Origin of the sequence: Halomonas sp. H10-59 (genome assembly GCF_040070555.1) — a bacterium.
In the GTDB taxonomy this organism is placed as follows: domain Bacteria; phylum Pseudomonadota; class Gammaproteobacteria; order Pseudomonadales; family Halomonadaceae; genus Halomonas; species Halomonas litopenaei.
Window position 1 is genome coordinate 1,937,114 of the sequence record NZ_CP098828.1, and the last position, 115,343, is coordinate 2,052,456.

At 63.8% G+C, this 115,343-nt stretch carries 74 protein-coding genes (2 of these 74 running past the window's edge); 40 read left to right on the plus strand and 34 right to left on the minus strand.

Features of this window, described 5'->3' with window-relative positions; genetic code table 11:
* Window positions 1-744, minus strand: partial view of a glycosyltransferase gene (locus NFG57_RS08635; protein ID WP_348815938.1) — the 5' portion only. It extends 444 nt beyond the left edge of the window; the window shows 744 of its 1,188 coding nt (coding positions 1-744); its start codon is at window positions 742-744; its stop codon lies beyond the left edge, outside the window.
* Between the two features lie 252 nt (window positions 745-996).
* On the opposite strand from NFG57_RS08635, the gene NFG57_RS08640 reads away from it, so the two are divergent.
* The 4 genes from NFG57_RS08640 to NFG57_RS08655 all read left to right on the plus strand — a co-directional run bounded on the left by NFG57_RS08640 (window position 997) and on the right by NFG57_RS08655 (window position 5,522).
* Entirely contained in the window at window positions 997-2,136 is a 1,140-nt protein-coding gene (locus NFG57_RS08640; RefSeq protein WP_348815939.1) for a glycosyltransferase, read from the plus strand.
* A 76-nt stretch (window positions 2,137-2,212) separates the two neighbouring features.
* Complete coding sequence (gene galE, locus NFG57_RS08645) at window positions 2,213-3,235, plus strand: UDP-glucose 4-epimerase GalE (RefSeq protein ID WP_348815940.1); 1,023 nt, start codon at window positions 2,213-2,215, stop codon at window positions 3,233-3,235.
* Between the two features lie 190 nt (window positions 3,236-3,425).
* On the plus strand, window positions 3,426-4,529 hold the full coding sequence (locus NFG57_RS08650; protein WP_348815941.1) for a glycosyltransferase: 1,104 nt from the start codon (window positions 3,426-3,428) through the stop codon (window positions 4,527-4,529).
* Window positions 4,530-4,610: 81 nt separating this feature from the next.
* On the plus strand, window positions 4,611-5,522 hold the full coding sequence (locus NFG57_RS08655) for a glycosyltransferase family 2 protein (RefSeq protein ID WP_348815942.1): 912 nt from the start codon (window positions 4,611-4,613) through the stop codon (window positions 5,520-5,522).
* On the opposite strand, the gene NFG57_RS08660 is transcribed toward NFG57_RS08655, so the two are convergent.
* Together NFG57_RS08660 and NFG57_RS08665 are read right to left on the minus strand one after the other, a co-directional pair.
* On the minus strand, window positions 5,486-6,220 hold the full coding sequence (locus NFG57_RS08660) for a lipopolysaccharide kinase InaA family protein (RefSeq protein ID WP_348815943.1): 735 nt from the start codon (window positions 6,218-6,220) through the stop codon (window positions 5,486-5,488). The two genes, NFG57_RS08655 and NFG57_RS08660, sit on opposite strands and share 37 nt — an antisense overlap.
* Window positions 6,221-6,223: 3 nt before the next feature.
* Window positions 6,224-7,330, minus strand: a complete 1,107-nt coding sequence (locus NFG57_RS08665; protein ID WP_348815945.1) for a glycosyltransferase — start codon at window positions 7,328-7,330, stop codon at window positions 6,224-6,226.
* Between the two features lie 164 nt (window positions 7,331-7,494).
* Between NFG57_RS08665 and NFG57_RS08670 the strand changes: the two genes are divergently transcribed.
* Window positions 7,495-8,493, plus strand: coding sequence for an NAD-dependent epimerase (locus NFG57_RS08670; RefSeq protein WP_348815946.1), 999 nt, complete (start codon window positions 7,495-7,497; stop codon window positions 8,491-8,493).
* 143 nt (window positions 8,494-8,636) lie between these two features.
* Window positions 8,637-9,980 carry a UDP-glucose/GDP-mannose dehydrogenase family protein gene (locus NFG57_RS08675; RefSeq protein WP_348815947.1) on the plus strand — a complete coding sequence of 448 codons (1,344 nt, stop codon included), beginning with the start codon at window positions 8,637-8,639 and terminating at the stop codon, window positions 9,978-9,980.
* Window positions 9,981-10,152: 172 nt separating this feature from the next.
* Here the strand turns inward: NFG57_RS08675 and NFG57_RS08680 are convergent, their stop codons facing one another.
* Window positions 10,153-10,956: a lipopolysaccharide biosynthesis protein gene (locus NFG57_RS08680; protein ID WP_348815948.1), complete on the minus strand. Its 804-nt coding sequence runs from the start codon at window positions 10,954-10,956 to the stop codon at window positions 10,153-10,155.
* Window positions 10,957-11,172: 216 nt separating this feature from the next.
* Window positions 11,173-12,981: an EAL domain-containing protein gene (locus NFG57_RS08685; protein ID WP_348815949.1), complete on the minus strand. Its 1,809-nt coding sequence runs from the start codon at window positions 12,979-12,981 to the stop codon at window positions 11,173-11,175.
* A 402-nt stretch (window positions 12,982-13,383) separates the two neighbouring features.
* Between NFG57_RS08685 and NFG57_RS08690 the strand changes: the two genes are divergently transcribed.
* A complete protein-coding gene (locus NFG57_RS08690) occupies window positions 13,384-14,115 on the plus strand; it encodes a 2OG-Fe dioxygenase family protein (protein ID WP_239452555.1) in 732 nt (243 codons plus the stop codon).
* 303 nt (window positions 14,116-14,418) lie between these two features.
* On the opposite strand, the gene NFG57_RS08695 is transcribed toward NFG57_RS08690, so the two are convergent.
* The 6 genes from NFG57_RS08695 to NFG57_RS08720 all read right to left on the minus strand — a co-directional run bounded on the left by NFG57_RS08695 (window position 14,419) and on the right by NFG57_RS08720 (window position 22,275).
* Entirely contained in the window at window positions 14,419-15,540 is a 1,122-nt protein-coding gene (locus tag NFG57_RS08695; RefSeq protein WP_348815951.1) for an aminotransferase class I/II-fold pyridoxal phosphate-dependent enzyme, read from the minus strand.
* Between the two features lie 103 nt (window positions 15,541-15,643).
* The gene (locus NFG57_RS08700; RefSeq protein ID WP_348815952.1) at window positions 15,644-17,074 is read right to left on the minus strand and encodes an FAD-binding oxidoreductase; all 1,431 of its coding nucleotides are present in this window, start codon (window positions 17,072-17,074) and stop codon (window positions 15,644-15,646) included.
* Complete coding sequence (locus tag NFG57_RS08705; RefSeq protein WP_348815954.1) at window positions 17,074-18,834, minus strand: ABC transporter ATP-binding protein; 1,761 nt, start codon at window positions 18,832-18,834, stop codon at window positions 17,074-17,076. The genes NFG57_RS08700 and NFG57_RS08705 overlap by 1 nt, the downstream gene beginning before the upstream one ends.
* 3 nt (window positions 18,835-18,837) lie before the next feature.
* Window positions 18,838-19,671, minus strand: a complete 834-nt coding sequence (locus NFG57_RS08710) for an ABC transporter permease (RefSeq protein WP_045993012.1) — start codon at window positions 19,669-19,671, stop codon at window positions 18,838-18,840.
* Window positions 19,668-20,648 carry an ABC transporter permease gene (locus tag NFG57_RS08715; RefSeq protein ID WP_045993011.1) on the minus strand — a complete coding sequence of 327 codons (981 nt, stop codon included), beginning with the start codon at window positions 20,646-20,648 and terminating at the stop codon, window positions 19,668-19,670. The genes NFG57_RS08710 and NFG57_RS08715 overlap by 4 nt, the downstream gene beginning before the upstream one ends.
* Before the next feature lie 94 nt (window positions 20,649-20,742).
* The gene (locus tag NFG57_RS08720; protein WP_348816168.1) at window positions 20,743-22,275 is read right to left on the minus strand and encodes an ABC transporter substrate-binding protein; all 1,533 of its coding nucleotides are present in this window, start codon (window positions 22,273-22,275) and stop codon (window positions 20,743-20,745) included.
* Window positions 22,276-22,698: 423 nt separating this feature from the next.
* Here NFG57_RS08720 and NFG57_RS08725 point away from each other — a divergent pair, with 423 nt between their 5' ends.
* From NFG57_RS08725 to NFG57_RS08735, 3 genes are all read left to right on the plus strand, one after another.
* Complete coding sequence (locus NFG57_RS08725) at window positions 22,699-23,397, plus strand: GntR family transcriptional regulator (protein WP_348815955.1); 699 nt, start codon at window positions 22,699-22,701, stop codon at window positions 23,395-23,397.
* Between the two features lie 182 nt (window positions 23,398-23,579).
* Window positions 23,580-24,887 (plus strand): ArgE/DapE family deacylase, encoded by a 1,308-nt coding sequence (locus tag NFG57_RS08730; RefSeq protein ID WP_348815957.1) that lies wholly within the window; start codon window positions 23,580-23,582, stop codon window positions 24,885-24,887.
* Window positions 24,888-25,436: 549 nt separating this feature from the next.
* On the plus strand, window positions 25,437-25,925 hold the full coding sequence (locus tag NFG57_RS08735) for a lysozyme (RefSeq protein ID WP_052704367.1): 489 nt from the start codon (window positions 25,437-25,439) through the stop codon (window positions 25,923-25,925).
* Between the two features lie 72 nt (window positions 25,926-25,997).
* On the opposite strand, the gene NFG57_RS08740 is transcribed toward NFG57_RS08735, so the two are convergent.
* Both NFG57_RS08740 and NFG57_RS08745 read right to left on the minus strand, forming a co-directional pair.
* Window positions 25,998-26,618, minus strand: a complete 621-nt coding sequence (locus tag NFG57_RS08740; RefSeq protein WP_045993008.1) for a TetR/AcrR family transcriptional regulator — start codon at window positions 26,616-26,618, stop codon at window positions 25,998-26,000.
* A gap of 131 nt (window positions 26,619-26,749) precedes the next feature.
* A complete protein-coding gene (locus NFG57_RS08745) occupies window positions 26,750-27,217 on the minus strand; it encodes a DUF3592 domain-containing protein (protein WP_253028723.1) in 468 nt (155 codons plus the stop codon).
* A gap of 103 nt (window positions 27,218-27,320) precedes the next feature.
* Between NFG57_RS08745 and NFG57_RS08750 the strand changes: the two genes are divergently transcribed.
* Both NFG57_RS08750 and NFG57_RS08755 read left to right on the plus strand, forming a co-directional pair.
* On the plus strand, window positions 27,321-27,782 hold the full coding sequence (locus NFG57_RS08750) for a TerB family tellurite resistance protein (RefSeq protein WP_253028722.1): 462 nt from the start codon (window positions 27,321-27,323) through the stop codon (window positions 27,780-27,782).
* Window positions 27,783-27,918: 136 nt separating this feature from the next.
* On the plus strand, window positions 27,919-29,160 hold the full coding sequence (locus NFG57_RS08755) for an FAD-dependent oxidoreductase (RefSeq protein WP_348815959.1): 1,242 nt from the start codon (window positions 27,919-27,921) through the stop codon (window positions 29,158-29,160).
* A 234-nt stretch (window positions 29,161-29,394) separates the two neighbouring features.
* On the opposite strand, the gene NFG57_RS08760 is transcribed toward NFG57_RS08755, so the two are convergent.
* On the minus strand, window positions 29,395-29,913 hold the full coding sequence (locus NFG57_RS08760; RefSeq protein WP_348815960.1) for a hypothetical protein: 519 nt from the start codon (window positions 29,911-29,913) through the stop codon (window positions 29,395-29,397).
* A gap of 260 nt (window positions 29,914-30,173) precedes the next feature.
* Here NFG57_RS08760 and pyrC point away from each other — a divergent pair, with 260 nt between their 5' ends.
* The 3 genes from pyrC (at window position 30,174) to NFG57_RS08775 (ending at window position 50,049) form a co-directional block, all read left to right on the plus strand.
* Window positions 30,174-31,214, plus strand: a complete 1,041-nt coding sequence (gene pyrC, locus NFG57_RS08765) for a dihydroorotase (RefSeq protein WP_045993004.1) — start codon at window positions 30,174-30,176, stop codon at window positions 31,212-31,214.
* Window positions 31,215-31,695: 481 nt separating this feature from the next.
* Window positions 31,696-49,596, plus strand: coding sequence for a VCBS domain-containing protein (locus tag NFG57_RS08770; RefSeq protein ID WP_348815962.1), 17,901 nt, complete (start codon window positions 31,696-31,698; stop codon window positions 49,594-49,596).
* Window positions 49,597-49,719: 123 nt separating this feature from the next.
* Entirely contained in the window at window positions 49,720-50,049 is a 330-nt protein-coding gene (locus tag NFG57_RS08775; RefSeq protein ID WP_045994806.1) for a hypothetical protein, read from the plus strand.
* Between the two features lie 103 nt (window positions 50,050-50,152).
* On the opposite strand, the gene NFG57_RS08780 is transcribed toward NFG57_RS08775, so the two are convergent.
* The 5 genes from NFG57_RS08780 to NFG57_RS08800 are packed head-to-tail and all read right to left on the minus strand — an operon-like array spanning window position 50,153 to window position 56,138.
* Complete coding sequence (locus NFG57_RS08780) at window positions 50,153-52,081, minus strand: LapD/MoxY N-terminal periplasmic domain-containing protein (RefSeq protein WP_222517248.1); 1,929 nt, start codon at window positions 52,079-52,081, stop codon at window positions 50,153-50,155.
* 33 nt (window positions 52,082-52,114) lie between these two features.
* On the minus strand, window positions 52,115-52,825 hold the full coding sequence (locus NFG57_RS08785; RefSeq protein ID WP_213230663.1) for a transglutaminase-like cysteine peptidase: 711 nt from the start codon (window positions 52,823-52,825) through the stop codon (window positions 52,115-52,117).
* Window positions 52,826-52,849: 24 nt separating this feature from the next.
* Window positions 52,850-54,025 (minus strand): cation diffusion facilitator family transporter, encoded by a 1,176-nt coding sequence (locus NFG57_RS08790; RefSeq protein ID WP_348815964.1) that lies wholly within the window; start codon window positions 54,023-54,025, stop codon window positions 52,850-52,852.
* Window positions 54,022-55,191 carry a 1-acyl-sn-glycerol-3-phosphate acyltransferase gene (locus NFG57_RS08795; RefSeq protein ID WP_045994810.1) on the minus strand — a complete coding sequence of 390 codons (1,170 nt, stop codon included), beginning with the start codon at window positions 55,189-55,191 and terminating at the stop codon, window positions 54,022-54,024. Before NFG57_RS08795 ends, NFG57_RS08790 begins: the two co-directional genes overlap by 4 nt.
* Window positions 55,188-56,138, minus strand: a complete 951-nt coding sequence (locus NFG57_RS08800; protein WP_108133792.1) for a recombination-associated protein RdgC — start codon at window positions 56,136-56,138, stop codon at window positions 55,188-55,190. Before NFG57_RS08800 ends, NFG57_RS08795 begins: the two co-directional genes overlap by 4 nt.
* A gap of 209 nt (window positions 56,139-56,347) precedes the next feature.
* Here NFG57_RS08800 and NFG57_RS08805 point away from each other — a divergent pair, with 209 nt between their 5' ends.
* The 8 genes from NFG57_RS08805 (at window position 56,348) to NFG57_RS08840 (ending at window position 67,692) form a co-directional block, all read left to right on the plus strand.
* Window positions 56,348-56,767 (plus strand): thioesterase family protein, encoded by a 420-nt coding sequence (locus NFG57_RS08805; RefSeq protein ID WP_108133793.1) that lies wholly within the window; start codon window positions 56,348-56,350, stop codon window positions 56,765-56,767.
* 142 nt (window positions 56,768-56,909) lie between these two features.
* Window positions 56,910-59,663 carry a DNA gyrase subunit A gene (gyrA, locus tag NFG57_RS08810; protein ID WP_348815966.1) on the plus strand — a complete coding sequence of 918 codons (2,754 nt, stop codon included), beginning with the start codon at window positions 56,910-56,912 and terminating at the stop codon, window positions 59,661-59,663.
* A 103-nt stretch (window positions 59,664-59,766) separates the two neighbouring features.
* Complete coding sequence (gene serC / locus NFG57_RS08815) at window positions 59,767-60,870, plus strand: 3-phosphoserine/phosphohydroxythreonine transaminase (protein ID WP_348815968.1); 1,104 nt, start codon at window positions 59,767-59,769, stop codon at window positions 60,868-60,870.
* A gap of 102 nt (window positions 60,871-60,972) precedes the next feature.
* Window positions 60,973-62,067 (plus strand): prephenate dehydratase, encoded by a 1,095-nt coding sequence (gene pheA, locus NFG57_RS08820; protein ID WP_045994814.1) that lies wholly within the window; start codon window positions 60,973-60,975, stop codon window positions 62,065-62,067.
* A 47-nt stretch (window positions 62,068-62,114) separates the two neighbouring features.
* Window positions 62,115-64,418 (plus strand): bifunctional prephenate dehydrogenase/3-phosphoshikimate 1-carboxyvinyltransferase, encoded by a 2,304-nt coding sequence (locus tag NFG57_RS08825; RefSeq protein WP_348815970.1) that lies wholly within the window; start codon window positions 62,115-62,117, stop codon window positions 64,416-64,418.
* A complete protein-coding gene (gene cmk, locus NFG57_RS08830) occupies window positions 64,415-65,116 on the plus strand; it encodes a (d)CMP kinase (protein WP_045994816.1) in 702 nt (233 codons plus the stop codon). The genes NFG57_RS08825 and cmk overlap by 4 nt, the downstream gene beginning before the upstream one ends.
* Before the next feature lie 176 nt (window positions 65,117-65,292).
* The gene (gene rpsA / locus NFG57_RS08835; protein WP_045994817.1) at window positions 65,293-66,969 is read left to right on the plus strand and encodes a 30S ribosomal protein S1; all 1,677 of its coding nucleotides are present in this window, start codon (window positions 65,293-65,295) and stop codon (window positions 66,967-66,969) included.
* Between the two features lie 342 nt (window positions 66,970-67,311).
* Window positions 67,312-67,692: a histone-like nucleoid-structuring protein, MvaT/MvaU family gene (locus NFG57_RS08840; RefSeq protein WP_045994818.1), complete on the plus strand. Its 381-nt coding sequence runs from the start codon at window positions 67,312-67,314 to the stop codon at window positions 67,690-67,692.
* Between the two features lie 431 nt (window positions 67,693-68,123).
* On the opposite strand, the gene NFG57_RS08845 is transcribed toward NFG57_RS08840, so the two are convergent.
* Window positions 68,124-68,930 carry a helix-turn-helix transcriptional regulator gene (locus tag NFG57_RS08845; RefSeq protein WP_045992373.1) on the minus strand — a complete coding sequence of 269 codons (807 nt, stop codon included), beginning with the start codon at window positions 68,928-68,930 and terminating at the stop codon, window positions 68,124-68,126.
* A gap of 361 nt (window positions 68,931-69,291) precedes the next feature.
* On the opposite strand from NFG57_RS08845, the gene NFG57_RS08850 reads away from it, so the two are divergent.
* The gene (locus tag NFG57_RS08850) at window positions 69,292-69,588 is read left to right on the plus strand and encodes a hypothetical protein (RefSeq protein WP_045992371.1); all 297 of its coding nucleotides are present in this window, start codon (window positions 69,292-69,294) and stop codon (window positions 69,586-69,588) included.
* A gap of 291 nt (window positions 69,589-69,879) precedes the next feature.
* Here NFG57_RS08850 and NFG57_RS08855 read toward each other — a convergent pair whose 3' ends face one another.
* The 4 genes from NFG57_RS08855 to NFG57_RS08870 form a co-directional block, all read right to left on the minus strand.
* A complete protein-coding gene (locus NFG57_RS08855) occupies window positions 69,880-70,764 on the minus strand; it encodes a DNA replication terminus site-binding protein (RefSeq protein ID WP_108447812.1) in 885 nt (294 codons plus the stop codon).
* Window positions 70,765-70,767: 3 nt separating this feature from the next.
* Window positions 70,768-71,004: a DNA gyrase inhibitor YacG gene (gene yacG, locus NFG57_RS08860; RefSeq protein ID WP_045992369.1), complete on the minus strand. Its 237-nt coding sequence runs from the start codon at window positions 71,002-71,004 to the stop codon at window positions 70,768-70,770.
* Between the two features lie 49 nt (window positions 71,005-71,053).
* Entirely contained in the window at window positions 71,054-71,659 is a 606-nt protein-coding gene (gene coaE / locus NFG57_RS08865; protein ID WP_222517240.1) for a dephospho-CoA kinase, read from the minus strand.
* Window positions 71,660-71,839: 180 nt separating this feature from the next.
* Window positions 71,840-72,697: an A24 family peptidase gene (locus NFG57_RS08870; protein WP_261395622.1), complete on the minus strand. Its 858-nt coding sequence runs from the start codon at window positions 72,695-72,697 to the stop codon at window positions 71,840-71,842.
* Between the two features lie 199 nt (window positions 72,698-72,896).
* Here NFG57_RS08870 and nagZ point away from each other — a divergent pair, with 199 nt between their 5' ends.
* The gene (gene nagZ / locus NFG57_RS08875; protein WP_222517239.1) at window positions 72,897-73,910 is read left to right on the plus strand and encodes a beta-N-acetylhexosaminidase; all 1,014 of its coding nucleotides are present in this window, start codon (window positions 72,897-72,899) and stop codon (window positions 73,908-73,910) included.
* A gap of 22 nt (window positions 73,911-73,932) precedes the next feature.
* A complete protein-coding gene (locus NFG57_RS08880) occupies window positions 73,933-74,511 on the plus strand; it encodes a hypoxanthine-guanine phosphoribosyltransferase (RefSeq protein ID WP_045992365.1) in 579 nt (192 codons plus the stop codon).
* A gap of 153 nt (window positions 74,512-74,664) precedes the next feature.
* On the opposite strand, the gene NFG57_RS08885 is transcribed toward NFG57_RS08880, so the two are convergent.
* Window positions 74,665-76,401 (minus strand): AMP-binding protein, encoded by a 1,737-nt coding sequence (locus NFG57_RS08885; protein ID WP_348815973.1) that lies wholly within the window; start codon window positions 76,399-76,401, stop codon window positions 74,665-74,667.
* Window positions 76,402-76,528: 127 nt separating this feature from the next.
* A complete protein-coding gene (locus NFG57_RS08890; RefSeq protein WP_083970354.1) occupies window positions 76,529-76,984 on the minus strand; it encodes a MerR family DNA-binding transcriptional regulator in 456 nt (151 codons plus the stop codon).
* Window positions 76,985-77,289: 305 nt separating this feature from the next.
* Here NFG57_RS08890 and NFG57_RS08895 point away from each other — a divergent pair, with 305 nt between their 5' ends.
* From NFG57_RS08895 to NFG57_RS08915, 5 genes are all read left to right on the plus strand, one after another.
* Complete coding sequence (locus NFG57_RS08895; RefSeq protein ID WP_348815975.1) at window positions 77,290-78,456, plus strand: acyl-CoA dehydrogenase family protein; 1,167 nt, start codon at window positions 77,290-77,292, stop codon at window positions 78,454-78,456.
* 49 nt (window positions 78,457-78,505) lie between these two features.
* Complete coding sequence (locus tag NFG57_RS08900) at window positions 78,506-79,633, plus strand: enoyl-CoA hydratase/isomerase family protein (protein ID WP_348815977.1); 1,128 nt, start codon at window positions 78,506-78,508, stop codon at window positions 79,631-79,633.
* A 59-nt stretch (window positions 79,634-79,692) separates the two neighbouring features.
* The gene (mmsB, locus tag NFG57_RS08905; protein WP_045994917.1) at window positions 79,693-80,601 is read left to right on the plus strand and encodes a 3-hydroxyisobutyrate dehydrogenase; all 909 of its coding nucleotides are present in this window, start codon (window positions 79,693-79,695) and stop codon (window positions 80,599-80,601) included.
* Between the two features lie 137 nt (window positions 80,602-80,738).
* Window positions 80,739-81,920: an acyl-CoA dehydrogenase gene (locus NFG57_RS08910; RefSeq protein ID WP_045994918.1), complete on the plus strand. Its 1,182-nt coding sequence runs from the start codon at window positions 80,739-80,741 to the stop codon at window positions 81,918-81,920.
* Window positions 81,921-81,931: 11 nt separating this feature from the next.
* Entirely contained in the window at window positions 81,932-83,221 is a 1,290-nt protein-coding gene (locus tag NFG57_RS08915; RefSeq protein ID WP_348815979.1) for a CaiB/BaiF CoA-transferase family protein, read from the plus strand.
* Window positions 83,222-83,351: 130 nt separating this feature from the next.
* Here the strand turns inward: NFG57_RS08915 and NFG57_RS08920 are convergent, their stop codons facing one another.
* From NFG57_RS08920 to NFG57_RS08940, 5 genes are all read right to left on the minus strand, one after another.
* Window positions 83,352-84,461: a DUF1513 domain-containing protein gene (locus tag NFG57_RS08920; protein ID WP_239452627.1), complete on the minus strand. Its 1,110-nt coding sequence runs from the start codon at window positions 84,459-84,461 to the stop codon at window positions 83,352-83,354.
* A 4-nt stretch (window positions 84,462-84,465) separates the two neighbouring features.
* Window positions 84,466-85,596, minus strand: a complete 1,131-nt coding sequence (locus tag NFG57_RS08925) for an imelysin family protein (protein ID WP_052704540.1) — start codon at window positions 85,594-85,596, stop codon at window positions 84,466-84,468.
* Window positions 85,593-87,023 (minus strand): di-heme oxidoredictase family protein, encoded by a 1,431-nt coding sequence (locus NFG57_RS08930; protein ID WP_045994919.1) that lies wholly within the window; start codon window positions 87,021-87,023, stop codon window positions 85,593-85,595. Before NFG57_RS08930 ends, NFG57_RS08925 begins: the two co-directional genes overlap by 4 nt.
* A 127-nt stretch (window positions 87,024-87,150) precedes the next feature.
* On the minus strand, window positions 87,151-88,431 hold the full coding sequence (locus NFG57_RS08935; RefSeq protein ID WP_348815981.1) for an imelysin family protein: 1,281 nt from the start codon (window positions 88,429-88,431) through the stop codon (window positions 87,151-87,153).
* A 278-nt stretch (window positions 88,432-88,709) separates the two neighbouring features.
* Window positions 88,710-89,543 carry a pyruvate, water dikinase regulatory protein gene (locus NFG57_RS08940; protein WP_045994921.1) on the minus strand — a complete coding sequence of 278 codons (834 nt, stop codon included), beginning with the start codon at window positions 89,541-89,543 and terminating at the stop codon, window positions 88,710-88,712.
* Window positions 89,544-89,960: 417 nt separating this feature from the next.
* Here NFG57_RS08940 and ppsA point away from each other — a divergent pair, with 417 nt between their 5' ends.
* From ppsA to ggt, 3 genes are all read left to right on the plus strand, one after another.
* Window positions 89,961-92,333 (plus strand): phosphoenolpyruvate synthase, encoded by a 2,373-nt coding sequence (ppsA, locus tag NFG57_RS08945; protein ID WP_045994922.1) that lies wholly within the window; start codon window positions 89,961-89,963, stop codon window positions 92,331-92,333.
* Window positions 92,334-92,505: 172 nt separating this feature from the next.
* Window positions 92,506-93,054, plus strand: a complete 549-nt coding sequence (locus NFG57_RS08950; RefSeq protein ID WP_348815982.1) for a hypothetical protein — start codon at window positions 92,506-92,508, stop codon at window positions 93,052-93,054.
* 142 nt (window positions 93,055-93,196) lie between these two features.
* On the plus strand, window positions 93,197-95,035 hold the full coding sequence (ggt, locus tag NFG57_RS08955; RefSeq protein ID WP_348815984.1) for a gamma-glutamyltransferase: 1,839 nt from the start codon (window positions 93,197-93,199) through the stop codon (window positions 95,033-95,035).
* 70 nt (window positions 95,036-95,105) lie between these two features.
* Here the strand turns inward: ggt and NFG57_RS08960 are convergent, their stop codons facing one another.
* Together NFG57_RS08960 and rraA are read right to left on the minus strand one after the other, a co-directional pair.
* A complete protein-coding gene (locus NFG57_RS08960) occupies window positions 95,106-96,980 on the minus strand; it encodes a glycerophosphodiester phosphodiesterase family protein (RefSeq protein ID WP_045994926.1) in 1,875 nt (624 codons plus the stop codon).
* A gap of 141 nt (window positions 96,981-97,121) precedes the next feature.
* A complete protein-coding gene (gene rraA / locus NFG57_RS08965) occupies window positions 97,122-97,607 on the minus strand; it encodes a ribonuclease E activity regulator RraA (protein WP_045994927.1) in 486 nt (161 codons plus the stop codon).
* Window positions 97,608-98,314: 707 nt separating this feature from the next.
* On the opposite strand from rraA, the gene NFG57_RS08970 reads away from it, so the two are divergent.
* The gene (locus tag NFG57_RS08970; RefSeq protein WP_348815986.1) at window positions 98,315-103,270 is read left to right on the plus strand and encodes a tandem-95 repeat protein; all 4,956 of its coding nucleotides are present in this window, start codon (window positions 98,315-98,317) and stop codon (window positions 103,268-103,270) included.
* Between the two features lie 193 nt (window positions 103,271-103,463).
* Here the strand turns inward: NFG57_RS08970 and acnB are convergent, their stop codons facing one another.
* A complete protein-coding gene (gene acnB, locus NFG57_RS08975) occupies window positions 103,464-106,067 on the minus strand; it encodes a bifunctional aconitate hydratase 2/2-methylisocitrate dehydratase (RefSeq protein ID WP_348815987.1) in 2,604 nt (867 codons plus the stop codon).
* Window positions 106,068-106,318: 251 nt separating this feature from the next.
* On the opposite strand from acnB, the gene NFG57_RS08980 reads away from it, so the two are divergent.
* The 5 genes from NFG57_RS08980 to NFG57_RS09000 all read left to right on the plus strand — a co-directional run.
* Entirely contained in the window at window positions 106,319-106,792 is a 474-nt protein-coding gene (locus NFG57_RS08980; protein WP_222517224.1) for a DUF1289 domain-containing protein, read from the plus strand.
* Window positions 106,789-107,421 carry a tRNA-(ms[2]io[6]A)-hydroxylase gene (locus NFG57_RS08985; RefSeq protein WP_222517223.1) on the plus strand — a complete coding sequence of 211 codons (633 nt, stop codon included), beginning with the start codon at window positions 106,789-106,791 and terminating at the stop codon, window positions 107,419-107,421. Before NFG57_RS08980 ends, NFG57_RS08985 begins: the two co-directional genes overlap by 4 nt.
* Before the next feature lie 32 nt (window positions 107,422-107,453).
* The gene (locus tag NFG57_RS08990) at window positions 107,454-111,365 is read left to right on the plus strand and encodes an AAA family ATPase (protein WP_253028700.1); all 3,912 of its coding nucleotides are present in this window, start codon (window positions 107,454-107,456) and stop codon (window positions 111,363-111,365) included.
* A 405-nt stretch (window positions 111,366-111,770) separates the two neighbouring features.
* A complete protein-coding gene (locus NFG57_RS08995) occupies window positions 111,771-114,191 on the plus strand; it encodes a retention module-containing protein (protein ID WP_348815988.1) in 2,421 nt (806 codons plus the stop codon).
* Window positions 114,086-115,343 carry the 5' portion of a tandem-95 repeat protein gene (locus NFG57_RS09000; protein ID WP_348815989.1) on the plus strand. It continues 9,371 nt past the right edge of the window, so the window shows 1,258 of its 10,629 coding nt (coding positions 1-1,258); it begins with the start codon at window positions 114,086-114,088; its stop codon lies off the right edge, out of view. The genes NFG57_RS08995 and NFG57_RS09000 overlap by 106 nt, the downstream gene beginning before the upstream one ends.

The following is a 115,343-nucleotide window of genomic DNA, read 5'->3' on the forward strand; positions in this document are numbered from 1 at the left end:
CAGGCCTTGGTTCACCGCCATGTGGTAGGCCTTGAGCAGCCGTTGCTGGTTCTTCACTGGAACGAGTCGTGCAACATGTACCAGGTAGGGGCAGGAGGTGGCCGGTTCTGCCGATTCTGTTGCCTTGCGGCGTATGTCTTCGATCGGTACCGTGTTGTAAAGAACCTCGCTTCTGGTGACCTCGACGCCTTGGCGATCCAGATAATCGCCGACCTCCTGCTGCACGCCTCTGGAGACGTGAAGTAGTTGCTTGCCTTGGTACAAGGTTCTCGTTAGCCAGCGACCTTTCGTTGTGTTGGTAAAGCGCCCTGTCACGGCTTCGACGACGCGCCAGGTGCGTTCGTCATCGAACGCCCAGAGGTTTTCGAAGGCGCCCTGGCCTCGAATCAGGATAAGGTCGAAATGCCCATGTTGAGCTTCCAGTGTTGCCACATAGTGCTTGAAGGCCGTTGAGCAGCGCCTGCCGCGCCAGACGAACCCTGACTGCTTGATAAGAGGAGACAACAGCGTCTTATCGACAAGATGGATGAGGCGACCTAGGCCCTGGCGACTCTCACGGTCAACATCGTATTGGTGGAGCCAGCAGGTTTTTTTATCCACCGGCGGCACCGCCCCCTTGAGGACAAGCAGATGGGCCTCGTGGCCGGCGTTCTGCAGTGCCCTTGCCAGGGTTCTTGTGGCCTGCTCTATCCCACCCATGCCCATTCTTCTTAGCACGAGCAAAACGCGCTTTTTGTCCTTCATGCTCCCGGTCCCAGCTTTTTCTTTAATTTTTCGTTAGTTTAGCAGGTGATTGGTCGGCGTATATGGCTGGAATGGTGCACTTTATGGTCCGGCATAGTCGGCTCAATTGGGCGCGGGCGCCCATGGAGTGAAGGGTAGAGAAGGAGAGGAAGCATCGCCGTTGATGTTTCGCGAGAGGTCGGCTCGAACCTGCATAGCATTGTGTGGTCTCATTGTTCACTTTTGCGATCGCAGGATACAAGGGCGTCTATCATGAGAACGCTGGTGGTGGTGAGATCCCTCAAGATGGGCGGGATGGAGCGGGTGGCGGTCAACCTGGCCGATGCCTTTCATGAGACGGGCTATGAAAGCCATCTGGTGTATTTTCGCAGGGTGAAGCGCCCCCTGAGGCCAGAGCATTCCGGGGTCAAGGTGCATCACCTGCCGCTGCAGCAGCGTAATCGATTGACGCTGGTCGGCTATGGCCTCGAGGTGTTGGCCCGCCTGTTACTCAACCCGCTGATGGGCAGGGCGTTGTTTCTTGGTCTTGGCGTAATGGGCGGTGTCGTGTTTCGACACTGGTTGAAGCGCTTCGAGCAAGAGCACGGAAGAGTAGACCGCATCGTGTTTCGGGGCATCGGCACCTTCGAGTTGGTCTGGAGCTTTCGCGACAAACGTGCCCGCTATGTGCTTGAAAATATCTTCCACTTCAATGGTGCCAGTCGTCGCAAGGCCTTGTTTGCTCGCTGCCTCTACCATCGCCGGGATCTCGTGGCAGTGTCTCAGGGGGTGGCCGACAGCTTGCGTAAAGCGCAGACGCTCTGGAAGTTTCGCGCATGCTCGCTCACGGTGATTCCCAACCCTTGCCCGCTGGGCTCGATCCGCCAGGCGATGCTGGAAGCCAATGGCGCCATACCGTCCCAGCCATACCTTTTGAACGTGGCGCGTCTGGTGCCGGCCAAGGGGCACGACCTGCTGCTGCGCGCCTACGCGCGATCCGGTACTAGCTTGCCGTTGGTGCTGGTGGGGGATGGTCAGGAACGAGATAGCCTGGTGGCCTTGGCGAATGAGCTTGGCATCGCCGACAGGGTCATCTTCGCCGGCAATCAACATAATCCGTACCCCTGGATGCGCCACGCTCGGCTGTTTGTGCTCAGCTCACGCTTTGAAGGCATGGGTATTGTGCTGTTCGAAGCGCTGGCCTGTGGAACGCCGGTGTTGTCAGTGGACTGCCCGGGGGGCGTGCGTGAGATTCTTAAGGGTGAGCTCGAGACCAGCCTGGTCGAGCGTAGCGAGGAAGCCCTCGCCGACGGAATCACCGCTGCGCTCGAAGGGCCCAAGCCTGAAGTGCGAGAGCAATGGCTTGACGACTTCAGGCCGGAGCGGGCGGCACAGGCCTTCGTTGCGCGCTGAAGATAGCATTTAAGACTTTTTTTAATTTTGGCAGTGGATATGGTAACTGCCAGACAATGTCGTAAGGACGAATAGAATGAAGGTATTGGTCAGCGGTGGAGCCGGCTATATCGGGACCCACACCCTGGTCGAGCTGATCGCCGCCGGGCATGAGGTCGTTGTCTACGATAACTTCTGCAACAGCTCACCCAGGGCGATCACCAGGGTCGAAGAACTGGTCGGGCAGAAGGTGCCGGTGGTGCGCGGTGATATTCGTGATCGCGCCTGTCTGGACAGTGCCTTTGCCAAGCACTCGGTGGAAGCGGTGATCCATTTTGCGGGCCTGAAGGCCGTCGGCGAAAGCTATCGGCAGCCGCTTTCCTACTATGACAATAACGTCACCGGCACACAGCGCTTGCTTGAAGCCATGGAGGAGGCCGGGGTCCGATCGATCGTGTTCAGTTCCTCTGCCACGGTCTACGGGGAGGATGCACCGGTGCCTTACGTCGAAGCCATGGGGCGAGGTGGACCTTCCAACCCCTATGGCGCGACCAAGGCCGTGGTGGAGCAGATGATCGAGGTTCTGGCCCGGGTAGACGATCGCTGGTCCGCGTCCTTGCTTCGCTACTTTAATCCCATCGGCGCGCATCCCTCCGGGCGCATCGGCGAGGACCCCCAGGGAATCCCCAACAACTTGCTGCCGTTTATCTCTCAGGTGGCGGTGGGGCGTCTGCCGGAGCTGTCCATCTTCGGGGACAACTACCCGACTCGGGACGGCACCTGCGAGCGCGACTATCTGCACGTGGTAGATCTGGCCGTGGGGCACGTCAAAGCGCTGGAGGCGATGAAGGAAATAACATCGTCGGGTGTAGCAACCTATAACCTGGGCACCGGCAGAGGCACGACGGTTCTCGAAATGGTCCGTTCCTTCGAGCAGGTGACGGGGCAGCGGGTACCGTATCGCATCGCTTCACGCCGTGAAGGCGATCTGCCTGCCTTCTGGGCAGACGCCTCGAAGGCAAGATTGGAGCTTGGCTGGAGCGCAGAGAAAACGCTGGAAGACATGATGCGCGATAGCTGGCGTTGGCAGTCGGCCAATCCTGAGGGGTATGGAGGCTAGTTGAGATTTCTAACTTGGCAGGCGTGGCCCACGGCTTCGACTTCCGTCAAATGCTGTAAAAAGCTGCGCTAGAACGCTTGTTTCGTGTTTAAGCACATCAGTCATGCGTGGTAGGGCCAAGTATCTGTTCTGGTGAACGTGAGAAGCCGCTGATGATAGGGAGCTCCTTTCTTGGTCGGATGCTTCCTGCATGTCTTCTCGCAGCGTATTGCGCGTTCTTTTTATCGTGGATCATCTGGACTCAGGCGGAGCGCCTGTAGTGGTCAGGGATCTGATCGCTGGCATGGTCAGCGCTGGTGCAGAGGTCACCCTGCTGATCCTGAGTGACCGACAACGTCACCGTCTGCCTGCTGAGGTGCACCTGGTGACGATGCCCTATGTGGTCAAAGGGAACCTCAGCAAATGGATGCGCTATCGGGTCCACGCGAAGATGCTGGATCGCTGGTTGAAGGAGCAAGAGCACGCCTTTGATCTGGTGTACGCGCACCTGCACCATGCCCATCAGGTAGTATCGCGCTCAGGGCTTATGGACGTCGCCTGGTATTGCCTGCATGCCGACCCGGTGATTGGCTTTCTCGGCAACAAACATGGCTTCTCGCGGTTATTGAAGAAGCGCAAGGTGCGTGCCTTGTACCAGGGCCGCAAGCTGGTCACCGTATCTCAGGCGATGCTGGATCGATTGTGTCTGCACTTCGGGGTGACGCCGTCTAGTGGCGTGGCCATCCATAATCTGGTCGCCATCGACAATATTCGTCGCTTGGCGAGTTGTGCCGTCGATGACGTGCCTGACGACTACCTCGTCTATGTCGGGCGAATGGATATTCGCCAGAAGCGGCTGGACCGGCTGCTCGACGCCTACCTGGCCAGTGGCACCGCCTTGCCATTGGTCATGGTGGGGGGAGGTACGGGGCTCGATGAGGTCAGGTCGATGATAAAACAGCGCCAGTTGGAGGGGCGAGTCCTGACCCTGGGGCCCCGGGACAATCCCTATCCGTATATCGATCGGGCGCGAGCGCTGCTCCTGAGTTCCGACTATGAGGGATTTCCACTTGTTCTGCTGGAAGCTTTGGCCTGCCAGACCCCTGTGATCAGCGTCGATTGTCCCACCGGCCCTGCAGAGATACTGACAGACGACTTGGCGCCTTGGCTCGTGCCCCTCGACAGCATCGAGGCATTTGCGGCCTGTATAGCTCGCCTGGTGAAGGACACGCCGCAGATTGATGACACCCAGTGCGAACACTATCGGCTGGAGAACGTCGTCGAGCGTTACCTGGCGCTTCATGATGACGAATAGTGCACAGCCGCATTTGGCCCCCTGACGCGGCACATCTTGTTATACTCCGCCGCGAATTTTTCTTCAGGTGGTGGCAAGGCTGTGGAGCAATACGGTGTCAGTGTCGTTATTCCTTCGTACAACCGGCGCGATGCGGTCGTACGTGCCCTGGACTCCGTGCTGAGCCAGGATTACCCGAATCTCGAGTGTATCGTGGTCGACGATGCTTCGACCGATGGCTCTGGCGAGATGCTGCGGGGCCTGGCCGGTGAGCGGGAAGCGCTGCGCGTTATCGAGCTTGAGCAGAATGCCGGTCAGGGCGCTGCCCGCAATGTGGGGGCGCGTGCTGCGCGGGGCCGGTGGGTCTGTTTTCTTGATTCCGACGACGAGCTTCTGCCGGGCTCCATCGAGAGCCGGGTCTCGGTGTTTGTCGACGACCCTGAATTTGATGGCATCGCCTTTGGTGGCAACATCGTTGCGGGCAAGTCCGAGGTGCTGTTGCCCGGCACCGTCGAGAAGGGCGAAGATATCTCGCTTCAGGACTATCTGAAAGATCGCGGCTGGCTTCACACCAACGCATTCATGATCTCGAGGGAGCGGTTTATAGCCTTGGCCGGGTTCCGCGAAGACCTGCGACAGAAGCAGGACGTGGAGTTCTTTATTCGGGCGCTGTGTCGTGTCAACGCCAGATACTGCGGCCAGGCCTGTTCGAAGATGCACGACCTCGGTGACGTGCGTGCCCGCAATCACCATGAACGTATCGCCCGACAGGGGTATCGGTTTATCGATGCCGTGCGCACCAACCCCGAGGTGCAGGAGCGTGTGGAGCCTGACCTGCTCAAGGACCTGGTCAGCCGAGGCGTGTCCACCTACCTCAGTGCCCTGTACCGTACCGGCCAGTATTCGCAGTTCCGCAAGGCGCTGCGACGCAGCGTCCGTCAGGGGGAGCTCTCGCCGAGTTCGCGTTGGCTGAAACGCTACCTGCTGTCCTGGCTGAGATCCCCGTCGAACTGATCCAGGTAGTGGTGGAGGCGGGCGGAGACTTCCTTGAGGTTGTCGTGGCCACGAAGCTTGTTGGGTGTCAGCGAGTCTTCCAGCAGGCGCCATCGCTTGGCCGTCTGGCGTGGCAGGGGCCTGACGTGGGCGTCGACCCAGGTGAAGTCACCCTGCTCATCGATCAGCAGGTTGTTGAAGTGAAGGTCCCGGTGGACAAAGCCTGTCCAGGCCAGTTGCGCCACCTCTTTGCTGAACTTGTCGAGAAAGCTTTTCTGCTGAGGGCGGGGGAGTTGATCAAACACATCGCCGGCCGTTGTTGCACCGCTGACCCGCTCCATCAACAGAAGTGATGCGTTTCTGTTAAGCGGATTGAGGCTCAAACCCCAGCCGTGGAAACGCGGCGTGCGCAGTCCCGCCCGCTCGAGGATGCGCATGCTGAGATATTCCTTGCGCGCATCCGACTGGCCCAGCAAGCGTTTTTCGAGATAGTCGCGCGTCAACCACTTGAAGGGCTCGAGCGTCTTCGAGAACTTGTCCGGCACCACCTTGGCCAGAATCCTGCCGTCATGGGAGACAAAAAAGCGGCTGGAGCCCACCGCCTCGAAGGCGGCGGTGGTCGTGGTCTGAGACAGCGCAAGACGCTCCGGCAGGTCCCGGGTGTGGAACATCAGGTAGCGCCGGCGCCGGTCGTTGAAGGGAATATCCAGAAGCTGCATGGTTCAGGCTGAACCTGACTGCAGGGCTTCGAACTTCGGCAGCACGTTTTGTGTGAGAAACTGCTGATAGTGGCGCGGTTCGATGGTGACGGGCGCCTCGGCCATGCGCGCCAGGGCGCTGGCAAGCCCTGCCTCGTCGTCGCGTGCCACCAGAAAGTCTTCGAGTTCCTGGGTCAGGATCTCCTTCGGGCCACTGGGGCAGTCGACACTGATCACTGGTGTGTGCAGCAGCAGCGCCTCGATCAGCACCCGTGGCAGGCCTTCGGCGTCCGAGGTCAGTACCATGGCAAGGGCGTTTAGTATGTAGGGGTAGGGGTTGGCGGTATAGCCAAGCCAGTGGATGTGATCATCGAGCCCCAGCTCGCCGATCATGTCCCTTAGTCGTTGTTCATTTTCCGGCTTGCCCTTGCCAAGCAGCACCAGGGGGATATCGAGGCCATGTTCGTCCCGGGCCTGGCGATAGGCCCGCAGCAGGCGGTCCTGGCGTTTGCGCGGCTCGATAGCGGCAACCGACAACAGGTAGCGGCCTTTTTCGACCCCTGGTGGCAGGCTCAGGGGCTCGTCTGCCATCGCGACAAAGGGCTCCCGCTCGTAGGGGTTGTAGATCGGGATGATCGTCTCGGCTTCAAGTCCTACCACCTGCTCGAGGTTTTCCTTGACGCCCTCGGACACCGCGATCACCTTGCGCCCGCCGTAGAAGCGGCGCACCTTGGCGAAGGCCTTGTCCCGGGTGGCCGGGTCGCTGAACTTGGCGCTGACGTCGGACTTGATCCAGAAGTAGAGGTTGGGCCAGTCCAGGTGCCGGGTGATCTTGTCGCAGGAGCAGGAGATCACCACCTCTGGCCGCCAGGCCTCAAGGGCCTTCTGAACCTTGCGGGCCTGCCACTTTTCGGTCAATACCGTGGAGGTCGCCTTGGTCAGGCGCGTGACCACCGCCAGGTTCTCGATATCGAGGCCATCAGGAAGGCGGTGCTCCACCTTGTCGCGCAGGGTGAAGACCTTGACGGCGTGACCACGCTGGCGCAACTGGTCCGCCGTGTACAACAGCGACTTCTGGGCGCCGCCTCCGTAGAGGTCTTCGATGACAAAGGCGATTCGCTGATGGTTCACGGCGGCTCCTGCTGGGCTGGCGACGTTGGATCGTCGCGAATCCTACCATAGCCGAAAAGCCAACACGCAAAGGGCCGCGTTGTGCTCGGGCATTCGCGATGTGGCGCGCAGCGTTTTGCCGGATGTCGCGTTACAATGGGCGCGCACTTGGCAAGGACTCTGCGATGAAACTCCTGATTACCGGTATGGCAGGCTTTATTGGTCATGCCGTGGCAAAGCGGCTCAGCGGGGCCGGCCATCGAATTGTCGGTATCGACAATCTGAATGACTACTACGACGTCGCTCTCAAGCAGGCACGCCTTGATGACCTGGCGGGCTGTGAGGATGTGCGCTTCCTGAAGATCGACCTGGCCGATCGGGCGGAGGTCGCAGCGTTGTTCGAGCAGGAGCGCTTCGATCGAGTCATCCATCTTGCCGCACAGCCTGGTGTGCGATATTCCATCGACAATCCCCACGCCTACGTTGACGCCAACCTAGTGGGACACCTCAATGTGCTGGAGGGCTGCCGTCACGGTCGGGTGGAGCACCTGGTCTACGCTTCGTCCAGCTCGGTCTACGGCGCCAATGACAAGGTACCCTTTGCCACCGACGATGACGTCGACCACCCCATCAGCCTCTATGCGGCCACCAAGAAGGCCAACGAACTGATGGCCCATACCTACTCCCACCTGTATGACCTACCCACCACCGGGCTCAGGTTCTTTACCGTCTATGGGCCCTGGGGGCGTCCTGACATGGCGCTGTTCAAGTTTACCCGAGCTGTGCTGGAAGGCCGGCCCATGGACGTCTACAACCATGGTGACATGTCCCGGGACTTCACCTACATCGACGACATCGTCGAGGGCGTCGTGCGCGTGCTGGATGTGGTGCCTACACCACGGGGTAGCACCGAGGTCACCACCGATACGGCCTCTGCCCCCTACGCGCTCTACAACATCGGCTGTGGTAGCCCGGTGTCGCTCATGGACTTCGTTCGCGCCATCGAAAAAGCGGTGGGGCGAGAGGCGATCTGCCACTACAAGGACATGCAGCCGGGTGATGTGCCGCGTACCTGGGCGGACACCGAGGCGCTGTATCAGGCAACCGGGTATCGCCCACAGATGCCGGTGGAAGAAGGCGTGAAGCGCTTTGTCGACTGGTACCGCCACTTCTACGCGGTGTAAGCCAAGTGGGGACAAAGTGCGATAGGTTGTGCCTGCGGGGCCTTCTTGCTATCCCATTTGCCCCAGGCAAGGAAACGGCTGTGCCATTTGCAGGGCGGGATTGCTATCCTTGGCCGATCAAAATGTTCAGTGAGTGACAAGGGATGAAGATCACCATTTTTGGCACCGGCTATGTGGGCCTGGTCACAGGTGCTTGTCTGGCGGACGTCGGTCACGATGTCATCTGCATGGACGTGGATGAGAACAAGATTGCACGCCTCGAAGGCGGGGAGATCCCGATCTTCGAGCCGGGGCTTGAGCCCATGGTCAAGGCCAACGTGTCGGCGGGGCGGCTCAAGTTCACCACCGATGCCGCCAAAGCGGTCAACCATGGTGTGCTGCAGTTTATCGCCGTGGGCACACCGCCGGATGAGGACGGCAGCGCGGACCTTCAGTACGTGCTGGCGGTGGCCAAGGCCATCGGTGAGCATATGCAGGACGACAAGGTGGTGGTCGACAAGTCCACCGTTCCGGTGGGCACCGCCGATCGGGTCAAGGCGATGGTGGAGTCCCAGCTCGAGCAGCGCGGCGTCAGCCTGAACGTCGACGTCTGCTCGAATCCTGAGTTTCTCAAGGAAGGCGCTGCCATCGAGGACTTTGCCCACGGTGCGCGCATCGTGGTCGGTACCGACTCCGACAAGGTCAAGCAGCTGATGCGGGAGTGCTATGCGCCCTATATCCGTCTGCAGGAAAAGCTGATGTTCATGGACGTGCGGGCTGCGGAGCTGACCAAGTACGCCGCCAACGCCATGCTGGCCACCAAGATCAGCTTCATGAACGAGATCGCCAATCTGGCCGAGCGCCTCGGCGCTGACGTGGAGCAGGTTCGTCGCGGCATCGGCAGTGACCCGCGGATCGGCTACCACTTTATCTATCCGGGCTGTGGCTACGGCGGCTCTTGCTTTCCCAAGGACGTCCAGGCGCTGGCGCGTACCGCCCGAGAGGTGGACTACGAGGCCGAACTGCTGGGGGCGGTGGAAGCGGTAAACCAGCGCCAGAAGCAGACTCTGTTTACCAAGCTGGCCAACGCCTTCGATGGCGACCTCAAGGGCCGTACCATTGCGATCTGGGGGCTGTCGTTCAAGCCCAATACCGATGATATGCGTGACGCGCCCAGCCGTACCCTGATGGAGGCCCTGTGGGAGGCTGGCGCCAGGGTCCAGGCCTATGACCCTGAAGCCATGGGCGAGACCCGTCGCATCTACGGCGAGCGTGATGATCTGATGCTGGCGGGGGATCGCATCCAGGCTGTCAAGGGCGCCGACGCCCTGGTGATCTGCACCGAGTGGAAGGAGTTCCGCTCGCTGGACTTCCCCTGGCTCAAGGACCAGCTGTCGATGCCGGTGGTGGTGGATGGCCGCAACCTCTACGACCCGGAAAGCGTGCGCCAGGCCGAGCTGATGTACTTTGCCGTGGGCCGCGGTGATTCGCTTGAGGGCGTTACGTAAAGAACGCTGAAGGAGAAGGGGCTATCTGGAAGGCGTTTTAACAGACAGCGCGTGAGCCGCATGGTCTGATCGCTCGAAGAAAATAGCCCGAAAGAAAAACGCCCCGAAGGCCTTGGCCTTCGGGGCGTTTTGCTATTGGCGCTGATGTCCGCCTGGCGGGAGCGAAAGGTCCTTAGTCCTTGCGGACTGACGCCTTGCGCACCGTGCCGGCAAATTCGGCCAGGAAGGCGGCCATTACCGCCAGCATGCCGCCCAGCACGATGGCGAGAGCCATGATCAGGGCCTTGCTGGTACCGACAGGCTCGCGACCCTGGGCTGCCACTCGCTGAATATTGCCTTCGGCGAGGTAGGCAAGCTGCTCCTCGATGTCGACCACATTCCCGGTGTAGGTAGCCACCAGTTCGGCGGCACTCTCCGAAGTTGACTGCTTGGCGGCCTCGAGGCTCTCGTTGGCGCTGGCGAGCTGCTGCTCCAGTGTCTCGCGACGCTTGGCGACAAGCTCATCCTGGTCGGCCTTTACCGTGTCCAGAAGCTTTTGGTGATACTCGGTGACCAGTTCGGCGCGATCCTCTCCAGCCTCCGAGGAGAGGGTCATGAAAGCCACGTTTTCCGGCGCCTTGGCGGTGGTCTCGAAGCCGAGCCTGTCGAGGGAGTTTTCCTCCAGCAACTGGCTTGTCACCATGTCGAAGTAGTAGTTATCGATCTTGGCGACCACACTCTCCGGGGTTTCCAGCAATCCGACACCGGCTTCTTCGCTGGGTTGGCGTTCGGCCACGTGGTAGACCGACACGTAGCGGTAACTGTCGGCCTTGATCAGTGCAAAGGCGAGCGCCAGCAGCACGATGACCACAAACACCCCTGCCATCATCTTCCAGCGCCTGACCAGAATCAGGGTGATATCAACCAGCGATATCTCGTCATCCGCCGGTGGCCTTGGATAGTAGTGCTCCGGAGGTTGGGTGGGGGTGTTTGCCATTGCAGGGGGGTCCTTGCTCGCGCTTCGCCGTGTCCGAGGAGTCGGTGGCGGAATGTTCAATGTTATGTAGAAAGTCGATGGCACGATTCATTGCGAGGTGCCTTGCAGAGGATACAGAAGCCGCTGTAACGCGCAAGCGCCTGCGTGCAAGAGAGGCTATGAAAGGGCTGGCGCGCAATGGTTGGCGAGAAGTGGGTCATCCTGACGAGGGCGCGCCTAGTGACTCATTTTACCTGTTGGCGAAAGGGCCGAGCTGTCGGCACGCAACAACCTCGCCGCCAGTTCGGCATCCATGGGGCGGTGGTAGTAGAAGCCCTGGAGCAGGTCGCAGCGCATTTCCTGCAGTAGCGCCTGCTGCTCGTCGGTTTCCACGCCTTCGGCGACGACCTCGAGACCGAGGCGGTGGCCAAGGAAGATGCTGGCTTCCATGATCGCCCTGTCCCTGGGGTCCTGGGTGCACTCGGCGACGAAGGTGCGGTCGATCTTGAGCGCGGTGATCGGCAGCACCTTGAGGTAACTCATGGATGAGAAGCCGGTACCGAAGTCGTCGATGGCGATCTTGTAACCCTGGTCATAGAGTCTGCGCAGGCTGTCCAGCACGTCCTGGCCGGCCTCGATCAGCACGTTCTCGGTGAGCTCGATGCCGATCTCGCGAGGCCCCAGGCCGTATGACGCAACGCAGGAGGCGAAGGCCTCGAACATGCCGGGCATCACCGCGTGACGCCCGGAGACGTTGACGTCCACGCGCACTTGGCGGCTGCCCTCAGTGCGCCATTGGCGCTGCTGCTCGCACACCTTGTGCAGCACCCAGGTCTCCAGGCGTTTGATCAGTTCGCTGCGCTCGGCCACCGGGATGAACTCCGCGGGGGAGATGGCTTCACCGTCTCGGGTCGTCCAGCGTAGCAGCGCCTCGAGGGAGTCGATATGCCCGCTGGCGGCAGCCACCTGGGGTTGGTAGACCAGGCCAAGTTCGCCGCCGCCGTCCTGATCGAGCAGGCGCTGCAGGCGTTCGGCGATGGTGTGCTGGCGCACTATTGCCGCGTGGGCTTCGGGGCTGAAGAACTGGTAGGTGTTGCGGCCGGTAAGCTTGGCCCGGGTCTTGGCGGCGTCGGCGCTGCCCACCAGTTCCTGCACCTCGCTGCCATTGTCGGGAAAGGTGCTGATGCCGATCGAGGCGTGGATTCTCAGTTCGCGGCCGTCCACCCGCATCGGGCGGGAGAGGCTTTCCAGCAGGCGCTCTGCCACCTGTATGGCGTCGGTGGCCATGTCCACCTGGGGCAGGGCCAGCACGAACTCATCGGTACCGAAGCGGCAGAGCAGGTCATCGCTGCGCTGGAAGGCCCGCAGGCGATTGGCCGCCTGGCGGATGACCTTGTCGCCGCAGTCGTAGCCATGGGTGTCGTTGATCTCGTTGAAGTGGTCGAGGTCGACAAACAGGATCAACAGGCTGTCGTTGTGGCGCCGACATTCTGCCAGGGTCCGCTTGAGCTCGATTTCGAAGGCGTGGCGGTTGGGCAGGCCGGTCAGGCGGTCGAAGCGCGTCATGTAGTCCAGATCGCGACGCGCCTTGCGCTCACCAGCCAGGTCGATGTCGATACAGAACATCAGCGGATTGTCCGTCTCCCGGCCCAGCATCACGTGGTGGGAGAACACCGGTACGCTGGCGCCGGAACGGTGCTTGAGCTCGAGCTCTTCGGCGGGGATCTCCACGCCGCGGTGGACCCACGCCTGGTGAGCATCGATCACCGCGTCGACCATGGCCTCCGGTATCAACAACTGTTCCAGACGCTTGCCCAGGGCTTCCTGCTCGCTGTAGCCATACAGCGCCTGACTGGCCCCATTCCAGTAGATGACGCGCCTGTCCCTGTCGTACCCCTGCACCGCGACGCGTGAAAGGCTCATCAGCAGTTCACGAAAGCGCCAGTCGCTGAGCGTCAGGGACGGCAGCGGGAGGGCGTTCTCGCCGCCGCTGCCGGCATCGGCAGCGGTCGAGCGTGGTGTGTGGAATCTGTCACCGATGTGCAATGGCGTCATTTCCTGAGCAGGGGCAGCGAGGTGTGCCAGAGGGAGTGCCCGAACAAAAGTAACGAATCCGCATATATCGGCAGTGTCGTACAAATTGTCGCTAGCAGCGAGTACCAAACGACGGAATGAGTTTTTCCATTATCGGAATAAACGTCGTAGATACTCTCTTTTGGCAACAAGTTGGTCAACGAAGTTTCTTCGTTCGCGGTATTTGACCGCTGTGTGGGCGCTCCACATGATCCTCGGTGTTGCATATGCAACATCCATGAAGTGCACATGTTTGTGCACAAAACCGAGGTTAATGACATGAAAATAGCGCAGAAAGTCGCACAAGGTCGGCATCTTGCCGCCATCGAGACGATCAACGTCGGGCTCCGGATTCCTGAATCCGGGTACTGGGATTTGTCTGTCCTTGAGGAGGTCGCTTCTCAGTCCTGGAGCAAGACGCGCCTGGCGCATATTGATCTGTCCGCCTGGCAGTCATTCATTGGTGACCTGCCGCGGGACCCCTACGTCAATCGCCGCTGGAAGCGCATGTCCTGGCTGCACCTGAACGACGAGGGAGAGGTTGAAACCCTGGGCGAGTGTCCCATGGCCCAGGGCGGGCGCTTCAATGACGCTGCCAGCATGGCGGATCGGCTGCGCTACTACGAGCCGCTGTTGCCCGAGTTTACCGAGCGCGAGGACGTCAAGGCGTTCGTCAAGGCCTGGGCGGAGCTTTGGGGGCTCGAGCGCCGCGCGCCCATTCTGATGCAGATTACCGGTGTACGTGGTGACGGCACCGTGGATCCGTTGCAGGGGCAGGGCATCCACGCCGACGGCTGCAAGTACCTGAGCATCGTTGTGCTCAATCGCGACAACGTGAGCGGAGCGGTGAACACCCTGTATCGGGACAAGGCCGGCCAGCAGGAAGTCGGCCGGGTGACGCTGGCGCCGGGGGAGGTGCTGCACCTGCGTGACGATCGCCTGTTCCATAGCGTCGATGCGATCACCCAGTGCGAGCCAAGCGCCCCTTTCGAGCGCTTTATCATCATCATCAACGCCTGCTTCGTGGACGAGTTCCAGAATCGCATGTTGCGCCGCCACTTCCCCCAGGCGGTGTTGAACGAAGCGATACTGGAGAGCGCCAGCTGAAGGCCGGCGTGCACCTGGCAAGATAGCGTCGGTGGCGTCTTACCGACCTTGAGGGTCCGTGGCGAGGTCCGGGTCGAGGGCCCGGGCCAGCCGCTTGTTATGCTGGCATGCGATAGGGCCTACGGCGCTTACATCAATCCAGCATTACCGCCAGGCGACCTCGGTCGCCTGGCGGTACTTTTTATTGAGACATTCTCTGCTATTGAGAGCTCGCCTGCCGTTAATATCCTGTCTGGCATCGAGGTCTCGCCTGCCATCGAAACCTTGCCTGGAAACTGACTTTCCATCGCCTCAGCCTTGGCCTCAGACCCCCTCACGCACCGCCTGCTCCAGGCGGGCAAGTCGCCCGGGCTCGAGGGCGTCGGCCACGGCGGTGATGCGCAGCACATGGCCGAGGGCAGGGTGGGCCGGGCGTGCGATCAGCTTGCCTTCGTCCAGCAGGTCGGCGTTGACCCGCTTGGCCAGTTCCGCGTCGGCCAGGCGAATGCCGATAAAGTTGGTACCGCTCTCCAGCACGTCGGCGCCCAGCGCCTTGAAGTGCTCGGCGAGGCGCGCCCGGCGCTCCAGCACCGCCTGGATATGGGCATCGGTCTCGTCCTGGTGGTCCAGCACCACCTCGGCGGCGGCCAGGCTCAGGGTCGACACCGCGTAGTGGATGCGCACCTTCATCAGCATTGCCAGGGTGTCGGGTTCGGCGATGGCGTAGCCGACGCGCAGCCCGGCCAGACCGTGGGCCTTGGACAGGGTGCGACAGCGAATTACCCCCGGCAGGGCGCGGGTAAAACTGGGCTTGGCGGCGTCGTCGCGGAAGTCGTGGTAGGCCTCGTCCAGCAGCAGCCAGCAGTCATCAGGCAAGGCGTCACGCAACCGCGCGACCGTAGCCTCGTCGTGGACGAAGCCGGTGGGGTTGTCCGGGTTGGCCAGGTAGACGAGCCGAGCGTGGTGGCGGTGGGCGGCGTCGATCAGGGCGTCGATGTCCGGCGCCAGGTGGTCGGCGGTCTCCTCGTAGTCGACCTCGATCAGGCGGCAGCCCTGGCCCTTGGCGAAGTAGCCGAAGGTGGGGTAGGTGCCGGCGGAGCTGACCACGCTGGTACCGGCGGGGGCGGTGGCCCGCAGCACCAGCGCCAGCAGGCTGTCGCAGCCGGCGTCCACCAGCAGGGTGTCCAGGTCGAAGCCGTGCAGCCGGACGAGACGTTCGCGCACGCCCAAGGCCTCGGAGTCACCGTAGCAGTAGACGTGCTCGACCATGGCGTCACCGAAGTGCTCGCGCAGGGCGCGATGGGGCATGTCCAGGCCTTCGTTGGAGCCCAGACGGTGGGGGATCTCCTTGCCGATACGGCGCTTCAGCACCCAGATACCAGGGAAGGGGTTGTCCGGTCCCGGGGAGTAGAGGTGGTCGGCGAAGGTGGGGGTATCGGATGCCATCGGATGTCCTGTGGGGTTGGCTTGAAGGAGGCGGAGGCCTGTCAGAGCATGGTCCGAGCGCGCTACGACAGCGGCTTATGTCAATAGGTCAGGTCAGGTCAGATCAGGTCAGCGGCGCGGTCCAGGGCACCACCTTGTGGCGGTTGAGCAGGCCATGGGGGTCGAGGGTGCGCTTTAGCGTCGCCATCAGCGCGAGTTCCTCGGGGCTTCGCGAGATCGACAGCCAGTCGCGCTTTTCCAGGCCGATGCCGTGCTCGGCGGAGATCGATCCCTTGACCCGGGCCAGCGGCTCGTAGAGGCAGGCCTCGACCCCGTGGCGGGTGTCCGGATCATCGCTGCCCACACCCACCGACAGGTGCAGGTTGCCGTCGCCCAGATGGCCGAACACCGCCAGGCGCACCTGTGGCCAGCGGGCCTCGAGGCGTGCCTGAACCTCGGCGACATAGTCCTGCATTTCGCCGATCGGCAGGCTGACGTCGAAGGCCATGATTGGCGAGAGTGCCTCCACCAGTCCTTCGATATCATCGCGAATCGCCCATAGCTTGTCGCGCTGGCTTTCCGACTGGGCGATCACGGCGTCGACCACCCAGCCCTGTTCGACGGACGCTTCGAGTGCTGCCTCGAACTGCTGGCGGTGGTGGTCCTCGTCGTTGGCCAGCGACTCGACCAGGGCGTAGTAGGGCGCGTCGGTGTCAAGCGGCGGCTGATGACGCTCCTGTTCGGTGATCAGGGCGAAGTGGTTCTGCCACATGGCCTCGAAGGCGGCGAGGCTTCCGCCAAGGCTGTCACGCAGGTGCGTAAGCAACGACGTCATCGAGGTGAAGTCGGGGCAGGCGACCAGCGCGGTGCGGGTATCGCCAAGTGCCGGCTGCAGCTTGAGCACCGCCCGGGTGACCACGCCCAGGGTGCCTTCGCTGCCGATGAACAGCTGCTTGAGGTCGTAGCCGGCGTTGTTCTTGAGCATCGGGCTCATGGCGCTGATCACCTGGCCATCGGCCAGCACCGCCTCGAGCCCCAGCACCTGCTGGCGCATCATGCCGTAGCGGATCACCCGGTTGCCGCCGGCGTTGGTGGAGATATTGCCACCGATGCTGCAGCTGCCGCGGGCGCCCAGGTCGAGCGCGAACTGCATGCCGACCTCGCGGGCGGCCTCCTGGACCTTCTGCAGCGGAGCGCCGGCCTGCACGGTGATGGTGCCGGCCACCGGGTCTATCTCCTCGATGGCGGCAAGACGCTCGAGTGACAGCGCGAGCTCGTCCGGGGCCGCCTCGGCGCCGTGGACCAGCCCGGTCAGGCCGCCGTGGGTGACGATCGGCTGGCGGGCCTGGTGGCACAGGGCGAGCACCTCCGCTACCTGCTCGGGGGTGCCGGGGCGCACGATGGCCGCGGCGCGACAGGGCGCCCCGCTCAGCCAGTCCACCTGGCGGCTTGCCACGTCGTTGCCGGTCAGCACCTGGGCGGCGCCCAGGCGCTCGCGCAGTGTCTCGATCAGCGTGGCAAGCGAAGGCGGTAGTTGCTGGGAGGTGACGGCCATCAGAGGGTGGTCTCCTCTTTGCTGGTCTTGTCATCGGTGGTCTTGTCGCGGCCGGGAATGGCGGCGAGCAGTTCGCGGGTGTAGTCGGCCTGAGGTCGGGTGAAGACTTCCTGGGCGCTGCCCTGTTCGACGATGCGGCCCTTCTGCATGACGATGATGCGATCGCAGATCTGGGCGGCGACGCGCAGGTCGTGGGTGATGAACAGAAGCGACAGCGAGAAGCGTTGCTTCAGATCCTCGAGCAGCTCCAGCACCTGGGCCTGGATCGATACGTCCAGCGCCGACACCGCTTCATCGGCAACGATCAACTCCGGGTCCAGAGCCAGGGCGCGGGCGATGCCGATGCGCTGGCGCTGACCGCCGGAGAACTCATGAGGGAAGCGGTCGGCGCTGCCGCCAAGCCCCACCAGTTCGAGCAGCTCGTCGGCCTTGGCCAATGCCTGGTCGCGGGGCACGCCGTTGGCGATGGGGCCCTGGGCGATGGCCATGCCCACCCGGGTGCGCGGGTTGAGCGAGGCGTAGGGGTCCTGGAATACCATCTGCACCCGGTGGCGCTGGCGCCGCAGGGCGTCACCCTTGAGCGCGGACAGGTCTTCGCCGCCGAGCAGGATCTCGCCGCTGTCGGGGCGCTCCAGACGTACGACGCAGCGCCCCAGGGTCGACTTGCCGGAGCCCGACTCGCCGACGATACCGATGGTCTCGCCGCGTGACAGGGTGAAGCTGACCTCGTCCAGTGCGCGTACCTCACGGGAGGGCTTGAACAGCCCGCCGCGGGAACGGAATACCCGATTGAGGTTGCGTACCTCGAGGATCGGCGTCGGCGCCATCGGCTCGCGCTCGGGCGGCGCGGCATCGCTGGGAATGGCCTCGATCAGCGCCCGGGTATAGTCGTGACGGGGGTTGTCGAGCACCTCGTCACGGCGACCGATCTCGACGATCCGGCCGTGGCGCATCACGCACACTCGGTTGGCGATCTCGGCGACCACGCCGAAGTCGTGGGTGATGAACATCACCGCCATATGGTGGCGACGTTGCAGGTCGGCGATCAGCTCGAGGATCTGCGCCTGGGTGGTGACATCCAGCGCGGTGGTGGGCTCATCGGCGATCAGCAGCTTCGGTTCCAGTGCCAGCGCCATGGCGATCATCACCCGCTGGCGCTGGCCGCCGGAGAGCTCGAAGGGGTAGGCGCGGATGGCCCGTTCGGGCTGGGGCAGGCGGACTTCCTTGAGCAGCTCCAGTGCCCGGGCCTGACGCTCGGCGCCCTTGAGCTCGCCGTGGGCCTCGAACACCTCGGCGATCTGGTCGCCGATGCGCATCAGCGGGTTGAGGGCGGTCATCGGCTCCTGGAAGATCATGCCGATCTTCTTGCCGCGCAGCGCCCGGTGGCGCTTCTCGTCGAGGGTCAGCACGTCCTCGCCCTCGAACATCACCCGCCCGGCCACCGGGCGCACGCCCTTGGGCAGAAGGCCCATGACGGTGTTGGCGGCCATGGACTTGCCGGAGCCGGATTCGCCCACCACGCAAAGGATCTCGCCGGGGCTGACTTCGTAGGACAGCTTTTCCACGGCGTATTCGCGATCGGCGCCGGCGGGCAGCGCGACGCTCAGGCCCTCGATGCGCAGGATCGGTTCCGGGGCGGGATCGCCGCTGTGATCGCCACAGAGATCGCCGGCGGTGGCGCCCTTCGGCACCTTCACCGGTTCGCTGCGCGATGCAGTGGAAGCGCTGGTGCCGGTGGTGCTGTTGTCAAAGGTGTTCATGGCTCAGCGCTCCCGTGCGAGTTTGGGGTTGAGGGCGTCATCGAGCCCTTCGCCGACCAGGTTCAGCGCCAGCACGGTCAACAGGATCGCAAGGCCGGGGAAGAACGACAGCCACCAGGCCTGGCGGATCACGGTGCGTGCAGCGCCGATCATGTAGCCCCAGGACATCACGTTGGGATCACCGAGGCCGAGAAACGACAGCGCGGACTCCAGCAGGATGGCGGTAGCCACCATCAGCGAGGCCAGCACGATGATCGGCGACAGGGTGTTGGGCAGGATCTGGCGCAGGATGATCTGGGTGTTGGTCTGGCCGACCAGGCGCGCCGCTTCGACGTATTCGCGATGGCGCAGCGACATGAACTCGGCGCGCACCAGGCGGGCCACCGGCGGCCAGCTGACGATGGCGATGGCCAGCACGATGGAGGTCACGCTGGGCTGCATGATCGCCACCAGCACGATGGCCAGGGCGAAGTTGGGGATGGTCTGGAAGAACTCGGTGAAACGCATCAGGGCATCGTCCACCAGGCCGCCGTAGTAGCCGGCGATGGCGCCCAGCGGCACGCCGATGGCCAGCGCCACGGCGGTGGATACCAGGCCGATCAGCAGCGATACCCAGGCACCGTGCATCAGTCCGGCGGCGACGTTGCGGCCCATGGTGTCGGTGCCGAGCCAGAAGCCGTCCTGGGCCAGCGGTGGCAGGAAGGGGCGCTGCACCATGCGCCAGGGGGATTCGGGGAACAGCACCGGGGCCAGCACGGCCATCAGGATGATCGCCCACAGGATGATCAGTCCCACCAGGGCGCCTCGGTTCTGGGCGAAACGGGCGAAGAAACTCATGCGGCGGCCCCCTTGATGCGTGGATCGGCCAGTCGATAGACCAGGTCGGTGGCGATATTGAACAGGATCACCAGGGCGGCGGAGAAGAAGAAGATGCCGAGCAGCAGGTTGTAGTCACGCTGCATCAGCGCCTCGTACATCAGTCGGCCGATGCCGGGCCAGGCGAACACCGTCTCGGTGAGGATGGCGCCGCCGACCATCTGGCCGGCCTGCAGCCCCGCCAGGGTGATGATCGGCAACAGGGCGTTGCGCAGGATATGGCGGCGCTGGATGACCCTTGGCGCCAGGCCCTTGGCCTTGGCAGTCTTGACGAAGTCCTGCTGGGCGGCGTCGAGCATCGAGGCGCGGGTCATGCGCGTATAGATGGCCATGAAGAACAGGCCCAGGGTAGTGGCCGGCAGTACCAGGTGCTTGGCCACGTCCAGGGCGTAGGCCAGGCCTTCCAGGTTGGCGCCGACGGTAAACATGCCGTAGGCGGGCAGCCAGTCCAGGTACACCGAGAACAGCACCACCGCCATCAGCGCCACCCAGAACAGCGGTGTGGCGTAGAACAGCAGGGCCAGCGCCATGATCAGCGAGCCCGAGGCCTTCTTGACGCGCATCGCGGCCATGGAGCCGGCGAGGATGCCGAGCACCAGCGACAGCACGAAGGCGGTGCCGGTCAGCAGCAGGGTGGCGGGCAGGCGGTCGAGGATCAGGTCCAGCACCGGCATCTGCTGGCGGTAGGAGTAGCCGAAGTCCAGGGTCAGGATGCCGGACACGTAGTGCCACAGCTGGACATACATGGGCTGGTCCAGCCCGAACTGCTCGCGCAGCTGGGCGATGAAGGCTTCATCGGCGGCGCCGGCTTCCCCGGCCAGGATGGCCGCCGGGTCGCCGGGGGCGAGCTGGATCAGCACGAAATTGAACACGACGATCAGCAGCAGCACGATGGCTGCCTTCAACAGTCGTGAAATGATCAGGCGGGCGTAGAGCATGGTGAGGTCCCGGGCAGTAAGCCTGTGGTGATGGCAGCAGCGAAATCAGCGCTGGCGCGGCCCGTGGTGGGCCGCGCCGTATCGCCTTTTTGGCTCAGTCGGCGATCCAGGCGTCCTTGAAGCCGTCGTTGACGCCCACCGCCGAGGTCACCAGGTTGTTGACGTTGCAGCGGTAGATGGTCGGGAAGCCGAGCTCCAGCAGCCAGCCGAGCGGTGCGTCCTCGAGCAGGATCTGCTGCACCTCGTGGTAGAGACGCTCACGCTCGCTGTCCGGATAGGCCGTGGCGGCGGCGTTGAACAGCTCATCCACCTCGGGGTTCTGGTAGCCCTCGACATTGTTCCAGGGGGAGCCCTTCTCGGTGTTGGTGGACAGGTAGGTGCGCGAGATGCCGAGCGCCGGGTCGCCGTACTGGTACAGGTAGGTGAACGCCAGGTCGTAGTCGCGCTCACCCAGGCGCTGGTTCCAGCCGCCCACGTCGGTGGCCTCGGTGCGCACGTTGATGCCCACCTCTTTGAGGTTCTGCTGTACTGCCTCGGCCCAGCGATTCCAGGTCTCGCCGTAGGGCAGCGGCAGCAGGGTGACCTCCTCGCCGTCGTAACCCATCTCGTCGAGCAGTTCCTCGGCCTTGTCCGGGTCGTAGCTGTAGCCCTCGAGGTCCGGGTCGTTGAACTTGGCATTGGAGCCAAACGGCCCTGCCGGTACCTGCCCCATGCCGTTCCACAGCACGTCCCGGGCGAACTCGCGGTCCATGGCGTACATCACCGCCTGGCGGAAGCGCTTGTCGGCGGTCGGTCCTTCGCGATTGTTCATCCACAGCATGGCGAAGGGACTGAAGTACTCGTGGCCCTTCTCGGTCACGCAGGTGTTGTCCATGGCGGTCAGCCGGGGAACGTCGAAGTTCTCCACGGTGCCGTAGGGCAGCACGTCGACGGTGCCGTTCTCGTAGGCCACCGCGCGGGAGGCGCCGTCCGGGATGACGTGCCAGTTGATGCCATCGAGGTAGGGCAGGCCTTCCTCGTAGTAGTCATCGAAGCGGGTCAGCTTGATGACGGTGCCGCGATCCCAGCTGTCGAACTGGAACGGGCCGGTGCCGATGGGATGGTTGTTGGCCTCGTTGTTGCGGAAGTCGGTGCCGGCGTAGATGTGCTCGGGCACCATGGTGAAGGTGCCAGCCTCGAACGAGATCAGGAAGGGGCCGAAGGGTTTCTTCAGGGTGAACACCACGGTGTGGTCGTCGGTCGCCTCGATGCTCTCGACGTGCTCGAGCACCGCACGGGCGCTTGGATTCAAGTCGCGGTGGAAGACGTCGGCGGAGAACACCACGTCTTCGGCGGTGAAGGCCTCGCCGTCATGCCACTTGGCGTTTTCCTGAAGGTGGAAGGTGTAGGTCAGGCCGTCTTCGCTGATCTCCCAGCTCTTGGCCAGTTGCGGCATCGGCTCCATGTCGGTGGAGTAGCGCAGCAGGCCCTCGTAGATGTTGCCGGCCACCGTGCGGGTGGGGGCGTTCTGGATCATGCCCAGCACCAGGCCCGGCGGCTCCGGCTGGATGATGGTGTCGATGACACCGCCACGCTGGGGTTCCTGGGTGGCCTCTTGCTGGGCGTCCTGGCCGTCGTCCTGGGCCATTGCCTGGGTGGCCGCCAGCGGCAGCAGGGCGGCGAGCCCCAGCGTCAGCAGGGAGGCGTTGAAGCGAGAGACGCGTGCCTGAGTCGAGCTTGCCCGGGTCGAGGGGGGCAGCGGCGAGCAAGATGGCAGAAAGGCGAAGCGGGGGTGGCGGGAGTTCGAGGTCATATCAGGGCACCTTGGTGGCCCGGAGGTGTTGCCAGAGGTGCGTGAAGCCAGGGGCAGAAAACGCTGCCAGTGCGCTGTTGCCGGGCTTTCACGTCGCTGAGGCCAGCTCCGGGACTGTTGTTGTTGGGGATTTCCGTAAGCCCTTTAGAACCTAGCAGCCTCGGCACAAACTGTCGACAGTCGGCAATCGACTGTTGTTCGACGCAGGATGCGGTCATACTGGGGTATGACCCTTCAGGCCAACTACGGGAGTCGAGCATGGCCAATCCTCGGGACCCCTCAGCCGCGCCCTTCGTGGTACAGCGCAACCTGGTGGACCAGGTGGTCGACTACTTGACCGAGGCGATCCTGGCCTCGCGCTTCGCACCGGGCGAGCGGTTGTCGGAGGCGGGGCTGGCGGCGGAGCTCGGCATCAGCCGGGCCCCGGTACGCGAGGCCGCCAGGCTGATGGAGAGCCGTGGCCTGCTGGTATCGCGACCGCGGCGCGGGTTCTTCGTGCGTACCCTGGATGTGGCCGAGCTGAGCGACGTCTTCGATCTGCGCATCGGTCTGGAACGCCACGCCTTCGAGCGAGTGATGGCGCGCTTCGACGCGGATACCGAGCAGCGTCTGCATCGGCAGATCAGTCGTCTGTGCGAGGTCGCCGCCGGTGATGACGAGGGGCTCAAGATCGAGGAGGACCTGGCCTTTCATCGCCTGGTGTTCGAGCTGGCCGACAACGCCCGGCTGGCACGTGCCTTCGACGACCTGAGCTTCGAGCTGCGGCTGTGCATCACCCTGATCACCCGTACCCACGAGACCCCCGAAAGCATCGCCGCCTCCCACTGGCGGCTGCTGGAGGCACTGAAGAGCGGTGATCCTCAGCGCTGCCGGGACGAGGTGGACTACCATATTGGCGTGGCCAGGGACTCGGTGATCGAGCGGTTGGCCGATCACGCCGGGGTGGCGCGTGGCTGAACGAGTGGGCGGCGTCGGGAGTGACGTCGTGGCTCAAATATAGTGAGGGAAGTCCTGGTCGAACGGTGGGCCCAGGGCCGCGGCTAGAGCCTGTATCGGGTGCGGTGGGCTTGTGCTGCAGGTGCTCGAAGGTGCATAACTAGTAAGCGTAAAACACATTTAACATGCGGAATTTGCCGTCAATGACGACACCACAACTATCCACCGATGCCCTGGACGCCAACGAACGGCGGCTGCTCGATGCCTGCGACGAACTGATGCCGGAGACCCTTGCCCTGACCAGCGCTCTGGTGCGCGAGTACAGCGTGCTGGGGGCGGAGGCCGGGGTACTTGAGGTGATGGAAAGCCATCTGCTGGACATGGGGCTGCCTGTCGAGCGCGTACCACTGCCCGAGAAAGGCGCAGATGCCGAGCAGACACCGGTGGCCAGGGGCGTCGACCGACACAACCTGATCTCGGTGATCAACGGCACCTCGTCCAGGCCGCACCTGATCTTCAACGGCCACCTGGACGTGGTGCCGGCGGAGCCGCTGTCGATGTGGTCTCGTCCGCCCTGGGAAGCCTGGCAGGAGGACGGCTGGCTTTACGGGCGCGGCGCCGGCGACATGAAGGCCGGCATCGCCGCCATGGTGACGGCGGTGGCGGCGATGAAGCGGGCAGGGCTCGAGATCGATTTTCCGCTGACGCTGCAGACGGTGATCGAGGAAGAATGCACCGGCCATGGTGCGCTGGCCTGCCTGGCACGAGACGGCCGCGGCGACTTTGCGCTGATTCCAGAGCCTTTCGGGGCGACCCTGACCACGGCCCAGATCGGCACCCTGTGGTTCAAGGTGTCGCTGGACGGGGTGCCGGCCCACGTGCTGGATACCGCCGCCGGGGCCAACGCCATCGAGGCGATCCAGTCGGTGGTGGCGCCGCTCAAGGCACTGGAGGCGGAACTGAACGCCGGGCGCGAGCCGCCCTATGACGAGATCGAGCACCCGTTCAACCTGAACATCGGCAAGATCGAAGGGGGCAACTGGGCGTCCAGCGTGCCGTGCCGGGCGACCCTGGAGGGACGTATCGGCTTCGCGCCTGAAGTCCGGGTGGAAGACATCATGGAAAAGGTGCGGCGCTGCGTCGAGGCGGCTAGCGCCTCGCTGGGCCCGGGCATCTCCGGGCTGGACGTCGAGTTTCACGGTTTTCGCTCCGAGGGCCACCACGTCGACACCGACAGCCCCGGGGTCGCCCTGCTGGCAGATTGTCATCGTGCCCTGACCGGTCAGGAGCTGCCCTCGGTGGCGTTGACCTGCACCACGGATCTGCGAGCGCTCAATCGACACGGCATCGCCGGGACCTGCTACGGGCCCGTGGCCGAACGCATCCATGGCATCGATGAGCGGGTCGAGATTGCCTCTATTCAGCACACCCTCAAGGCCTACGCGCTGTTTCTGTATCGCTGGGGGCGCTGGGCCGAGGGCCAGGTCGCTTCCGATACTTGTCCGCAGTGATACCCATAGTCCGGCCAGCGCTGGCCCGGCCAGCCCTGGCCGGGCCCTCACGTTCGCCGTGCAAGCCCGGCCTGCACGCTCGGTCCACAAGCAAAGCCTGCACGCTCAGCGCGAAAGCCTGACGCGCAGGCCTGTCTGCAAGACCCGCCCGCAAGTCCAGCCCGCCAAATTCCTCGCCTCAAGCTCGACCCATGAAGGTTGACTGGGTCGAGCACTTTCGTCTGTGACCGCCGAACGACTCGGTTTCTGTTGTCCTGAGTCGGGGTTTTGCCGTCAGCAGGCTGCCACTCTAAAAGCGTTGTTCCATGGAGTGGAGCGGCGGGTGCTGCACGAGCGGGCTCAGGAATGTCGACCTTTCATGCAGAGCCCGCGTCAATTGGCACGGAGGGTGGCATGGCAACACAAGTGGGCGGGAAGGATGACCCCGAGGAGAGTCCCGCAGCCAGCGGAACAAGGCGTACAGGGCCGAGACCGGTTTCGCTCTACGATGCGATCGACGCGGAGGTCAGGCCTCCGCCCGGTCGCCTGAGCCCGAGAGGGCGGCGATGGTTGATCAACGCCGAGGGCTGCCGGCTGATGCCCTATCTCGACCTGAGTGGAGCGCCCATCCACCACTGGCAGAAGGGGGCGACGATCGGTGTGGGCCATCTGATCATTCGACAGCAGTGGCCGCGGTTTGCCAACGGCATCGACAGGAACTGGGCGGAGTCACTGTTGCGCCAGGACCTGCGGCACGTGGAGCTTGGGGTGCTCGATCGCCTCGAGGCCTGTCGTCCCTGGGTGGGCGCGCGAGGTCTTCGTCAGCACCAGTTCGATGCCCTGGTGTTGCTGGCCTTCAATATCGGACTGGCGGCATTTTCGAACTCTTCACTGGTGGCCATGCTGTGTGATTCCCGTACCGTGACCCCCTACGCGACGCTTGAACAGGCGTGGCTTGCCTGGAAGTACGCTGGCGGCGAGGTGATGCCAGGACTGGAGCGGCGTCGCGCCGAGGAGTGGCGCATCTTTAAAGAGGGTGACTACGGGCCTGACATCTAGGCAAGTTTTCTTGTAGGGAGCCCGCTAGAAGAGGTGCCCGAAGCGGGGTGGGGCAAGGAGTCAGCCCTATCTTCAAGTCGGTGCATGCCCCGCCAGAAAAAGCTCGGTCGCGTAGCGTGCGCGGTGGTCTCTCGCCTCCAGTGTCAGCGAGGGTGGGCGCCCGACCAGCGAATCGAGCATCCATTCCCCGAGCACCATGCCGGTAAACAAGCCGGCCGAGGTGCGCGGGTCCTTTACCACCAGCTTGCCGCGGGCATGCTGGTCGCGCAGGTAGTCGGCCAGTTCACGGCGGGTACGATCCGGGCCGTGATCGAGAAACAGTGCTCCCAGCTCCGGGGCACGCTCGGCCTCGGCGGCGATGCCACGAATCAGGCGAATGTTGGCGTTTGGCAGCGCCAGGTCGATCAGGTCTCGGGCAAGCTCCTCCAGCACCTCTTGCGGCGGTCGCTCGCCGGCCTGTCCCAGTCGACACCAGACACTGGAGGCCTGGGCTTCCAGGGCCGCGGTGAACAGCCCCTCCTTGTTGCCGAACAGCTTGTAGAGGGTGCTTAGCGAGCCGCCCGCGCGGGCGACGATGTCATTGACGCTGGCGCCGGCGTAGCCCTTGTCCAGGAATACCTCGCGGGCGGCGGCCAGCAGCCGCTGGCGGCGGGCCTCGCCCTTCGGTGTAGAGCATGAATCTGCGGACGTCATCGTGGCTTTCCATCAATCCAGGAGGGGGCGATATCAGGCTGTCGGGACGATTGTAGTCTGCATTACACATCCATGTTTCAACGCCAGGTTGTACGGGAGGCTGGCGACAGCGAGTGGGCGTGCGGCGTGATTCAGGTCTTGAACGAGAACAGGGCAAAGGCGCCGAGGCTTGCCGCCAGCAGGAAACCCGCCAGGCCGATGCGGCCCCAGGGCAGAGAGGCGTTGCCCAGATGCATCAGCTCAGGCTTGCGCGGTGAGTAGCGCACGCGCACGACGCTGCCTACGGGGTAGTCGGCGATGTAGGCATCGGCATCTTCCTGTCGGGTGAAGGAGGGAACGCCATCGAATCCCGTGTTGTCGGATTGAATACGCCGACCGTCGATGGTGGCGTCGAAGCGCAGCAATGCCAGGTGACGCCTTTGCTGATCGTCTCGCTCGCGCTGATGGCGCTGGGCTTCCGCCAGCCGGACCTCGGCGTGGGTCACGGTGGCCTCGGTGGTCGGCCAGCGGTTGACGTCGCGGACCTTGTACGCGCCGACGCCGGCGATGACGGCACCGATCAGAGCGGCGAGGGAGACGATCAGCAGCGGATGAGGCATGGTGGTATTCCGAATGAGCCCATGAATGTCGAGGGCGAAGCAGGGGGCGCCGTCACGGGCGGTTCATGTGCCTCCTGGAAGGCGCAACAACGAGGAAAACACGATGACGATGATGGCGTCCCTGAAGCGTTGGATCAATGATGTGGCGCAGCAAGAGGATGCGTCGTCCAGGGTGGACCTGTCACTGGCCACGGCGGTGTTGCTGTGCGAGGTGATTCGTGCGGACTACCGCCTGGATGACAGCGAGATCCATCTGATGCGCAGCCAGCTCAAGGAACAGTTTGAACTCGAGGACGAAGCACTGGACGAGCTGATGACACTGGCTCGGGAAGAGGCCGAGGGTGCGGTGGATCATCACCGCTTCGTGCGTGAGTTGCGTGACCGCACCGGCTACCAGGATCGGGTCGCGCTGGTACAGCAGATGTGGGCGCTGGCGTTTGCCGACGGCGAGAAGGATGCCCTGGAGGAACACCGTATCCGCGCCCTGGCGGAGCTGTTGCACGTCAGCCACTCGGACTTCGTGCGCACCCGCATCGTCGAACAGAATCGCGCCGAGGGTGTGTAGCGAAAGTCTTGACGCTACAATAAGTTTTTCTGCATATGACGCCGTGGCTGCCATGGTTTTACTGGCGACGGGCGGCATGTCCAGGTAATCACACGTCATCAGACGTTAGCAGGCGTTACAGGACAAGGAGGAAATGATGTCGCGCAAGATGGTGGTAGTGGGAGCCGGCATGGTCGGTGTGTCGGTGGCGTGGCATCTGAGGCGCCGTGGCCACCAGGTCACACTTGTCGACCGCCGTGAGCCCGGTCGCGAGACCTCCTACGGCAACGCCGGCATCATCCAGCGCGAGGCGGTGCGTCCCTATGCCTTCCCGCGCGATCTGGCGACCTTGTTGCGGGTGGTACCCAATCGTCAGATCGACATTCGCTATCGTCCGGGCGCGATGTTCGCAAGCGCCGGGACGCTGCTCAAGTACTGGAAGAACTCGGCGCCCGCCCGCTACGAACAGATCGTGCCGGAGTACGCCTCGCTGATAGGCGGCTGCCTGGAGGCCCACTCGGCGATGATCGAGGCTTCCGGTGCCGACGCGCTGGTACGTCGCCAGGGCTGGCTCGAGGTCTATCGCAGCAGCAAGGCGCTGGGCGAGCGAGCGGCCCAGGCCGAGTTGGATGCCAAGCGCTTCGGCATCCGCTTCGACTACCTCGACAGCGAGGCGCTGTCGCGCCTTGAGCCGAGTCTGGAGTCCGGGCTTGCCGGGGCGATCCACTGGCTCGATCCCTGGACGGTGGCAAGTCCGGGTGATCTGGTGGCCGCCTACGCCAAGTCATTTTCCGATGATGGCGGTGAGATCATCCAGGCGGACGTCACCGATGTGCGCCGGCAGGGCGATACCTGGCGCATCGACACTTCGGGCGACACCCTGGAGGCAGATGGGCTGGTGATGGCGTTGGGTCCCTGGTCACAGGACTGGATGAAGGCCCTGGGTCTGTCGATTCCGCTGTTCGTCAAGCGTGGCTACCATATGCACTATGGTCAGTCGAATGACGCCAGGCTGACCCACTGGGTGATGGACGCCGAGGTAGGCTATCTGCTGGCGCCCATGAGCAGCGGGATTCGCCTGACCACGGGGGCCGAGCTCGAGCGTCTTGATGCGCCGGCCCACCTGGAACAGCTGGAGGCAGCGGAGCAGCAGGCACGCAAGCTGTTTCCGCTGGGGCAGCGTCTCGAGCCCACGCCGTGGAAAGGCGCCAGACCCTGTACCCCGGACATGAAGCCGGTGATCGGTGGCGTACCCGGGCAGTCAGGCTTGTGGCTGGCCTGTGGCCACGGTCATCAGGGCTTCACCCTGGGCCCGGTGACCGGCAAGCTGCTGGCGCAGGTCATCGATGGCGAGCAGCCGGACATCGACATGGCGCCGTTCAGGGTGGACCGCTTCTGATCCCGCGCTGGCGCCGGTCCATGCCGGAAGTGCGTTAGCGCCTGCCCATGCCGGCAGTCCGGGGCCATGCCGCCTCTGCAAGGGGCGGTATGGCGTGGCTGTCAGCGAGGGCGAAAGAGGTGGTGACGCGGCGGGGAAGCTGCGTGCAAGCGCCGTTGTCGGCGGCGGCGGGGCTGGTCAGGCTGGGGCCAGTCGGTGACCAGACATCGGCCCCGTCATGATCTGAGGCCTTTATCAGGCCTCGTCGGCGTCACGACGGTGAAGGCCGGAGGCTGAGTTACTGTTGTCTGAAGTATCGGTCGAGCTATTGGTCGAAAGAGCGGGCTCGGCGCCGGATGACCCGCGGCGATCGGCCAGGGCGCGTGCCAGCAGCTTGATCAGTAGCGTCACCAGGAATACCAGCCAGCTGGCCGTCGCCAGTACATTGAACAGCAGCATCTTCTGGGCGCCGCTCATCGGTGTAATCAGATGGTCGATGCCGATGGCCAGCAGAAACGCCAGGTTCAGCGGCAGGGCCAGGATGTGCATCCACATCTCCGTGCGCCGCTTGCGGACGTGGTAGCGGCCCAGCATCACCCGCACCGGACGGTGAACGAAGCTCACCAGGATCATGCTGCCGAGCAGCAGCAGGGCGGCCAGGGCCGGCTCGGCGCTGCCGATATGCAGCGACACGCTGATCGACCAGTAAAGCATCAGCCACATCAGGCCTGCCAGGGTGGCGACGAGGTCGGCGTAGTGACGAACCTTGGGCATGTAACTCTCGCTAGGATATTTCTGTAATAAGTCTGCGCGCGGCCAGAGGCCCTGGGACTCGTCGGCTCGTTGACGGCGCCTTGACAACGTATCGCCCCGGACATCGATGGTAACGTGCCGCGACTCCTCGACGGTGCGGATCAGATCCGGGCGCATGTCCCTCGAATGATACGCGAAATCTCACCCCGTTTGGGCCATGAAACCTTGCCCTTTACGGTATACTGCGCCCGACCATGGATCACTCGACGACAGGATAACAAGTGACTGCGATTACCTTGACCCGGCCCGACGACTGGCACCTCCACCTGCGCGACGGCGTCGCTCTGGCCTCCGTGGTGGCCGATACCGCCCGCCAGATGGGCCGTGCGATCATCATGCCGAACCTCAAGCCGCCGGTGACCAATCTGGACCAGGCACTGGACTACCGCCAACGCATCTTGGCTGCCTTGCCTGCGGAAAGCCAGTTCGAACCGCTGATGACCCTCTATCTTACCGATCGCACCACTTCGGAAGACATCGAGACGGCCTGGGGCAGTGGCAAGGTGCAGGCGGTCAAGCTGTATCCGGCCGGGGCCACCACCAATTCCGACTCAGGCGTGACCGATCTGCGTCACTGCGAGGAAGCGGTAGCCACCATGGCACGGCTGGGGATGCCGTTGCTGGTGCATGGCGAGGTGACCGATCACGAGATCGACATCTTCGATCGCGAGGCGGTGTTCATCGAGCGGGTCATGAAGCCGCTGCTGTCCCGTCATCCTGATCTCAAGGTGGTGTTTGAGCATATTACCACCGCCGACGCGGCGCGCTTCGTGGCTGAGTCGCCGTCGAATATCGGCGCAACCATCACCGCTCATCACCTGCTCTACAACCGCAACCACATGCTGGTGGGCGGGATTCGCCCGCACTACTACTGCCTGCCGATCCTCAAGCGCGAGCGTCATCGGGAGGCGCTGATCGAGGCGGCGACCTCGGGCGACAAGAGCTTCTTCCTCGGCACCGACAGCGCGCCCCATGCCCGTCACGACAAGGAAAGTGACTGTGGCTGTGCCGGCGCCTATACCGCGCTGACGGCCATCGAGCTGTACGCCACCGCTTTTGAACAGGCCGGCGCGCTGGATCGGCTGGAAGGGTTCGCCAGTCACCACGGTCCCGACTTCTATGGTCTGCCGCGCAACAGCGACTCGATCACCCTGGACAAGGTCGAGTGGCAGGTACCGGCAGAACTGCCGTTTGGCGAAGGCAAGACGCTGGTACCGCTGCGTGCCGGTGAAACTCTGGGCTGGAAGATGCGCCAGGACTGACAGACCTGATGCGATGACCTGATGCGATGACCTGACGTGGCGACCTCGAGCCGCGGCCTGGTACCCGGACCTCATACTCGGATGAGATGTTCTGGACGATAATCTGCTTTAGCTAGCCCTGATGATATGGCTCAGGGTTTCTTGACCACGAAAACGGCGCGCCCCAAAAGGGCGCGCCGTTTTCGTATCTGGCGCCTGGCCAGCGCCGAGGTGCGGGCCAGGGGAATGCCAGGGGAGGCGGCTCTGTATTGGAGGAGGGCTCAACAAGGACTGACGTGAAGCATCAAGGGGGTAGCGAAGAGGCATGGGAAAGTTGGGCCATTGGATTAGAGGTAGTTCATTGTCCTCTAGTACAGTATTGACCTATACCCCATGCATGTAATGTGCGCATAAGCACAGTTTTGTTGCTGCCGGACTAGGTTTGTCATCCCTTTGTTCACAAGGCCTAGGTCTGTCATCCAAAAAAAGAGAGACGCCCCCTATGATCATCGCCATCGTCGTACAAGTTACCGGCCAAGCCTGGGCCAGAGATGCGGAAGGCAATCTGAGGCCCCTGGCCGAGGGCGACCGCCTGACTGAGGGCGAGGTGGTGATCACCGAAACCGGCGCTCGAGTGAACCTCGTGCAACCCGATGGCACCCGCCTGGCGCAGCTCGGCGGCGAGGTCGAGGTGGCGATTAGCGAGGCGATCAACGAGCAAGGGTCGGCCGATGACGAGGTGATAGAAGACGCCGAGGTCGCCAGGGTCCTGGCGCTGCTCGAAGAGGGCGAAGGAGATCTGCTCGAGGCGTTGGAAGCTCCTGCCGCTGGCGCTGCGGGGGGCGCCGGCGCCGAGGGCGGGCACGATTTCGTGCGTCTTTTGCGTATCGTCGAGGAAGTGTCGCCGCTGTCGTTCGAGTACGGCTATCAGCGCGAGGCCTACGACGTTCAGGAGCAGGATGGCGGGACCGCGGCCGATGAGGACGAGTCCGTCACCCTGACGGGGCTCGATGGGCCTGCGGGAGCAGCAGGCAGCGCCGATATCGGCTTTTCCTCTGCCGAACAGACCGTCAGTGAGGCAGGACTTCCTGGCGGTAGTGCATCAGGCACCGCCGCGACATCAGCGAGCGGCAGTTTTGGTGTATCCGCTCCCGATGGCCTGTCGTTCATTACCGTTGGCGGCAGTGGTCCGATCAGCTTGGATCGGCTCAATGGCCTGTCCGGCAATCCGCTGACCATCGAGACGCCCCTGGGCAGCCTGACGCTGACAAGCTATAGCGGCGATGACACCGGTGGTAGCGTTGCTTACACCTACGATCTGACCGACAACGTCGACAACGACAGCGTCGGCGGAGCAACCGACGATGGCGTGGTCGACAGCATCGAGATTAGTGCTGTCGACAGCGATGGCAGTACCACCAGTGGCACTCTGGATATCGCGATTCTCGACGATGCGCCCGAGGCGGTGGATGATGCCACCACGACCGGCGAGGACACAGCGGTCACCTACAACGTGCTGGTCAATTCCGACGGCACCAGCGATGTTCAGGGCGCTGATGGTGCCAGTGTCACCGACGCCACCCTGCGTGATCCGAGCCAGGGCAGTGTGAGCTTCGACAGCAACACCGGTGAGATGACCTTCACCCCGGCGGCAGGCTTCGAGGGCGATGCGGTCATCGACTACACCATCACCGATGCCGATGGTGACACCAGCGACGCGGTGTTCACCGTGACGGTGGCGGCGGATTCCACGCCCACCGTCAGCGTGCCGGACGAATCCCCCGATGCCGAAGGTGGTCAGTTCAGCGTCAGCGAAGCCGGACTGCCTGGCGGTAGCGCGGCAGGCGACGGCAGCCAGAGCACCAACGGCAGTCTGCCGATCACCACCGGCGGCGACAGCCTGGCCTCGCTGGTGATCAACGGCCAGAACGTGACGGGCGGCGGCACGGTCGAAGGCGACTACGGCACCCTGAGCGTCAGTGTCTCTGACGGCGAGTACAGCTGGAGCTACAGCCTGGATGGCAGCACCCAGGACCACACCAGCCAGGGCACCGGCAGCGACGACCTGGCGGATCAGTTCGCCATCGTCGTTACCGACAGCGATGGCGACGAGGCCTCGACTAGTCTGACCATCGACGTCAACGACGATGTGCCTGTGGCCGTGGATGACGCCGCCAACACCGGCGAAGACACCCCCGTCACCTACAACGTACTGGCGAACGACACCCAGGGTGTGGACGGCGCCAGTGTCAGCGGCGCGAGCCTGCGTGATCCGAGCCAGGGCAGCGTGAGCTTCGACAGCGACACCGGTGAGGTGACCTTCACCCCGGCGGCAGGCTTCGAGGGCGATGCGGTCATCGACTACACCATCCGCGACGCCGATGGTGACACCAGCGGCGCGGTGTTCACCGTCACCGTGGCGGCGGATTCCACGCCCACCGTCAGCGTGCCGGACGATTCCCCCGATGCCGAAGGTGGTCAGTTCAGCGTTAGCGAGGCGGGCCTCGCGGGCGGTAGCGCGGCGGGCGACGGCAGCCAGACCACCGGCGGCAGTCTGCCGATTACCACCGGCGGCGACAGCCTGGCCTCGTTGGTGATCAACGGCCAGAACGTGACGGGCGGCGGCACGGTCGAAGGCGACTACGGCACCCTGAGCGTCAGTGTCTCTGACGGCGAGTACAGCTGGAGCTACAGCCTGGATGGCAGCACCCAGGACCACACCAGCCAGGGCACCGGCAGCGACGATCTGGCGGATCAGTTCTCCATCGTCGTTACCGACAGCGATGGCGATACGGCCTCGACCAGTCTGACCATCGACGTCAACGACGATGTGCCGAAGGCTCGTGATGACAGCAACACTATTGCCGAGGAGACCGCATCTGTTTCCGGCAATGTGCTGTCCAACGACACCACCGGCGCCGACACCACCGAGGTCGATCCGGCCAGCGTGGCACTGGACGCGCCGACGGGCGCCGGCCAGTACGGCACGCTGACGCTCAACAGCGACGGCAGCTACACCTACCAGCTCGACAACGACGATCCGCGGGTGCAGGCACTCAGCGGCAAGGAAACCCTCACCGAGACCTTTGCCTACACCCTGACCGACGCCGACGGGGACACCTCACCGGCGATGCTGACCATCACCGTGACCGGAACCGACGACGGCGTCAGCCTCTCGGGGCTGGCGAGCGAAGGCAGCGACGTAGCGGTCAGCGAAGCGAATCTGGAAGAGGGCTCCGCGGCGGATGCTGCGGCTCTGACCCAGCCTGGCAACTTCACGTTCGCCAGCGTTGATGGCGTGGCCAGCGTGCAGGTGGGCAACCAGTCGTTGACCCTGGCCCAGCTGCAGGGGTTGTCCGCCGATAGTCCGGTGGTAGTCGATACCGAATACGGCAGCCTTAGCCTGACCGGCTTTACACCGGCAGATAGTGCCAACCCGGCCGCCGGCGGCACCGTGAGCTACAGCTACACGCTGGACACCCGCGTCGACAACGACAGTCAGGCTGACGCGACGGATGCCGGCTTTACCGAGACGGTGGCCCTGGTGGTCACCGACGATGACGGCAGTGCGGCCAACGGCAGCCTCAGCATCGCGATCGCCGACGATAGCCCGTCCGCGAGTAACGACAGCGACACTATCGCCGAGGAGACCGCTTCCGTTTCCGGCAATGTGCTGTCCAACGACACCACCGGCGCCGACACCACTGATGCCGATCCGGCCAGCGTTGCACTGGACGCCCCGACGGGCGCCGGCCAGTACGGCACCCTGACGCTCAACAGCGACGGCAGCTACACCTACCAGCTCGACAACGACGATCCGCGGGTGCAGGCACTCAGCGGCAAGGAAACCCTCACCGAGACCTTTGCCTACACCCTGACTGACGCCGATGGGGATACCTCACCGGCGACGCTGACCATCACCGTGACCGGCACCGACGACGGTGTCAGCCTCTCGGGGCTGGCGAGCGAAGGCAGCGACGTAGCGGTGAGCGAAGCCAATCTCGCCGGCGGCAGCGATGCCGACAGCAGCGCACTGCCCCAGCCTGGCAACTTTACGTTCGCAAGCGTTGATGGCGTGGCCAGCGTGCAGGTGGGCAACCAGACGCTTAGTCTGGCGCAGCTGCAGGGCCTGACCGCCGATAGCCCGGTGGTGGTCGATACCGAATACGGCAGCCTTAGCCTGACTGGCTTTACACCGTCGGATAGTGCCAACCCGGCCGCCGGCGGCACCGTGAGCTACAGCTACACGCTGGACACACGCGTCGACAACGACAGTCAGGCTGACGCGACGGATGCCGGCTTTACCGAGACGGTGGCCCTGGTGGTCACCGACGATGACGGCAGTGCGGCCAACGGCAGCCTCAGCATCGCGATCGCCGACGATAGCCCGTCCGCGAGTAACGACAGCGACACTATCGCCGAGGAGACCGCTTCCGTTTCCGGCAATGTGCTGTCCAACGATACCACCGGCGCCGACACCACTGATGCCGATCCGGCAAGCGTAGCGCTGGACGCGCCGACAGGCGCCGGCCATTACGGCACGCTGACGCTCAACAGCGACGGCAGCTACACCTACCAGCTCGACAACGACGATCCGCGGGTGCAGGCGCTCAGTGGCAAGGAAACCCTGACCGAGACCTTTGCCTACACCCTGACCGACGCCGATGGGGACACCTCACCGGCGACGCTGACCATCACCGTCACGGGTACAGACGACGGCGTCAGCCTCTCGGGGCTGGCGAGCGAGGGCAGTGACGTATCGGTTAGCGAAGCCAATCTGGAAGAGGGTTCCGCGGCGGATGCTGCGGCACTGACCCAGCCCGGTAATTTCAGCTTTACCAGCGCCGATGGCGTGGCCAGCGTGCAGGTAGGTAATCAGTCGCTGACCCTGGCCCAGCTGCAGGGGCTGTCCGCCGATAGCCCGGTGGTGGTCGATACCGAATACGGCAGCCTTAGCCTGACCGGCTTTACACCGGCAGATAGTGCCAACCCGGCCGCCGGCGGCACCGTGAGCTACAGCTACACCCTGGACACCCGCGTCGACAATGACAGCCAGGCTGACGCCACGGATGCCGGCTTCACCGAGACGGTGGCCCTGGTGGTCACCGACGATGACGGCAGTGCGGCCAACGGCAGCCTCAGCATCGCCATCGCCGACGATAGCCCGTCAGCGAGTAATGACAGCGACACCATTGCGGAGGAGACCGCGTCGATCACCGGCAATGTGCTGTCCAACGACACCACCGGCGCCGACACCACTGATGCCGATCCGGCCAGCGTTGCACTGGACGCGCCGACGGGCGCCGGCCAGTACGGCACGCTGACGCTCAACAGCGACGGCAGCTACACCTACCAGCTCGACAACGACGATCCGCGGGTGCAGGCACTCAGCGGCAAGGAAACCCTCACCGAGACCTTTGCCTACACCCTGACCGACGCCGACGGGGACACCTCACCGGCGATGCTGACCATCACCGTGACCGGAACCGACGACGGCGTCAGCCTCTCGGGGCTGGCGAGCGAAGGCAGCGACGTAGCGGTCAGCGAAGCGAATCTGGAAGAGGGCTCCGCGGCGGATGCTGCGGCTCTGACCCAGCCTGGCAACTTCACGTTCGCCAGCGTTGATGGCGTGGCCAGCGTGCAGGTGGGCAACCAGTCGTTGACCCTGGCCCAGCTGCAGGGGTTGTCCGCCGATAGTCCGGTGGTAGTCGATACCGAATACGGCAGCCTTAGCCTGACCGGCTTTACACCGGCAGATAGTGCCAACCCGGCCGCCGGCGGCACCGTGAGCTACAGCTACACGCTGGACACCCGCGTCGACAACGACAGTCAGGCTGACGCCACGGATGCCGGCTTCACCGAAACGGTGGGCCTGGTGGTCACCGACGATGACGGCAGTGCGGCCAACGGCAGCCTCAGCATCGCGATCGCCGACGATAGCCCGTCCGCGAGTAACGACAGCGACACTATCGCCGAGGAGACCGCTTCCGTTTCCGGCAATGTGCTGTCCAACGATACCACCGGCGCCGACACCACTGATGCCGATCCGGCAAGCGTAGCGCTGGACGCGCCGACAGGCGCCGGCCATTACGGCACGCTGACGCTCAACAGCGACGGCAGCTACACCTACCAGCTCGACAACGACGATCCGCGGGTGCAGGCTCTCAGCGGCAAGGAAACCCTCACCGAGACCTTTGCCTACACCCTGACTGACGCCGATGGGGACACCTCACCGGCGACGCTGACCATCACCGTGACCGGCACCGACGACGGCGTCAGCCTCTCTGGCCTGGCGAGCGAAGGCAGCGACGTTTCTGTCAGCGAAGCGAATCTGGAAGAGGGCTCCGCGGCGGATGCTGCGGCTCTGACCCAGCCTGGCAACTTTACGTTCGCCAGCGTTGATGGCGTGGCCAGCGTACAGGTGGGCAACCAGTCGTTGACCCTGGCCCAGCTGCAGGGTCTGTCCGCCGATAGCCCGGTGGTGGTCGATACCGAATACGGCAGCCTTAGCCTGACTGGCTTTACACCGTCGGATAGTGCCAACCCGGCCGCCGGCGGCACCGTGAGCTATAGCTACACCCTGGACACCCGCGTCGACAACGACAGCCAGGCTGACGCCACGGATGCCGGCTTCACCGAGACGGTGGACCTGGTGGTCACCGACGATGACGGCAGTGCGGCCAACGGCAGCCTCAGCATCGCGATCGCCGATGATGCGCCGGAAGCGGTGGCCGACACCAACAGCATTACCGAAGAGACCGCTACGGTCGGCGGCAATGTGATCGGCGGTACCGACAGCGGAGCGAGTGCCGGTGATGCGGCTGATACTCTGGGCGCCGATACCACCACCGTGACCGCCGTCAGCAGTAACAACGCCAGTGGCAACAGTGCCAGCACGGTCGACGGCAATCTGGTCATCGAGGGTCAGTACGGCACTCTGACCATCGCCTCGGACGGCAGCTACAGCTACGCGCTGGATAACACCAACCCGGCGGTGCAGGGCCTGGACGGTGACGAAAAGGCCACCGAGGTCTTCACCTACACCCTGACCGATAGCGACAACGACGTCAGCAGCACCACCCTGACGCTGACCATCCAGGGTCAGGAAGATGATGCGCCGACCGTGACGGTCGAGGACAGCGATGCCGACGTCAGTGGTGCCGACAACAGCGTGACAGAAGCCAGTGGCGAGACCGTCACCGGCAGCTTCACGGTGGGCGGCAGTGCCGGTCTTGCCAGCGTCACTATTGCGGGGGTGGAGCTGGTCGGGGCGGACTTTACCACCCCGGTGACCATTCCCAATGACGCGGGCCAGGGCAGCCTGATCATCACCGGCTTCGATGCCGACAGCGGTACCTTCAGCTACAGCTACACCGAGACCGGCGGTGCGGCGAGTCACAACGCGGCTGACGACAACATCGTCGACAGCTTCGCGATCGTGGTCACCGACCACGAAGGTGACACTGCCAGCAATAGCCTGGACATCCAGATCCTGGATACCGCGCCGGAAGCGGTGGCCGACGCCAACAGCATTACCGAAGAGACCGCCACGGTCGGCGGCAATGTGATTGGCGGTACCGACAGCGGAGCGAGTGCCGGTGATGCGGCTGATACTCTGGGCGCCGATACCACCACCGTGACCGCCGTCAGCAGTAACAACGCCAGTGGCAACAGTGCCAGCACGGTCGACGGCAATCTGGTCATCGAGGGTCAGTACGGCACTCTGACCATCGGCTCGGACGGCAGCTACAGCTACGCGCTGGACAACACCAACCCGGCGGTGCAGGGCCTGGACGGTGACGAAAAGGCCACCGAGGTCTTTACCTACACCCTGACCGATAGCGACAACGACGTCAGCAGCACCACCCTGACGCTGACCATCCAGGGTCAGGAAGATGATGCGCCGACCGTGACGGTCGAGGACAGCGATGCCGACGTCAGTGGTGCCGACAACAGCGTGACAGAAGCCAGTGGCGAGACCGTCACCGGCAGCTTCACGGTGGGCGGCAGTGCCGGCCTTGCCAGCGTCACCATTGCGGGGGTGGAGCTGGTCGGGGCGAACTTTACCACCCCGGTGACCATTCCCAATGACGCGGGCCAGGGCAGCCTGAGTATCACCGGCTTCGATGCCGACAGCGGCACCTTCAGCTACAGCTACACCGAGACCGGCGGTGCGGCGACCCACAACGCGGCTGACGACAACATCGTCGACAGCTTCGCGATCGTGGTCACCGACCACGAAGGTGAAATCGCCAGCAATAGCCTGGACATCCAGATCCTGGATACCGCGCCGGATGCAGATGATGACTCCACCACGACCGGTGAAGACCAGTCTGTCGCCTACAACGTCCTGGCCAACGACACCCAGGGCGCGGACGGTGCCAGTGTCACCGACGCCACCCTGCGAAATCCGAGCCAGGGCAGTGTGTCCTTCGACAGCGATACCGGTGAGGTGACCTTCACCCCGGCGGCGGGCTTCGAGGGCGATGCGGTCATCGACTACACCATTCGCGATGCCGATGGCGACACCAGCGACGCGGTGTTCACCGTCACCGTGGCGGCGGACTCCACGCCCACCGTCAGCGTGCCGGACGATTCGCCCGATGCCGAAGGTGGTCAGTTCAGCGCCAGCGAAGCCGGACTGCCGGGCGGTAGCGCGGCGGGCGACGATAGCCAGAGCACCAATGGCAGTCTGCCGATCACCACCGGTGGCGATAGCCTGGCCTCGCTGGTGATCAACGGCCAGAACGTGACGGGCGGCGGCACGGTCGAAGGCGACTACGGCACCCTGAGCGTCAGTGTCTCTGACGGCGAGTACAGCTGGAGCTACACCCTGGATGGCAGCACCCAGGACCACACCAGCCAGGGCACCGGCAGTGATGACCTGGCGGATCAGTTCGCCATTGTCGTCACCGATAGCGATGGCGATACGGCTTCGACCCGCCTGACCATCGACGTCAACGACGATGTACCTGTGGCCGTGGATGACGCCACCACGACCGGCGAGGACACAGCGGTCACCTACAACGTGCTGGTCAATACAGACGGTACCAGCGACACCCAGGGCGCGGACGGTGCCAGTGTCACCGACGCCACCCTGCGAAATCCGAGCCAGGGCAGTGTGTCCTTCGACAGCGACACCGGTGAGGTGACCTTCACCCCGGCGGCGGGCTTCGAGGGCGATGCGGTCATCGACTACACCATTCGCGATGCCGATGGCGACACCAGCGACGCGGTGTTCACCGTGACGGTGGCGGCGGACTCCACGCCCACCGTCAGCGTGCCGGACGATTCGCCCGATGCCGAAGGTGGTCAGTTCAGCGTCAGCGAAGCCGGACTGCCGGGCGGCAGCGCGGCGGGCGACGATAGCCAGAGCACCAATGGCAGTCTGCCGATCACCACCGGTGGCGATAGCCTGGCCTCGCTGGTGATCAACGGCCAGAACGTGACGGGCGGCGGCACGGTCGAAGGCGACTACGGCACCCTGAGCGTCAGTGTCTCTGACGGCGAGTACAGCTGGAGCTACACCCTGGATGGCAGCACCCAGGACCACACCAGCCAGGGCACCGGCAGTGATGACCTGGCGGATCAGTTCGCCATTGTCGTCACCGATAGCGATGGCGATACGGCTTCGACCCGCCTGACCATCGACGTCAACGACGATGTACCTGTGGCCGTGGATGACGCCACCACGACCGGCGAGGACACAGCGGTCACCTACAACGTCCTGGTCAATACAGACGGTACCAGCGACACCCAGGGCGCGGACGGTGCCAGTGTCACCGACGCCACCCTGCGAAATCCGAGCCAGGGCAGTGTGTCCTTCGACAGCGACACCGGTGAGGTGACCTTCACCCCGGCGGCGGGCTTCGAGGGCGATGCGGTCATCGACTACACCATTCGCGATGCCGATGGCGACACCAGCGACGCGGTGTTCACCGTGACGGTGGCGGCGGACTCCACGCCGACCGTCAGCGTGCCGGACGCATCGCCCGATGCCGAAGGTGGTCAGTTCAGCGTCAGCGAAGCCGGACTGCCGGGCGGTAGCGCGGCGGGCGACGATAGCCAGAGCACCAATGGCAGTCTGCCGATCACCACCGGTGGCGATAGCCTGGCCTCGCTGGTGATCAACGGCCAGAACGTGACGGGCGGCGGCACGGTCGAAGGCGACTACGGCACCCTGAGCGTCAGTGTCTCTGACGGTGAGTACAGCTGGAGCTACACCCTGGATGGCAGCACCCAGGACCACACCAGCCAGGGCACCGGCAGTGATGCCCTGGCGGATCAGTTCGCCATTGTCGTCACCGATAGCGATGGCGATACGGCTTCGACCAGCCTGACCATCGACGTCAACGACGATGTACCTGTGGCCGTGGATGACGCCACCACGACCGGCGAGGACACAGCGGTCACCTACAACGTGCTGGTCAATGCAGACGGTACCAGCGACACCCAGGGTGCGGACGGTGCCAGTGTCACCGACGCCACCCTGCGTGATCCGAGCCAGGGCAGCGTGTCCTTCGACAGCGACACCGGTGAGGTGACCTTCACCCCGGCGGCAGGCTTCGAAGGCGATGCGGTCATCGACTACACCATTCGCGATGCCGATGGCGACACCAGCGACGCGGTGTTCACCGTCACCGTGGCGGCGGACTCCACGCCGACCGTCAGCGTGCCGGACGATTCGCCCGATGCCGAAGGTGGTCAGTTCAGCGTCAGCGAAGCCGGACTGCCGGGCGGCAGCGCGGCGGGCGACGATAGCCAGAGCACCAATGGCAGTCTGCCGATCACCACCGGTGGCGATAGCCTGGCCTCGCTGGTGATCAACGGCCAGAACGTGACGGGCGGCGGCACGGTCGAAGGCGACTACGGCACCCTGAGCGTCAGTGTCTCTGACGGCGAGTACAGCTGGAGCTACACCCTGGATGGCAGCACCCAGGACCACACCAGCCAGGGCACCGGCAGTGATGACCTGGCGGATCAGTTCGCCATTGTCGTCACCGATAGCGATGGCGATACGGCTTCGACCCGCCTGACCATCGACGTCAACGACGATGTACCTGTGGCCGTGGATGACGCCACCACGACCGGCGAGGACACAGCGGTCACCTACAACGTCCTGGTCAATACAGACGGTACCAGCGACACCCAGGGCGCGGACGGTGCCAGTGTCACCGACGCCACCCTGCGAAATCCGAGCCAGGGCAGTGTGTCCTTCGACAGCGACACCGGTGAGGTGACCTTCACCCCGGCGGCGGGCTTCGAGGGCGATGCGGTCATCGACTACACCATTCGCGATGCCGATGGCGACACCAGCGACGCGGTGTTCACCGTGACGGTGGCGGCGGACTCCACGCCGACCGTCAGCGTGCCGGACGCATCGCCCGATGCCGAAGGTGGTCAGTTCAGCGTCAGCGAAGCCGGACTGCCGGGCGGTAGCGCGGCAGGCGACGACAGCCAGAGCACCAATGGCAGTCTGCCGATCACCACCGGGGGCGATAGCCTGGCCTCGCTGGTGATCAACGGCCAGAACGTGACGGGCGGCGGCACGGTCGAAGGCGACTACGGCACCCTGAGCGTCAGTGTCTCTGACGGCGAGTACAGCTGGAGCTACACCCTGGATGGCAGCACCCAGGACCACACCAGCCAGGGCACCGGCAGCGACGATCTGGCGGATCAGTTCGCCATTGTCGTTACCGATAGCGATGGCGATACGGCTTCGACCCGCCTGACCATCGACGTCAATGACGATGTGCCGACGGCACGTGACGACAGCGACACCATTGCCGAGGAGACCGCTTCTGTTTCCGGCAATGTGCTGGCCAACGACACCACCGGTGCTGACACCACCGATGCCGATCCGGCCAGCGTAGCGCTGGACGCACCGACGGGCGCAGGCAATTACGGCACCCTGACGCTCAACAGCGACGGCAGCTACACCTACCAGCTCGACAACGACGATCCGCGGGTGCAGGCGCTCAGCGGCGAGGAAGAGCTGATCGAGACCTTTGCCTACACCCTGACCGACGCCGACGGGGACACCTCACCGGCGACGCTGACCATCACCGTGACCGGTACCGACGACGGCGTCAGCCTCTCGGGGCTGGCTACCGGGGGCAGTGACGTATCGGTGAGTGAAGCCAATCTGGAGCAAGGTTCTGCCCCGAGCGAGGACGCGCTGACCAAGCCCGGTAATTTCACCTTTACCAGCGCCGATGGCGTGCAAAGCGTGCAGGTGGGCAACCAGTCGCTGAGCCTGGGCGATCTGCAGGACCTGACTGCCGATAGCCCGGTGGTGGTCGATACCGAATACGGCAGCCTTAGCCTGACCGGCTTTACACCGTCGGATAGTGCCAACCCGGCAGCCGGCGGCACCGTGAGCTACAGCTACACGCTGGACACCAGCGTCGATAACGACAGTCAGGCAGGTGCCACGGATGCCGGCTTCACCGAGACGGTGGCCCTGGTGGTCACCGACGATGACGGCAGTGCGGCCAACGGAAGCCTCAGCATCGCGATCGCCGATGACAGCCCGTCCATCGAGTTCGTCGAAGCGCCTGCCAGCGTGGTCGAAGGCGAGAGTGTAGACGGCACCTGGAGCACCGACGCCGGTGCCGATGGTGCCACCGTCAGCGTGACAGCGGCAGGCGAAACCAAGCCGCTGGGCGACGGTGCTAACGATTTCGTCAGCTTCGTTCTCGCCGAAGGCACGCTAACCGTCACTGGCGACGGCAGCTGGACCTTTGACGCGAAGGACAACCTCGACCAGGGCAACAGCCCGTCGATCGACTTCACCATCACCACCGAAGACAGCGATGGCGATACCGCCACCGATAGCCACACCGTCAGCATTACCGACGGCACCGGCCCGAGTGTCAGCATCAAGGAAGGCGACGATGATGCTACTACCGAGGCGCTGGATCTGACGCTGCAGGACGCCGACACCGGAGTCTCTGCGGATCAGGACAGTGGCGTACTGACGTTTAACGCGGGTAGCGACAGCCTGGTGAACTTCGGCTTTGGCAATATCGGTGCCGATGACAGCGTCACCGGCATCAGCGTCCAGGGTCTGGCGGCTGGTGAGTCCTTGGTCTGGAGCGCAAACGACGAGGGTGAACTGGAGGCTCGACTCGCTGGCAGCGACGACCTGGTGCTGACCCTGAGCCTGCAGGCGCCGGCCTCGGTGGCGGCTCAGAACAGTGGCGATGTCAGTGTCACGGCCACGCTGAGTGACAGTCTGCCCCATGAGGTGGCAGCGACGCTGAAGAACTCACTGTCTATCGAGGGCGTGAGTGTGGTGGCGAGCCAGGCTGATGGGGATAGTACGACGGCTACCGTCAAGGTTTCGGTGGTCGATGACGCGCCGGAGGCGGTGAATGATCAGCTCGATGGCGTGCAGTCTTCGCAGGAGATCAGCAAGGGTGCCGATGTTGGTCTGCTGGCCAATGACACCCAGGGCGCCGACGGCGCCACCGTGACCTTCGTCGACGAGTCTTCCCTGCAGGGTTCCCTGACGTGGAACGCCGATGGCAGCTTTGACTATACGGCCAAGGACAACGCCAGCTACACCGAGGTGGTCAACTACACCATCACCGACGCCGACGGTGATACCAGTCAGGCCACCCTGACCATCAATGTCGAAAACGGTACGCCGACGACCCAGCCGACCAACGTGCAGGTCAACGAGGCCGGGCTTGACGAGGGTTCCCAGTCGGCGACCAATTCAGAGCAAGTGAAAGGGCAATTGGTGGCGACCGATGCCCAGGGCGACGACTTGACCTTCAAGGCGGAGACCATCAAGGGCAGCTATGGCGAGATCGACATCCGCGCCGATGGTTCCTTCACCTACACCCTGACTAAACCGGTCAACTCGTCGGATAACCCCGTCGATGACGCCGAGAGCTTTGTCTATACGGTGACCGACAGCCACGGCAATTCTGCCACCGGCACCATTACCGTCGATGTCATCGATGACGTGCCTCAGGCCGTCAATGACACCCCCGCCGCGCTGCAGTCCGGTACCTCGTTGACCACCACAGCGGGCAATGGAATGCTGGCCAATGACGTCCAGGGTGCGGACGGGGCCACGGTCATCTCCGTCGATACCAGCGGGATGCGTGGTCAGCTCAGCTGGAACGCCGACGGCAGTTACACCTACACCGCCGACGCCAATGGCAGTTATGAAGAGGTGGTGCGCTACACCATCAGGGACGCCGACGGTGATACCAGCCAGGCCAACATCAAGTTTGTGGTGAATGACGGCTCGCCTACGGCCAATGCCACCGCGGCTACCGTCAGCGAGGCCGGGCTTGTCACGGGCAGCGATGCCGCCAGCAATAGCGAAGTGGCGGAAGGCCAGCTTCAGGCAAGTGATGCCCAGGGCGATGCACTGACGTTCACCGCCACGACCCTGCGCGGCAGCTACGGCACTCTGGTCATCGAGGAGAATGGGTCCTACACCTATACCCTCGATACCGCCGTGACCGGCGCTGAGGCGGATAACGGTCAGAACACCCTGAATGGCCAGGACGTATTCAGCTATACCGTGATCGATGCCCACGGCAATAGCTCGACTGCCAGCATCAGCATCAATATTGTCGATGACGTGCCAACGGCGGTCGATGACGTTGTGAGCACCGCCGAGGACACTGAGGTCACCGTCGACGTACTGGCCAACGACGAGGGCGGAGCCGATGGCGCCACTCTGGTGTCGGCGAGCATGGCGTCGGGCTACGAGAGTGCTGGCAGGGTGACCATCGATAGCGACAGCGGTGAGGTGACCTTCACTCCGGCGGCGGGCTTCGAGGGCGCCGCGGTCATCGACTACGCCATCACCGATGCCGACGGCGACACCAGCAACGCCACCTTGACGGTCAATGTGGCGGCTGACTCCACGCCGGAGGCCACCAATGGTGTCGCTCGCGTGGACGAAGATGGCCTGTCGGGTGGCAATGCCGGTGGCCCGGGTGATGCGGCCGGTGAGGCGACCGTCGTCACCGGGACGCTTGGCTATTCCTTTGGCAACGATGGGGCAGCGAGCTCAAGTGCCTTTAGCTGGAGTCTTGATGGCCTGCCCACGGTAACGGCCAGTGGCCAGGCGGTGTCCTACACGTTGAGCGACGACGGCCGCACGGTCACGGGGCGTGATGCCTCCAACGCACTGGTGTTGACCGTTGCCCTGACCGGGGTGGCGAACGGCGCCTACAAGGTGACACTGCACCAGCCTCTGGACCATGGTGAGCAGGGTACGGAGGACTCTCTGGCGTTCAATGTCGGCTACACCATCGTCGATTCCGATGGCAGCCCGGCCAGTGGTCAGTTGCAGGTGCTGGTCAACGACGACAGCCCGGAGGCCTTTACCTCGGATTCGGCTGCTCTCGTCGATGGTCGAGGCGGTCAGCTGAACTTTGCTGGCGTGTCTGGTGCCGATGGGGTCAAGGACGTGACCTTCACCGATGTGCAGGGGCAGCCAGCCACTGACGCGGACGGCAACCCCCTCTACTTTGACAGCGAGGCGCTGACCTATCAGGTATCCACCGACGGTCATCAGTTGCAGGCGGTGACTGCGGATGGGGTTGTCGGCTTTACGGTCACCCTGGATCCGGCCGGAGACGGCTATCAGATCAACGTTGCCGATGGCGAGATCAGCAACGGGCGTGTCGAGCGTGCCGATATCTCTGAACTGAGTCTCGATGGTGTCGTGCAGTACCACGGCATTAACTACCAGGACGATGAGGGTGACAACGACGTTCTCTACTCGACGCCCAATGGCGTTGGCATGGTGCCGCTGGACGGCACGCTCGGTGTCTTCGGTGGTGTAAGTCCCGGTATCGAGCTTAACGAAGTCATCCGCATCAGTTTCCTCGATAGCCTGGGGTTCTCTGTCACCGGTGAGCCGAGCTGGCAGGGGCACGAAAGTGTGTCCGAGGTGACCCAGACCATCCATGTTGAAGGTGACGGTGCCAAGGCAGTGGTCACCGTGGCTGCCTTCAACTACGCAAGTGATGTGCCGGGTTCTGGGTCTCCCAGCCAGACGGTGGACAACGATATTCGTCTGAGCGCCGATGACGTCCGCATTCTCGATCAGACAGGCACCGATGTTACCAACAAGGTGTCCATCAGCGTCGATGGGGCCGGCCGTCTGATTCTGGATGGTGTGGAGGATGGATGGTCGTTCGAACTCAGTCCGGATGGTGGGCTCCAGGGTATCGAGGTGGTGGGCGGTAGCAATACGCCCTTTACCCTGGGCGATATGGACTATCGGCTTGGTGAGGCGGGGGATGCCTTTGACATCGAGCTCGGATTGACCGGTATTGATGGTGACGGCGATAACGCTGCGGGCAGCCTGACCGTCGAAGTCAGCGCTCCGGATCAGTTATACGTCGGTGACAACTCCGACAATACTGTCTCCGGCGGTGGCGGCAGTGATGTCATGGTGGGTGATGGTGGTGGCAACTTCACCGTGGTGAATCCTGCGCAGAACTATAATATCTCCCTGATTCTCGATTCCTCGGGCAGCATGAGTAGAGGCTCCGGTACCGCTGGCCTGTCCCGCATGGAATTGGCCAAGCAGGCTCTGGCTAATCTGGTCGAGCAACTGGCCGATTTCGACGGGGTAATCAATCTCCAGGTCGTCGATTTCGATACGGGAGCGCGGTTTACCCAGACCATGGATCTGGGCTCGGTCGACAGTGAAGTCGAACGGATCGTCACCTATATCAACTCCGTCGATGGCAGCAGCAATAGCGGGGGCGGCACCAACTATGAGGCGGCATTCGAGGCATCGAAAGGCTGGTTGGAGGAACAGTCGAGCAGTAACGGCTACGAGAATCTGACCTACTTCCTTACCGATGGGCTGCCGACGTTCTACGTCAACGACAGTGGCGGTACCGGCGGTAACGGTCGGGATACCGGCTTTGATGAGGTCAACAACGCGATCGAGTCCTTCGAAGGCCTGTCGGCAATCAGTCGCGTCGAAGCGATCGGTATCGGCTCCGGCATCAACGAAGACGTGCTGAAGTTCTTCGACAACACCGATGTCACCGGCGCGAGTGAGATCATTCCCTACTCGTCGGTTGCACAGACGGGAAGTCGCCAACTTGCCGACTTCACCGGCCTGGATAGTCCGCTAGACTCGGCGACTAGCTGGACCAAGTCCGGGGACGCCACCGGTACGCTAGTCGTGGGAAATGGTTCGCTGACGTTGACGGATATCAGCCGTTTCTCGGGTAGTACCGTGGCGACCAGTGCCGCCTTCGTTCTTGACACGCCTGATACCGGCTACTCGACACTCGAATTTAGCTACAGTACCGATGCCTACGGCGGGGCTGACTACTTCGGCTGGGAGGTTCAGAAATCCAATGGCAGCGGTGACTGGGTGACGGTCGACTCCGGTTATCCCCGCGAAAGCCAACGGGGTTCCTCCTTCGAAACCGATCAGCTTGACAGCGGTGTCTATCGTATCGTCATCGAGGTCGTCAACGGGGGTGGGCAGCAGGATCTGGTCCAGCTCGACAGCATCACCATCAACGACTTCGGGTATCCCACTGCGCCGGTCGGCGAGGCATCTGTCGTCAACACCGCCGAGGAGCTCGAGGCGGTGCTCAAGGGCGGCTCGTCCTTCGACAAGCTGGCGGAACTCGGCGACGATGTACTCGATGGGACGGATCGCGGTGACATCATCTTCGGCGACACCATCAATACCGACCATCTGGAATGGACCAATGGCGATGGTGAAGAATTCAGGGCAGGCGAGCATGATGGCCTTGGTTTTGCCGGGCTGTTCGAGTTCCTCAAGTGGTCGGAAAATGGCGGAGCGGATCCCGACGAGACCCAGGTGCTCGAGTACATTCGAGGAAACTATGAGTCCTTGATGGACACCGAGCGCAAGGATGGCGGCGCCGATACCCTCAAGGGCGGTGACGGTGACGACACCCTGATCGGCGGCGGTGGTAGCGACACGCTATATGGTGAGGAAGGCGATGACCTGCTGCTCGGCGGTGCCGGCGATGACACCCTGGTCGGAGGACTCGGTGCGGATACCTTCGCCTGGGTGCTGGGTGATGAGGGAGTGGCCGGGGATCCCGCCGACGACGTCATCACCGACTTCCACGTCGCGCCAGCCGGTGTCGACGCCAGCCAGGACCCAGAGGCCGATGTGCTGGATCTCAGCGAGTTGCTGCAAGGCTACGACAAGGACGACGACCAGCAGTCGCTGAATGACTATATCCACGCGGAGCAGGAAGGAGATGATATTGTGCTGTACGTCAAGAGCGACGGAAATCTGGCGGACGACAATGGCAACGCTGATCAGGTCATCACCCTGGAAGGCGTGGCCAACGCGGCCCCGAGTGCCGATGATTTCCTGACGCAGTTGCTCAACCAGGGCCAGCTGGATGTGTAGGCAGGCGCTCGGTCCCGTCGTATAGCGCGAAACGGGCAAGGCCCTCGGCGGTAAACGCCGAGGGCTACTGATCAAGGGAAACTTGATATATGCTCGACCAACAAAGATTGCGGAGAACGTGACATGTACGTCCAGCGTGACGGGGAAGGAAAGCTTGTCTGTGTCAGCCGGGAGCCTACAGCGACCTGCGACGAATTCATGGCGCCGGATGATCAGGAGCTGTTGTTCTTCCTGTCAGACGGTAACGAGCGCAACGAACAGTCCCAGTTCCATGCCTCCGACCTGGCCTTTGTGCGGGTGCTCGAGGACGTGCTTGATCTGCTGATGGACAAGGGCGTGATCAGCTTCACCGATCTGCCTGACGCGGCCCGCCGCAAGATCATGGACCGCCAGTCATTGCGTCGTCGCTACAATGATGTGGATCTGGTAGGGGACGACGACCCCCTCATCTAAGCGTTGAGTATCTGCACCTCTCAAGTCGCATGCGTCGACCTGGGCAAGACAAAGGGCCACCTTCGGGTGGCCCTTTGTTGTGTACCCTTCATGTCATCGACGTTCACGAGTGCCTGTCGGTTTCCATCCTGGCGGACACGGCAGGGCCGGTGACACCGTCCAGGCCCAGCTCGAACAGGGTGTCGATATCGCGATCCTCGTCGATGCCCTCGGCGATGGCCTGGATCGCCAGCGAATGGCATAGGGTCGCCATGCCCCTGAGAATGGTCTGCTGCTCCGGCCGCTCCGACACGCCACGACACAGGGTGGCGTCGATCTTGATGTAGGACAGCCCAAGATCCTGCAGATCTCCCAGCTGGCGGAAGGCCGCACCGACGTGCTCCATGCCCAGATGACAGCCGAAGGGGGCCAGCGACTGGCAGAGATATCGGAAGCTCTCGAGATCGCTTCGGGCGATCGACTCCGGCACCTCGATCCACAGGAAGGGGGCCGAGTCCGGGCGGGCGCTGAGTCGTTGCTGCAGGGCGATCACGACATTCGGCTGGGTAATCGCTGCATGGGACAAATTGATGCCAAGCGGCTGCCGGTGGTGATGGATGGTGTCGAGGGCGGCATCGATCACCTTGATATCCAGGCTGTCGTGGAGGCGCAGACGGGCGATCCAGGGCATGAAGACACCCGCCTGACGCCATTCGCCCTTGATGTTGAGCCGTGCTGGGGCCTCGTGATGCAGCAACTGTCCGCGTCGATCCAGCACCGGATACTGTCCCAGCAGGACGCCGTGCTCCATCGCTTCGACCAGCGATGAGCGCCACTCGGCGCGGCTGCGGTAGAGCGTTTCCTGCTCCACGTTGTGGCAGGACTCGATCGCCCGTCCAGGACGGCTCTCGGCCAGTGACAGGGCGCCATCCAGTGCGGCCATCAGGGTGGTGCGCTCCTGGCCGTGGTGGTAGACCGCCAGGGCAGCGGGGAGCCGCAGAACCGGTGCGTTCTGTTCGGCCAGGGTCGACAGATTGTCGTCCAGCCGTTCGCGGGCCCAGCTTTCGTCGACGTTGCCGCACAGCATCAGGGCGAAGTCACTGCCGTTGAGGCGACCCACATAGCCTTCGCCATGGGCCTCGGCGATGGCGGTCAGGCGTTGGCAAAGGTCGCTGAGCACGCCGTTGGTGTGCAAGTGGCCGCGGCGTTCGTTGAGCGCGGCCAGGTCGGTGGCACGGATCATCGCCACCACGCCGTAGCTGGATTCACCCTGTTGCTCGAGGCTGTAGTTGAGGCGGTCGATAAAGGCTTCCCGGGTCAAGGCCCCGGTCACCGTGTCATGCAGCAACTGGCGGCGTAGCCGGTCGATCTGCTCGCTCTCGCGCTGGAGCATCTCGCGCACGCTTTCCGACAACCGGTTCATGGCGTCGGACACTTCGCGCAGTTCCAGTGTGCGGGGCAGCGGGGCGACGGTGAAGCGACGCTGGCCGATATCGTTGGCCTGGCGCGTCAGGGTCTTCAGCGGGGTGCGGATCTGGCGTACCAGCAGGTAGGCAATCAGCAGGCTGAGTGCACCTGCTGCCACGAACCAGGCGGCCATGCGCAGGGTGCTCTGCCACAGCGACTGGTAGGCGAAGCCATGTGCGCTTTCGAGCTGCAAGGTGCCAAGCTGCTGCCAGCCATCCTGGATGACCGCAGTGCCGGCGGGGACCTCGAAGGCGACCAGCTCACGGAACCATCCCGGTACGCCAGTCTCTTCGGGGGCTGATGAGACGCGACGAATGATCGGTCTGTCCTGGGTGTCGAGCAGCTGGATCTTGCGGTAGTGGCCAGTATCGAACTGCGCCGAGATCAAAAGCTCCAGCGTCACTTCATCCTTGTCAGGCATCTGGCTCATGCTCAGGGCCAGGGCATTGGCGTTGTCCGCGTTCTTGATCAGTATTTCTTTTTCGATGTAGGCGCGGCTGCCTGATACGGCCACCACCAGACTGCCGATCAGGGCAATCAGCAGGATGGCAATGATGGCGAGCCAGAGTTGTTTGATCAACGACATGGCGGCGTCTCTAGATGAAGGATTGGCATGATGTCACTGGATTCCCTGTTGGCGCATGCGATCCAGCGCGTTTCGCCAGCGCGACAGGCGCGCCAGGGGATCCGCCCGTGATTGGGTGGTGCCACCCGCCCACAGGCCACTGCTGTTGAAGCTGAATAGCGGGTCCAGATCGGTGCGCAGGCTGGCACGGGAAATGCCGGCGGCAATATTGTCGAGAATCAGGGGCTCGGCGCCTGGCGTCTCGTAGTAGCCGAGCACCATATGGGCCTGGGTGATCTGGCTACGTCCCAGTCGAGCACGCACATAGATCATGCGCAACTTGCTGATGGGAATGCCGAGCTCCTTGAGGGTCACGTATTTGGCGATGGAGTAATCTTCACAGTCACCTGCGCCGCGTCCCAGCGATTCGATGGGAGTAGCCCAGTAGTCGCTCTGGCGCCAGATGGTGCGATCCTCGAGCCACTGCATCTTGCGATTGAAGAAGTCGTTGACGTCGCGCAGCTGAGTACGAAGGTCTGCGCCTCTCAGGCGATCGATCAGGTTGAGCCATTCGTCCAGGGCTCTTACCCCCTGACTGCCGTACTCGGCGCTCATGGCCGCGCGCATTCGCGCATGGTCGAGCGTCGCGTCCACCGGTGCGGGTGCCAGCGCCAGGAAGGCGCCCAACAGGCTCGCAGACCCCCAGGCGAGCCAGGAAGGGGGGCGGCGGCGAGACGGGCGAGACAAGACGGCATCTGGGCTCATGGCGAGTTCCAAGCCGGGCGGAGGTCAGGCCTTGCCGGGCCCTTGCCACAGCTTCAGTTGGCCTACCCAGGGCAGGGTTTCGAGGTCTCGGCACAATTGATGAGCCAATTCATCGAGATCCCCATGATGGATATCAGAGTCAACGTACAACGAAATGTCGATGCGGTCATCCAAATAGTGCAGATTCAGCGCCGTACGGTGTTGCCAGGCACGCTGATGCGACCAGCGTTCATCCAGCAGTTGCTCGATCTCCTCGCGCAGCGGCAAGCCCGGGCGCAGGCTGTGTTCGGTCTGTCCTTCGTCGTCCTCGGGGTCGATGTGGAAGGTGACATCCTTCAGGCGGGTGTGCGCTTCGCGTAGTTGTCGACTGACCGCATTGCCGATCTCGTGGGCTTCGGACACCGTGACCCTGGGAGCGACCACGATATGCAGATCGAGCACGACGTCGCTTCCGAGCTGGCGGGTGCGCAGATCATGCACGCTCTTGACGCCCGGCACCGACTCCGCCAGTCGGCGCATCGCACGCTGTTCTTCGACCGGCAGGGCGGTGTCGATCAGCTCCCGCGAAGACTGCCACATCAGCCGTCCACCGACCCAACCCACCATCAGGCCGACCACGATGGCGGCCACCGCGTCCATCCAGCCGACGCCGAACTGCCCCGCCACCAGGCCGACCAGCACCACCAGGGTAGACATGGCATCGGTGCGCGAGTGCCAGGCGTTGGCCTCGAGCAGCGGTGAGTCGAAGCGGCGGGCGGCGCGCAAGGTGTAGTGGTAGATCGCCTCTTTGGCCAGCAGCGAGACCACGGCCACGGCGATGGCAACGAGGCCGGGTGCGGCGCTCGAAGACCGATCGAGCAGGCGCTCGACACTCGACCAGGCGATGGCACCCGCGACGAAGATCAGCACACTGCCGAGCCACAGTGTCGCCAGGGTCTCGATTCGGCCGTGGCCGTAGGGATGGTCGCGGTCGGGTTCCTGGCGGCCGTAGTGGGTGGCCGCCAGCACGAAGGCGTCGGTGACGATATCCGAAAAGGAGTGGATGCCGTCGGCAATCAGGGCTGCCGACCCGACGATCACGCCGGTCACCAGTTTGAGCACGCCGACGACTAGGTCCACGCCGGCGCCGATCAGGGTGACGCCCTGGGCCGTCCAGGCAAAGGCGTGTCTGGAGCGCCCCGGCTGGCTTTTCTGACTCACGACGAAGGCTCGCTCCGCGCGCAGTTGATGACAGGGTTGGCGTACTGGGCCAGCCACCAGGATCTGAGGTCTTCCGGGACTTCGGAAAGACGTTGCGCGAACCGATCGCGGTCGGCCTCTGACACCTCGGACAGGTCCACCAGCTCAGGATGGCTGCCCAGGGCCTCCAGCGCCAGATGGTGGCTGGGAAAGAGGTGATAGCCGCTCAGCACCTGGCGGTCGATCTCGGCAGCGACCGCTTCCGGCGTATCGAAGCTGCGATCGATCGGCGTACCGAAGCGCAGATGAACCCGCCCCTTGTGGCCGGTGATGCCGGCGACGATGGAGCTGATGTCCTCGAACTCGCTCTTGTTGTAGCTGCCGTCTTCACTGACGGCTTTCAGCTCCCTGGCCTTCTGCACGTCGCAGGGATCGTACTCGTAGCTGATCGATACCGGTACCAGGCGCAGGGCTTCAATGCCTTCCCCGAGCGGCGCATGACGGTTGTCGGCACGGTGGGCCATGGTCATCATCTTGATGATCGCGGGGTCGGTACGATCGATGCCGTCCTTGGCCCGGCCTTCGCGCTGGGCCATCCAGATCGAGTGATTGTCGTCCTGAATGGAGTGGCGGATGTAGCTCGACAGCTTGTGGTAGGCCTGCAGCATGGCGCGCTTGCCGCGAGCACTGCGCGGCACGATGAAGCTCTTGTTGAGCCGCATCAGATCGGTGACGTAGGGCTTCTTGAGCAGGTTGTCACCGATGGCAATGCGCACGGTGTTGCGGCCGGCGAGGTACAGCGCATAGTTGACGAAGGCCGGATCCAGCGAGATATCGCGATGGTTGCCGATAAACAGGTAGGCGGTATCGGGGTCCAGACGATCGAGGCCGTCGACGCGAAAGTCGTCGGTGGAGGTCTTCAGCATGCGCTGCATGTAGGCCGCGATGCGTTGCTGAAACGCCGTCACGCTGGTGACGTCGCGGGTCTCGCGCTTGATCGCCCAGCTGGCCAGCGTGCGTGACAGGCGGGGCATCATGCGGGAAAGGCGCGGCAGCCGGTAGCGGGTCAGGGCGCTCAACAGCTCCGGGTCCTCTGCCAGGCGAGTCAGGGTCGTCGCCACCTCGTCGTCCTGATAGGGGCGAATATCGTGCCAGGGATCCTGCGGGGCATCGGATGTCGAAGTCATGGTGTCGTCGCAGTGAGGTCAGTAGCCGAAACAGAAGAACTCTGGGCTTCGCCGCCCAGCCAGTCGATCAGGCGGTCGACGCTTTCACCCAGGGTCTGGGCCATCAGAATGAAGTCGGTTTCCATGCGCAGCACGGCATCGTCGCCGTCATCTGCCTGGTTGGCTTCGTCGATCAGGGCGTCATCGAAGGCCAGTGACTTGACCGCCAGGTCGTCGTGGAGCACGAAACGCAGGCGCCCCTCCATGCCCAGCGCCAGCTTGCTGGCCTGTCGGCCGCTTTCGAGCAGTTGCTGAATGTCGTCGCCGTCGAGGTCCACCTGGCGTGCCTTGAGCACGCCGTCGTCGCCCTTGGCCTTGAGTTCGACCTGGTCGCCGAGCAGCATGTCGGCGGGGCGCGAGGAGGCGTCGTTGAGCCAGGTGGTCATGGCGCGAATCGGCAGTGTCTGGGCCGAGAGCGGCGTTACCTTGAGGCTTCCCAGGGACTCGCGCAACAGATCCAGCAGCTCTTCGGCGCGCTTTCGGCTGGAGCTGTTGACGGCGATCAAGTTTCGCCGGGTATCCCACCAGAGGTCAGTCTTCTGGCTGCGTACGAAGGCCCTGGGCAACAGTTCCTCGTAGACCTGCTCCTTGATTGCCTGCTTTTCCTGGCGGCGTAGCTTGCGGCTTTCCTGGGTCTCGATGACCTCGACGCGCTCGTCGACTTCTTCGCGGACCACCGAAGCGGGCAGGATGCGCTCCTGGCGCAGGGCGGTCATCAGGCGCTGGCCCTGCAGCTCGTGGAGATAGCGATCGCTACCCCGTCCGGCAGGCGTCGTCCAGCCGATGCGGCGGGCTTCGGTGCCACCGAGCGGGCGGAAAGCCTGTTCGGCGAGGGCCGTCTCCAGCTGCTCGCTGTCCAGGGTGCTGGCGTCGTGCAGACGGTAGAGGTGCAAGTGCTTGAACCACATGGAGCAATTCTCGGGTCAAAAAGGAGGCACATTATGGCGAATGGTCCCTTCGGGTGCCAGTTGCCAGCCATCGCAATGGTCGATTGAACAGGGTTGCGGCCAAGCCTAGCAGGCTGCGTCGCCCGCGCCCGTCCCTCTTTGGTGACAGTGTTGCCACTTTGCCCGCTCGAGGTCAGAATCAAACAGTAGTTTAAATGAGGAGCAATGACATGGAAGACGCTATCAGCACCACTTCGCTGAAGGTTCGTGGCTACCACCTTGACGGTTATGGCCACGTCAATCACGCCCGTTACCTGGAGTTCATGGAGGAAGGGCGCTGGGACTATTTCGACAAGCATCCGGCGCTGATGTCTCGCCTGGGAAAGGGAGATGTCGCTTTCGTCGCGGTCAATCTCAATATCGACTATCGCCAGGCGGCGGTGGCCGGTGACGAGCTGGACATTTCCACCCGTCTGTCGGCCCTGGGCGGGCGCAGCGCCAAGATGCGCCATGAGATCCTGCGCCGCCGCGATGGTGCCCTGGTGGCTCGCGCCGAGCTGACCTTCGTGCTGCTGGACGTGGCCAGCAACAGTGCGGTGGCGATCGAGGGTGAGCTGCGTGATGCCCTGGCGCCGCTGGTGGTGTCATGACGGCAGCGGTCAAGGCGCCGCACACAACGACAGACGCTGCGCGGAAGGCCCCAAGGGTGGTATGCTAGGTCGCTGTATTTGTGCGCCTTGTCACGGCTGCGTGACGCGCCTACCTGTTGCTGTGCAAAGGACTTGACGACCCATGGGTGACATCGCCAGAGAGATTCTGCCAGTCAATATCGAGGACGAGCTGAAGCAGTCGTACCTCGATTACGCGATGAGCGTGATCATCGGCCGAGCGCTGCCGGACGTGCGCGATGGCCTGAAGCCGGTTCATCGGCGTGTGCTGTTTGCGATGCACGAGCTGGGTAACGACTGGAACAAGCCATACAAGAAGTCCGCCCGTGTGGTGGGTGACGTGATCGGTAAGTACCACCCCCACGGCGACAGTGCGGTGTACGACACCATCGTGCGTATGGCCCAGGACTTCTCGATGCGCCACGTGCTGGTCGATGGCCAGGGCAACTTCGGTTCCATCGACGGCGACAACGCCGCCGCCATGCGTTACACCGAGGTGCGCATGGCGCGCCTGGCCCACGAGCTGCTGGCCGATCTCGAGAAGGATACTGTCGACTGGGTCGACAACTACGACGGTACCGAGCGTATCCCCGACGTGCTGCCGACCAAGGTGCCGAACCTGCTGGTCAACGGCTCCTCGGGCATCGCCGTGGGCATGGCGACCAATATCCCGCCCCACAACATGAACGAGATCATCAACGCCTGCCTGGCGCTGGTCGACGACTACACCCTGAGCGTCGATGATCTGATGGAGCATGTGCCGGGGCCCGACTTCCCCACCGGCGGTATCATCAACGGCCGCGCGGGCATTCTCGAGGCCTATCGTACCGGCCGCGGGCGCATCTATATTCGCGCCAAGCACACCATCGAACACGACGACAAGTCCGGCCGTGACCACATCATCGTCACCGAGCTGCCTTACCAGGTGAACAAGGCGCGGCTGATCGAGAAGATCGCCGAGCTGGTCAAGGACAAGAAGATCGAGGGTATCGCCGAGCTGCGCGACGAGTCCGACAAGGACGGTCTGCGGGTGGTGATCGAGGTCAAGCGCGGCGAGAGCGGCGAGGTGGTGGTGAACAACCTGTTCGCCCAGACCCAGCTGCAGAATGTCTTCGGCATCAACATGGTGGCGCTGGAAGACGGCGAACCGAAGACCATGAACCTCAAGCAGGTGCTCGAGGCCTTCATTCGCCACCGTCGCGAGGTGGTCACCCGGCGCACCCTGTTCGAGCTGAAGAAGGCGCGTGAGCGCGGCCACATCCTCGAAGGCCTGGCGGTGGCGATCTCCAACATCGACGAGGTGATCGAGCTGATCAAGGCCTCGCCGAATGCTGCCGAAGCCAAGGAAAAGCTGTTGGCCAAGTCCTGGCAGCCTGGCCAGGTCACCGGCATGCTGGAGCGCGCCGGCGCCACCTCGTGCAAGCCCGAAGACCTGGAAGAAGGCTTTGGTCTGGACCAGACCGGAGGCGAGTACCGTCTGTCGCCGGCCCAGGCCCAGGCCATTCTCGAGCTGCGCCTGCACCGCCTGACCGGCCTCGAGACCGAGAAGCTACTCGACGAGTATCTGTCGATCCTCGAGAAGATCGCCGAGCTGATGGCCATCCTGGCCTCCGCCGATCGCCTGCTCGAGGTGATTCGCGAAGAGCTGATCGCGGTGCGCGATCAGTTCGCCGACGAGCGTCGTACCGACATTCAGGCAAGCCACCTGGACCTGTCCATCGAGGACCTGATCGCCGAGGAAGACATGGTGGTCACGGTGTCCCGCTCGGGTTACGCCAAGACCCAGCCGTTGTCGGACTATCAGGCCCAGCGTCGTGGTGGTCGTGGCAAGTCGGCCACCGCGATGAAGGACGAGGACGTCATCGAGCACCTGCTGGTGGCCTCGACCCACGACACCGTTCTGCTGTTCTCCAATCGCGGCAAGGTCTACTGGCTCAAGGTCTACGAGATGCCTGCGGCCAGTCGCGGGTCCCGCGGCAAGCCGCTGGTCAACCTGTTGCCGCTGGAAGAAGGCGAGTCGATCAACGCCATCATGCCGGTCAAGGACTATGATCCGGACTGCTACATCTTCTTTGCCACCGCCCGGGGCACGGTCAAGCGCACCAGCCTCGAGCAGTTCTCGCGTCCGCGCAGCGTTGGCCTGATCGCCATCGACCTGGAGGAGGGCGATCGCCTGGTGGGCGCCGCGATTACTTCCGGCAGCGACCACGCCATGCTGCTGTCGTCCAACGGCAAGGCGATCCGCTTCGAGGAGTCCCAGGTCCGTGCCATGGGCCGTACCGCGCGCGGTGTGCGCGGCATGCGACTGCTCGATGGCGCCGAGGTGATCAGCCTGATCATCCCACAGAGCCTAGAGATCGATGCCGACGCCGAGGGCGGTGAGCGTGGCGAGGCCGGTGATGTCGACGCCAGCGGTGACGACGGCCAGATCTATATCCTCACCGGCAGCGAAAACGGCTACGGCAAGCGTACCCGTCTCGAGGAGTTCCCGCTGCGCGGTCGTGGCGGCCAGGGCGTGATCGCGATGCAGACCAGCGCCCGCAATGGCGCCATGGTGGCGGCGATGCAGGTCTGTTCCAGCGACGAGATGATGCTGATCACCGATCGCGGCACCCTGGTGCGCACCCGGGTCGAGGAAGTCTCGATCAGTTCGCGCAACACCCAGGGCGTCACCCTGATCCGCCTCGGCGAGGCCGAGGCGCTGGTCAAGACCGTGCGTATCCAGGAGCTGGAAGGCGACGACGAGCTCGATGCCGAGGGCGAAGAAGGTAGTGAGGACGCCGTCGAGAACTCGGCAGATGACGCCGCCGAGGGTGGCAGCGCCGAACCGGGCGACGACAGCGCGGCCGACGACAGCAATACCGACAATAACGACTGATCCGGGGTGCCACGGTGTCCGCGATGGACGCCGTGGCCCACCTATATAGTGACTGGCGGGCGTCGCCGGACGCCTGCCCTTGACGATCAATCGCCAGGACACCATGACACGCCACTACAATTTCTGCGCGGGCCCCGCCGCGCTGCCTACCGCAGTACTCGAACGTGCCCAGCGCGAGATGCTGGACTATCAGGGCCGTGGGCTCTCGGTGATGGAGATGAGCCACCGCTCCAGCGAGTACGTGGCCATCGCCGAGCGCGCCGAGGCCGACCTGCGTGAACTGCTCGCCGTGCCTGATAACTATCGGGTGCTGTTCACCCAGGGTGGTGCCACCCAGCAGTTTGCCGCGGTGCCCATGAACCTGCTTGGCCGCGGCGGCCGGGCCAACTTCATCGAGACCGGTATCTGGGGCAACAAGGCGATCAAGGAGGCGCGGCATCTATTCGGCAGCGCCCACATCGCCGCTTCAAGCGCCGAGAATGGCCATGTCGAAGCACCCCAGCAGGCTGATATCGCGCTGTCCGACGACGCCGCCTACCTCCACGTGACCCCCAACGAGACCATCGGTGGTCTGGCACTGGACTTTGTGCCCGTGGCGCGGCGCGGCGACGGGGTCGAGGTGCCGCTGGTGGCGGATCTTTCCTCGACCATTCTGTCTGAGCCGCTGGACGTCTCGCGCTTCGGTGTGATCTACGCTGGCGCCCAGAAGAACATCGGGCCGGCCGGTCTGGTGCTGGTGATCGTGCGTGATGATCTGCTCGACCAGGCGGTGAGCGAGATGCCGTCATTGTTCAGCTATCGTCAGTTGGCCGAGGCAGGATCGATGATCAACACACCGGCTACCTATAGCTGGTACCTGGCGGGTCTGGTGTTCGACTGGCTCAAGCGCGATGTCGGTGGTCTCAAGGCGATGGCCGAGATCAATGACCGCAAGGCGGCCAAGCTCTACGAGGCCATCGACCGCAGCGACTTCTATTCCAACCCCATCGCGGTGCGTAATCGCTCGAAGATGAACGTGCCCTTCGTGCTGGCCGACAGCGCCCTGGATAACGCCTTCCTCGAAGAGGGGGAAGCGGCGGGGCTTTTGAATCTCAAGGGCCATCGCAGCGTCGGCGGTATGCGCGCAAGCCTCTATAACGCGGTGCCTGAGGCCGCGGTGGACGCCCTGGTGGCGTTCATGGGCGATTTCGAGAAGCGGCGCGGCTGAGGTTCGTGCGAGAGCTGGCGCACCCAGTAAAGAGGTGGCGGGGCCAGGTTTCGCCAGCCATGCGTCAACGCCCGGTCACGGGGCGTTACAAGGAGACAACCCATGAGTGATTCGCAAGAGCCGAACCTCTCGTCGCTGCGTCAGCGCATCGACCATATCGACACCGAGATCCTGCGCCTGATCAGCGAGCGTGCCGAGTGTGCGCGCCAGGTGGCGGAGACCAAGACCGCAAGCGACCCCCAGGCGGTGTTCTATCGCCCCGAGCGCGAGGCCCAGGTGCTGCGCCGGGTGATGGAGCTCAACCAGGGGCCGCTGGACAGCGAAGAAATGGCACGGCTGTTTCGCGAGATCATGTCGGCCTGCCTGGCGCTGGAACAGCCGATCAAGGTGGCCTATCTCGGCCCCGAGGGTACCTTTACCCAGCAGGCTGCGCTCAAGCACTTCGGCGACAGCGCCATCAGCCTGCCCATGGCGGCCATCGACGAGGTCTTCCGTGAGGTCGAGGCCGGCGCGGTGAACTACGGCGTGGTACCGGTGGAAAACTCCACCGAAGGCGTGATCAACCATACCCTGGATTCCTTCATCGATTCGGGGCTGCGCATCAGCGGTGAGGTGGTGCTGCGCATCCATCATCACCTGCTGGTGGCCGATACTACCCTCAAGGACAAGGTGTCGCGTATCTACTCGCACCCTCAGTCCTTCGCCCAGTGTCGCAAGTGGCTCGATGCCCACTTCCCCCACGCCGAGCGGGTGCCGGTGTCGTCCAACGCCGAGGCAGCCCGGCTGGTCAAGAGCGAGTGGCACAGTGCGGCCATCGCCGGCGACATGGCGGCCAAGCTCTATGGCCTTAGCCACGTGGCGGAGAAGATCGAGGATCGCCCGGACAACTCCACGCGCTTCCTGATCATCGGCAACCAGGACGTGCCCATGTCTGGGGTCGACAAGACGTCGCTGGTGGTGGCGACCCGCAACCAGCCGGGTGCCTTGCACGACCTGCTCGAGCCGTTCCACCGCCACCAGATCGACCTGACGCGTCTGGAGACGCGACCCTCGCGCACCGGTGCCTGGAACTATGTGTTCTTCATCGACTTCTGTGGCCACGTCGAGGAGCCGCGGGTGTCGGCGCTGCTCGAGGAGGTGCGCCTGCGTGTCTCCGAGGTCAAGGTGCTTGGCTCCTACCCCCAGGGGGTCCTGTAGTAATGCAGGAAGAAGGAATGCAGCAAGAAGGAATGCAGGACGTCGCAATGCAGGAAGTCGCAACGCGTGGCGCAGTACCCGCATCCTTGCCTCGGGCTTCACGCATCGTCATCGTTGGACTCGGTTTGATCGGAGGGTCGCTGGCCGCTGCCTTGCGCAAGGCGGGGGTGGGGCAGGGGGATGACAGTCTCATCCTGGCCTGTGACCCAGACCCGAAGGAGCTCGAGTGCGGGCGTCGCATGGGGTTGATCGACGCAGGTTCGACGCAACTCTCCGAGGTTATCGAGGGTGCTACCCTGGTGGTGCTGGCGGTACCGGTGCTGGCCATGGGCCAGGTCATGGGCGAGCTAGGCGCGTTGCGTAGCCGCGCTGCCGGCGATCTGGTGATCACCGACGTCGGCAGCACCAAGGCAGCGATCGAGGCGGCTGCCATCGAGGCCTTCGGTGAGCTTCCCGCGCGCTTTGTGCTGGGGCATCCCATCGCCGGGTCGGAAAAGAGCGGCGTGGCGGCGGCCAATCCGGAGCTGTACCAGGCCCACAAGGTGATCCTGACGCCAACCTGCGCCACCGACCCCGATGCGCTTGAGCGTGTGCGGGCCCTGTGGCAGTTGACCGGTGCCGAGGTGCTGGAGATGGACGTGGCTCGCCACGATCAGGTGCTGGCGCGCACCAGTCATCTGCCGCATCTGCTGGCTTTCTCGCTGGTGGATACCCTGGCGCGCCAGGATGAGCGCCTCGAGATCTTCCGCTACGCCGCCGGCGGCTTTCGCGACTTCACCCGCATCGCCGGTAGTGATCCGGTGATGTGGCGAGACATCTTTCAGGCCAACCGGGGCGCCGTGCTCGAAGCTCTGGATGACTTCGAGTCAGGTCTGGCCCGACTCAGGGACGCGGTGAACCGTGGTGATGGCGATGGTCTGCTGGCCACCTTCGACCGCGCCAGTCATGCGCGCCACTATTTCGATACTCTGTTGAATCAGACCAGCTATCAGGCGGAATATCAGATGCAAGAATCAGCCATGCTGCGCTACCGGGTGGCCCCGGGCGGAAGCGTCACCGGTCGCATCCGGGTCCCCGGCGACAAGTCGGTTTCCCATCGCTCGATCATGCTCGGCGCGCTGTCCGAGGGCGTTACCGAGGTGTCCGGATTCCTCGAGGGCGAGGACAGCCTCGCCACACTCCAGGCCTTCCGCGAAATGGGCGTGGCCATCGAGGGCCCGCACCAGGGTCGCGTGACCATCCATGGGGTCGGCATGCACGGCTTGAAGAAGCCGGCAGGTCCGCTCTACGTCGGCAATGCCGGCACCGCCATGCGGCTGTTTGCCGGGCTGCTGGCGGGGCAGGCCTTCGACACCGAATTGACCGGTGATACCTCGCTGACACGTCGTCCCATGGGGCGGGTGGCCGATCCGCTGCGCCAGATGGGGGCGGTGATCGACACCGCCGAAGGCGGGCGTCCTCCGCTCAGGATCAAGGGCGGCCAGGCGCTGAAGGGCATCCACTACGACATGCCCATGGCCAGCGCCCAGGTGAAGTCCTGTCTGCTGCTGGCAGGGATGTTTGCCGAGGGCGAGACCCGAGTGCGTGAACCCGCACCGACCCGCGATCACACCGAGCGCATGCTCAATGGCTTTGGCTACGCCGTCGAGCGCGAGGGCGATACCTGCTGGCTGCAGGGCGGCGGCAAGCTGGCCGCTGGTCCGATCGATGTGCCGTCGGATATCTCCTCGGCGACCTTCTTCCTCGTAGCCGCGGCCATCACTCCGGGCTCCGATCTGGTGCTGGAGCACGTCGGCATCAATCCGACCCGGATCGGGGTGATCAATATCCTGACCGCCATGGGGGCGGATCTGCGCCTCGAGAACGAGCGAGAGGTAGGGGGGGAGCCGGTCGCCGACCTGCATATTCGCTATCGGCCGCTGAAGGGCATCGACATTCCCGAGGACCAGGTGCCGCTGGCCATCGACGAGTTCCCGGCGCTGTTCATTGCCGCGGCCAACGCCGAAGGCACCACGCGACTGCGCGGCGCCGAGGAGCTCCGGGTCAAGGAGTCCGATCGCCTGCAGTCCATGGCCGACGGCATGAGCGTGCTGGGTATCGACAACACCCTTTATGACGATGGCATCGACATCGTCGGCAAGGGCGGCGATGGCGCCAACTATGGCGGCGGGCGCGTGGACAGTCATGAGGATCATCGCATCGCCATGGCCTTCACCATCGCGGCCCTGCGCGCATCAAGCCCGATCGAAGTCAACGACTGCGCCAACGTGGCTACGTCCTTCCCCGGCTTTGTGGAGCTGGCACGAGGTGTCGGCCTTGAACTCGAAGAGGTACGCGAGGAGCAGGCATGAGCGATCATGACGAGCATTCGGCCCCGGTGCTGACCATCGATGGCCCCGGCGGCGCCGGCAAGGGCACCATCAGCCGGCTGATTGCCGAGCGACTGGGCTGGCATCTGCTGGATAGCGGCAGCCTCTACCGACTGACCGCGCTGTCGGCTATCGGCAAGGGCATCGCGCTGGACGATGAGCCGGCGCTGGCGGCGCTGGCCTCGGCCCTCGATGTGGTCTTTCGCGCCGAGAATGGCGAGGCGGTGGTCGAGCTCGAAGGGCGTGACGTGACTCGCGAGATTCGCACCGAGCAGGTGGGCAACAGCGCCTCTCTGGTGGCGGCGTTGCCGGCGGTGCGCCAGGCGCTGCTCGAGCGCCAGCGGGACTTCCGCCAGGCGCCCGGCCTGGTCGCCGATGGCCGTGACATGGGCACCGTGGTGTTCGTCGATGCACCCTTGAAGATATTTCTGACCGCCAGCGCCGAGGAAAGGGCGCGCCGGCGTCACCTGCAGTTGCGGGAGGCCGGGGTGGATGCTAGTCTATCGAGTCTTTTGAAGGAGATTCAGGCGCGCGACGACCGCGATACGCAGCGTAGCGTGGCGCCGTTGGTGCCGGCCGATGATGCCATCGAGCTCGACACGACCCGCCTGAGCATACCGGAAGTGGTTGATCGGCTGTCCGAACTGTTGTCCCGAAAGGGGCTCCTGTCCGGCACCTGAACTCCCTTGCGGCGTCCCCGGCCAGATGTCACGACGTGCCCGAGTACAGGAAACGGAAAACTCGGTCAGGTCCAACCAGTGCCAACATCCCCGGGGGTTTTTGAATATGGCCCGCACTTGCTGGTGGTGCGGAGAAGCGGCCCTGCCGCACTCAACGTTGATCACGTAGGAACATCATGAGCGAAAGCTTTGCTGAACTGTTTGAACAGTCTCTCCAGGACATCAACATGGAGCCGGGCGCGATCGTCGCGGCTACTGTCGTCGACATCGAAGGTGACTGGGTCACTGTCAATGCCGGCCTGAAGTCCGAAGGTCAGATCCCTGCCGCGCAATTCCGCGACGACAGCGGCGAACTGACCATTGCCGTCGGTGACGAGGTCCACGTGGCCCTCGAAGCTGTGGAAGACGGCTTCGGCGAAACCCGCCTGTCCCGCGAGAAGGCCAAGCGTGCCGAAGCGTGGAAGGTGCTGGAAGCTGCCTTCGAGAAGGAAGAGATCGTCAAGGGCGTGATCAACGGCAAGGTCAAGGGCGGCTTCACTGTCGACGTCGACTCCATCCGTGCCTTCCTGCCCGGCTCTCTGGTCGACGTTCGTCCGGTGCGCGACACCACGCACCTGGAGAACAAGGAACTCGACTTCAAGGTCATCAAGCTCGATCCGAAGCGCAACAACGTTGTCGTTTCCCGTCGTGCCGTTCTCGAAGCCGAGAACAGCGCCGAGCGTGAAGCGCTGCTCGCCACCCTGCAGGAAGGCCAGCAGATCATCGGTATCGTCAAGAACCTGACCGACTACGGTGCCTTCGTTGATCTGGGCGGCGTTGACGGCCTGCTCCACATCACCGACATGGCCTGGAAGCGCATCAAGCATCCGAGCGAGATCGTGGCCGTCGGCGACGAGATCACCGTCAAGGTGCTGAAGTTCGACCGCGAGCGCAACCGCGTCTCCCTGGGTCTGAAGCAGCTGGGCGAAGATCCGTGGGTCAACATCAAGGATCGTTACCCGGAAGGCACCAAGGTGCACGCCCGTGTCACCAACCTCACCGACTACGGCTGCTTCGCCGAGCTGGAAGAGGGTGTCGAGGGTCTGGTTCACGTCTCCGAAATGGACTGGACCAACAAGAACATCCATCCGTCCAAGGTGGTTCAGGTCGGTGACGATGTTGACGTCATGGTGCTGGATATCGACGAAGAGCGTCGTCGTATCTCCCTGGGTATCAAGCAGTGCACCGCCAACCCGTGGGAAACCTTCAACGCCCAGTTCAACAAGGGCGACCGCGTTGCCGGTACCATCAAGTCCATCACCGACTTCGGTATCTTCATCGGTCTGGACGGCGGCATCGACGGCCTGGTTCACCTGTCCGACATCTCCTGGACCGAGACTGGCGAAGAAGCCGTGCGTTCCTTCAAGAAGGGCGATGAGGCCGAAGCCGTCATCCTGTCCATCGATCCGGAGCGTGAGCGCATCTCCCTGGGTATCAAGCAGCTCGATACCGACCCGGTTGCCGAGTTCCTGTCCGTCAACGACAAGGGCACCATCGTCACCGGTCGTGTCGTCGAGGTTGACGCCAAGGAAGCTCACGTCGAGCTGGCGACTGACGTCGTTGCCGTGCTCAAGGCGTCCGAGATCAGCGCTGACCGTGTCGAAGACGCGCGCAACGTGCTGAACGAAGGCGACAGCGTCGAGGCCCGTATCGTCGGTGTCGATCGCAAGAACCGTCAGATCGCCCTGTCCGTCAAGGCCAAGGACCAGGACGACACCCGTCGCAACATGAGCAAGCTGCGCGACCAGGAAGTCGAGACCGGTGGCCCGACCACCATCGGCGACCTGATCAAGCAGCAGATGGGTCAGGACTAAGCCGGACCCCGACACTGTTCGGGACTGGTAATGGTCAAGAGCGCTTCCTTCGGGGAGCGCTCTTTTTTTATATGTAAGAAATTGTAGAGGGCTGGAATGTCCCTCGTGGCGGCGCTGCCTCAGTATTATTGGTGAGTTGGGCGAGTTTTTACCGCATATGCTTGAGGGGACGTGTTTTAGGGTTGATGCCCTTGTTGTAAGCATCTACCGTTTGTTTGACAGGATTTTGACTTTGCTTTTGGCCAATAACGTTTGAATAACGTCGTTTGGCTGGTTGTCATATACTCATGCAGGAGTGATAATGCCCCTGCATCCGAAAGCAACTACTATAGGCGTACCTTAATGTCTTCACTTTTGAATGACTATATGCAGATGGAGCAGCAGCTCCAGCAACTGCAGGAAAGACTTGGTCAGCTCCAGAACGATGACCGTCTCAAGTCCGAACTCGAGTTCAAGGGAAAGCTCGAAGAGCTGATGAAAGAGTTCGACAAGAGCGCATCTGACGTCATCGCCATCCTGGATCCGAAGTCCGCTGCTTCCCCGGCAAAGGCCGCTGCCCCGGCCGCTGGCGGTCGTCGCAAGCGCAAGCTCAAGATCTACAAGAACCCGAATACCGGCGAAGTCGTCGAAACTCGTGGTGGCAATCAGAAGACGTTGAAGGCCTGGAAGGAAGAGCACGGTAATGACACCGTCGAGTCCTGGCTGGTGCGTGTAGAAGACTGATGATTGTTTGAGCCGCAGATGAGCCAGTGCCTTGGACGTTGCATCGGTCCGGCACTGTTTCGATCTTCAGGCTTGCGGTGCCAGAAGCCGTCTTGAACCATCGACATGACAGTGACGTCGTCGTATTGTTCGGGACGGTTTCTTTTTGCACGGTATTCCTTGATCGGCTGCGTCTCGTTGGAGGCGAAGCCCGAAGCCCGAAGCCCGAAGCTTCGACTGCCCCTTGCGATGTTTCTGGTTTCCGGGGAGGGGACGAAGCGTGGCCTCCCACTGCACCGGTGTGATGCAGGAACAGTGTGATCCAGGCGAAGCGGGGCTGTGGCCTTGTCGTTGCCGGTACTTTGCTTGAATTCTGGTATGATGGAACGCAAAAGGTGGCCACCGAAGTGGCCACCAGAAGGGAGGCTTGCGGGCTCGGAGAGGCTAAGCGATCAGTCCTCTTCGAGTAGCGGCAGTCGCAGTTCCAGCCCATACTTGCCTTTGACCAGCTGAGGCGCTTCGCCGCTCAGGTAGACGCCGTGTTCAGACAGGCCGCGACAGGCCATGAACAGCATGGCGCTGGTCAGGTGTGAGCTGTCCTCGAGGGTGATGCAGGCGTGTCGCTGGGCCGGCAGCATGACCAGGCGGAACGGCAGTGGCAGCGCCAGGCGGTGTGCGTGTTCTTCGTCGACGTGGACACCCAGGTCGATACGGGGCGCCTCGCTGGCCAGCGGGTGATCGTGAAGAATAGCGATCGGTGCCGCGTTGGTGAGGCGTGCCGGAAGATCGTAGGCGCCTTCGGCATTACGCTGCCAGTTGTCCAGGTTCTCGATGATTTCGGGCGGCTGATAGAGGCGGGTAACCGCGGCACGCCGCAGCGGCAGGTCTGCCATCTTCACCGAGAAGTGGGGCAGATTGTGGCGCTGGCGATAGAGTTCCAGGCGCTGGTTCTGGCGGTACTCCCGGGGAGCGACACGGTAGCGGCGCTGGAAGGCGCGGGTGAACGCCGAGTGATTGCGATAGCCGCAGCGCTTGGCGATGTCATGTACGCCGTGGGGCGTATGGATCAGCAGCCTGGCGGCCTTCTCGAGTCGTAGCATGTCGCGGTAGGCACTTGGCGAAATGCCGAACGACTGGCGGAAGCGCCGACGCACCTGGGATGAGGAGTACCCCATACGCGTGGCAAGATCTTCGATACTCAGCTGACTGTCCAGGGTTTCCTGGAGCCAGATTTCGGCGCGCATCATCTCGTTGAACATGGTCTTGCCTCCCTGAACCATCGGCGCGGACCCGACCCTCCCTGGGTCCTCGGAGAGCGAATCCGAGCGTCCGTATCGCTGGTCGTTGTAGTCGGAACATCCGCCTGTCCCGAGGTATGATGGTGTAGGTTTGTAGCGTTAGGATACATCCTGTTACGTAGTTATGCAGTCTAGCGCGCCTGTCTGGCAAGTGCAATGTGCCGTTTTGATCGTTTGTGCACAAAACGTCAGTGATGGATTGCATATCTAACATGCTGTTGTGAAAGTAAAAAAGGCGTTATTTTCGAGCCTTTCTTGATAAGGTGGTGCCGCAGGATACTGAACCTGTCGCACCTCCATCGACGTTAACGACTGGTAACAAATGAAATCTCAGAGTTCCCAAAAGCCTATGGACGAACGCGAGAAGCTTCGCCGCTTTCGTGAATTGGATGACGCCTTCGCGGAAGCGCTGCGCAGCCTGGACAACCCGAACAAGGCCGCCGAGATCCCCACCGGCCCTCCGGTCCGCTCCATCGACAGCCTGGAAGAAGAAGAGCAGCGTCGAAAGGAAGAGGACTTCGAGCGGCGGCTGCTGGGCTTGATCCAGGAATATGCCCAGACCCCTGAATCGGTGCGGGAATTGGTCGCCACGCTGCAATCGATGGGGCGCATCGCCTGACCGCATGACCTCTGCCTTTGTCAGGGGTCATCGAGATGGGTCTTGCCGGACTTCAACCTGTGCGATTTTGACAGGGATTTTCCGACGGCTCTGTGGGTAAAGGCCGTGGCGTCTTTGCGCAAATACTGCAAAATGATGTCAGCAATTGCTGATGTCAGCGCTTGCCGACAGGCGCGCGCTGCTTTCGGCGGTTGCCGGAACGCAGGCGTCTAAGGTGGGGTGCAGGTGCTTTGGCAGGTCAGCGGCAAGCCTCGTTGAGCGGACGCTTTGGCGTGCGCCGCACCGGGCCCTTCAGCGGTAGCGAAAGACTCTCAAGCTTGGCAGGAAGGGGGTGTCCTCGAGGCGTTCGTCGCTTCTCCGGGCGCGTTGGCGTTCGGCTGGCGGTTGTGCCGGCGGAAGGTTGTGATGGGGGAGCTGCGCCTGGGGCACAAGCAGGGGTAGAGCCGCATTCATGGCGCGCCTGAGGCGACCGTCCGGCAGAGGGTCCCGGTAAAAGAGGTTGGCTCGCATCAGCGGTGCCTGTCGTTGCACCTGGGCCAGGGGCTCGCTGGAAGGAATGCCGGCGAGGCGCTCGAGTTGAATGCGAATGTGCGGTGACTCGGTGTCGAAGGCCATCAGCTTGCGCTCGACTTCGGCCACGCTCAAGCGGGTGATGGAGCGTCCGCTGGCGTACCAGGCCAGACGAACCCGCTCCACCGGCGCCTCGGCAATGGGCAGGGCGCGCCAGGTCTGTTTCAGATGGAGGCGGGCGAGGCCAGCGCCCCCCAGGTGATCATTGAGTTCCGGGTGGCGTATCGGCAGCCTGGCCTTGATCTCGGGTATCAGTTGGGGCGATTGCTGGCGAATGACACTCAGCCGTTCAGAAAACTCCGCCTTGGCCTGGTTCAGCGCCAGAGCTGCCTCGCAGGTGACCGGGTCCGCGGCCACCAGTCCGATATAGCTGCGGGTGACACGGCCGTCCTGGCCGTCGACATACCACAGATCCAGTAACGCCTGGCGCAGCCAGTCCGCATCGGCCGTCTCGCGATCGAAGGACCAGGCAGGAAGGCGTGATGCCTGCCAGCGGTCGACGACCTCTCTGGCGCACGCGATGATCCGATCGAACCCTGCGTCGAGCTCTGCCAATAGCTGGTAGGCGGGCCGTGACGGGGCGCTGGCATTGCCTGGCCGGTCCATCGTTCAGTCCTGGTTATGCAGGTCGCGTTCGGCTCTGGCGACCCATTCATCGATGCTGGTTTCGTCCATGGCGGGTTCGCCGGCAATACGATGACTGCCATCGGCCCAGGCCCCCAGGTCAATCAGACGACAGCGCTTGCTGCAGAAGGGGCGATAGCTGTTCTCGGGCGTCCAGAGTACTTCCTTGCGACATTGTGGGCAGGCAACCTTCAAGGTGCCCTGACGAGTGCTGTGTGACATGTGGGGCTCCTGATGCAAGACGTAAACGTCGATAGCGGAAGTCACAGGCTCAGGCCTTGGCGGCGAGCCTGCGATAGGTGGCATCCAGTGCCTTGACGGCCTCGGAGAGCGCCGCTAGATCACCGTCATTGGTGATGACATCGTCGGCCAGTGACAACCGCTCGTCACGACCCATCTGCGCGGCCACGATAGCCTTGGCCTGGGCCAGGTCGACATCATCGCGCTGGGTAGTGCGTTCGATCTGCAGCGCTTCTGGTACGTCCACCACCAGGGTGCGCTGGACCATGTCCACCTGCCCGGATTCAAACAGCAACGGGGAAACCAGCAGCACATAGGGGGCGTCTTGCTGCCGCAGCAGCGACAGTCTAGTGACCAGCCGTTCGCGCACGCGTGGATGGGTGGTCGCTTCAAGCCAGCGGCGTTCCTTTTCGTCGGCGAAGACGAGGGCGCGCAAGGCAGCACGGTCGAGGCGACCTTCCCTGGTCAGTATGGCATCTCCATATCGGTCGACGATGGCCTTGAGGGCCGGCTCGCCCGGGGCGACCACCTCTCGCGCGATATCGTCGGCATCGACCCAGCGAGCGCCGTGATCGCCAAACAGACGGGCCACCGTCGATTTGCCTGAGGCGATGCCACCAGTCAGTCCAATTATCATGCCACCCGTACTCCCTTCGTGTGTTCAGCGTAGTGCTTGTGTGGTGCAGTAGCCTGGGCCTTGAGTGCAACGTCGGCAAGCGACGATCAAAGGTTGCAGCGCTGAGAGAACGCAGTTTACGAGGTGCAACCCTGCATTTCGAGACGCCATTCACCCCGTGTCACCGAGCGCAGCGTGTCTTCATGTCAGTCCCGACAGCGCCTGATATCCGGTGAGCAGTTCATTGCCGGCGAGCAGGCCAAGACCGCCGGCCAATACCAGCGAAGGACCGAACGGCAAGGGCTGGCCCTTCAGGTGTCGGGACCTCCACTGTATCAGCAGACCCGAAATTGCACCTAGCAAGGCGGCGATCAATATCACCAGTGGCAACAGTTGCCAGCCGAGCCAGGCGCCAAGTGCGGCAATCAGCTTGACGTCACCAAGCCCCATGCCGTCGCGTCCGGTGAGGGCGTGAAAGGCCTTGCCGATGGCCCACAGCACGGCGTAGCCGGCGGTGGCCCCGATCACCGCATCATCCAGACTGGTGGGGCTGAACAGTAGCTGGTAAAGCAGGCCACACCATAAAAGGGGCAGGGTAAGGGCGTCGGGAAGCAGTTGGGTGCGCAGATCGATCACCGCCAGGGCCAGCAGCGTCAGGCTGGCGCCGTAAAGCCACAGGGCAGGCCAGGTGGGCCCGTGGAGGATGCAGAAGCAGACCGCGAGCAGGGCGCTGGCCAGTTCCACCAGCGGATACTGGATGCTGATGCGTCCCTGGCAGTTGGCGCAGCGTCCGCGACGCTTGAGCCATCCCAGCAACGGCAGGTTGTCGTGCCAGGCGATGGGGGTGAGACAGCGCGGACAGCGAGAGCGGGGGCGAGCCAGTGACAGTGGCTCCTCGATGTCGTCTGACAATTCGAGAGCCGCGCGGGCCTCGGTGCGCCACTGTTGCATCAACATGACCGGAAGGCGAGTGATGACGACATTGAGAAAGCTGCCGAGGCATAACCCCAGCAGAGCAACAAGAGCAAGAGAAGCGAAAGTGACATCCGAAAAAAGCAAAAGGAGCTCCGTGGTTCGGGGGCGGTCAAAGGAGGCTATTCTACCGTTGGCAAGAGGCGATTGTCTGGTGATACGGCAAGGCAGCGGGTGATGTCAGGGGGCTGGACGTCCCTTGCCGGGCTTCCTGCGTCGCCCTTGGGGTGTCACCTGCTCAGCCATTAGTCTAAAATTGTCCCCTTTTTCCGATCAGGTAAGCGACATGACCCAGACGTTCGGACCCGTGATGCTGGATCTCGATGGCCATGAGCTATCGGCAGAGGAGCGATCGCTGCTCGAGCATCCCGCCACCGGTGGTGTCATCCTGTTTGGACGCAACACTCGAGATGCGCACCAGGTGCGCGAACTGTGCCGGTCGATTCGAGAGGTGCGTCCTGATCTTCTGCTGGGCATCGACCAGGAAGGAGGGCGTGTCCAGCGCCTGAAAGACGGAGTCACCCGGCTGCCGCCGATGTCCCGCCTGGGACAGGAGTACCTGGACTCACCCGAGACGGCCGTGCGGCTGTGCCAGGACGCCGGCTGGCTACTGGGTATGGAAATGGCCGCCTGTGGCCTCGATTTGAGCTTCGCGCCGGTGCTGGATGTCGACGTCGGGCTGTCATCGGTGATCGGTGATCGCAGCTTTGCCGGCGACCCCGAGACTGTGGCACTGCTGGCGGGTGCCTTTGTCGAGGGGCTGCACGACGCGGGGATGGCGGCGATCGGCAAGCACTTTCCGGGGCATGGCGGGGTGAAGGCCGATACCCACCATGAAGTCGCGCGTGACGAACGTAGCCTCGACGAACTCCGACAGCACGACCTGGTGCCGTTTCAGTCTCTGGCACCCAAGCTCGATGGCATGATGCCGGCTCATGTGGTGTATCCCGCCTTCGACCCAAGGCCAGCAGGATTCTCGCGCCCCTGGCTTGGCATGCTGCGTGAGAGCCTGGGCTTCAAGGGCCTGATCTTTTCCGATGACCTGACCATGGCCGGCGCTCAGGTCGCCGGTGGGCCGGTGGAGCGCGCCCAGGCGGCCCTCGACGCCGGTTGTGACATGGTGCTGGTGTGCAATGACCGAGCCGCTGCCAAGGCAGTGCTCGATGCCTGCGCCGAGCGTACCGTTCGCCGGGCTTCACGCTTGCGCTATGGCCGCGCTCGTCCTGACCTGGACGCCTTGCCGGCCCTGTCTCGCTGGCGCCGGGTACACGCTCGCCTCGAGGCGATGACTTCCGATTGATGTTTGAAACGAGTTGACTGTTATGCCGAAACTGGACCCTGCCCATAGCGCTTCACGTGACGATATGCGTGAGGTGATGGACACTGCGGATTGCCTGATCAGCCATGATGAAGTCGAGCGTGCGCTCGATCGCATGGCCGAGGAGATTACCCGGGATCTCGGCGATGAACTGCCGGTGTTCTACTGCGTAATGAACGGTGGCTTGATCACGACCGGTCACCTGCTGCCGCGTCTGGGCTTTCCGCTGGAGGTGGACTACCTGCACGCCACTCGCTATCGCGGCAAGACCCGAGGGGGCGAGCTGTTCTGGCGTGTCTCGCCGGAGATCCCCATGGCCGGACGTCATGTGGTGATCGTCGACGATATCCTCGACGAAGGTGCCACCCTGGCGGCCATCCTCGACTATTGCCGCGAGGCCGGCGCCAAGAGCATCTCCACCGCGGTGCTGGTGGACAAGAACCACGACCGCAAGGCAGTGCCTGGCCTCAAGGCCGATTACTGCAGCCTGGAGGTCGCTGACCGCTATGTCTTTGGTTTCGGGATGGACATTAAGGGCTATTGGCGTAACGCCCCCGGCATCTTTGCGCCGAAGGGGATGTAAAAAGGTAAGGGCAAGACCGACCGCCAGTGTCCGGCTTCAGCGATACCAGAAGCGCCCCGGGGATACCCTCCGGGGCGCTTCTGTTTTTGGGTACCAGGTAAGCCAGGACCTTGGCTTTCAAGTTCTTGGCTTTCAGGTCCTGCTATTCAGGACTCAGGCCAGTCCAAGTTCGTGGGTCGCTTCCTCACGCATCTTGAACTTCTGCACCTTGCCGGTGACGGTCATCGGGAACTCATCGACGAACTTGACGTAGCGCGGCACCTTGTAGTGCGCGATCTTGCCCTTGCAGAAGGCCTTGAGTGCTTCCTCGTCGAGCTGTTCGCCTTCGCTGAGCTTGACCCAGGCCATGACCTCCTCGCCGTACTTCTGGTCGGGTACACCGATGACCTGGACGTCGGAGATGGCGGGATGGGTGTAGAGGAAGTCCTCGATCTCGCGGGGGTAGATGTTCTCGCCACCGCGGATGATCATGTCCTTGATACGCCCGACGATGGCCACATAGCCTTCATCGTCCATGGTCGCTAGATCGCCGGTATGCATCCAGCCGGCGTTGTCGATGGCCTTGGCGGTGGCTTCCTCGTTGTTCCAGTAGCCGAGCATCACGCTGTAGCCACGGGTGCACAGCTCGCCGGTCTCGCCCTTCGGAACCACCGCGCCGCTTTCCGGATGCACCAGCTTGACCTCCAGATGCGGGTGGATGGTGCCCACCGTGGTGACGCGCTTGTCCAGCGGGGCATCGGTGGTGGTCTGGAAGCTGACCGGGCTGGTTTCGGTCATGCCGTAGCAGATGGTCACGTCCTGCATGTTCATCTGGTCGATGACCCGGCGCATCACCTCGATCGGGCAGATGGAGCCTGCCATGATCCCGGTACGCAGCGACGACAGATCGTAGCTGTCGAAGTCCGGATGCTCGAGCTCTGCGATGAACATGGTGGGGACACCGTACAGCGTGGTGGCCTTTTCTTCCGCCACCGCTGCCAGGGTGGTCTCGGGGTCGAAGCCGTCGGCGGGGTAGATCATGGTGGCGCCGTGGGTCACACAGCCCAGGTTACCCATCACCATGCCGAAGCAATGGTAAAGCGGTACCGGAATCACCATGCGGTCCTGATCGGTCAGGTTCATTGCCCTGGCCACGAACATGCCGTTGTTGAGGATGTTGTGGTGGGACAGGGTGGCGCCCTTGGGCGCACCGGTGGTGCCGGAGGTGTACTGGATGTTGATCGGCTCGTCGAACTGCAGACCTGACTGCACCTCGGCCAGTTCCTCGGCGCTGACTTCGTCGCTGCGCTCGAAGATGCGCTCCCAGGCCAGCATGCCTGGCAGGGTCTTGGCCGAGTCGAGGCAGATGACACGCTTGAGCTCGGGCAGTCCGGCCAGTTTGAGCGGGCCAGCCCCCTGGACGTCGTTGAGCTCCGGGGCAAGCTCCGCCAGGGTGGCCACGTAGTCCGATGTCTTGAAGCTGCCCTGGAGGATCAGCGTCGAGGTGCCCGACTGCTTGAGCGCGTAGTCGAGCTCATGGGTGCGGTAACTCGGATTGATGTTGACCAGGATGGCGCCGATCTTGGCGGTGGCGAACTGGGTGATCGTCCATTCAGCGCAGTTTGGTGACCAGATGCCCACCCGGTCGCCTTTCTTGACGCCCATGGCCAGCAGCGCGCGGGCCGCCTGGTTCACCTCGTCCTGGAGCTCGCGCCAACGATAGCGTAGCCCCTGGTGGCGGCTGATCAAGGCGTCCTGGTCGGGGAAGCGGGATACCGTTTCGTCGAAGCAGTCACCGATGGTCTGGCCCTTCAGGGGCAGGTCACTGATGCCGCTGACGTAGCTCACGCTCGAGGGTGAGGGCGCGGTCGAGGGAGCGAGATCGGGAGAGGAAGCAGACTGGCGTGTCATCGTGGCTCTCGTCTTGTCGTCTGGTGATTGCCGTGGGGCAGGGTGTTGTCATTGTTCGGGGCAGAGCATTGGCAGTCAGGGTGTCGCAGCAGGCGAGGGACCAGCAGCCAGTCGTGGAGGACGGGAGCTAGCCCTTCTCGCCGAGCTGACCCAGGGCGTCCCGGGCTCGCCGGTCGACATCGTCCATCTCGAGGCGCATCAGGCGGATATCCTCGAGCTGACGGTCGAGCTCGGCACGCTTCTCGGCGATGATCTCGAGTAGACGCTTGAGCTGGCGGGCGTTTCCGTCCGGCATGGCGTCGTACATCATCACCACCTCGCGTATCTCGGCCAGCGAGAACCCGAGCCGCTTGCCTCTGAGCGTCAGTTTCAGGCGCACCCGATCCTTCTCGCGATAGATGCGCTTCTGACCCTGGCGTCGGGGCGCCAACAGCCCTTCCTGCTCATAGAAGCGGATAGTCCGAGGCGTCACCTCGAACATCTTGGCCAGCTCTCCGATACTGTAGGTGCGGGAGATCGCGGTGGGCTGGCGAGCTTCGCTGGAGGAGCCTGAGGCGCGGTTGGCGCTGGCGGTTTTGCTCATGATGCTCTGTCCTGTTGGGAGGACCCGACGCGGCGGGGTCCTTGGAAAAGACACTAGTCAAAGTTTACGTTAACGTAAAGTGGATGTAGCGAAATTGACCCTCGCCTGGGCAAGGCGCCCCGGTGTTCAGGGCCGCAGCGCCGTGTACGACTATGGGTTGATAGGTCGAAAACCGAGCAAGTGCTAGGTTGGGTCCCATTGCATGGCGGGGAAGCCGCCCGGCCGGCTGAATGGCCAGCCGAACGGTTCGCTGTCCGACTCGCTGTCTGGCTCGCCATCGACGTCTTGAACATGAGGATGCCACCATGGACTTATCCCTTACCGACGATCAGAAGGCCCTGGTCGACGCCGCCGCCGACTTTGCCCGAGTCGAACTCAAGGATCACGCCGCCGAGTGGGACGCCACGTCGCACTTTCCGCTGGACGTCATCCGGCGTGCCGGCGAAGCGGGCTTTCTGGGGATCTATACCCCGGAAGAACACGGCGGTCTGGGGCTCTCGCGCCTGGATGCGTCGCTGATCTTCGAGCAGCTGTCGCAGGGCTGTATCGCCACCACCGCCTACCTGACCATCCACAACATGGTCACCTGGATGATTGCCAACTGGGCCACCGACGGCGTCCGTGATCGCTACGTCGAGGCCATGGTCAGTGGTGAGTGGCTCGGTTCCTATTGCCTGACCGAACCCGGTGCCGGTTCGGATGCCGCCAATCTGCGTACCAAGGCCGTGCGAGACGGTGATGATTATGTCATCGATGGGGCCAAGATGTTCATCTCCGGTGCCGGTTCCACCGAGGTGCTGGTGGTGATGGCGCGCACCGGTGAGCCGGACAGCGGCGCCCGTGGCGTCTCGGCCTTTGTGGTACCGGCGGACGCCGAGGGCGTCAGCTATGGCAAGAACGAGGACAAGATGGGCTGGAAGAGCCAGCCGACTCGACTGGTCAGCTTCGATGGTGTGCGGGTGGCCGCCGACCATCGTCTGGGTGAAGAGGGCGAGGGTTTCCGGTTTGCCATGAAGGGGCTGGACGGTGGCCGTCTCAATATCGCCAGCTGTTCGTTGGGGGCGGCCCAGCATGCGCTGACCCTGGCGCGCGACTACCTCGGCGAGCGCAAGCAATTCGGTCGCGAGCTGTCGTCCTTTCAGGCGCTGCAGTTCCGTCTCGCCGACATGGCCACGGAATTGATGGCGGCCCGTCTGATGGTGCGCCAGGCCGCCTGGCGGCTGGACCAGGGCGATCCCGAGGCGACCGCCCACTGCGCCATGGCCAAGCGCTTTGCCACGGACATCGGCTTCAAGGTCTGCAACGAGGCACTGCAACTCCACGGGGGCTACGGTTACATTCGTGAGTACCCGCTGGAGCGCCTGGTCCGCGATACCCGGGTGCACCAGATTCTCGAGGGGACCAACGAGATCATGCGCCTGATCGTCGGTCGTCGCCTGCTCGCCGACGGCGTGGTCGAATCGCTGCAGTGACGTCGGAGTGAACAGACAGCGTATGGAAAAGAGTGCAAGGAGCCAAACAATGAGTCACGACCTGGTCAGATTCGAACGCCGCCCGGCGGCTGGCGGCGGTTGCATCGGTATCGCCACCCTGAACGCGCCCAAGGCCTTGAACGCCTTGTCGCTCGAGATGATCGAGCTGCTCGACGAAAAACTCGAGGAGTGGGCCCAGGACCCCGATGTTCACGCGGTATGGCTTGACGGTGAGGGGGACAAGGCCTTCTGCGCCGGTGGCGATGTGGTGGCGCTGGTGCGAGAGCTCAAGCGCGAGCAGGAGGCCGGGCGCGGTGTCGGCAGCTATGCTAGCCACTACTTTTCTGCCGAGTATCGCCTCGACTATCGGCTGCATACCTATCCCAAGCCGTTGCTGGTGTGGGCAGACGGTATCGTCATGGGCGGTGGGCTCGGCCTGACCGCCGGTGGTCGGCATCGCCTGGTGACCGAGACCACTCGGATCGCCATGCCGGAGATCACCATCGGTCTGTATCCGGATATCGGGGCCAGCTGGTTTCTCAACAAGATGCCGCCGGGGGTCGGGCTCTACCTGGGCCTTACCGGTGCCAGCATCAACGCCAGGGACGCCCTTGACCTGGGCATGGCGGATCGTTTCGTGCCGCGCGAGCGGCGCGACGAGCTGCTGGCGCGACTCTGCGGCTGCCACTTCGCCCCCGGCCACGTGGATGACGCCGAGGCGCTTGTGTGCGACGTACTCGGTGAATTCGAGGCGCCGGAGAAGGCCCCCGAGGCGCAGGTCTGGCCTCAGCTGGATCACATCACCTCGCTGACCCTCAAGGGCCGCGTGGAGGACGCCGTGGCTGCCATCCTGGGCGATGGTCGCGACGATGACTGGCTTTCGGCCAATCGCGCACGACTCGAGAAGGGCTGTCCACTGACCGCGCACCTGGCCTGGCGGATGCTCGAGCGACATCGCCACTCCTCGCTGGCCGACGCCTTCCGCGACGAGCTGGTGGTGTCGATCCAGTGCAACGTGCTGGGTGACTTCGCCGAGGGAGTGCGCGCGCTGTTGATCGACAAGGACAAGTCACCGCAGTGGCGGCATCGAGACGTCGCAAGCGTAGGCAGCGCCGATCTGGCGGCGATGTTCGGTGCCCCCTGGGGCAACGGTCCCGGGCCACTCGACGACCTTTGATCGCCGCTTGACGCGCCAGCACAACAATCACAATTCGTTAGATAGCCAGGAGACATCTTATGCAAATCGCCTTTATCGGCCTTGGCAACATGGGCGCGCCGATGGCCGCCAATCTGGTCGGCGCGGGCCACCAGGTGCGGGTCTTCGACCTGGTCGAGTCGGCCATGGCGACGCTTGAAGAGCAGGGCGCGAGTCGGGCGAGTTCCGCCCTGGAGGCCGCCGAAGGCGCCGAGGTGGTGGTCTCCATGCTGCCGGCGGGGGCGCACGTCAAGGCGCTGTACCTCGGCCGTGACGGTGCCGAGGGACTGCTTGACCAGCTCTCGTCGCGGCCCTTGCTGCTCGATGCCTCCACCATTTCGCCAGACGATGCCCGGCTGGTGGCGGGCGAGGCCGCCAAGCGTGGTCTGGCCTACCTCGATGCGCCGGTGTCCGGCGGTATCGGGGGCGCCAAGGCCGGCACCCTGACCTTTATCGTCGGTGGCGACGCCGACGCCTACGAGCAGGCCCGTCCGGTACTCGAGGCCATGGGCAAGAACCTGTTCCACGCAGGCCCCAGTGGCAGCGGCCAGGTGGCCAAGATCTGCAACAACATGCTGCTTGGTATCCTGATGAGCGGTACCGCCGAGGCGCTGTCTCTCGGGGTCAAGAACGGCATGGATCCGGCCGTGCTGTCGGAGATCATGAAGCAGAGCAGCGGCGGCAACTGGGCATTGAACGTCTACAACCCCTGGCCCGGGGTGATGGAGGGTTCCGCCGCCTCACGTGACTATCAGGGTGGCTTCTTGACCGACCTGATGGCCAAGGACCTGGGGCTTGCCTGGGAGCTGGCGCTTGAGTCCCGCGCCAGCGTGCCGATGGGTTCCCAGGCGCGCAACCTGTTTGCGCTGCACAGCGCCCAAGGCAACGGCGGTCTGGATTTTTCCAGCATCCAGTCGCTGTACCGGGCCGGCGAGTCGTCCGGCCAATAGCCTGGCTGACGACGTTCGGGCCTCGTCGTTCGACGTCGAGGTCCGTGATTCGTCATCGCTCGACCAAGGTGGGGGTTGGCAAGACTGACCGCTAGGTCTACATTTGGTGAAAATGTAGAAATTCTGGAGCCCCCGCCATGACCAGCATCACCCCCGTTACCTGGGAAGATCCCTTCCGCCTCGTCGATCAACTCGACGAGGAAGAGCGTATGGTCCAGCAGACCGCCCACGACTACTGCCAGGAAAAGCTGCTTCCCCGGGTGCTCGAGGCCAACCGTCACGAGCGCTTCGATCGCGAGATCATGAACGAGATGGGGGAGCTTGGACTGCTCGGCGCCACCATCGATGGCTACGGCTGCGCCGGCATGAACTACGTCAGCTACGGCCTGATCGCCCGTGAGGTCGAGCGGGTCGATTCCGGCTATCGCAGCGCCATGAGCGTGCAGTCGAGCCTGGTCATGTACCCGATCCACGCCTTCGGCAGCGACGCCCAGCGCGATCGCTACCTGCCGAAGCTTGCCAGTGGTGAGTGGGTGGGCTGCTTCGGTCTGACCGAGCCGGACCACGGCTCCGATCCCGGCAGCATGTCGACCCGGGCCTATCGCACCGACTCCGGCTGGCGCCTGAACGGCACCAAGACCTGGATCACCAACTCGCCGATCGCTGACGTCTTCGTGGTCTGGGCGCGGGACGAGGAGGGGGTGGTCCGCGGCTTCGTGCTTGAGAAGGGCATGCCTGGCCTCAGTGCGCCCAAGATCGAGGGCAAGTTCAGCCTGCGCGCCTCCATCACCGGCCAGATCGCGATCCAGGACGTCGAGGTCTCCGACGACCAGCGTCTGCCTGGGGTGCAGGGCCTGAAGGGGCCTTTCTCCTGTCTCAACCGCGCCCGTTACGGCATCAGCTGGGGTGCCATGGGCGCCGCCGAGGCCTGCTGGCACGCCGCACGTGACTACACCATGGAGCGCAAGCAGTTCGGCCGCCCGCTGGCCGCCAATCAGCTGATCCAGAAGAAGCTCGCCGACATGCAGACCGAGATCGCCCTGGGCCTGCAGGCGTCGCTGCGGGTGGGGCGGATGATCGACGACGGCCAACTGGTGCCCGAGGCGATTTCGCTGATCAAGCGCAATAACTGTGGCAAGGCGCTGGATATCGCCCGGGTCGCCCGGGACATGCATGGCGGCAACGGCATCAGCGACGAGTACCACGTCATCCGTCACGTCATGAACCTCGAGGCGGTCAACACCTACGAAGGCACCCACGATGTGCATGCCCTGATCCTCGGGCGTGCCCAGACCGGCCTGCAGGCCTTCACCGGGTGAGTGACACCGCCATGCCCCAGGCAGACAGCTCAGCGGAGGCCGGCGCCGGCAATACGGCAGGCGGTAGCGGTCCAGGCAAGAGCGCGCAAGCTGCCAGCGCCGCCAGGCCGCTCGAGGGGGTTACCGTGCTGGACATGTCGCGGGTGCTGGCCGGCCCCTGGTGCGGCCAGCTGCTCGGCGACCTCGGCGCTCGGGTGATCAAGATCGAGCACCCCGGTCGTGGCGATGACACCCGCGGCTGGGGGCCGCCCTGGCATCAGGGCGAGCCGATCGACGGTGATGCCGTCGAACGCCAGGCCGCCTATTACCTCTGCGCCAATCGTGCCAAGCAGTCGTTGGCGGTGGACATCGCAAGCGCGGATGGCCAGCGCCTGATCAAGGCGTTGGCCAAGGGCGCCGACATCGTGCTCGAGAATTTCAAGGTCGGCGGGCTAGCTCGCTATGGCCTCGACGCTGCCTCGCTGCGAGAGATCAATCCGGCGCTGGTGGTGTGTTCCATCACCGGCTTTGGCCAGACCGGCCCCTACGCCCACCGGGCAGGCTACGACTTCATGATTCAGGCCATGGGCGGCTTGATGAGTCTGACCGGCGACGCCGATGGCATGCCGATGAAGACCGGAGTGGCGATCACCGACGTGATGACCGGGCTTTATGCCACCGTCGGGGTGCTGGCGGCATTGCATCGCCGGCGCGAGACCGGTGAGGGCAGCCACGTGGACCTGGCGCTGCTCGACGTTCAGGTGGCGACCCTGGCCAACCAGGCGCTCAACACCCTGGTCAGCGGTGTGGCACCGCAGCGCTTCGGCAATGCTCATCCGAATATCGTGCCCTACCAGGCGTTCGCCTGCCGCGATGGTCATCTGGTGCTCACCGTGGGCAACGACGCCCAGTTCGCCCGCCTGGCTGAGCTGCTCGGGCACCCCGAATGGGCCGAAGGCGACTACGCCACCAACGAAGGACGGGTCGCCCATCGCCAGGATCTGGTGGCCTTGATCCAGGGCATTCTGAGCGGTGGCGAGCGCGATCACTGGCTCGCCGAATGCGAGGCCCGGGGGATACCGGCAGGGCCCATCCATACCTTGCCGGAAGTGTTCGCCGATCCTCAGGTGCGTCACCGTGGCATGGCCCGGGAAATCGACGGCGTACCCCAGGTCGCCAACCCGCTGCGCTTCGATGGGGCCAGTGCCACCGCCGATTCCGCGCCACCACGCCTTGGTGAGCACAGCGACAGGGTGCTGGCCGAGATGGGGCTGTCGGCGTCCGATATTGAGCGGCTGCGCAGGGAAGGCATCATCCGCTAAGCCCCCCAGCAGTACTTGAGTGCACAACGGCCAGGCCCGAAGGGGCCTGGCCGTGTTGTTGGCGCGGTCGTCGATGCCAGGGGCGATGCCCTGGTCGACGGCCCGATGGCCGATAACCCGCGGGTGGTGATCAGGTCAGATGGTTGTCCCAGCGCAGCGGCAAGGCGGCCAGTTGGTAATGGCGGCCGCCATCGTCGATACGGTGGACCTCGCCACCGCCGGTGGTGACCAGATAGCCTCCGGCGCCGTCGCAGCGAACGCCTGCCGCGTCCACGATATCGAACTGTGCCAGCAGCTCGCCGGTGTTCCTGCCCAGCACCAGCACCTTGTTGCCTCGTGGGGCGGAAATCGCCGCACTCGGGCGCACCTGGCTGGCCGCCACGCTGGCGGTGTACTGGGCCAGACGCCCTTGCAGGGGCGAAGGCAGCACCTGCTCGCTGAAGCTGCCGTCCGGTGCGCGCCTGGCGATCAGCGGGTGGTCGGTCTCCCACTCGGGGCCCTGGAACTGGTAGCCGGCGACGACGGTACCGTCGGGGGCGATGTCCAGATGGCGACAGCTCAGCTGGTGGTGGGATGGCCGATGGCGTTCGAGGATCTCGCCGCTATGGCGATCGAGCAGCAGCAGGGCGGGGTCCATGTCCGAGAGGTTGAGCTTGGCCCGCCCGCTGTCGGGATGGGTGCGGATACCGCCCAGCGCCACCACCAGGGTCTCGCCATCGGGCATCAGGCCGACTTCGTGGGGACCGATGCCGTCGAGAAGGTGGTCGCCCACATGCCGGTAGCCTTGCTCGGCGTCGTGCACCTGAACCAGCCCCATGGCGTCGTCGATGCGATTGGCGGTGACGTAGAGCCAGCGACCGCTCGGGTCAAACACGCCGTGGCCGTAGAAGTGCCGGCCCTGTCCTGCGCTGATCTCGAGTGTCGATGCCTGGCGCCTGGCGTCGAGCACATGGAAGCGTTGGCCTGGCCGTCGAGCGAACAGTACTACCTCGTCCCGGCCTGGTCTGAGGCAGCCGCCGTGGCAGCGCTCCGGGCTCGGCAGCAGAAAGTGACCAGCGCCGTCGCGGCGCAGCCCTGCCAGGTGGTGTCCACCGTCGCTGTCGTCCACCGCGCTGAAGTACCACTGCCGGCGGCCATCATCGTCCAGCGCCCACAGACTGGCCGGCAGGCCGGTGGCGGCCAGTCCCAGCAGCGACGCCTTGAGCAGGCTCCGCCGGGACAGAGAAGGAAGTGACGCCACCGGGTCAGTCTCCGTCGCTGGAATTGAAGCCCTTGACCACCCCCAGGGCGGGGGCGATCTGATCATCGAGCAGCGCCCGCAGCTGGGCCACCTCCAGGTAGAGGGTCGCCAGTTCTTGTTGTGCTGCCGGGGAGCTGGAATCGCCTTCGGCATGTTCGTCCAGCACGTCGACGATACCGGTGTCGATCGCCTCGGCCTGATCGAGCGTGTCCTCCAGCTGGCGAGCAAAGGCGTCGCCCAGCTCGGCATGGCCGGCCTGATCCAGCCAGGTCGCAAGGCCCGGCTGGAAGTACTGCTGCAGGCCCGCCAGGCTGGCGGCCGCCAGGGCCACCGACTGGCCACTGCGCCAGGCTTCTGCGCGATAGGCGTTGGGTGCGGCGCCCATCAAGCCGAGCGGCTCGCCGAGGCGCTTGTCCTCCAGAATCTCGAGAGACTGCATCGCACCGTGCAGGGTCGCCTCGTTGTAGCTGTCGGTGGCCAGGTAGTGCGGCGCAAAGGCCTGCCAGTCGGCAACCACGGCGTCGCTGACGGCGACCAGGTGGCTGCCGATGGCCCCAGCCAGGGCGCAGGGCAGGGGGTCGCCCAGCGAGCGGCTGGCCATGACGTCGTCGTAGAGCAGCACTTCCAGCGCCGGGAAGCCCTGCTCGGCAACACCGGCCTCGGCGATGTCATCGGCGCTGACGGGGGCGTCCTGGCGTAGCCTGGCGCCGACGCGGGTGCCCACAAGATTCTTGGCGTCGGGCCAGAACTGGAGCTGCCAGGCACGGCTGTCCACCTCGATCGGCCCAAAGTCGACAAAGCGCACCGCTTGCCAGGCCTGGTAGGCCGCAAGCCACTCACTGCGCAGCGCCGGGCGGTCAGCCTCGGCCTCGCCGCAGCTCGCCTTCAGGCGTTCGGCCAGTGCCTGAGTCCGGCTCGCCAGTTGCCGATAGCCAAGCCCGATATCGTGATGCCAGACGCTGCGCGGGGTGCTTTCGTTCTCTGCATCGTGCGCAGTGTCAGCGCTGGCGTCAGTGTTGGTGTCAGAGGACCCCTGGGCCAGGGCCGTCCCGGGCCCACCCAGCGTCAAGCCGGCGGTCGCCAGCAGCAGGGCGGCTGCCAGGGCGCTGCCCGAGTGTCGTGGAGAAGTCGTCATAGGGAGTTCAGGAAGTCCAGTAGTTGTTGGCGCTCGTGGGCCTCGAGCGCCTTGTAGGCATCTCGTGAAGCGTCAGCTTCACCGGCGTGCCACAGGATCGCTTCTTCCAGGGTGCGAGCCCGTCCGTCGTGCAGGAAGCCAGCCTGGGGATTGACGCTCTGGGCCAGGCCGAGACCCCACAGCGGCGGGGTGCGCCACTCATTACCGTCGGCCTGGTACTCGGGGCGACCGTCGGCGAGGCCCTCGCCCATGTCGTGCAGCAGCATGTCGGTGTAGGCCCACAGGGTCTGTCCGGCCAATTCGGCGCGCTCGGTGTCTTCCGGCGTGGTCAGCGACGGGCGATGACAGCTGGCGCAACCCAGGGTGTTGAAGTGACGGGCGCCGGACTGGACGTCTGGCGAATCCATGTCGCGTCGCTCGGGTACGGCCAGGCTCGAGGCGTAGAAGGTGATGAAGTCGGCGACCTCGTCGCTGACTTCGGGATCGCCGCCATCGGGGAAGTCCTCGCAGCCCTGGCCCGGCATGCAGTCGGTGTTCGCGGCCAGGCGCGAGGTCAGGCCCATGTCGCCGGCAAAGGCGTGCAGGCTCTGCTGCTCCACCGTGGGCTCACCGGCCTTCCAGCCGAACCGTCCCAGCACGGTGGTCTGCTGGCGCACGTCCCACACCCGGTTTGGCCGGCCCGAGATGCCATCGCCGTCGACGTCCTGCTCATCCGCCCAGGCCAGGATCTGCGCCTCGTCGACCACCTCGAGCAGGCCCAGGCCGATCATCGGCGGGGCGACCCGGGGGGAGGTCAGCAGATTCTCGGGCAACTCCCCGTAGGCGGGGTTCTCGATGGAATAGACGGGCGCCGTGAGCACCACGCGGTGTCCGTCGTCGAAGCTGATCTCGCGATCCTCGAGGGTGCGTACCATGTCGGCTTCCGGCGTGGCGCCGGGAATCGCCGCGGTCTGAAGCTGGCGCCCGTAGTGGGGCACCGGAACGGCGCCGGTGCGCCGTACGATGTCATGATCCTCGTCGCTTTCGGCGGGCAGCGACAGGCGCAGGAACAGTGACACCGGCGCCTCGCCAGGGGCCGGAGGGTGACCGCGGCCGTCCTTGATATGGCAGCCCTGGCAGCTGTTGGTGTTGATCAGTGGTCCGAGGCCGTCACGGGCATCGGTGCTGGCCGGTGCCACCACCCAGGGGTTGCGGAAAAAGCTGTTGCCGACGCTGAAGTCAAGGCGCTTGGTCATGCTCATGTTGCCAAGGGGCAGCGAGTAGGCGTTGTGGTCGAACTGGCTGACCGAGCCTTCGCCACCCGAGCGTGGGTCGTTCTGGATGGGCGGCTCGCCGGCTGGCTCGTCGTTTGCGCTGACCGGCGCGCTGATGACGAGGGCCGCCAGCAACGCTGACAGAGCAGGGGGGAGCGACGGAAATTGACGCATCAGGCGTTTCCTTGAAACAGGTGAGCCGCACGCGGGCCGTGCGGCTTCTTGGGGCGAATGACTCTCATTGCATCATCCGCCAAGGCGTTATCACCTGATCTGGATCAAGCGGGGGCCAGTGACGGGGTCAGAAAGTATGACCGGCGTCGTCGGGCTGCAGCGAGGTGACACCCAGTTCGCCTGCGGCCTGCTCGATGGAGCCGGTCTGGGTGACCAGCGCCAGGATGGCATCGTTGACGATGGCGGCGCCTTGATCATTGCTCGGTGCGATCATCATGTCGAAGGTCATCGGCGAGTCGCTGAGCTCGGCGGTCTCCTTGAGGGTGCCGAGCGCGTCCATGGAGGCCTCGATCTGCTGCTCCAGGGTCTGGGCCAGCTCGCTGTCGCGCTGGGCCAGCAGGGCTTCCACGCCCGGGCCTTCCAGGGTGGTGCCGTCGATGCGCTGGTAGCTGCCGGTGTAGACGTTCTGGATGCCCTGACCGTTGTAGTAGTGCGAGTTATGAGTGTTGTCGCTGAAGCAGTCGTGCTCGTCCTCGTAGGAGTTGGCCTCCAGCGCGACCTTCATGCGCTCACCGGCGAGCTCCCCCAGTGACAGTGAGCCCATGCCGAAGAGGATGCGGCGCAGGCCTTCTTCAGCCGGTTGCGCGGTCAGTTCGCTGCGGTAGTTGTCGCCGTCTACCGGCGCCCACTGGGCGACCATCCATTCCAGATCGTTGATCAACAGCTGACTGGCTGCCTTCAGATAGGCCCGGCGGCGGTCGCAGTGGCCGTTGCTGCAGTCTTCGCCCTGGGCGAAGTCGCTGGCGGGGCGTTCGCCGGCGCCGGCCTCGTAGCCGTGCTGATCCTGGCCCCACAGCAGAAACTCGATGGCGTGGTAGCCGGTGGCCACGTTGGCCTCGGAGCCGCCGATCTCGTTGAGCTCGGCCAGCAGCTCCGGGCTCAGGGTACTGACGTCGATCTCTTCGCCGCCGACGTTGATGCGCTCGGAGGCAATGATGTTGGCGGTAGCGCCGGCGTTGCCCAGCTCGTGCTGGTAGCCGTCCTGAGCGACGTAGTCGATCATGCCTTCGTCCAGCGGCCAGGCGTTGAGCTGGCCTTCCCAGTCGTCGACGATGGCGTTGCCGAAGCGGAAGACTTCACTCTGCTGGTAGGGTACCCGCGCTTCACGCCAGGCCTTCTTGGCCGCGGCCAGGGTCTCGGGGGTCGGCGCGGCCAGCAGGCTGTCGATGGCCTCGTCCAGCGCCTTGGCCGTCTTCAGTGCGTCGCTATAGGTGGTGTGGGCGAGATCGGTGTAGTGGCTCACCACCGCCTTGGCGGTAACGTCTTCGGCGGCGACGTGGCTAGACACGACAAGGGCACTGGCGGCAATGGCAAGCGCCAGGGGACGGCGGACGAGACGGGAGATCATGGGGCGTTACCTTTTCTCAGGGCGGTTATTCTTGCGCGGCGACGACAGGTAAGGGATGGCTGCGCCGGGGAGTCCAATACGGAAAGAAATAGTAACGAGATTGACTATCATTGCAAGTCGCTGGGTGCGCTGGAACGGTCCGGAGCCTGGTGACTCAGCCCTATGCCCAAGCCCACGGACCCTGCGCTGCGGTGCAGCCGAGCAGGGGCAGCGACTCGACCGGGAGATGGCGGAAAGGAGGCACCTTCCCGCCATGGACCGGCGGACGCAGGCGGGCGTCAGCGCGGTGAGAAGCGGCGGTTGATGCCGGTCTCGGCGATCATGCGGGTGGAGATTTCCTCCACCGAGAAGCGGGTGGCATCGATAAAGGGGATATGCAGCTGGCGGAACATGGATTCGGCCTGGGCGACCTCCTGCATGCACTGGTCCATGCTGCTGTAGCGGCTGTTGGGGCGACGTTCGTGGCGGATGGCGGCAAGCCTGCGCGGGTCGATGGTCAGGCCGAACAGCTTGTGGCGCTGCTTGGCCAGTACCGGCGGCAGCTTCAGGGTGCCGCTGTCGTCCTGGTCGTCTTCGGTCAGCGGATAGTTGGCCGCGCGCACCCCGAACTGCAGCGCCAGGTACAGCGAGGTCGGCGTCTTGCCGCAGCGTGACACCCCGACCAGGATGACATCCGCCTGGTCGTACTGGTGGGTACGGGCGCCGTCGTCGTTGTCGAGGGCGAAGTGTACCGAGTGGATGCGGTCCATATAGACATCGTCGCTGGAGATGGCGTGGGTACGCCCGACGCTGTAGGAGGAGTGGGTGTCCAGCTCGCGCTCCAGCGGCTCGAGGAAGGTCGAGAAGATGTCGACCTTGAAACCCGGTGCCTGGCGAATCACCGCGCGGATCTTCTCGTCGACGATGGTGTCGATGATGATCGGCTGCACGCCGTCGCGCACGGCGGTGGCCTCGATGATGCTGACCAGCGAGCGCGCCTTCTCGATGGTGTCGATGTAGGGCTTGGTCAGCTTGCGGATGTCGACGTTCTCGAACTGGGCCAGCAGGCTGCGGCCCAGGCTCTCGGCGGTGATGCCGGTGCCGTCGGAAATGAAGAAGGCGGTTCGGGTCATGACGATTCCCTTGAAGACAGTGATGGCATTGTCCGTTTACCACTGCGGTGAGACAAGTTGTCGCTGTTCCAAAGTAAACCTAAGGCGGCACAGGCGTCCCCGACTACAAGATAGGCTGGCTTTCGATCAGCCTCTGAAACGGGGCCTGGCGGTGGGGCCGAGCCAAGCATTCGCGCGCCTTTCAGGTACTTTGACGCCAGCATCCGACGTCATGATTTGCACGCCCTGGCGGAGACCTCCATAGCGGCGTCAGGGCGCTGACTACAGGAATCGTCGATTTCCCCCGGGTGTTGTAAAAATCCTCCAGTGACTTCGCTCTTAGACCAATGGCGAATATGGCGAGGCGCTGATAGAGTCGCCAGCATCCAGTCATGACGGCGCGTCACGGACGAGGTCGTCGACATCCAAGGGGGTCACGTGGACAAGTACATTCTGTGGTTTGATCAGCTGGGCATGAACGACGTCGAGCGAGTCGGGGGCAAGAATGCTTCCCTGGGCGAGATGATTTCCAACCTGTCCGGCGCCGGCGTCACGGTGCCTGGCGGTTTCGCCACCACCGCCGAAGCCTATCGCGAGTTTCTCTCCCACGAGGGGCTCAACGATCGAATCAACCAGGAGCTTGCGCGTCTCGACGTCGATGACGTCAATGCCCTTGCCGAGGCCGGCAGCAAGATTCGCCAGTGGGTCATCGATACCCCGCTGCCGCCGGCCTTCGAGGCCGCTCTGCGTGAAGCCTACGAGCTGATGCTCGGCAAGCATCCCAACCTCAAGGTGGCGGTGCGCAGCTCCGCTACCGCCGAGGATCTTCCTGACGCGTCCTTCGCCGGCCAGCAGGAAACCTTCCTCAATATCGAAGGCTACGACAACATCAAGCGGGCGGTGCACGAGGTGTTCGCGTCCTTGTTCAACGACCGCGCGATTTCCTATCGGGTGCACCGTGGCTATGCCCACGAGAACGTGGCGCTGTCCGCCGGCGTGCAGAAGATGGTGCGCTCCGAGACCGGGGCCAGCGGCGTGATGTTCACCCTGGACACCGAGTCCGGCTTCCGTGATGCGGTGTTCGTGACCTCGTCATGGGGCCTCGGCGAGACCGTGGTGCAGGGCGCGGTGAACCCTGATGAGTTCTACGTCCACAAGACCACCCTGGCGGCAGGCCGCCCGGCGGTGCTGCGGCGTAACCTCGGCTCCAAGCTGATCAAGATGGTCTACACCGGTGATGCCAGCGCCGGCAAGTCGGTGGAGACCGTGGATGTGCCGCTGTCCGATCGTGGCCGTTTCAGCATCAACGACGAACAGGTGATGGCGCTGGCGCGTCAGGCGATGACCATCGAAGAGCACTACGGCCGTCCCATGGACATCGAGTGGGCACTGGACGGTGACGATCAAAAGCTCTACATCGTTCAGGCGCGTCCCGAGACCGTGGTGTCCCAGCAGGAGGGCGGCTCGCTGGAGCGCTTCCAGCTCAAGGAGAAGGGGCGCACCCTGGTCACCGGTCGCGCCATCGGTCAGCGCATCGGTCGTGGTGCGGTCAAGGTCATCCTGAGCCCGGACGAGATGGACAAGGTCAACGCCGGGGACGTGCTGGTCACCGACATGACCGACCCGGACTGGGAACCGATCATGAAGCGCGCTTCTGCCATCGTCACCAACCGTGGCGGGCGCACCTGTCACGCGGCGATCATCGCCCGCGAACTGGGTATCCCGGCGGTGGTGGGCTGTGGGGACGCCACCGACGTGCTGCGCGATGGCCGTGAAGTCACCGTGTCCTGCGCCGAGGGCGATGCCGGCCACGTCTACGATGGTCTGCTGGAGTTCGACCGCAACGTCACCAGCGTCGATGCCATGCCGGACATCCCGTTCAAGATCATGATGAATGTGGGCAACCCGGATCGCGCCTTCAGCTTCTCCACCCTGCCCAACGCCGGTGTCGGCCTGGCGCGTCTGGAGTTCATCATCAATCGCATGATCGGCGTTCACCCCAAGGCGCTGCTGGAATACGACACCCTGCCCAGCGAACTGCAGCAGACCATCGATCTGCGTATCGCCGGCTACGACGATCCGGTCAGCTTCTACGTCGACAAGCTGGTGGAGGGTATCTCGACCCTGGCGGCGGCGTTCTATCCGGAGCGGGTCATCGTGCGAATGTCGGACTTCAAGTCCAACGAGTACGAGAACCTGATCGGCGGCAAGCTCTACGAGCCCGGTGAAGAGAACCCGATGCTCGGTTTCCGCGGCGCCTCGCGCTACATCTCCGAGAACTTCCGGCCGTGCTTCGAGCTTGAGTGTCGGGCGATGAAGCGGGTGCGCGACGAGATGGGCCTCGACAACGTCGAGCTGATGATTCCCTTCGTGCGTACCACCGAAGAAGCCAGTGAAGTGGTCGACCTGCTGGCGGCCAATGGCCTCAAGCGCGGCGATAACGGGCTCAAGGTCATCATGATGTGCGAGCTGCCGGCCAACGCTCTGCTGGCCGATGAGTTCCTCGAGTACTTCGACGGCTTCTCCATTGGCTCCAACGATCTGACCCAGTTGACCCTCGGTCTCGATCGCGACTCCGGTATCGTCGCGCACCTGTTCGATGAGCGGAACCCGGCGGTCAAGAAGCTGCTGGCCATGGCGATCCAGGCCTGCAAGGCCAAGGGCAAGTACGTGGGGATCTGCGGCCAGGGGCCGTCTGACCATCCGGAACTGGCCAAGTGGCTGATGGAGCAGGGCATCGATTCGGTGTCACTGAACCCGGACGCGGTGCTGGAGACCTGGTTCATGCTGGCCGGCGAGACCATCGGCTGAGCATTACCATGCTGTGAGACGGCGACGCGATCGCCCGCCTGTCGACGCCGCGGACCTTCCGCGGCGTCGTTGCGTTCAGCGGGTGTGCGAAACTCGCTCAATCGCCTCGAGGGGCTCCCCAAGTGCCCGCTAACTTGGCACCATGGGAAGCTTTTCTTTTCAGGATCTTGTGATGACGTATCTGTGGGTCATGGGCAGCGTGCTGTTGTCCATCGGGTTGTGCCTGGGCTGGGCCTGCTGGTCGTTGGGGCGCTGGACTCTCAGACGGCTGCTGGGGGGGCGTCAGTCATCGGGCACGGCAACACAAAAGGCGAAGCCAGGACCCAGGGGCCGCAGTCGCAGCGATGCCCCGACCAGGGCGTCGAGCAAGGCCGCGAACAAGGCCCAGTCCAAGTCAGAACCCAGGCAGGAATCCAGGGCCTCACGGGGCAAGGCTGCTTCGGCAAAGGCGGTCAAGAACAAGGAGCCTACGCCTCCCTGGGCATTGACTCGGGGCCTGTCACGCTTTGGCTCGGCGCTGCCGCTGGGCCTGCTGATGGCGTTGATATACGGTGTGGTACGCCTGGCCGAGAAGGGCATGGCGGCCAGAGCCGAAAGCACCCCTGAGGGCTATCACCAGTTGGTGTCGGTGCTCGGTGTGACCGCCGTGGCGCTGCTGGCGCTGGCACTGGTCTCGCGGTTCTGCCGCTGGCGCCTGGATCGCTACAAGCGCCGGCAATGAGTCAGCGCTGCTCGTCGGCGGTAAACCATGCCGGTGAAACGCGCACATCACAGCGAGCCTGCGTGCCGTCTCGGCGCTCAAGGCCTATGCTGAAGCAAGCAATCAAGACTCTCCCGTATTACTCATCACAAAAGGAGCGGTGATGACATCGCGTACTTCGCCACGGTTGGCGCGTCTGGCGTCTTCCATCGTTTGCGGCAATCTGCTGCTGGCCGGCCTGCTGACGACACCGGCCTTTGCCCAGGAGGGGTTTGAATACGCTCGTCCGGACATCTCGCCGGAATCGAGTTCCGGCTACCAGGAAAAGCCCGGCTGGTCGACCTCGTCCTTTGCGGTGGCGGCGGCGAACCCTCTGGCCACCGACGCCGGCTATCAGGTGATCAAGGCCGGAGGCTCGGCCATCGATGCCGCCATCGCGGTGCAGATGGTGCTGACGCTGGTGGAACCCCAGTCCAGCGGCATCGGCGGTGGTTCCTTTCTGATGCTGTTCGACGGGGAAGAGGTCCACGCCTTCGATGGCCGTGAAAAGGCCCCATTGGGCGCCGACGAGTCCCTGTTTCTGAATGCCGACGGCGATCCGATCGACTTCATGACCGCGGTCGAGAGCGGGCGTTCGGTGGGGGTGCCCGGTACCTTGAGGATGCTGGAGCTGGCGCACGACGAATACGGCGAGCTGCCGTGGAAGTCACTGTTTGCGCCGGCCATCACCCTGGCCACGGAAGGTTTCGAGATCAGCCCGCGTCTGCATCAGAGCCTGGTGTCGACGCCAAGCCTTGCCGAGGACGAGATCGCCGGGGCCTACTTCTTCGATGACCAGGGCGAGCCGCTTGAGGTGGGAGCGACCCTGCGCAATCCCGCCCTGGCGGCGATTCTGACCAAGGTGGCCGAGGAGGGCAGCTCTGCATTGCACACCGGCGAGTTCGCCGAGGATCTGGTGTCCCGGGTGCGGAATCACCCGGAGCTGCCCGGTACCCTGAGTCTCGAGGACATGGCGGGTTACGCAGCACTCGAGCGTGAGCCGCTGTGTACCCCCTGGCGTGACTGGGAGGTCTGCGGTTTCCCGCCACCCTCGTCGGGACACCTGACCGTGATGCAGATACTCGGCATGATGGAGGCCTTGCCGGAGATCGAGACCGCCATCCACGAGGGCGTGCCCACGGTGGATTGGCTGCATCCGTTTCTCGAGGCCTCGCGCCTGGCCTTTGCCGATCGCGGCCGCTATATCGGTGACAGCGATTTCGTCGAACCCCCCGGCGGTGACTGGAACACGCTGCTGGCACCGGACTATCTGGCCAAGCGCGCCGAGCTGATCAAGCAGCAGAGCATGGGTAGCGGCGAGGCGCGCCCCGGCAACCCCGGTTCGCTGGAGACCGCCTATGCCTCCCAGCCCCAGCAGCCCGAGCACGGCACCAGCCATATCAGCATCGTCGACCCCCGGGGTCAGGCGGTCGCCATGACCTCGAGCATCGAGCAGGCGTTTGGTTCGCGCATCATGGCCAACGGTGGCGGCGAGCTTGATGGCGGCTATCTGCTCAACAATGAGTTGACCGACTTTTCCTTCACGCCGACGGATGAGCAGGGCACACCGATCGCCAACCGGGTGCAGCCCGGCAAGCGGCCGCGTTCGAGCATGAGTCCGACGCTGGTGTTCGAGCGTGGGAGCGGCGAGCTGGTAGCGAGTCTCGGGTCTCCCGGAGGCGCGGCGATCATCCACTACACCGCCCAGACGCTGGATGCCATGCTTACGCGTGGTGTGGACGCCCAGCAGGCGCTCGATCTGCCCCATGCGATCACCACCGGTGGCACCGTCTATCTGGAGCAGGGCCGCTTCCCCGAGGCCACGCTGAGCGATCTGCGGGGGCTTGGCCACGAGGTCGAGACTCGCGAGTTGACCAGCGGTCTGCAGGCGCTGAAGGTCACCGAAGACGGCTTCTATGGGGGTGCCGACCCCCGCCGTGAAGGCGTCGTGATGGGCGACTGAGGCGCGCCATTCGCTCCGCGGACTGATGTTGCCCCCGCTCCCGGCTACCGCCGGGGCGGGGGTTCTTCGTTCAGTCGTCGGCCAGCCAGTGGCGCAGCTTGGTCAGCAGTAGCTCGGCGTCGCTCATCCTGCGTCGTTCGCGCAGCAGCGCGCTGAGTCTTTCAGGGCGGTCGGTGATGATGCCGTCCACGCCCATGTCGATAAGTCTGGCCATGCGGCCAGGATCGTTGACCGTCCAGGCGTAGAGCGGCGTCTGGTTGAGGTGGGCGCGTCGCAGTTGATCATCGTCGATCTGGCTGTTGCGCAGGCCGAGCCCGTCGAAGCGACGCTGCGGCAGGCTGCCGGGCAGGGCCCACTCTGCCAGCAGCAGTGTCCTGGCGCGAGGCTCCTGGGCGTCGATCAGGTGGATCTGACGGTACGACAAGGACGCAAGCCAAGTGGTCTCGAATAGCCTGGGATCGCCACAGATCATGCGCGCCAGGCGGTCTTCTGCCTGGTCTCGGCAGTGCAGGCGCCAGCGGCGTTCGGCGTCGAGCTCTGCCACGACCGCCTCGATCAGCGCCTGTTCCTTGCCACGGCTCGGCTTGAGCTCGATGATCAGGTCGGCGCGGCCACGCACCGCAGCCAAAGCCTGGTCGAGCCTGGCCAGGCGTTCGCCGGCGAAGGCATGACCGAAGCCTGATCCGACATCCAGCGTTGCCAACTCCTGCCAGTTCAGGTCGGTGACCCGCCGCGGGTCTCCCGCAAGACGCTGCAGCGTGGCATCGTGGCTCAGCACCACGTTGCCGTCGGCACTCAGACGCACATCGATTTCGATCTGATCGGCGCCGTCTTCCAGGGCCTGGCGGATGGCCGACAGGCTGTTTTCCGGCGCTACCTCCGAACTACCCCGGTGGGCGATCACCTCGACCTCGTCATTGAGCTCCTGTCGCTCCACCATCAGCCACGCCTGGGAGACGGCGAATACCAGGATGCCAACCTCCACCGCCCAGGCCAACCGCCCCGGGTGGGCGTCAGCCGGTGGGGGATCGGGGCGCGGCAGTCGATGGGCGCGGCGCAGGTACAGGCAGGTCGCCAGCAGGGCGTTGAGCACGATCACCGCGAAGGCGACACTGAGCGTCAGCAGGGTCGCGGCGGTGACCACCAGCAGCATGGTTGTGATGACCACCGCGCCGATCTCGGGCAGTGTCGACAAGAGGGGGGCGACCCAGGCGCTGAAGGCGATCGACACCGCCGACGGCAGCACCAGCAGTACCGCCAGCATCGAAAAGATGACCCGCGCAAGTCCCCCCTGGCGGTGCCGGGTCAACTGGTAGCTGCGGCGCATCGCTGCGACAGGCGAGAGACCCTCCAGTACCACGCAGGGCAGCGCCAGCCACCATCGGATGTAGAGTCGCGCCGCCAGCGCGGCCCAGAGTCCGACCAGCGGAAGCAGGGTCGAGGTGTAGAGCCAGAAGGCCGGTGGGCGCACCCGCCGCACATAGTAGGGATCCAGGTGACCGAGCAGGGAATCGTGGACCAGGCTGGCACAGGCGGCGACGAGGGTCAGGGCCAGCAGGTGAATCGACACCTGCAGGCTGGCGAGGCCCAACAGCCTGGGAAGACGATGCAGGCTCTGCCACAGGGCGATCAAGGCCTGGCGCGCGTGGGAGCCCTGGCGCTCCACCGCCACCAGCATCATCCCGGCCTGCTGCAGGTAAAGCAGCGTCAGCAGGATGACGGCAAAGGCGAGGATCCAGCTGAAGCCGAGCGGCGACAGCAGCAGTTCGACCGCATCCACCGTGGTGACCAGGGGGCGGCCAACCCGGGAAAGCCAGCCGGCCAGCAGCCAGCCCATGGCCGGCAGCAATGCAGCCGAGGCGAACAGCGTGAACAGCAGATGGTAGGCCAGCAGAGGGCGCAGGTGGTCATGCAGGCTGGTGTAGACATCCCTGGCAAGCGTCATGAGTCTAAAGTGTGCCGTTGGACGTGGGTAGCAGGAGCAGGGGGCGCTGCGCGCCGAGGGTCCACCGCGTGGGCGATGGCGTCAGTGATGGGGGTCACAGGACCCCCGGCGGTCGGTGGACCAAGGAAGAGCGATGGACCGTCAATCGAGTTCGAGGCGGGACTCGGCGACAAGAATGCCGTTGTTGTCGGCGTAGACCCATTGGCCCGGTGCGAAGTCGACACCGGCGAAGGCGACGGGAACATCACGCTGGCCTTCGCCGCGCTTCTCGCTCTTGCGTGGGTGGGCACCGAGGGCCTGGATGCCCAGGTCGGTCTCCGCCAGGATGTCCACGTCGCGCACGCAGCCATACATGATCACCCCGGCCCAGCCATTGCCGGCCGCCTGTTCCGCGAGCATGTCGCCGAGCATGGCGCAGCGGGTTGACCCACCTGCGTCCACCACCAGCACTGCGCCGTCTCCTGGTTCGGCGACCGCCTGCTTGACCAGCGAGTTGTCTTCGAAGCACTTGACCGTTTTCACCGGGCCGAAGAAGGCCTCCTGGCCCCCGTAGTTGACGAAGATCGGGTCGCACACCGCCACCTCTGGGTAGGCGTCGCAGATATCGGGCGTGACAATCTGGGTCATTGGAGCGTCTCCGTGGCTAGTCCTGGCATGATGCCACAGGTGTCGATGTTATCCAGCCCCCGGGGGATGACGGGCTGAGGAGGTCGAGCGTGGGAATGGATTTCGGTGATCTCTGATAAATTGTGCGCGAGTCGTCAAATCGGTCGTTGAAAAGTGGCGTCGTTTCACCGGCTTGTCCACGTTCAGCCCAGAGATGTGATCGATGCCTTGGCGAAACGCCCTGGCAATCCGCCTGATCTTTTCCACTGAAGGTACGATGATTTGCCTGGCACCCGAGTGCGAGTGCATGTCGTTGGCCTCCGTTCGGTGGTGGTGAGTTCCTCTCATGATTCCGGCATCAGACCGGCGCTGATCTTTCGTGGTGCTGGCGAACCGATAGCGGGCCGGGCCGAGGGTCGGTCGTGCAAGGCCGGTACTATGCAGCGCTGAAAGCCACGGGGGAAGCCGGAGACGCCAGCGCGATAGCGGTGTGGCCAGGCTCGCCCCTTGAATCCAAAGATCCGTTGCGGATAAGGGGATCTTGAGGTCATTGCCGATTTCCGCATAAGCCATCGGCGATGACCAAGTTCGGCCGTCGCAATGCCAGCCGTCCGCATATCTTTGGCCAGGTGAAAGGCGTCACTCGGCCAAGCTCCAGTCGTGCGTTGATCGTGCAAGCTGTGGACCCGGCGTCTTTCCTTCTTGGCATCGACACAGGGGATGGCGTCATGGCGAACCAGAGCAGTGATTTCAGGGTGGATGAGGCGGGGCTGGATGACGGCACCCGGGCAGGTGCCGTTGCGACCTCGGCAGGGGGCGTCTACGAGCGGCCGCCCGGAGGACAGATCGAGGGCTTTGTCGTCAATGGTGTCGACCTGACCGGTGGCGGCAGCCTCAGCGGTGACTTTGGCACCCTGACGGTGGCGGTGGACGCCCAGGGCAACTATCGCTGGGACTACCAGTTGACCGACAACTCTGACGATCACCGTTCCCAGGGGCGCGGCGACGAGGGCATCAACGATCCGTTCAAGGTGGAAGTGAACGGCGGAAGCCAAGGGGTGCAGACCGACAATCTGCGGATTTTCGTCAAGGATGACGTGCCCGATGTCACCGCCACGGCACCGAGCTCGGTGGCCGAAGGGGAGGTGGCGCGCGGTACCTGGTCGGTCAATGCTGGCGCCGATGGTCTGCGTGAAATGCGCGTCTACGTGTCGGAGGAGATCGGCTTCTACCGTCTGGACACACCCATCGAGTTGTCGGTGGGCACCCTGATCGTGAACTCCGACGGTAGCTGGGAGTTCGAGGCCAGGGACGGGCTCGACCAGACCACCCATCCGGAGCTCGAGTTCACCCTCAGGCCCATCGATAACGATGGGGACCGCGGACGGGCGAAGGTCACGGTAAAGATCACCGACGCCAATGTCCCCACGACGCCAACGAGCGATGATGACCCCTACACCCGGTCTCCCTCGGTGGTGGTCGACGAGGACGGCCTGGCTGGGGGCAACCCCGGAGGCCCTGAGGACGTGGCCGGTGAGGCCACCAGCGCCAGCGCGCGGCTTGGCTATGACTTTGGTGCCGATGGACCTGCCGCCAGCGGGGCCTTCTACTGGACCACGGACGGCCTGCCGACCAATCTGCAGAGCCAGGGCAGCGCCGTCGTCTACGAGGTGTCGGCCGACGGCCTCAGCCTGACCGGCCGTGACGAGGTGAGCGGCGAAGCCGTGTTCACGGTGGTGCGCGCAGATGACTCGGATCTGGTAACGGTGTCCCTGCTGCGCCCGCTGGATCACTTCGCCACCGGCACCGAGGACGACATCGATCTGTCGCTCGGCTACGTGGTGAAGGATGCCGATGGCAGCGAGGCCAAGGGCTATCTGGCGGTCACCATCGACGACGACACCCCAGTGGTCGTCGACGACTATTCCAGCGCCGGGTCCGGCGAGTCGGTGAACGCGGATGTGCTGGCCAATGACAGCCCGGGCGCCGACCTGGGGCACCTGGTCAGTGCCGAAGTGGTATCGGGCCAGGGGCAGGTGGTGATCAATGACGACCAGACGCTGACCTTCACCCCCGCTGACGATTTCAGCGGCACCGCCCGCATCAAGTACAAGGTGCTGGACTGCGACGGAGACCCGATGGTCGGCCACTGGAACGTCAAGGTCGAGGACACCGATGGCAAGCCGGTGACCAGTGATGTGCATCGCATCGTGCTCGATGAGGATGGATTGCCCGGTGGCAATGCCGGTGGCAATGGCGACGTGGTCGGTGAGCCGATCAGTGCCGTGAGGGATCTCCAGATTGACTTTGGTGCCGATGGGCCGGCGGCGGGAGGCGGCTTCACCTGGAGTGCGGACATCGCGCTGACCGCCGGCCCCCAGAGCCCTACCGACGACAATCCTCGCAGCGATCTCGATGGCCTCACCTCCCAGGGTAGCGAGGTGAGCTTTGAGGTGGTCGATGGGGGGCGTGGCCTGATCGGCCGCAACGAGGCCGGCGAGAGTGTCATCACGGTGAGTCTGGAAGACGGTTCGGACGTGGCTCGCGCCGTTCTGCATCGGCCCATCGATCATCTGCGGCCGTTCAGCGAGGACAATATCTTCCTTGGTCTGTCCTACACGGTCACCGACGCCGACGGTGACACCGCTCAGGGGCAGCTCGAGCTGCTCATCGATGACGACACCGCAGAGACCGAGGATGACAGCTCGGTATCCGACAATGGTGCTGCGGTGACCCTGGACGTGCTGGCCAATGATGCCGTCGGCGCCGATGGTGGCCGCGTGACAGCCGCCAATGTGGTGGGAGACAGCGAGGTTACCGGCTCGGTAGTGCTCAACCAGGATGGCACCCTGACCTTTACCCCCGACCCCGGCCAGAGTGGTGTGGCCACCGTGCGTTACACCCTGACCGACGGCGATGGCGACCCTCGCTTTGCCGAGTGGACGATCATCGTGGACGCCGACGGTACCCCGACGACGCCGAGTGGTGATGACGTGCCCGTGGCAGTGGTCGATGAGGATGGCCTGGCGGGAGGTATCGCGGGGGGTATCGACGATGTCGCGGGTGAAGCGACTCAGGTGGCCGGAGTACTTGGCTACGATGCCGGCACGGATGGCGCCGGCGACTTCCGCTGGTTGGCCCCGAGTCCGAGTGGGCTGACCTCCGGGGGCATGCCGGTCATGTTCTCGGTCAGCGGCGATGGTCGCCAGCTGGTGGGCAGCGCAGGCGGCAGCGTCGTCTTGACGGCGGTACTGACCAATCTGCTCACGGGTGCCTATCAGGTCACCCTGGCCGGTCCGCTGGACCACAGCGACCCTGGCTCCGAGGATGACATTGATCTGACCCTGAACTACGTCGTCAGCGATAGTGACGGCGACGAAGCCCAGGGCAGCTTGAATGTCGTGGTCGACGACGATTCGCCGCTGGCGGCGGACGACGCGGCAAGCGCGAGCGGCGGCGCGCCGGTGGTCATCGAGGTGCTCGACAATGATCAAGCGGGTGCCGATGGGGCAAGCGTGACGGCGGCTGCGGTGCGTGGAGGAGACAGCGTCGGTACGGTAAGCGTGAACACCGACGGATCGCTGACCTTCCTCCCCAACCCGACCTTTGGCGGGCAGGCGGTGATCGATTACACCCTGACCGACAACGATGGGGATAGCGCCGAGGCCGAAGCGACGGTCAGCGTCGAAGGTCCTGCGGACGAACTGGTGGTGGGGGACAACGACGACGATAACGAAGCGACAGGGGCCGGCGGCGACGTGCTGATCGGTGATCGAGGTGGCCTGGAGGCGGTGCTGACGCCGGCCACCAACTACAATATTTCGCTGATTGTCGATACCACCGGCAGCATGGTGGTGCCGTCGGGGACGCCAGGCCTGAGTCGACTCGAGCTGGTTCAGGCGGCGCTCAAGAACCTGTTGACCGACCTGGTGGCCCATGACGGCCAGATCAATCTGCAGATCGTCGATTTCGGCACCAATGCCGTCGATCATATCGTCATCGACCTCAGCAGCGCTGACGATATCGCCAATGTGGTGAGCTTCATCGACGGTTTCAGGGCGGAGGGCGGCACCAATCTGGAAGCCGGCATTCGCACTGCATCTGGGTGGCTGGCGGCGCAGGACGCCGATCCCCAATTCGCCGATTTCGAGGACCTGAGCTTCATCCTGACCGATGGTGGGCCCACACACTACACGGATGATGCCGGACGCACGGTGAGCGCCACAGCGATCGACGCCACCGCCATCAAGGAGGCCGCCGACGCCTATACCGAGCTGGCCGCGCTCAGTAGCGTGCGAGCGGTCGGCATCGGTGACGCGACCAGGGAAGATGTTCTCGAGTTTTTCGACAATACGGATGTGTCGGGCACCGGGGCGCTGTCTTACCAGGGCACCGTGGTCGATGGTGTCAGGCTTGCCAATTTCACGCGCGGTTCGACGGACGCGCTGAGGGTAGAGACCTGGACCAAGGTCTCCGACGCCAACACGGTGGCGGCCCAGTTCGGGGGCAAGTTGCGGATCAGGGACAACGCCAATGACGACCAGGCGGCGGAAGTGGTCAGTACCTCTTTCTTCGTCGATGACGATCCCGATGACCAGCTGTACACCTCGCTGCTGTTTCGCTACAGCACCAGTGTGTTCAGTCAGTCGAACGATTCGATGGGTTATGTGGTCGAGGTGCGCGAAGGTGGCCAATGGCAGGAGTACGCCAGCAGTTCACTGACCTACGCCCCGAACTGGACGACGGTCGATACCGGCTTTCTCGAGACGGGGGAGTATCGTCTCCGGTTCCTGGTCGACAGCGGCAACCGCACCAACGACAGTCTCGATATCGATCAGATCCGACTGGAGCAGCGCCTGCTCGACGATGGAGACATTCTCGAGACCGGGCAGGTGGAGGTGGTCAATACCGCCGAAGAACTGGAAGCGGCCCTGTTTGGCGGAGGCAGCCAGGCCGAGTTGGCCGCGCTGGGCGATGATGTCCTGGCAGGCAACGAGGGAGACGATGTCCTGTTCGGCGATACCGTCAACAGCGATGGACTGTCCTGGGTGGATGGCGACAGTGGCGAGAGTTTCCAGGCGGGAGAACACGATGGCTTGGGTTATCTCGGCCTTGTCGAGTTCCTGAGGTGGGGCGTGAATGGTGGGGCGGAGCCGACGGATCAGCAGATCATCGACTACGTCAGGGACAACGTCGAGACCCTGGCTATCGCGGATCGGTCTGACGGTGGCAACGACAGCCTGTCCGGCGGTGCCGGTGATGACATCCTGATCGGTGGCGGCGGCGACGACCTGCTGGTCGGCGGTGCCGATGATGATCTGTTGGTCGGTGGTGCCGGGGCCGATGTCTTCGCCTGGGAGTTTGGTGACGCGGGCAGCACAACGGCACCGGCGCAGGATACCGTGGCCGACTTCACCGTCGGTGAGTATGGCGTTGAGGCCGAGGCCGACCGGCTCGATCTTGCCGATCTTCTTCAGGGCGCCGACGAGGACAATCTGGCGGACTACCTTCAGGCCAGTCAGGACGGGGACGATACCCTGTTGTCCATCAGCAGCGAAGGCAACCTGGCGGCTGGAGGTGCCAACGCCGATCAGGTCGTTGTGCTTCAGGGCGTGCAGATGGGCGCAGACGGTGACGCCTTCCTGCAGAACCTGCTCGACGATGGTCAGTTGAGGGTCGAGTAAAGCAGGCGAGGAAGGCAGGCCAGGGAAGGTGGGGTGGGCGGTCAGCCGCCCACCCAGTGACACGGCCTTTGCTGGCAAGGCATGAAAAAGCGCCCCGGGGAGTTGAACGCAACTCGCTCCCCGGGGCGCTTCCTTGTGATTCAAGGCTCGAGTAGGTCTGGCGACAGGCTCGAGCCGTTGACCGTCAGATGATTCAGGCTTCCTGGGCCACCGGAATCACGTTCGAGGCGGCCTTCTGGTACTCCTCGATCTCGTGGAAGTTCATGTAGCGATAGATCTCGCCGGCCATGGCGTCGAACTCGCCCATGTAGCGACGGTACTCATCGACGCTCGGCAGGCGACCTTCCACGGCGGCCACGGCGGCCAGTTCGGCGGAGGCCAGGAAGACGTCGGCGCCATCACCCAGACGGTTGGGGAAGTTGCGGGTGGAGGTGGATACCACCGTGCTCTTGGCGGCGACACGGGCCTGGTTACCCATGCACAGCGAGCAACCCGGCATTTCCATGCGTGCGCCGGCGCGGCCGTAGATGCCGTAGTAGCCTTCCTCGGTCAGCTGGTGCTGGTCCATCTTGGTCGGCGGGGCGAGCCACAGCTTGGTCTTCAGGCTGCCGGCGGGCTGCTTCTCGAGCAGTTTGCCGGCGGCGCGGAAGTGGCCGATGTTGGTCATGCACGAACCGATGAACACCTCGTCGATGCTCTGACCTGCTACCTCGGACAGCAGACGGGCGTCGTCCGGGTCGTTGGGGGCACACAGCACCGGCTCCTTGAGCTGCTCCAGGTCGATCTCGATGACCTCGGCATACTCGGCGTCGGCGTCGGCGCGCATCAGGCTCGGGTCGGCCAGCCACTCTTCCATGGCCAGGATGCGACGCTCGATGGTGCGCTTGTCACCGTAGCCATTGGCGATCATCCACTTGAGCAGGGTGATGTTCGACTTCAGGTACTCGGAGACAGAGTCTTCGGACAGGGTGATGGTGCAGCCTGCCGCGGAGCGCTCGGCACTGGCATCGGACAGCTCGAAGGCCTGCTCGACGGTAAGATCCTCGAGGCCCTCGATCTCCAGCACGCGACCAGAGAAGGCGTTCTTCTTGCCGGACTTCTCGACGGTCAGAAGCCCCTTCTGGATGGCGTAGTAGGGAATGGCATGGACCAGGTCACGCAGGGTGACACCAGGCTGACGCTTGCCCTTGAAGCGCACCAGGATGGACTCCGGCATGTCCAGCGGCATGACACCGGTGGCAGCGGCGAAGGCCACCAGGCCAGAGCCCGCCGGGAAGGAGATGCCCATCGGGAAACGCGTGTGGGAGTCACCGCCGGTGCCGACGGTGTCCGGCAGCAGCATGCGGTTCAGCCAGGAGTGGATGATGCCGTCGCCCGGCCGCAGCGATACGCCGCCACGGTTCATGATGAAGTCCGGCAGGGTGTGGTGGGTTTCCACGTCCACCGGCTTCGGGTAGGCACTGGTGTGGCAGAACGACTGCATGACCAGATCCGCCTGGAAGCCCAGGCAGGCCAGATCCTTGAGCTCGTCACGGGTCATCGGACCGGTGGTGTCCTGAGAGCCGACGGTGGTCATCTTCGGCTCGCAGTACATGCTGGGACGCACGCCTTCCAGGCCGCAGGCCTTGCCGACCATCTTCTGGGCCAGGGTGAAGCCCTTGCCGGTGTCCTTGGGCTGCTCGGGCAGACGGAAGACGTCGGACTGCTCCAGACCCAGCGCCTTGCGGGCGTTGTCGGTGAGACCGCGACCGATGATCAGCGGGATACGGCCGCCTGCGCGGACCTCGTCGAGGATGACCTGAGTCTTCAGCTCGAAGGTGGAGATCACTTCGTCGGTGTCGTGACGGCAGACCTTGCCTTCATAAGGGTAGACGTCGATGACGTCGCCCATTTCCATCTTCGACACATCCATCTCGACCGGCAGGGCGCCGGCGTCTTCCATGGTGTTGAAGAAGATCGGGGCGATCTTGCCGCCGAAGCAGAAGCCACCGGCGCGCTTGTTGGGCACGTTGGGGATGTCGTCGCCGAAGAACCACAGCACCGAGTTGGTGGCGGACTTGCGCGAGGAACCGGTACCCACCACATCGCCGACGTAGGCCACCGGGAAGCCCTTGGCCTTGACCGCTTCGATCTGCGCCATGGGGCCCTTGGTACCGGGGACTTCGGGCTCGATGCCGTCACGCTCGTTCTTGAGCATGGCGTTGGCATGCAGCGGAATATCCGGACGTGACCAGGCGTCGGGGGCCGGGGAGAGGTCGTCGGTGTTGGTCTCGCCGGGCACCTTGAACACGGTCAGGGTGATCTTGTCGGCCAGTGCCGGCTTGGACAGGAACCATTCGGCGTCGGCCCAGGACTGCATCACGTCCTTGGCCACCTCGTTGCCGGCCTTGGCGCGGTCGGCGACGTCGTGGAAGGCGTCGAACATCAGCAGGGTGTGCTTGAGCTGCTCGCCGGCTTCCTTGGCAAGCTCGGCATCATCGAGCAGTTCGACCAGGGTCGCGATGTTGTAACCACCCTGCATGGTGCCCAGCAGCTTGACGGCATGCACCTTGTCGATGAGCGGAGATTCGGCTTCGCCCTTGGCCAGGGCGGTCAGGAAACCGGCCTTGACGTAGGCGGCCTCGTCCACCCCGGGCGGAACGCGGTTGGTCAGCAGATCGAGGACAGTCTCTTCTTCTCCGGCGGGCGGCGCCTTGAGCAGTTCGACCAGTTCGGCGACCTGTTCGGCGTTCAGCGGCTTGGGGGGAATGCCTTCCTGGGCACGCTCTTCGACATGTTGGCGATAGGCTTCAAGCACGTGGGGGCCCTCATTGGTTTGTGGTGGTCACGCTCGAACGCGTCTCGCTCGAACGTGAGGGACACGCTGTCAACGGTGGCCGGGATTCTAGAATAAACTGTCGACAATGTTAAGAGAGCCCGTCATGACGGGCTTTGAACTTTGGTCGCCGAGGCCGGTTCGTGCCTATTCGACTGGGGTAGGGGTGTGTCCGCTCGAGGCAGGCGTTACCATGTGCCGATTCAATTTTTAGCACGATGAGGTGTCCGACGATGACCCAAGTTGTGGTGTCGCCCTGCGTCGGGCTGTGTTCGACCACGGTGGGCGATAACGTCTGCCGCGGCTGTCAGCGCCATGATCAGGAAATTCTGCGCTGGTTCTCGCTGGATGGCGATGAGCGCGAGAGGCGGATCGGGGAACTGGACGCCTTGCGTATCGAGGTGGCCGCGAATTTCGTCGAGGTGATCGACGAAGACCTGCTGGAGCGCCAGATGCGACGTCATCGCGTGCGTTTTCGTTCGTCCCAGCCGGCGGCGTCACGGGTGATAGAGCTGCTGCGGGTGGGGCGTGATCGTATCGGCGACCTGGCAGCCTACGGTATCGTGCTGCGCCCAGGCGTTCCTGGCCAGCCTCAGCAGTTGTACGCCGCCATCAGCCAGGCCCTTCAGCAGGCCGCCGAAGAACGTCGGACACTTCATCTCGAGTCCGGGCCCGATGGGGCCCAGCAATGGAAACCGCTTTCATGAATGTCACCATCAGCCCCGACCATGACACCTCGCTGCCTGAGGAGCTTCTCGATTTCCTGCCGTGTGCGACGCCGAATGCATGGGTCGAGTGGGCGCTGGAGAATGAAACCCTGTTGTTGATCGATCACGCCCAGTGCGAGAAGAAAGCGGCGTCCACGGCCATGAGTCTGATGTATCGCTACGTGGATCACGTCGACCTGCTGACCAAGATGTCGCAATTGGCCCGTGAAGAGCTTCTGCACTTCGAGCAGGTCGTGAAAATCATGCGCGCCAGGGGGATTGAGTACCGCCATCTCAGCGCATCGCGCTATGCTGAAGGACTGAGGGAACTGGTCAGGCGCGATGAGCCGGAGCGTCTGGTGGATGTGCTGATCGTCGGTGCCTTGATCGAGGCGCGCAGTTGTGAACGCTTTGCGCGACTTATTCCACATCTCGACGACGAACTTGCCAAGTTCTACCGAGGTCTGGTTAAGTCGGAAGGACGCCACTTCGAGGACTACATCACACTGGCGAGCCAGCTTTCAGACGCGCCGATAGAAGCGCGCATTGCGGTCTTCAAGGCCCGCGAAGAGCAACTTGTGACGACCCCGGACGTCGCCTTTCGATTTCACAGCGGTGTGCCGGCCTGAGGCCGATAGCACCGCCACGCAGGGACACCATCATGCGGGACGCCCAACACGATGCTTCCCAGATAACGGACCAGGACCACCTGGCACTCTTTGGGCACTTTTCCCTCAACCTGGGAGACGATGTCCTCGTTCAATTCAGCTACGACAAGGTCAAGGCGCTGCTGGTCTACCTGCTGCTGCATCAGCAGCCGGTCAACCGCGCGACCCTGGCCGAACTGCTGTGGCCCGACCAGGGGTTGTCCTCCGGTCGCACCAACCTGAGACATGCCCTTCACTGTCTGCGCCAGTCGCTGGGGGATGAGGCCGACAAGGTGTTGACGGTGTCGCGCCAGACCATCGCCTTTCAACTGCCGGCGCAATGGGGGTTCGATGTTCATGACCTGCAGCGGCTGCTGGAGGGTAGTCGTGACATCGACACCCTGGAAGAATTGCTGGGGTTGTATCGAGGCGACCTGGTGGAGGAACTGCAGCTGCCGGCCTGTCCCGACTTCCAGCGTTGGCTGATTCAGGTGCGCAACGAGTGGCGCCAGCGAGTCATTCGCTTCGCTGAAGACGTGCTCGACCAGGAAGGCAGCATCCCCGATGCGCTGTTGCAGGAGCTGGTCAGCCGATTTTCCGGCTACGCTCCCTTTCATGAAAAGCTGGTGCGCCAACTGGCCGAGCAAGGCCAGATGGCGGCGGCGCATGAGCAGTACAACGCCTTCCTGCAGTTGCTGGCGCTGTCCGGGCAACAGCCAGACCCCAGTTTCCTGCAGTTGGCTTGCTACTGGTCCGACGGGCAGCCCGAAAACCCGTCCTTGTCGCCCAAGGGCGCCTTCTCGCGGACCCTGGCGATGGACAGTCCGCCGCTCGGCGAAGAGGAGGTCGAGCACCGGCAGCTGTCGGTCATGGCGATTCGCCTGACACTGGACGGCGACATGGGCAGCCGGGCCGAGACACGGGCCTGTCTGGCATTGCAGATCGAACTGATGCGCTGGCTCGAGAAGCAGTGCCACCATCTGGGTGGCTTCTGGTTGCCCGGTGCCACGGGCGGGCTGGGGCTTGCCTGTTTCGGTACCCATGGGCCGGCGCATCAGCTGGCCGAACTGGTGGCCCTGTACGAACACTGTCGACGTCTGTTGGCGGAAGAGTCGCAGCGACACTGGACCGGTGAAGGGAGCCTACCCCGCATGACCCTGGCGGCGGGCCTGAACAGCGGCCAGGTGGTCTATCTGCCGTCGCGCCACCTGGTGGATCCGCTGGGTCAGGTGACCCAGCGGGCACTCGACCTGATGAGCGCCGCCGAGGGCAGCGAACTCGTCATTTCTCAGGAGGCCAGCCAGCACATGCCGCCGGCGCTGGACCTGCAACCGAGGTTGTTTTCCCGGTTGGTGGCAAGCGACGGCCGAGTCCGCCTGCGTGCCCTGGTGCTGGGCACCAATGAGGGCGGCCGTGACGCGACGCCGCCAAGCCTGGTGGGGCGCGAAAACGCGCTGCGCATGCTGCGCGATGCCCTGGCGCGGGCCGGTATCGGTCTGCGTCAGAGCGTGCTGGTGAAGGGGCCTTCCGGGCTTGGCAAGTCGGCTCTGCTGGTGGGGTTTCGTCACCTTGAGCAGAGTCGCGACGCCACCATCTGCTGGCAGCCCAATACCCGTATGTCGGTGCAGGAATCCTATGGTGTGGCGCGCCACCTGGTGCGCTGGCACCTGGGGGGCGAGATCGACAGCGAGGGCCTGGCCGCGTTGGTCGAGCGCCTGGGGCTAAGCGAGCTGGATGACGACGATATTCGTTGGCTCGAAGAGGCCATGGGTATTCGCGAACCTCACGAAGTCTCGCTGCTGGCGCAGAGCAGCGAGGCGGTGGAAGCGGTGGTGGCGCTTCTGCATGGGCTGATTCATGAGCTGTCACAGGAACGTCCGCTGGTACTGATGATCGACGACCTGCAGTGGGTCGACGAGCCATCGTTCAAGGTGCTGGCCGGCCTCCAGGCGCGGCTGCCGATCAACTGTCCGCTGTTGTTGATCGCCAGCCATCATGGTCGTGAATCCTTGCCCACTCGACTGCACTGGGATCAGCAGATTGCGCTTGGCAGGCTCGACGCCATGCAGTCGTCGCGGCTGTTGACCCAGCTGGCTCGTCGCTATCGGCTGCATCTGTCGCCGCGCCTGCGAGGCCAGATCATCGAGCGCTGCGATGGCGTCCCGCTCTACCTGCAGGAGATCTGTCGTCGTCTCGACATGGACCGGCGGGAAGGGCGTAGCGTCCAGCTCGACGAACTGCCCCACGGCCTGCTTGGCCTGTTGACCAGTCGCATCGATCAACTGGATGGCGATCGCGAAGTGGCGCACATCGCGGCGGTGCTGGGTCGCCACTTCCGCTTCGACTTTCTGGCCGAGTGCAGTGGTTGGGAGCCGGAACGGCTGAGCCGGGCGCTGGAAGAAATGCGTCGACTCGAGATCATCGAGCCGTCCGATGGTGACGTGGGGGCGCGAGAATTTCAGTTCACCCACCAGCTGCTGCATGAGGCAGCCTATCTTTCCTGTCCGCGTGACGTGCGGGTCGACATGCATCGCCGCGTGGTTCAGTTGATCGAAGAACGTTTCCCGGTGTGGATCAGTCGTCATCCCGGTGACTTCGCCATGCACCTGCGGCGCAGCGGTCACTACGCTCGAGGCGCGCGCTACTTCGAGCTTGCCGCCCGGGAGGCGCTCAAGGTCAGTGCCAATCGCACGGCGCTGAAGATGGCCGACGCCGGCCTCGCCAGTCTGCGCCAGGTCGAGCCTCAGGCTGAGCGTGAAATCAGCCTGCTGACGGTGCGTGGTCAGGCCGCTTTCGCCCTGGAGGGGCATGGTTCGCCTACCGCCCACGAGAGCTTCGTCAAGGCACGCGAGCTGCTGGCTGAGTGCACCACCGACCTCGAGGATGAGGACGATCTCGAGCAGGCGTTCCTGGTCAAGTGGGGACTATGGGTTGGCTGCAGTCAGCGCAACGCCCACGCCGACGCCTTTCTGCTGGCCTCGCGGCTGAACGATCTCGCCTTGCGCCTTGAGGACCCGCGCTACCAGCGCCTGGCCGACTACGCCGGGGCAAGCTGTGAGTACTGGGCTGGCAGAATTCGCCAGGCCTATGACCATCTGGAAGAGCTGGATCCGCTGAATAAGCCGATGATGATCGAGTGGTTGCCGTTCTCTGACCACCCGCAGGTGGCGGCTGCCTGCTTCCAGGGATGGGCGCTGTGTCTGCGTGGCGACTACCAGCGGGCGGAACGCCATGTGGAATCGGCCATCCGCCTGGCGGAAGAGATCCATCATCCCGGCAGTCTGGCGATGGCGCTGATGTACGCCTCTGCGTTGTACCGCCAGCTTGGGCATGTCCACGAGGCGGCCAATCGGGCCCAGCGAGCGTATGAGCTCACCGGCAGCTCCGATCTGCACCTATGGCAGGTCGCCTCCCGTGCGGTACTGGGATGGCAGCAGGCGTTGGCGGGGAGTCGTGAAGGCCTGCAGCAGCTTCAGGCGGCCCACGAGGAACTGGCGGAAGTGACCGGCCGGGACCCGAGTCAGCGTCCGAACCTGTGGTACGTGGACGCCTGTCTTGCCATGGGGGAGCTGGAGCAGGCCGAAGACTATCTGGATCAGTGTCTGCTGATGGCCCGAGAGCGCACGACGCTGTTTGTCCCGGAGCTTGCCACCCAGTTGGCGCTGGTACGCCACCGCCTGGGTCGCGACGCCGAAGCGGTACGGACCCTCGCCGAGCAGGCGCGTACCCAGGCGGAGCGGGACGGCAACCTTCATCAATTGCTCGGGGCCCTGGAAGTCTGGCTGACGTGTGTCGATCCTGACGACGATGCGGTTCGAAGCGAGTTTCGCCGCCTGCTGTCCCAGGTCAGCCTGAGCGATGCGCCGGTGTTGATGCGCTGGCGAAGCCTGCTTGATCGTCGGGTATCGCAGACCACCGACGCTTGATGCGCTAGCTACCCATTCACTGACGTCTCACCGACAAGACGACGCCCGACTGGCTTGGCCAGTCGGGCGTTTCTGTTTGTTTCTCCCAGGCGCCTCGCGCTGTCAGCTCCAGGCGTCCCCAGTCTGCGTGTTCTCGTCGCCAGCGCTCCTGGCAAGGGCCAATTTCGCACCACGCTGTCCCGAAATCAGCATGAAACAGACGATAAAACGTACAAAAGTGGCAGCAAAAAGCATGACTTTCTACGGTGACTAGGAGGAAAGCAGTATCTCGGAAGGTGCATTACTTGATCGTAGCGACTATTGGCCATTGGTACAGTGTGTAACGACGTGTAACGTAAGTAGTATTATTCGTACCAGTTTACTAGCCATTGTCTTACGCTCCGTTACGAAAAACTCGAGGTTCCCGTGCCTGTTACCATCGCTATTGTCAGCTCATTGCAAGGAAACGCCTGGGTCAAACGGCCGAATGGCGACGTCATCGCTCTGGAAGAAGGGGATCGTCTGGAGGTCGGCGATATCGTCATCACGGCGGACGGCACCCTCGTGACGCTGCAGTTTGCGGACGGCAGGCCCGGTGTCACTCTGGTCGATGCGCAGCAGGTTTCGTTGCCCGAGGAGATGGGGCAGGGCGACGCTTCTTCGGTCGAGATTCTGGACCAGCAGCAAGTCACGGAGCTGTTGCGGCTGCTTGAGTCGGAGGTGCCCGATCTGCTCGAGGCGATAGAGGCGCCTGGCCTGGGGGAAAGTGGCGGTGGCGCGGAAGAGGGCTTCGATTTCGTGCGCCTGTTGCGCATCTCCGAGTCTGTTGATCCCCAGAGCTACTCCTTTGGTGGGGTGGGGGCAGTGGAGTCGCTGGAGCCGGTAGAGAGCGGTGGAACTCCCGTCGCCGACGACGAAGAAGTTTTCCTGGCGGAAGGTGAGCCCGATCTACCGCCGGTCGAAGAGGGAGAGGGCTCCGTTGCGGCCGGAGACAACAGCGTCGTTGAAGGAAGTGGCCAATCTGTCACCGGCAGCGTGACAGTGACGGCTCCTGCCGGTGTGGCGCGTGTTGCTGTCTCGGGCGTCGATGTATCGGGCGCTTCGGCCGCATCGCCGGTCCTGATCGATGGACAGCACGGTACCCTTGCGATCACGGGCTTCGATCCTGATACCGGGACGATCGACTACGTCTATACCGAAGACGGCCAGCCAGCCGACCACTCTGCCGGAGACGCCAGCGTATTTGACCGCTTCGAGGTGGTGGTGACCGACAACCGGGGGGCGCAAGCCAGCGACAGCCTCGACATCAATATCCTCGATACCGTGCCGTTGGCTGAAGATGACGCTGCCCGGGTCGGCGAAGATAGCAGTGCGCCGATTTCCGGTGACCTGCTGGATAACGACCTCGCCAGGTCCGATGGACTGAGTTTCGTAGGTTTCGACGACACTTCAGCAAGATATGGCACCTTCACCGATCACGGTGACGGCACCTGGAGCTACTCCGTCAATACGGTGAATGCGGCGGTGCAGGCCCTTGAAGATGGCGAGCATCTGATGGAGACCTTCAGCTACACCGTCAAGGACGCCGATGGCGATATCAGTACTGCGACCTTGACCGTGCTGATCGACGGCAGCACGGATGGTGATCCCAATGTGGTGATCCAGGACAGCGATGGTGACGTCACGGCCGGCGACAACAGCGTAGTGGAGGGCAGTGGCGAGACGGTCTCAGGCGAGATGCTGCTGACAGCCAGCGCAGGAATCGGCACTGCGACCATCGCCGGGTCGGATATTACAAAGGCTACCGCCGACAATCCGGTGGTAATAGAAACCGACCAGGGCAAGCTTGAGATCATCGGCTTTGCCAATGGTGCCGTTGATTATCGCTATACCGAGAACTCGCAAGGCGCGGATCACAGGGCCGGCGATGACAGTGTTGTCGATCGCTTTGAGGTAGTGGTCACCGACACTGCCGGTGAAAGCCGTTCCGACAGTCTGGACATCAACATCCTCGATACCAAGCCCGAGGCCGTGGCCGACACCACCAGCACCGGCGAAGACACCCCGGTCAGCTACAACGTGCTGAATAATGACGACGGCACCAGCGACACCCAGGGTGCCGATGGTGCCTCCCTGACCACCGCCACTCTGCGCAATCCGAGCCAGGGCAGCGTGAGCTTTACCAGCGATGGCAATGTCACCTTCACCCCGGCGGCGGGCTTCGAAGGCAAGGCGGTCATCGACTACACCCTCACCGACGGCGACGGTGATACCGCGTCCTCGACGCTGACCGTGACGGTGGCGGCCGACTCCACACCGACCATCGACCCGAGCGGCCCGGACGGCGATCCGACGACCGCCGATGGCGCCTACAGCGTGCAGGAAGCAGGACTGGATGGCGGTGCAGGTCAGTCCCCGGGCAGTAACGCCGCCAGCAACAGCGAGACCACCGACGGCCAGTTCAAGAGCAGCACCGGCAACGATGACCTGGTGCGCTACGAGGTGAAGGACAAGGACGGCGACTGGGTCCCGATCAACGCCGATGGCACCACGGTCACCGGTGACTACGGCACCCTGACGGTGAACACCGACGGCAGCTGGTCGTACACCCTGACAAGCAGCGCGAGTCAGGACGACGGGACCAGCGACACCCAGGAGACCTTCGATGGTGCCTCCCTGATGGCGATACCTCCGACCCGGCCAATCTCACTATCGACATCGGTGACGATGGCCCGAGTGCGGTGGCCGACACCACCAGCACCGCTGAGGACACGGCGGTCAGCTACAACGTGCTCAGCAACAGTGATGACACCAGCGATACCCAGGGCGCCGATGGCGCGACCCTGACCGCGGCCAGCGTGCAGGGCGGGGCCAGTGTGGGTTCGGTGAGCTTCGCGTCCAATGGCGAGATCACCTTTACCCCGGCGGCGGGCTTCGAAGGCAAGGCGGTCATCGACTACACCCTCACCGATGGCGACGGTGATACCGCGTCCTCGACCCTGACCGTGACGGTGGCGGCCGACTCCACACCGACCATCGACCCGAGCGGCCCGGACGGCGATCCGACGACCGCCGATGGCGCCTACAGCGTGCAGGAAGCAGGACTGGATGGCGGTGCAGGTCAGTCCCCGGGCAGTAACGCCGCCAGCAACAGCGAGACCACCGACGGCCAGTTCAAGAGCAGCACCGGCAACGATGACCTGGTGCGCTACGAGGTAAAGGACAGCGACGGGGATTGGGTCCCGATCACCGCCGATGGCACCACGGTCGCCGGTGACTACGGCACCCTGACGGTGAACACCGACGGCAGCTGGTCGTACACCCTGACAAGCAGCGCGAGTCAGGACGACAAGGACAAAACGGGTCTGGACGATAGCCTGGCCGAGACCTTCGGCGTGCGGGTGGTGGACAGCGATGGCGATACCTCCGACCCGGCCAATCTCACTATCGCCATCGGTGACGATGGCCCGAGTGCGGTGGCTGACACCACCAGCACCGCCGAGGACACGGCGGTCAGCTACAACGTGCTGAAGAATGACGACGGCACCAGTGACACCCAGGGTGCCGACGGCGCCCCCCTGACCACCGCCGCTCTGCGCAATCCGAGCCAGGGCAGCGTGAGCTTTACCAGCGACGGCAACGTCACCTTTACCCCGGCGGCGGGCTTCGAAGGCCAGGCGGTGATCGACTACACCCTCACCGATGTCGACGGTGATACCGCGTCCTCGACGCTGACCGTGACGGTGGCGGCCGACTCCACACCGACCATCGACCCGAGCGGCCCGGACGGCGATCCGACGACCGCCGATGGCGCCTACAGCGTGCAGGAAGCAGGACTGGATGGCGGTGCAGGTCAGTCCCCGGGCAGTAACGCCGCCAGCAACAGCGAGACCACCGACGGCCAGTTCAAGAGCAGCACCGGCAACGATGACCTGGTGCGCTACGAGGTGAAGAACAGCGACGGCGACTGGGTCCCGATCAATACCGATGGCACCACGG

Coding starts and splice junctions, on each gene's coding strand:
- NFG57_RS08730 (WP_348815957.1), top strand. CDS start 23,580: ATGACGACACCACAACTATCCACCGATGCCCTGGACGCCAACGAACGG.
- NFG57_RS08675 (WP_348815947.1), top strand. CDS start 8,637: ATGAAGATCACCATTTTTGGCACCGGCTATGTGGGCCTGGTCACAGGT.
- NFG57_RS08895 (WP_348815975.1), top strand. CDS start 77,290: ATGGACTTATCCCTTACCGACGATCAGAAGGCCCTGGTCGACGCCGCC.
- NFG57_RS08960 (WP_045994926.1), bottom strand. CDS start 96,980: ATGACGCTTGCCAGGGATGTCTACACCAGCCTGCATGACCACCTGCGC.
- serC (WP_348815968.1), top strand. CDS start 59,767: ATGACACGCCACTACAATTTCTGCGCGGGCCCCGCCGCGCTGCCTACC.
- NFG57_RS08775 (WP_045994806.1), top strand. CDS start 49,720: ATGTACGTCCAGCGTGACGGGGAAGGAAAGCTTGTCTGTGTCAGCCGG.
- rraA (WP_045994927.1), bottom strand. CDS start 97,607: ATGACCCAGATTGTCACGCCCGATATCTGCGACGCCTACCCAGAGGTG.
- pheA (WP_045994814.1), top strand. CDS start 60,973: ATGAGTGATTCGCAAGAGCCGAACCTCTCGTCGCTGCGTCAGCGCATC.
- cmk (WP_045994816.1), top strand. CDS start 64,415: ATGAGCGATCATGACGAGCATTCGGCCCCGGTGCTGACCATCGATGGC.
- NFG57_RS08715 (WP_045993011.1), bottom strand. CDS start 20,648: ATGCTCTACGCCCGCCTGATCATTTCACGACTGTTGAAGGCAGCCATC.
- NFG57_RS08845 (WP_045992373.1), bottom strand. CDS start 68,930: ATGTTCAACGAGATGATGCGCGCCGAAATCTGGCTCCAGGAAACCCTG.
- gyrA (WP_348815966.1), top strand. CDS start 56,910: ATGGGTGACATCGCCAGAGAGATTCTGCCAGTCAATATCGAGGACGAG.
- NFG57_RS08825 (WP_348815970.1), top strand. CDS start 62,115: ATGCAGGAAGTCGCAACGCGTGGCGCAGTACCCGCATCCTTGCCTCGG.
- NFG57_RS08990 (WP_253028700.1), top strand. CDS start 107,454: ATGCGGGACGCCCAACACGATGCTTCCCAGATAACGGACCAGGACCAC.
- NFG57_RS08885 (WP_348815973.1), bottom strand. CDS start 76,401: ATGACACGCCAGTCTGCTTCCTCTCCCGATCTCGCTCCCTCGACCGCG.
- NFG57_RS08680 (WP_348815948.1), bottom strand. CDS start 10,956: ATGGCAAACACCCCCACCCAACCTCCGGAGCACTACTATCCAAGGCCA.
- NFG57_RS08805 (WP_108133793.1), top strand. CDS start 56,348: ATGGAAGACGCTATCAGCACCACTTCGCTGAAGGTTCGTGGCTACCAC.
- NFG57_RS08980 (WP_222517224.1), top strand. CDS start 106,319: ATGACCCAAGTTGTGGTGTCGCCCTGCGTCGGGCTGTGTTCGACCACG.
- rpsA (WP_045994817.1), top strand. CDS start 65,293: ATGAGCGAAAGCTTTGCTGAACTGTTTGAACAGTCTCTCCAGGACATC.
- NFG57_RS08705 (WP_348815954.1), bottom strand. CDS start 18,834: ATGAACACCTTTGACAACAGCACCACCGGCACCAGCGCTTCCACTGCA.
- ggt (WP_348815984.1), top strand. CDS start 93,197: ATGACATCGCGTACTTCGCCACGGTTGGCGCGTCTGGCGTCTTCCATC.
- NFG57_RS08650 (WP_348815941.1), top strand. CDS start 3,426: ATGTCTTCTCGCAGCGTATTGCGCGTTCTTTTTATCGTGGATCATCTG.
- NFG57_RS08900 (WP_348815977.1), top strand. CDS start 78,506: ATGAGTCACGACCTGGTCAGATTCGAACGCCGCCCGGCGGCTGGCGGC.
- NFG57_RS08720 (WP_348816168.1), bottom strand. CDS start 22,275: ATGGCCCAGGACGACGGCCAGGACGCCCAGCAAGAGGCCACCCAGGAA.
- NFG57_RS08935 (WP_348815981.1), bottom strand. CDS start 88,431: ATGATCTCCCGTCTCGTCCGCCGTCCCCTGGCGCTTGCCATTGCCGCC.
- NFG57_RS08640 (WP_348815939.1), top strand. CDS start 997: ATGAGAACGCTGGTGGTGGTGAGATCCCTCAAGATGGGCGGGATGGAG.
- galE (WP_348815940.1), top strand. CDS start 2,213: ATGAAGGTATTGGTCAGCGGTGGAGCCGGCTATATCGGGACCCACACC.
- NFG57_RS08695 (WP_348815951.1), bottom strand. CDS start 15,540: ATGGCATCCGATACCCCCACCTTCGCCGACCACCTCTACTCCCCGGGA.
- NFG57_RS08740 (WP_045993008.1), bottom strand. CDS start 26,618: ATGACGTCCGCAGATTCATGCTCTACACCGAAGGGCGAGGCCCGCCGC.
- NFG57_RS08925 (WP_052704540.1), bottom strand. CDS start 85,596: ATGACGACTTCTCCACGACACTCGGGCAGCGCCCTGGCAGCCGCCCTG.
- NFG57_RS08915 (WP_348815979.1), top strand. CDS start 81,932: ATGCCCCAGGCAGACAGCTCAGCGGAGGCCGGCGCCGGCAATACGGCA.
- NFG57_RS08880 (WP_045992365.1), top strand. CDS start 73,933: ATGCCGAAACTGGACCCTGCCCATAGCGCTTCACGTGACGATATGCGT.
- NFG57_RS08760 (WP_348815960.1), bottom strand. CDS start 29,913: ATGCCCAAGGTTCGTCACTACGCCGACCTCGTCGCCACCCTGGCAGGC.
- NFG57_RS08985 (WP_222517223.1), top strand. CDS start 106,789: ATGAATGTCACCATCAGCCCCGACCATGACACCTCGCTGCCTGAGGAG.
- NFG57_RS08700 (WP_348815952.1), bottom strand. CDS start 17,074: ATGGCCGTCACCTCCCAGCAACTACCGCCTTCGCTTGCCACGCTGATC.
- NFG57_RS08840 (WP_045994818.1), top strand. CDS start 67,312: ATGTCTTCACTTTTGAATGACTATATGCAGATGGAGCAGCAGCTCCAG.
- yacG (WP_045992369.1), bottom strand. CDS start 71,004: ATGTCACACAGCACTCGTCAGGGCACCTTGAAGGTTGCCTGCCCACAA.
- NFG57_RS08785 (WP_213230663.1), bottom strand. CDS start 52,825: ATGAGCCCAGATGCCGTCTTGTCTCGCCCGTCTCGCCGCCGCCCCCCT.
- NFG57_RS08670 (WP_348815946.1), top strand. CDS start 7,495: ATGAAACTCCTGATTACCGGTATGGCAGGCTTTATTGGTCATGCCGTG.
- NFG57_RS08770 (WP_348815962.1), top strand. CDS start 31,696: ATGATCATCGCCATCGTCGTACAAGTTACCGGCCAAGCCTGGGCCAGA.
- NFG57_RS08660 (WP_348815943.1), bottom strand. CDS start 6,220: ATGCAGCTTCTGGATATTCCCTTCAACGACCGGCGCCGGCGCTACCTG.
- NFG57_RS08800 (WP_108133792.1), bottom strand. CDS start 56,138: ATGTGGTTCAAGCACTTGCACCTCTACCGTCTGCACGACGCCAGCACC.
- NFG57_RS08930 (WP_045994919.1), bottom strand. CDS start 87,023: ATGCGTCAATTTCCGTCGCTCCCCCCTGCTCTGTCAGCGTTGCTGGCG.
- NFG57_RS08890 (WP_083970354.1), bottom strand. CDS start 76,984: ATGAGCAAAACCGCCAGCGCCAACCGCGCCTCAGGCTCCTCCAGCGAA.
- coaE (WP_222517240.1), bottom strand. CDS start 71,659: ATGATAATTGGACTGACTGGTGGCATCGCCTCAGGCAAATCGACGGTG.
- NFG57_RS08950 (WP_348815982.1), top strand. CDS start 92,506: ATGACGTATCTGTGGGTCATGGGCAGCGTGCTGTTGTCCATCGGGTTG.
- NFG57_RS08850 (WP_045992371.1), top strand. CDS start 69,292: ATGAAATCTCAGAGTTCCCAAAAGCCTATGGACGAACGCGAGAAGCTT.
- NFG57_RS08940 (WP_045994921.1), bottom strand. CDS start 89,543: ATGACCCGAACCGCCTTCTTCATTTCCGACGGCACCGGCATCACCGCC.
- NFG57_RS08725 (WP_348815955.1), top strand. CDS start 22,699: ATGGCCAATCCTCGGGACCCCTCAGCCGCGCCCTTCGTGGTACAGCGC.
- NFG57_RS08970 (WP_348815986.1), top strand. CDS start 98,315: ATGGCGAACCAGAGCAGTGATTTCAGGGTGGATGAGGCGGGGCTGGAT.
- nagZ (WP_222517239.1), top strand. CDS start 72,897: ATGACCCAGACGTTCGGACCCGTGATGCTGGATCTCGATGGCCATGAG.
- NFG57_RS08745 (WP_253028723.1), bottom strand. CDS start 27,217: ATGCCTCATCCGCTGCTGATCGTCTCCCTCGCCGCTCTGATCGGTGCC.
- NFG57_RS08795 (WP_045994810.1), bottom strand. CDS start 55,191: ATGACTTCGACATCCGATGCCCCGCAGGATCCCTGGCACGATATTCGC.
- NFG57_RS08710 (WP_045993012.1), bottom strand. CDS start 19,671: ATGAGTTTCTTCGCCCGTTTCGCCCAGAACCGAGGCGCCCTGGTGGGA.
- NFG57_RS08755 (WP_348815959.1), top strand. CDS start 27,919: ATGTCGCGCAAGATGGTGGTAGTGGGAGCCGGCATGGTCGGTGTGTCG.
- NFG57_RS08780 (WP_222517248.1), bottom strand. CDS start 52,081: ATGTCGTTGATCAAACAACTCTGGCTCGCCATCATTGCCATCCTGCTG.
- NFG57_RS08750 (WP_253028722.1), top strand. CDS start 27,321: ATGACGATGATGGCGTCCCTGAAGCGTTGGATCAATGATGTGGCGCAG.
- mmsB (WP_045994917.1), top strand. CDS start 79,693: ATGCAAATCGCCTTTATCGGCCTTGGCAACATGGGCGCGCCGATGGCC.
- NFG57_RS08855 (WP_108447812.1), bottom strand. CDS start 70,764: ATGGACCGGCCAGGCAATGCCAGCGCCCCGTCACGGCCCGCCTACCAG.
- NFG57_RS08910 (WP_045994918.1), top strand. CDS start 80,739: ATGACCAGCATCACCCCCGTTACCTGGGAAGATCCCTTCCGCCTCGTC.